Genomic DNA, 115,343 nt, shown 5'->3' on the forward strand with positions numbered 1-115,343 from the left:
TGAAGCCGGTTCCGTTCTGCGTGCTGGACGAGGTCGAAGCGGCGCTCGACGAAGCGAACGTCGCGAGATTCGCGCAATATTTGCGGGAATTCTCCGATTTGACCCAATTCATCGTGGTCACGCATCGCAAGGGCACGATGGAGGAAGCAGACGTTCTGTATGGCGTCACGATGGAGGAAGGCGGCGTGTCGAAGCTGGTATCGGTGCGGCTGGAGGAAGACGAGCCGGTGTCGGCTTAGCGCAAGAGCATAAGATAGAGTTTGAACTATGGGCGGTTAGGATGGAGGAACGGCAGGCATGAGTTTTTTTAAGAAGCTGAAAGAGAGCATCGCTTCCAAGACGGAGGCGGTAACGAACGTATTTAAGGAAGGCTTGTCCAAAACGCGCACGGCGTTCGTCGAGAGGGTAGAGGAGCTGATTACCCGCCGCAAGAAGATCGACGAGGAGTTCTACGAGGAGCTTGAAGAGATTCTGATCGGGGCAGACGTCGGCGTAAACACGGTCATGCAGCTGATCGACGAGCTGCGGGGCGAGGTCAAGAAGCGGAAGATCGAGAACGCCGCCGAGCTGCAGCCCGTCTTGTCCGAGAAGCTTGTCGAGATGCTGCGCGGAGACGACCACGCCGAGCTCCGCATGGCGCCGGACGGTCAGATTACAGTCATCCTGTTCGTCGGCGTGAACGGCGTCGGCAAGACGACTACGATCGGCAAGCTGGCTCATAAATTCAAGAGCGAAGGCAAAAACGTGCTTCTGGCTGCCGGCGATACGTTCCGCGCGGGAGCGATCGAACAGCTCGAGGTTTGGGGACAGCGGGTAGGCGTTGACGTGATCAAACAATCGTCCGGCTCGGATCCGGCCGCCGTCATGTTCGACGCCGTTCAGGCGGCGAAGCAGCGTAAGGTAGACGTGCTGCTATGCGATACCGCAGGCCGACTCCAGAACAAAACGAATCTTATGGAAGAGCTGAACAAAATTTTTCGGGTCATTCAGCGCGAGCTCCCGGACGCTCCTCATGAGGTGCTGCTCGTGCTTGACGCGACGACAGGACAGAACGCCCTCAGCCAAGCGAAGCTGTTCGGCGAGAAGAGCGGCGTGACGGGTCTCGTCTTGACGAAGCTGGACGGCACCGCCAAGGGCGGCATCGTCGTCGCGATCCGCAATGAGCTGAACCTGCCCGTCAAGCTGGTAGGCCTCGGCGAGAAAATGGGCGACCTGCAGACGTTCGATTCCGAGCAATTCGTTCACGCGCTGTTCGCGGGGCTGATCAGCAGAGCCGAAGAGCAGGATCCGTCTGCCTAAAAATCGACGTTACGCGGAGTCTTGTCCGCGTAACGTTTTTTATATCGAAAGATCAATTCTAAGGTGACAAGGTAATTTGCTTGACAGGGCATTTGCCTTCCTGTATGATAAGAGACGTTGCAGAAATGCTGTAAAGGAATTTACCTTGACGGTCTTACTTAAGGAGAAGTGAAGGAGGCGGAGGCGTTGAAGGAGATTGCACCGGATGCCTTGGCCCGAACGACAAGAATCAACTTGCTGTTCGACTTCTACGAGAGCCTGCTGACCGAGAAGCAGCGCACCATACTTACATTTTATTATCACGATGACTTCTCGCTTGGCGAGATTGCTTCGGAATTCGGAATTAGCCGGCAAGCCGTCTATGACAATATAAGACGCGCCGAAGCCGCGCTCGAGAGCTACGAAGAGAAGCTGTCGCTTCTGGCCAAGCACGAGCGGCTCGTTCGGTTTACGGAGCAGCTGGAGCAGGAGATTCAGGCCATCGTGACGAATGATTGGGACAAACGGTCCCTTATAGAAGCCGTCGGACGATTCCGGTCGGCAGAAGGAACGGCAAGGGAAGGAGGCGAGGGTTCATGGCAGCATTTGAAAGCTTAAGCAATCGACTGCAGAATGTGTTCAGCAAGCTGAGAGGCAAAGGCAAAGTATCGGAAGCCGATGTCAACGATGCGATGCGTGAGGTTCGCCTGGCGCTTCTGGAAGCCGACGTTAACTTTAAAGTCGTGAAGGATTTCATCGCCAAAGTGAAGGAGCAGGCTATCGGCCTGGACGTATCCAAGAGCTTCACGCCCGGCATGGTCATCATCGACATCGTCAACAAGGAACTGACCGCGCTTATGGGCGGGACCCAGGCCAAGCTTGCGAAAGCGAATAAGCCGCCGACGGTTATTATGATGGTTGGCCTGCAAGGCGCCGGTAAGACGACTACCTCCGGCAAGCTGGCGAAGCTGCTTCAGAAAGGCAATCACAAGCCGCTTCTTGTCGCGTGCGACATCTATCGTCCGGCCGCGATCAAGCAGCTTCAAGTGCTTGGCGAGCAGATCAAAGCGCCTGTCTTCTCGTTAGGCGACCAAACATCGCCTGTGGAAATCGCGAAGCAAGGCTTGCAGCACGCCAAGGAGAACGGCAACGACTACATCATCTTCGATACAGCGGGTCGCTTACATATCGACGAAGAGCTGATGGACGAGCTGAAGCAGATTCACGCTCATGTGAAGCCGGATGAAGTACTCCTTGTCGTCGACGCCATGACAGGACAGGACGCGGTGAACGTCGCTCAGAGCTTCCACGAGCAGCTTGAGCTGACGGGCGTCGTGCTGACGAAGCTCGACGGCGATACGAGAGGCGGCGCGGCCTTATCCGTTAAGGCGGTTACAGGCATGCCGATCAAGTTCGCGGCGATGGGCGAGAAGATCGATTCCTTGGAGCCATTCCATCCGGAGCGGATGGCATCCCGTATTCTCGGCATGGGCGACATGCTGTCGCTGATCGAGAAGGCGCAGGCCGGCATCGACGCCGAGAAAGCCGCCGAGATGGAACGCAAGATGCGCACGGCGGAATTTACGTTCGACGATTTCCTTGAGCAGATGGAGCAAGTCCGTAAGCTGGGACCTCTCGATCAGATCATGGATATGCTTCCCGGCATGAACAAGATGAAGGGCGGCATGAAGGATCTTAAGGTCGACGAGAAGCAGCTTGGCCGCATCGAAGCGATCGTCCGCTCCATGACGAAGGAAGAGAAGCAGAAGCCTGAGCTGCTGAACCATAGCCGGCGCAAGCGCGTCGCGGCCGGCAGCGGCACGACGATCGTGGAAGTGAACCGGTTGATCAAGCAGTTCGACGATATGCGCAAGATGATGAAGCAATTCTCGTCGATGATGGGTCCGAAGGGACCAAAAGGCAAGAAAGGGCTTAAGGGCATGAAAGGCATGCTCGGCCGCAATATGAAGTTCCCGTTCTAATGAACGTATCCCGTATTCTTTGAAGGAGGTGAATGATAATGGCAGTACGTATTCGCTTGAAACGTATGGGCGCTCACAAAGCACCTTTCTACCGCGTCGTTGTATCGGATTCCCGTTCCCCGCGTGATGGACGTTTTATTGAAGAGATCGGCACTTACAACCCGGTAGCTCAGCCAGCTCAAGTCACAATTGACGAAGAGAAAGCGCTGAAATGGCTGCAAACTGGCGCGCAGGCTTCCGACACCGTTCGTAACTTGCTTTCCCAAGCTGGTGTTCTGAAGAAGTTCCATGAGCTTAGACAACAGAAGTAACTGTTGAATAGCGGAGGGCTTTGTGATGAAGGAATTAATTCTTGTCATAGCCAAGGCTTTAGTGGATCATCCGGATGAAGTGCGCGTTGGCGTGAAGGATGATGAGCGGAATACGGTTTACGAGCTGTCGGTTCACCCCGATGACATCGGTAAAGTTATCGGCAAGCAAGGCCGCATCGCCAAAGCGATGCGCACGGTGGTCACCTCGGCTTCGGTCAAATCGAATAAACGCGTCATCGTCGATATTATTTCATAACCGACGGCACGACAGCAGGGTTGGGACGAATGTCCTGACCCTTTTTGCGTGTTATAATAGAGGAAGCACATTGATACATTGATGCACAGAAAGGCTGATCCCATGAGCGAAAAATGGTTTAACGTAGGCAAAATCGTAAATACGCACGGCATTCGAGGCGACGTGAAGGTGCTGCCGCAGACGGATTTTGCGGATGAGCGGTTTGCGCCGGGCAGCAAGCTCATGCTGATGAACGAGCAGACGGGCGAATCGCGCGAAATTAAAATCGTGAGCTCGCGCGAGCAGAAAAACGTGTACTTCTTGAAGCTGGAAGGCTTCAACAATATTAACGACGTAGAGAAATTCAAAGGCTGGATGCTGAAGATATCGGAATCGCAGCAAGGCCAACTCGATGAAGGCGAATATTATTACCACCAGATCATCGGGTGCTCCGTCGTGACCGAAGAAGGCGAAGAGCTGGGCGTCATCTCCGAGATTCTAAGTCCGGGCGCGAATGATGTATGGGTCGTCGAGCGGCCGAAGGCGAAAGGCAAGCAGCTGCTGCTTCCCGTCATCGACGATGTAGTTCTTCACGTGAACGTGGCGGACAAGCGGATCACCGTCCGATTGATGGAAGGGTTGATCTAGCGATGAGAATCGATGTGTTGACGTTATTCCCCGAGATGTTCGAGGGCGTCTTCGGCGCCAGCATTCTGGGTAAAGCGAAGGAGAAGGGGATTGTATCGCTGGAGGCGATCAATTTCCGCAAGTACTCAAACAACAAGCACAGCACGGTCGACGATTATCCGTACGGAGGCGGCGGAGGCATGGTGTTGAAGCCGGAGCCCGTATTCGCGGCCGTGGAAGACTTGCATGTCGGAGCGGAAGGGAAGAAGCCTCGGGTCATCCTCATGTGTCCTCAGGGGGAACGATTCACGCAGCGCAAAGCGGAGGAGCTGTCCCGGGAAGAGCATTTGGTGCTAATTTGCGGCCATTACGAAGGATATGACGAGCGGATTCGCGAGCATCTCGTTACAGATGAGCTCTCAATCGGCGATTATGTGCTGACGGGCGGGGAAATACCGGCGATGACCGTCATCGACAGCGTCGTCAGGCTGCTGCCCGGCGTGCTCGGTAACGAAACGTCGGCCGTTACGGATTCATACAGCACCGGCTTGCTGGAGCATCCTCACTACACGAGACCGCCGGAATTCCGGGGATGGACCGTTCCTGACATTCTGATTTCGGGCCACCACGCCAAAATCGAGCAATGGCGCAGAGAGCAGTCGTTGCTGCGGACGCTCAAGCGCCGGCCCGACTTGCTGGAAGGGGCGGAGCTCACCGCGAAAGAGCGTAAGCTGCTTCAGGAATGGAGCGAGCAGGCACGGGAGCAGGCAGAGGACAAACAATAAGGGAATGCGGCTTCGAAGGAGGCTGCATTCCCTTGTTTTGCGAGATGAATGGATTAGAACGGAGTATAAAAATGCTGGGTATAATACTGCTTGTAGCTTCCGCCTAACGCGATTCCGACACCCAGCTTTGTCAATTTCGAGTCCAGCAGCGATTTGCGGTGCGACTCGGAATTCAGGAAGGAATAATGAGCGAGAAAGCTGTCCTTTTGGCCGGCCGCGATATTTTCGGCTGCGTACTGGAAGTTAATGCCTTGCGCCTCCATGCGGTCGAAGGCGGATTTGTTTTCTTTGTTCGTGTGGCTGAAATAATTTTTGTCCCGCATATCCTCGCTATGCAAACGTGCGGATTTGTTCGCGAGCTTGTCCCACATGAGGACCGGGATTCCCCTTGCCGCTCTCTCCGCGTTGACCAGGTCGAATAATTGAAGCTCCATCGCATCCCGGAGATTTCCGTCCCTTGGCGTCGTTAACGGAATTCCTTCCTTGCGCTGAAGGATGCCGACTACCTTGTTCTGGTCAATCGTATCCACGAATAAGTACGTCCTGCTTCCGGCCGCTACATAGGAATAATAGATATCGTCCTGCTGGATTCCGGTTACCGCTCCGATTTTCTGCTTGGCGGAAGCGAGCGTCAAGCCGTTCGCAAGACCGTTTTGCAGCTTCCATCCGGTTCGGGAAGGGGAGAAGGCAGCCACTACTCTATTGTCTTGAACACCATACATGGCGAATTGATCGTACTTTCCGCCACCAGAGTATACATGCCATTTGATCGCGTAATCGCTAGGGTCGATTCGATCCGGTTGTCCTCTGAAGTCGATGAGTTTATCGATAGGATCGCCAATCTGGATACCGTACAGTCCATTGCCTGCCGCAGGCAGCTTCGTCGTCGAAAGCTTGGCGGAATGCTGTTTCAGCATATAGATAAACGTGAGCGCCTCGGCACGGGTGACTCCGCCTTTTGGCGCGTATCCTTCAACAGTCGCGGACGTGCGTCCTTTCGAAATTTCCTCATCAAGCAGCCATTGGATCGCTTCAAGTTCCGATAACGTTTCGCCTCGCACGGCCGTTGCCATAAGCAATGCGGCTTGACCCCGCAGGAAACTGCCCCTGTCGTTCGTGTAGCTGACGGGCCATCCCAAGCCGTTAACGTAATCATAATAGGGTATGTACCATAGGCTGCTCCCGCCGAGTCCGATTTGCTCATGACTCCGTATGCCCTTAGCAGCAGCGCCATAAACTCCGCTTCCGTCACCGGCTTGTCCGGCTGGAACGTTCCGTCCTCGTACCCGTTCGCAAGATCTTCTTTCACGGCCCAGGCAATGTATGAGCTTGCCCAATGACCTTCCGTGTCGCGATATGGAGCAGGATTTGTCTCCGCATAGGTATGAACGGATGGGAAAACGGACAAGATGAGAATAACCGATAATAGGGCGGAAATGGTTCTCCTTAAAACACTTCTTTTATGGATGCCATTCTTGTTGCATGTCGTTCCGTGCACGCTGGCACACCTCCATGAGATTTGATTCTATCCTTTGCCAGTATACATGAAGCTGGTCTTCGTTAGAAACCAGTTGATTTGTGCTGATATCTATGGTAAAATTTCTAATGTTGTTCGTAGAACGGACGGTCCGCTATAAGCAATGATCGACTCGGAGAGCTCGGGAGCTTACATGAACGTCTATGGTGGAAGGAGTTGAACGAAGAATGAATATTGTACAAGCAATTACTCAAGAACAATTGCGCAAGGATCTTCCAAGCTTTCGCCCTGGCGACACGCTGAAGGTTCACGTTAAAGTTATCGAGGGATCGCGCGAGCGTATCCAGCTGTTCGAAGGCGTCGTTATCAAACGTCGCGGCGGCGGCATCAGCGAAACTTTTACCGTACGCAAAATTTCTTACGGTGTTGGCGTAGAGAGAACTTTCCCGATTCATTCGCCTAAGATCGATAAGATCGAAGTGGCACGTCGCGGTAAAGTACGTCGCGCTAAGCTGTACTACCTTCGCAACCTGCGCGGTAAAGCTGCTAGAATTAAAGAGATTCGCTAAGAGAAATGACAAGAGGGGCTTGCGCAAACAAGCTCCTTTTCGTTTTTTTAACGACATGAAGCCGTCCGTTTGGGATATCCTACATATTAAGCTGTCAAGAAAGAAGGCGAAATCATGGAATCGCAGCATCGCAACGAGGACGAATTGAAGTCCGCAGACGAAACGAACGAGACCGGCAGCCTTCAAGGATCCGCCAATGAATTCAGCCGCTCAGCCAAGCACAAGAAAGAAGGCGGAGCGTACAAAGAAATCGTCGAGTGGATCAAAGCGCTGGTTATCGCCGTCGTGCTTGTTTTTGTTATCCGGCAATTTCTATTCTCGCCATTCATTGTAGACGGGGATTCGATGCAGCCCAACTTCGAGACAAGCGAGAGATTGATCGTCAACAAAATTTTGTATGACATCCGCGAGCCGAAGTTCGGAGAGGTCATTGTCTTCGACGTGCCGGAGCAGGACAGGAAGTTTATTAAAAGGGTGATTGGCGTTCCCGGCGATAAAGTCCGCTTGGAAGGGGACGACTTGTACATCAACGATGTATTGGTCGAAGAGCCGTACATAAAAGACGCAATCGAGGCTGCGCACGCTGAAGGCCGGCTTTATAATACGGAAAAAGATTTTCCTAACGAATCCGTAACCGAGACGACGGTGCCGGAAGACACGATTTTTGTGCTTGGCGACAACCGGGGCAACAGCACGGACAGCCGGGTTATCGGCTTCGTGAAGGACGAAGAAATCGTCGGACGCGCGGATGTTATCTTCTGGCCGCTCGACAAGCTCAGCTTCATCAAGCATCGGTACTAGACATGAGGTGAAAGTATGGCCATCCAATGGTTCCCGGGGCATATGACCCGGGCCAAACGGCAAATTCAAGACAAATTGAAGCTGATCGATATTGCCATCGAGCTGCTGGACGCAAGAGTGCCGCTCTCGAGCCGCAATCCGATGGTGGACGATATTTTGCAAGGCAAGCCGAGATTGATCGTGCTCAACAAATCGGATCTGGCCGATCCAAGAGCGACGGAGCAGTGGATGAACTATTTCACCCACGAGGGTCATACCTGCGTTGCGGTGGATTCCCAGACCGGCACGAGGGTTCAGGAAATTCCGGTGAAAGCGAAAGAAATATTGCATGAGAAGATCGCGAGACAGATTCAGAAAGGCATGAATCCGAGAGCGGTCCGAGGCTTGATCGTGGGCATACCGAACGTAGGCAAATCTACGCTCATTAATCGGCTCGCCGGCCGCAATATCGCGGCAACAGGCGACAAGCCGGGCGTCACGAAAGGCCAGCAGTGGATCAAGGTCGGAACCGAAATGGAGCTGCTCGATACGCCCGGCATTCTGTGGCCGAAGTTCGAGGATCAGCTTGTCGGTTATCGATTGGCGATGACGGGCGCGATCCGCGAGCAAATATTGAACGTCGACGATATCGCGTTTTTTGCGGTTCGCGAGCTTGCTACACGATATTGGCCGAGCCTGAAGGAGCGTTACGAGCTGGACAAGGCGCCCGCGGATCCGGAGGACAGCGAAGAAATCGTCCGCATCATGGAGGATATCGGACGCCGCCGGGGCTGCTTGATGGGTGGCGGACGCGTTGATCTGGAGAAGGCTTCGGGCATTATATTGAGAGATTTGCGAGCAGGCAAGCTTGGCCGGATCACGCTGGAAGCGCCGTATGACGATATGCCCGTTCGCCAGGTGTAGGTCAGGGGAGAACGGGGGAGTACATATGCTGCTGGAGTTGGAACGCGAGATCTGGGCGCAAGGATATGCCCGGATAGCCGGCGTAGACGAGGTAGGCCGGGGCTGCTTGTTCGGCGACGTGGTCGCAGGCGCCGTCATTCTTCCGCCCGGGATTGTGATTGAAGGGATTAACGATTCGAAGAAGCTTTCCGAGAAGAAGCGAGAGCAGCTGTACGACGTGATTTCTCGGGAAGCGGTCGCATGGTCTGTCGCTAATGTGGATGCGGCAACGGTGGACCAGATCAATATTAAGCAAGCATCCCGGCTGGCCATGAAGCTTGCCGTGGAGGGCTTGGCCGTGCCGGCCGACTATCTGCTCGTCGATGCGGAGAAGGTAGATCTGGCGCTGCCTCAGCAAGCCATTATCAAGGGCGACGCGACCAGCCAGTCGATCGCGGCCGCGTCGATTATGGCGAAAGTTACGAGGGACCGGCTGTGCCTGGGCGAGTGGGAGGTTCGATATCCTGAATATGGGATCGCCATTCACAAAGGCTACGCAACCAAGCTGCATCGGGAACGGCTGCTTGAGTATGGCGCCAGTCCGCTGCATCGGAGGACGTTCCTTCGCAAGCTGCTTGGCGAGGTTGAAATGGAGCTAGAAGCATAAGGTTCTTGACAATGCAGCAAATCAAACGCTTGGCAATCGGCGAAGAACGCCCCTCAGGGACGGTCGTCGCGTGCCAGGCGTTTTTTTGATCATTTAGATCGTACATAGACTGGATGTTACTGGTATTTAACTGTAAGGATGCTTCGTCATTGCCGATATAAAATATATACAACTCGAGATGATATGCCGCGACGGAGGGGATTACTGAAGTGAATATCGGTCAAATCATGCGCGGCTTGATGGGCGAATCCGCAAGCGGTGACGTCAAGGCGATGGAATTGAAGGTCGGGCAGGTCGTGAGAGGCGTCGTTCTGCAAACCTTTGACAATAATGAGGCTTTAGTTCAAATTAACGGGGTTCAAGTGCGAGCGAAGCTTGAAATGCCCCTAACGGCCGGGCAATCCGCGATCTTGCAGGTGCAGCCGGAATCAAACGGTTCGCTGATCGTCATGAAAGCGGTCGACCCGAGCCAATCAGGCTTGATGGACGATACGTTCAAGGAATTCGCGAAAATGCTGGGGCTGCCTGACCAACGTTGGGCGCTCGAGATCGTGAAGGATTTGAGAAGAGAAGGATTTCTTTTTAACCGGACGACAGCCAAGGCGTTCCAGGAAGCGGCGCTGGCGAAGCCGACCGGCGTGGATCTCGAGCAGTGGATGACGGCAGCGGCCGCCACATTCAAGCGGGGACTCCCCATGACGCAGGCGACAATTGCTTCCATGAGTCAGACGATGTTCGGTAAATCGGTGCATGAGCTCCTTGATTCCCTGCAAAGCCAATTGAAGTCATTCGTGTCGGCTCAGTCGGGCGGGGCTGCTGCGGATGAGGGCGCGGGCGGGGCGCAGGCGGCGGGGAACCGGGTTTTGGCGCTGCTGGAGCAAGGTGCCGCGATGCTGCGAGGTGGATTTGCTTCCCAAGAGCCCGAACAACCAGCTCCGCCGGTCAAAGCTTCGGGGACCGTTCCAATTGCGGTAACGGACGTTAATCACGGCGGCGCAAAAGAAGTCGTGAAGGCTGCTATTGCGGGAACCGGAAATCAAGAGGAGGGCCGGCCGCCGGCCGCTAATGAATCCGGACAAACTGCCGCAAATGGAGCAGCGAAGCCGGTTCTTACCACTGGGAGCGGCTCCGCGAACTGGCTGAGCGGCATGATGAAATGGATGGGCGTGGATCATGAGCATCAGCTGGCGAAAGCCGCAACGGCAACGCCGTCTCCGCATGCGGAAACGTTGAGCGCGAACGGAGCTCCGGCTGCGGATGCGCCGGATCAAGAAGCAGTTAATCGAACGCAAATGACGCGCGCCACGGGTAATGCGCAAGAGGAGCTGACCTCCGGCGGGGGCGAACGGAAGGCCGTTGCGGCACCTGAACCGCAAAAAGCAGCAAACACGCCCACCCAGAACGCTAACGTGAAGGGGGAAGCTCCTGCTGGCGGTCCAACCGCTTCAGCGGCGGCATCAGGGAATGTGCAGGGCTCTGAGCTCGGAGCGCGCCAGGCCGTGTCGGCCGGGGCGTTCGCCTTGCCAGGGCAGCTGATGGCTATGGCGGAAATAAGCACGCAACCGGATGCGCCGGTTGGAGCTGGAGCAAGTGTAAGTGCCGGAAACCAAGCTGAATCCTTGAAAAGCGCTCTGTTATCTCTGATCAGTGCCGGTGATACGCCTCAGGCATTAAAGGAAACAGCTCAGCAGATGGTGAATCAAATTACGGGCCAGCAGCTGCTATTAACGCCCGAACGGAACAACTCCGTCTTCACGCATGTTACGATGTTCATTCCTTTTCAGAACGCGGACGGAGAGTCGACGGCTTCTGTCCACATTCAGACAAGGCGGGGCAAGCGCGGAGAGCTCGACGCCGAGAACTGCAGGCTCCTTTTTAATCTCACGATGTCATCTCTAGGGGATACGCTCGTGGACGTGAATGTCGCGGACAAGATCGTAAGCCTGAATATATGGAATGATCATCCGGCCATTTCCGAGCTTGTCGAGAGCTCGCGGACCGATATCGCGGAGAGACTGCAAGAAACGGGCTATCAATTGTCCTCCTTGCGGACGACGCCGCTGCCGACCCGCGGGGAACAAGAACAAGCGGTGGCGCAGCCGTCCAAAGGCAAATCCCAAAGTCCTCCCGATCTATCTCAATTCGCGTCAACGCGCTACAAAGGAGTGGATTTCCGGGCATGAAGCCGCATCATGAAGAGACGGATAGGGTAACGCTGCCAAGGAAAGCCGTTGCGCTCAAGTATGAACCGGGCGATCGGGGAGCTCCGGTCGTCGTCGCCAAAGGCCAGGGCTATCTGGCCGACCGCATCCTTGAGAAGGCGAAGGACAGCGGCGTGCCGGTCCAAGAGGACGCATCGCTCGTCGAAGTGCTGTCCAAGCTGGATGTCGATCAGGAAATTCCGCCGGAGCTTTATGTGCTGGTCGCCGAGATTTTAAGCTTTGTCTATCGCTCCGACCGAAGGGCGAAGGAGCTTCAAGATGGCCGATAGCCGCAGGAGGCTTGGCAGCGCGGGGGAGGCGGAAGCGCGGCGCAGGTTGGAGACGCAAGGCTATCATATTCTCGAAGCGAACTGGAGGTCGCGGGCAGGCGAGCTGGATTTGATCGCGCGCGACGGCGACAGGCTCGTCTTCATCGAGGTTAGAGCAAGAAGCGCGGCCTCTTCCGGCCGTTTCGGCACGGCCGCCGAGTCCGTGGACGCGAGGAAGCAAATGCAAGTTCGAAGCGTAGCGCAGTCCTATCTCGCGAAGACCATGCAGCGCGACGCGTTCATCCGATTCGATGTCATCGCCGTAACGATCGATGCCTCAGGCGTGGTTCAGGAATATAAGCATTACGAAGCCGCATTCTGATGGAATGCGGCTTTGTCGTGCTTGGCTATAGCTTCAGATCAAGCCGCCTGTATTGAATCGCTTCCGCGACATGATCGCTCTCGACCGAGTCGTTCTCTTCGATATCCGCAATCGTCCTAGCAAGCTTCAGCAGGCGGTCATGGGCGCGCATGCTAATGCCGAGCTGCTCAAAGGCATTGTCCATGAGCCTGCGGGCATCCGGCTTCAGCGCTGCCGCGCGCCGCAGGCCTTCCCCCGTCAGCTCGCTGTTGCACGCGACGCCGTATGCTTGGTTGCGCACCGCTTGAATAAGGCGCGCCCTCGCGACTTGGGCTCTCAGCTCCGACGTGGTCAAGCATGCTCCGTTCCGTTCCCGTTCGAACGTGGCCGGCCTCGGCACCTCCAGCTGCAGATCCAGCCGATCGAGCAGGGGGCCGGAAAGCTTGGAACGATATCTGGCAATCGCAGCGGGGCTGCAAGTGCATCGTTTCTCGCCGAATTCATGCCCGAAATATCCGCAAGGGCAAGGGTTGAACGAAGCGGCCAGCATGATGCTGGCAGGGAATTGAATCGTAGCCCTCGCTCTGGCGATCGTGACGACGCGGTCTTCGAGCGGTTGTCGGAGAAGCTCGAGGACCATGCGGGGGAACTCCGGCAGCTCGTCCAGGTACAGGACTCCGCGATGCGCAAGCGTCACCTCGCCAGGCTTCGGTATCGTGCCTCCCCCAATCAGACCGCCAGTTGAGATGCTATGATGGGGGGCGCGGAACGGGGGATGCTGCATGAGACCGCCAGCCCCGTCCGGCAGCTTGCCGGCCACGCTGTATATTTTGGTCACTTCCAACGCCTCTTGCTCGGTCAGGGGCGGAAGAATGCCGGGCAGTCGGCGAATCATCATTGTTTTACCGGTTCCAGGCGGGCCGCTCAGCAAGATGTTGTGTTTGCCGGCGGCGGCGATAAGCATGGCTCGTTTCGCCTGATGCTGACCGATAATGTCGGCGAAATCCTCTTGCTCCTTGAGCGGCGGGCAAGCCATGCTATGCGTATCGCTGGCAGACGCGGAACCCGATGCTTCCCCGGCAAATCGCTCCCAGAACGAAACGCCGCTCTCGGGTCGAGCTTTAAGCTCTCGAAGGTGAGTCACGGCAAAAACCTCGATGCCGGATATCCACGCGGCTTCCTTCCGGTTTCCCGTCGGCAGCAGGACTCGCTTCATGCCCTTCCTCTGCGCTTGCTCCATCATGGCGAGCACGCCCGTCACGGGGCGAATCCCGCCGTCCAGGGACAATTCGCCGATCAGCAGCACTCCCTCGAGCAGCGAGGGCTCAAGCTGTCCGCTCGCGGTCAGAATGCCCGCCGCTATGGCAAGGTCGAAGGCGGTCCCTTCCTTCCTCAGATCGGCCGGCGCGAGATTAACGGTGATGCGATCCATGGGGAACGTAAAGCCGCAGTTCTTGATTGCTGCGCGGACCCGCTCGACGGATTCCCGGACGGCCGGATCCGGAAGACCAACTACGTTCACTTGGGGCAAGCCGCTGCTGATGTCGACCTCGACGGAAATGCCTCGGCCTTCGACGCCCATCACGCTTGCGCTATGCGTAAAACTAAACAAAAAAAACACCTCCGAAGGAATGGTTAACGACGACCATTCAGAAGGTGCTTCCTCACTGAAAATGATGAATTTCATTTTGTTATTGCCTATATAGTAGCTCCTCAAAAAGGTTCTGTCAAACGGATCGGAATTCGGCGATTAAAAGGCAAAGGTTGGGTCATACTAGTTGTCGTGGCGGGGTTTAATCTCATTTTGAGATGAAACCCATATCAAAAAAGCTTGCGCTTTCAAACAGAAAATTAAGGATTTGGACAAGCAAAAGTGCTACAATGATAAAGGTTTGTGTACATATGACTGATTCGAGTCTGTGAAATGGAGGATTTCAACAATGAATATCCATGAGTATCAAGGGAAAGCGGTACTGAAGCAATACGGGGTAGTCGTGCCGGAGGGCAAGGTAGCGTTCTCCGTTGACGAAGCCGTTGCGGCAGCGGAATCGCTTGGAACGCCGGTCGTCGTCGTGAAAGCGCAAATTCACGCGGGCGGACGCGGCAAAGCGGGCGGCGTCAAAGTCGCGAAAAACCTGGACGAAGTGCGCGCCTACGCCAGCGAAATTTTGGGCAAAGTGCTCGTAACTCACCAAACAGGGCCGGAAGGAAAAGAAGTGAAGCGCCTTCTGATCGAGCAAGGCTGCGATATTAAGAAAGAATATTATATTGGCGTCGTTCTTGACCGCGGCACTGGCCGCGTTGTAATGATGGCGTCCGAAGAGGGCGGCACGGAGATCGAAGAGGTAGCCGAGCATTCCCCTGAGAAAATCTTCAAAGAAGTCATCGATCCGGCTGTCGGCATGCAGGCGTTCCAAGCGCGCAAGCTGGCCTACGCGATCAATATTCCGGGCGAGCTCGTAAACAAAGCGGTGAAATTCATGCTGGCTCTGTACACGGCTTTCGTCGAGAAAGACTGCTCCATCGCGGAGATCAACCCTCTAGTCGTTACCGGCGACGGCAACGTTATGGCGCTTGACGCGAAGCTGAATTTCGACTCCAACGCGCTGTACCGCCAAAAGGACATTATCGAGCTGCGCGACCTGGAAGAAGAAGACGCCAAAGAAATCGAAGCGTCCAAATACGATCTTAGCTACATCGCCCTCGACGGAAACATCGGCTGCATGGTTAACGGCGCAGGTCTTGCGATGGCGACTATGGACATTATCAAATACTACGGCGGCGACCCTGCCAACTTCCTCGACGTAGGGGGCGGCGCTACGAAAGAGAAAGTAACCGAAGCGTTCAAGATCATCCTGTCCGACGAGAAAGTAAAAGGCATTTTCGTCAACATTTTCGGCGGCATCATGCGCTGCGACGTTATCGCGGAAGGCGTTATCGCGGCTGCGAAGGAACTCGGTCTGGACCGTCCGCTTGTCGTGCGCCTCGAAGGCACAAACGTGGAGCTCGGCAAAAAGCTGCTTAACGAATCCGGCCTTAACATCGTGGCTGCCGATTCGATGGCGGACGGCGCTCAGAAGATTGTCGCACTCGTGAAATAAGCCGAACGGAAACGGCTGCATATACGCGTAGAAATTCATTCAGGGGATGTGAGTTAAGTTGAGTATTTTGGTCAATAAAGATACAAAAGTCATCACTCAAGGCATCACAGGCAAAACGGGTATGTTCCATGCCAAAGGCGCGCTCGACTACGGCACGCAAATGGTAGGCGGCGTAACGCCGGGCAAAGGCGGCACGAACGTCGACATTACGTTGGAGAACGGAACTATCGTTTCCCTGCCTGTTTTCAATACGGTTTTGGAAGCCAAAAATGCGACCGGCGCTACGGCTTCCGTCATTTACGTACCGCCGGCTTTCGCGGCCGACTCCATCATGGAAGCGGTAGATGCGGAGCTTGACCTCGTTATCTGTATCACGGAAGGCATTCCGGTTCTGGATATGGTGAAGGTTAAGCGTTATATGGAAGGCAGCAAAACCGTTCTGATCGGACCGAACTGCCCAGGCGTAATTACGCCGGGCGAGTGCAAAATCGGCATCATGCCGGGCTACATCCACTCCGTGGGTCATGTAGGCGTCGTTTCGCGCTCCGGCACCTTGACTTACGAAGCGGTTCATCAGCTGACGACTCGCGGCATCGGTCAATCCTCCGCAGTTGGTATCGGCGGAGACCCTGTGAAGGGCTCGGAGTTCATCGACATCCTTAGCCGCTTCAATGATGATCCGGATACTTACGCGGTCATTATGATCGGCGAAATCGGCGGCACAGCCGAAGAGGAAGCTGCCGAGTGGATCAAGGCGAACATGAAGAAGCCGGTTGTAGGCTTCATCGGCGGCGCAACGGCGCCTCCGGGCAAACGCATGGGACATGCTGGCGCGATCATCTCCGGCGGCAAAGGTACGGCCGCGGAGAAAATCGCAACGCTTGAGGCTTGCGGCATCAAGGTAGCTCCGACTCCATCGGAGATGGGCTCCACGCTGGTAAGCGTTCTGGAAGAGAAAGGTCTTCTGGAGAAGTGCATCACGCATAAATAAGAAAAGCAGTAAGGTAGGCAACCTTTCGGCACCGCAGTTCGCGGTGTCCGAGAGGTTGCCTTTTTTTGTTAGAACGATGAGATATTTCTTAATTTACGAGGTCGGCTTGCAATCTTCGGCTATGTAACGCACAATAGATAGGAATGCTAGCCGGCCCCACTTAGAGAGGGCTGGTACATAATGGATCACGTCAATCAAGCTCGCAGACAGATGATTATAGCGCTTTACGAAATTCCGGGCATCGGCTGGCACGCGATAGACAGGGCGGTTAGACATGCCCTGTGGCGGAAGGAAAGGTGGACGGAAGAGGAGCTCGTCGCAATCGGCTTAAAACGGGCTCAGGCAGCCAAAGCGGTTCAATTGTACGAAGAGCAGCCTTGGAAGCTGACTCGCGGCGAGTCGCCTGCCGTTCGGGCGGCGGAAGCGGTTATTCTAACGCCTTATGATTTTAATTATCCGGCAATTCTGAAAGAAATCGCCCAACCGCCATGGGTATTATACGCGAGGGGCAGGCTGGAGCTGCTGGAACGACCTTCCGTCGCTATGGTTGGGACGCGGATCCCGACAGCGTATGGGCGTCATACGTCGGCAACGATAGCGCAGGAGCTCTCCAGCTTGGGTCTAACGGTCGTTAGCGGACTTGCGAAGGGTGTGGACAGCATCGTGCATGAATCGGCTCTGAAGGGCGCTGGGAGCACGATTGCGGTTCTTCCTACGCCGATCGATACTTGTTATCCTCCCGAGAACCAGTCTTTGTACCGCCGGATTGCGAAGGAAGGGCTGCTTGTTTCCGAGACGCCAATCGGCACCAAGCTCCATCCCGGCCAATTCCATCAACGTAACCGCATTATCGCCGCGTTAACGAGGGCGACTGTCGTCGTAGAGGGCGCGCGCAAGAGCGGCTCGCTTATTACGGCCAAGCATGCCTTCGAGATGGATCGGGAGCTGTTCGCGCTGCCGGGTCCCATCACTTCGCCGAAGAGCGAAGGACCTAACGAGCTGATACGCGAAGGCAGAGCCCGGCTGTTCACCGAGGCAGGCTGTATTTTTGAGGAGCTGCCTTGGCTGCTCGAGCAGGCGAATCAGCATATGATTTCGGCTGATACGGGTGCCGGACGGAGGGTTGCAAGCGAGGCCTCGATTTCCCCGGACGAACACAAAATCGTTTTGCTGCTCCGCGATCAGCCCTTGAGCATCAACGATTTGCATGAGCTGACTTCGATTCCGTTTGGACATTTGAACGCACTTCTGCTAAATTTATGTATAAAACGGAAAATCGAGCTTCAGCCTGGATCCATATATATCGCATTGTAGCTTGTTGTAGAGAGAGGAGGCACCTCATGTGGCAGATTCACTCGTAATTGTCGAGTCACCGGCCAAAGCCAAAACGATTGGGAAATATTTAGGCAGCAAATATATCGTCAAAGCATCCATGGGACATATTCGGGATTTGCCCAAAAGCCAAATCGGCGTTGAGGTCGAAAACGATTTTAGTCCTAAATACATAACGATCCGCGGCAAAGGGAATGTGCTTAAGGAACTGAAGGACGCCCGGAAAAAAGTGAAAAACGTTTTTCTGGCGGCTGACCCCGATCGCGAAGGGGAGGCGATCGCATGGCATCTTGCCCATTACTTGGAGCTTAACGAAACCGATACCTGCCGCGTTGTATTTAACGAAATCACGAAGCAAGCCGTCAAGGACGCGTTCAAGCATCCCCGGAAGATCAACATGGATCTGGTGAACGCGCAGCAAGCAAGACGGATACTCGACCGGCTCGTCGGTTATAAGATCAGTCCATTATTATGGAAGAAAGTCAAAAAAGGATTATCGGCTGGACGCGTGCAATCCGTAGCGGTCAAGCTCATTATCGACCGGGAGAACGAGATTGACGCGTTCGTGCCGGAAGAATATTGGTCGATCACGGCCAAGCTGCTTCACAAAGGAGTTGCTTTCGAGGCGAAATATCATTCCGTCTCCGGAGAGAAGCGCGAGCTGGGCAAGGAAGCTGACGTTCAAGAAGTGCTAAAAGCGATGGGCGGTCAGACCTTCCGCGTGACCGAAGTGAAGGAGAAGGAGCGGCTGCGCAATCCCGCGCCTCCGTTTATTACGAGCTCGCTTCAGCAGGAGGCCGCCAGGAAGATCGGATTCCGCGCGTCGAAGACAATGTCCGTGGCGCAGCAGCTGTACGAGGGCGTCGAGCTTGGCAAAGAAGGAACCGTCGGTTTAATCACATATATGAGAACGGATTCGACCCGCATATCGCCTGTTGCCCAAGAGGAAGCGAAAGCTTATATCGAAGAAAAATACGGCGCGGAGTATAACCCGGAACAGCCTCGCGTATACACGAAGAAGAATAGCAATGCGCAGGATGCGCATGAGGCGATTCGTCCTACTTCGATCTACCGCGATCCGGAATCGATGAAGCCTTTCCTCACCCGCGATCAGCTTCGTTTATACAAGCTCGTATGGGAGCGGTTCACCTCCAGTCAGATGGCATCCGCGGTGCTCGATACGATGACCGTGGACCTGGAAGCGGGCCAAACCATATTCCGGGCGAACGGTTCCAAGGTGAAATTCGCCGGTTTTATGAAAGTGTACGTGGAAGGCAACGACGACGGCACGGTCGAGGAGCATAAGTTTTTGCCGCCGCTCGTCTCCGGAGACTCCGTGCAGACGGAATCGATCGATCCGAAGCAGCATTTCACTCAGCCGCCTCCGCGGTATACGGAAGCGAGGCTCGTCCGTACGCTGGAGGAGCTGGGCATAGGCAGACCAAGTACTTACGCGCCAACCCTGGAGACCATCCAGAAGCGCGGATACGTGGCGATCGAAGAGAAGAAGTTTATGCCGACCGAGCTGGGCGAGCTGGTCATTCAGCTGATGGAGGAATTTTTCCCGGAGATACTGGATGCGGAGTTTACGGCCAACATGGAAGGGAACCTCGACCATGTCGAAGAAGGCACCGAGGATTGGGTTAAGGTTCTGGCGAAGTTCTACGATTCGTTCGAGAAACGGCTCGAAGTAGCCGAGGAAGAAATGAAGGAAGTCGAGCTGCAAGACGAAGTTTCGGATGAAATTTGCGAAAAATGCGGCCGTCATCTGGTTTATAAAATGGGTCGGTTCGGCAAGTTCCTCGCTTGTTCGGGATTCCCGGACTGCCGGAATACCAAGCCGATTGTCAAGGATATCGGCGTCACGTGCCCGAAATGCCATGAAGGCAAAATCATCGAGCGGCGCAGCAAAAAGGGCCGTATCTTCTACGGCTGCGATCAGTACCCAGGCTGCGATTACGTCTCCTGGGATAAGCCGACGGGCAAGCCTTGCCCGAACTGTAACGCGATGCTCGTCGAGAAGCGCAACAGGAGCGGCGCCCGCTTGCAATGCGTCTCCTGCGATTATTCGGAGGAAGTCATCGAAGACGAGCAAGAGAATGATCAAGAAGAACAAGCTTAAGCACGGATCCGTGCTTAACGCCTGACGGGCAACCGCCTCATACGGCCGCACAACATGCGCCCCACACACGTCCTCCCCTTCAGGGGAGGATGATGTTGTTCTTAGGAACACCTGTCCATAACTTGGCAAAGTCGCATAGCGTGCTCAATTGCAACCAACGCCAGTGTTAATAATTAACCATGCAAACTATTATCCACCCAAACTACTTTAGCTTGTCCCGCAGGGACTAAGCGCTCCAACCGCTAACCTAACATTGACGCACTCTGTTTCTCCTTCGTTCTTCAAGCGGGTGTCCAGAGGGCGCCGCCCTCGGGGCCCTCCCTTGGAAGGGAGGGTTTGGGAGGGTTCGAATTGTTTTTTTGAAAAAAGAAAGGATTGATCCAACTTGTCACAAAAAGTTACCGTTATCGGAGCAGGCCTCGCCGGGAGCGAAGCCGCATGGCAAATCGCCTCGCAGGGCATTCCCGTTACCCTATACGAAATGCGTCCGGTGAAGCAAACGCCGGCTCATCATACGAATCAATTCGCAGAGCTCGTCTGCAGCAACAGCCTTCGCGCGAACGGCCTCGCCAATGCGGTCGGGGTGCTGAAGGAAGAAATGCGCAGGCTCGACTCCCTAATTCTGAGCTGCGCCGATCAGCATGCCGTGCCGGCGGGGGGCGCGCTGGCCGTCGACCGAGAGGGCTTCTCCGGAGAAGTGACGCGGAGGCTTCGCGAACACCCGCTCGTAGAAATTCGCAACGAGGAAGTAACCGAAATTCCGCAGGACGGCATTACGGTTATCGCGACAGGACCTCTGACCGCGGCCGATCTGTCGAAGCAAATCCAGGATTTGCTGGGCGAGGAGTATTTTTATTTCTACGACGCGGCGGCGCCGATTATCGAGAAGGACTCCATCGATATGAGTAAAGTTTATTTGGCATCCCGCTACGATAAAGGAGAAGCGGCTTATTTAAACTGTCCGATGACGGAGGAGGAATTTAACGCTTTCTACGAAGCGTTAATTGCCGCCGAGACGGCCGAGCTGAAGGAATTCGAGAAAGAAATTTATTTCGAAGGGTGCATGCCGATCGAAGTGATGATGCGACGCGGCAAACAAACCGCGCTCTTCGGGCCGATGAAGCCAGTCGGACTCGTCAATCCCCATACGGGCAAGCTGCCGCACGCGGTCATCCAGCTTCGCCAGGATAACGCTGCGGGCACGTTATATAACATGGTCGGGTTTCAGACTCATCTCAAATGGGGCGAGCAAAAACGCGTTTTCTCCATGATCCCTGGGCTCGAGAACGCGGAATTTGTTCGCTTTGGCGTTATGCACCGGAATACGTTCATCAACTCGCCTAAGCTGCTGAAGCCGACTTATCAGACGATCAACAGGGAGACGCTGTTTTTCGCCGGTCAAATGACGGGCGTTGAGGGCTACGTGGAATCCGCGGCCTCCGGATTGATTGCGGGACTGAACGCGGCTCGTCTCGCCGGCGGCCTCGAGCCGCTCGTCTTGCCGGAGCAGACGGCGCTGGGCAGCATGGCTCATTACATTACGACGGCGGACTTCAAGCACTTCCAGCCGATGAACGCCAATTTCGGTTTGTTCCCGCCGCTGGAGAGCCGTATCAAAAATAAAAAAGATAAAAACGAAGCGATTGCTAATCGCGCTCTTGATCGCATAGAACAATTTAAGCAGGAACATTTATCAGCTTCCGCCGTACAGTAAACTAGGAGATTTTCGATTTTTGGCAAGCTACAATCGATTACGGGTCCTAACATTCATTGGAGGAGGTTCTCGCCCATGGAAATGCAGTTTCATGCGACGACGATTTGCGCGGTTCGTCACGGAGGCAAGGGAGCAATCGCGGGGGACGGGCAAGTGACTTTCGGAAATAGCATGGTAATGAAAAACTCCGCGAAGAAGGTGCGCAGGCTTTACCGCGGCCAAGTTGTGGCGGGCTTCGCCGGCTCCGTCGCGGACGCGATCACTTTGTTCGAGAAGTTCGAAGCCAAGCTCGAGGAGCATCACGGCAATCTTCAACGCGCGGCGGTGGAGATGGCCAAGGATTGGCGTTCAGACCGCATCCTGCGAAAGCTGGAGGCGATGATGCTGGTCATGGATAAGACCGGATTATTATTGATTTCCGGCAACGGCGAAATTATTGAACCGGATGACGGCATTCTCGCTATCGGCTCGGGCGGCTCGTTTGCGCTATCGGCGGCTCGCGCGCTCGTGAGGCATGCGCCTGACATGGAAGCGAAGGAAATCGCCAAGTCGTCTCTTGAAATCGCGGCGGAAATATGCGTCTTCACGAATCATAATATCATTGTAGAAGAGATTTAATTAGGATAGCGGAGGCGATGGACAATGGGAAATGATGCACTGACGCCGCGCCAGATCGTCGCGGAATTGGATAAGTATATCGTTGGCCAGAAGGACGCGAAGCGATCGGTAGCGGTCGCGCTTCGCAATCGTTATCGTAGAAGCAAGCTCGATGAGTCGCTCCGCGACGAGATCATGCCGAAAAACATATTGATGATCGGGCCAACCGGGGTCGGCAAGACAGAGATCGCGAGAAGACTAGCCAAGCTGGTTAAGGCTCCGTTCGTGAAGCTGGAGGCCACCAAATTTACCGAGGTCGGATATGTCGGCAGAGACGTGGAGTCTATGGTGCGCGATCTGGTGGAGACGGCTATCCGCATGGTGAAAGAGGAGAAAACGGAGGAAGTGAAGGAACGAGCGGAGAAGCTTGCGAACGAACGCATCGTTCTGCTTCTCGCGCCATCGGCTGCCAAAGCGAAGCCGTCCAAAAATCCGTTCGAGATGCTGTTCGGGGGAAATTCCGAGGAGAAGGAAGAAGAACCGAACAAGGAGCAGGATCAAGCGATTCAGCTCAAACGTTCGCAAATACGCGAACAACTGGCTGCCGGCAAGCTTGAGAACGAAGTGATCGAGATCGAGGTCGAGGATACGACGCCTAATATGCTCGATATGCTGTCCGGTCAAGGGCCTGGGGCGGACGGCATGGGCATGAACATGCAGGAATTATTCGGCCAATTGATGCCGAAGAAACCGAAGAAGCGGAAGCTGCCCGTCAAGGAAGCACGCAAAGCATTAACGCAAGAAGAAGCAAACAAGCTGATCGACATGGATGACGTCATTACGGAATCCGTAAAGCGGGCGGAGCAGAGCGGGATCATCTTCATCGACGAGATCGACAAAATCGCAAGCCCTTCGCGCGGCTCGGGTCCGGACGTATCCAGAGAAGGCGTGCAGCGGGACATTCTTCCAATTGTGGAGGGCTCGACGGTCATGACGAAGTACGGCCCGGTCAAAACGGATTACGTGCTGTTCATCGCCGCCGGCGCCTTCCATATCGCGAAGCCATCCGATCTGATTCCCGAGCTGCAGGGCCGCTTCCCGATCCGGGTGGAGCTGACCAGCCTCAGCTTGGATGACTTTATCCGCATTCTGACGGAGCCCAAGAACGCCCTCACGAAGCAATATACGGCGCTCCTGCAAACCGAAGGCATCGAGGTCGAGTTCGCTCCCGAAGCGATCCGAGAGCTCGCTTCCATCGCCGCGGATGTTAACCGCAATATGGAAAATATCGGCGCCCGCAGACTGCACACGATTCTGGAGAAGCTGCTCGAGGATCTGTCCTTCGAAGCGCCAGAGCTTTCGCTCGAGAAGATGACGATAACTCCGGAGTACGTGAGAGAGAAGCTTGGAGGCATTGCGAAGGATCGCGATTTGAGTCAATATATATTGTAGCGGTTATAGTCTTGGGAGGCATTAGGAAATGAGTTTATTGAATAAAACAAGAACGCTGAACCGGCTGCTCCAACGAGCGGCCGGCAAGGCGCTTAGCTTCAGGGAAATGGCGGAAGTGCTACAAACGACTATTCAGAGCAACGTCTTCGTCGTCAGCCGCCGCGGCAAAATATTGGGCTGCGCGGCCGTAGACCCTTACGATCACGATTTTATCCGTACGTTGTCGGGGGACGAGCTTCGTTTCTCGCCGGAGACGAATGCAGGTTTCCTGGAAGCGGAGGAATCCATAACTAACGTTTCCCCCGAAGCGGACATGTTCCGCGGCTTCGGCAGATTGGGCAGCCAGGAAGTCATGACCGTCGTCCCGATTCTGGGAGGCGGCGACAGGCTGGGGACGCTCGTGCTGTCCAGGCTGTCGGGCGCCTTCAACGACGATGACCTAGTCCTTGCCGAATATGGATCAACCATCGTGGGGATGGAGATACTGCGGGAAAGAGCGGAGGAGATCGAACAGGAGGTCAGAAGCCGCGCCGTTGTATCCGTGGCGGTCGGTTCGTTATCCTTCAGCGAGCAGGAAGCCGTTGAGCATATTTTCGAAGAGCTGGACGGCAAAGAAGGATTGCTGGTCGCTTCGAAGATTGCCGATCGGGTCGGCATTACCCGTTCCGTTATCGTGAACGCGCTGCGCAAGCTGGAAAGCGCCGGCGTAATCGAAACCAGATCGCTAGGAATGAAAGGTACTTACATTCGTATCCTCAACCATCAGCTTTTGCAGGAGCTGGAAAAAATTAAGTCGCAAATCTAGGTCCGACATACCAAACTAGCCCTATCTTTCCAAAAAGATAGGGCTATTTTCTTATTGTAAACTTTTAGGAAATGTTTAATATATTCATGTCGGCACGAGTCGACAATTTTATCTCATTTTTTTAATCTTTTTGTGTCGAATGAAGAAGGAATGAGGAGCATTCTGTTGAATAGGTAACATAAGATTTTCATGATGAAAGTGGTGAAACCTATGAGATTGTTAAATAGCGCCTCCTTTAACAGAATGGAGCAAGCCGTTTACGCGGCCGAAATGAGACAACGCGTCATTTCGGATAACGTTGCGAACGCGGAAACACCTCATTTCAAGAGATCTGAGGTTTTGTTCGAACAGTTACTCGAGGAATCGATGGGAACATCCTCCCATAAAAGACTGGCAGGAAAAATGAGCGACGCCAGACATATAGAAATTGGTTCTAGCGCATCAAGGGTCCCTAATGCTAAAGTTGTAACTGACGAATCGACCACTATGAATAATAACCAGAACAATGTCGACATAGATCGAGAAATGTCGTTACTTGCAAAAAATCAGCTGAACTATAACTTCTATGTTCAGCAAATTAACCACGATGTGAAAATGATAAGAACCGCAATCGACGGGAGGGCTTAATCCATGAGAATATCCACAGGTTTTGATATTAGCGCATCGGCGTTAACCGCCCAGCGCTTGCGGATGGACGTTATTTCATCCAATATCGCGAATGCCGAAACGACCAGGGGCAGTTTTGTGAATGGGAAATTTGAACCATATAAGCGCAAGCTTGTCGTGCTGGAACCGACTTCGCAGTCGTTCTCGAACGTCCTGTCGAAGCAAATGGCCCAAGACGGCGCGGCGAAGGGCGTGAGGGTCGCCAGAATTCAGGAAGATCAGACGCCTAGCAAGCTGGTCTACAATCCATCGCATCCCGATGCCGACGAGAATGGCTATGTGAACATGCCGAATGTGGATGTAGCGAAAGAGATGGTCGACATGATCTCGGCGTCCAGAGCCTATGAAGCTAACGTAACTGCAATTAATGCAACCAAATCAATGTTCGTAAAAGCGTTGGAGATTGGAAAATAACCGACTTAATAGTTAGCGGAGGGAAATGACGACATGATTCAATCGATGCAATTAGGACAAGCAGTCCCTGCCAAAACCATTCAGACCCAGCCCATTGAGCAAAAAACTCCGGCTGAATTGACCCAAAGCTTCGGCCAATATCTTCAAACGGCCCTAGACAGCGTTAGCGCGCAAGAAAAAAACGTTCATAAGATGAACGATCAATATTTGCTTGGCAAAGTCGATGTCACTCAAGTCCTGATCGCTTCGGAGCAAGCCCAGCTTAGTTTGCAATTCACCTCGCAAGTCCGCAACAAGGTAGTCGAGGCATATCAAGAGATTATGCGGATGCAAATCTAATCGTAATTTTTTCCTAGCAAAGGTGAGGTGAAACTGTGAACGAGAAAGTAGCCCTTGTCCGGGAGCGGCTGTCGCAGTTCTGGGGGCAGATGGGCAAGAAACAAAAAATATGGTTGGGGGCCTCGATTAGCGGATTGTTGTTAACGGTCATCTTGTTAACAATCGTCTTCACAAGAACGGAATATGAGCTTGCTTTTCAAAATCTGGACGCTACGGATGCCGCTGCTGTCATGAACTATTTGGACAGCAACGCCATCCCTTACGAGCTCGGCAATGGAAGCACCAGCATCATGGTGCCTAGCGCCGTGGCCTCCAAGGTGAAGGTGGATATCGGTTCCCAAGGCTTGGTGCAGAACGGATCCATCGGCTTTGAAGTGTTCAGCGCCAATTCCTCTCAGCTTGGAACGACCGAAAATGAATTTAACGTTATATATCAGAACGCTTTGAATGGCGAAGTCCAGAAGCTCCTGAACCAGCTGGAAGGAGTCGAAAGCTCGAAGGTGCTCATCAGCGCCGCAGAAGAAAGCGTCTTTCTCACACCTGAGGATACATCGAAGGCATCTGCCGCAATCGTGATGAAGTTTACGCCGGGCTTCCGCCCGACGCAAAAAGCGATCGACAGCTATTATAATCTTGTTCAGGCAACCGTGCCTGACTTGGCTGTCGAGGACATCACGATCTCGAGTCCTCAGGGCGAACTTATGTCTACGGAAGCTGGCGGGATGGGTACGGGAGACGCGGACGCCGTTGATCTTCAATTCAAAATTCAAAGCAAGTTCGAATCCGATTTGAAGAAGAACATTCAAGAATTCCTGGGTCCGATCGTGGGCAATGACAATCTGGTTGTTAGTATATCCAGCAGCATGAACTTCGATAAGGAGATTACGGAGGAAAACCTGGTAAGGCCGCTTGAGAACAACAATAATAACGGCATTATCGTAAGCGAGGAAGTTAATAACGCAACATCTACCGGCTCTTCGACTGAGGCTGGAGGCGTAGCCGGGACCGGCGAAACCGACATCCCGGGCTACGAGGCTGCCGGAGGAGATACCAGCTCCTCCGAGACGAGCTCCCAGATCCGTAACTATGACTTCGACCGAATCAAGAAGAATATCCAGTCCGGACCATTTGTACTGAAGGACCTCTCTATTAGTATCGGCATCGAGGCCGAACAATTGAATGACGAACAGGCTAGAACGGATATTATGAATTATTTGACAACGCTTGTCCGCTCGCAGCTGGCCGATTCTGGTCAGGATGTAAATGATGACGAGTTGATTAACAAAAAGGTTTCGCTTATCGCCCGAACTTTTGCGGAAAGCCCGACAGAAACGACTGCCGGCGGCTTATCCACAGCTTGGATGGTCGGTCTCGGAGTTGCCGCTCTGGCCGTAATCGGCGGACTTGTCTATATGCTGGCGCGCAGACGGAAGCAAGCCGAAATCGAAGAAGTCGAAATGCCTGAACCTACGAAGGTCGAATATCCGACTCTCGATCTTGAAAATGTTACCAACGAAAGCCAGGCTCGCAAAAATCTAGAAACGCTCGCCAAACGTAAACCGGACGAATTCGTTAACCTACTTCGTACTTGGCTGGCGGATGAATAGGAGGGCTGTCATTGTCGAAAACGATGCAACCACTAACCGGTAGACAAAAAGCAGCGATCTTATTAATTACGCTGGGGCCTGAAGTGTCCGCGCAAATCTTCAAGCACCTTCGCGATGACGAAATCGAGCAGCTAACGCTTGAAATCGCGAACGTCCGGAAGGTCGACAGCCAAGATCGCGAGCTCATCTTAAGCGAATTCCATCAAATTTGCATGGCGCAAGAATATATTTCCCAAGGCGGTATCACCTATGCCAAGGACATTCTCGAGAAAGCGCTCGGCGAGTCCAAAGCGCTGGAAGTGATCAACCGGTTGACCGCTACTCTGCAAGTCAGACCGTTCGACTTTGCGCGTAAAGCGGAGCCGACCCAGATTCTTAACTTCATTCAGAACGAAAACTCGCAGACGATCGCTCTCGTGTTGTCCTATTTGCAGCCGGATCAATCGTCGCAGATTCTCTCGTCGCTTCCGCAGGATAAACAAGCGGATGTGGCAAGAAGAGTCGCTCTTATGGACAGCACTTCGCCAGAGGTTATCTCTCAGGTGGAGAGAGTGCTCGAGCAGAAGCTGTCGGCTACCGTTACGCAGGACTACACGAATGCGGGCGGCATCGATTCGATCGTCCAAATCTTGAACGGCGTCGATCGCGGAACGGAGCGGACGATCCTGGACGCCCTCGAAATTCAGGATCCGGAGCTCGCCGAAGAGATCAAGAAACGGATGTTCGTATTCGAGGATATCGTCAACATCGACAACCGTTCCATTCAACGCATTATCCGGGATATCGAAAACGCGGATCTCCAGCTGGCTCTCAAAGTGGCGAGCGAGGAAGTACGCGAAGCGATCTTCCGCAATATGTCGAAGCGGATGGCCGACACGTTCAAGGAAGAAATGGATATCATGGGACCTGTCCGGCTGCGTGACGTGGAAGAAGCCCAAACAAGAATCGTCGCTACGATTCGCAGGCTAGAAGAATCAGGCGAAATCATCATCGCTCGCGGCGGAGGAGATGATATCATTGTCTAATTTGATCAAGTCGACCAGCGTCGTTCCGCTCGAACAGTCCAAGCAGCTCAAATGGGTTAATCCATTTCCCGCGCCGGCTAACGCCGGGTTGGACGAGATTGAGCAGCAGGTGCCCGCCGGGCCGGATGAAGAGACGTTGTCCCTTCGGGATCAAATTTTGGAGGATGCTCAAGCTTTCGCCGAGAACCGTCTGCGCGAAACGGCGCAAGACTGCGAGAAGATGCTCGCCGATGCCGAAGCCCACATCGAGGTTTGGTGGCTTCAGAAGCGGGCTGAAGACGAGCAAACGGTCGAAGCCGCGCGTAAAGCGGGATTCGAGCAGGGGTACTCGGAAGGAGCCGCCGCATCCGAGGCGGATTTGCATGAGCAGTGGCGCTCGAAGCTGGAAGAAGCGTCGGAAGTGCTTAAGCTGGCCTATTCTTCCCGCGCACAGATCATTCAGGAGGCGGAGCCGTTCCTAGTTGAATTAAGCTGCGCCATTGCCGAGAAGATCATCGACAGACAGCTTACTATAGAACCGGAAATCGCGATCGAACTTATACGCAATTCATTATCTAGAAGACGCGAGCAGGGCGTCATTACGCTGTGCGTCGCGCCGTCGCAGCTTGCGTTCGTGCAAGCGGCAAGGGAAGAGCTTCATACCGCCATCGATTCTCAAGCCGAGCTGCAGATTTTGCCGGATTCGACGATCAAGGATAACGGATGCGTCATCCGTTCCTCGTTCGGCAGCATCGATGCCCGCATTGACACGCAGTTGATGGAGATCAAGAGAGAGCTCATGGGACTCGCGCATCAAAGCGGGGAAGAAAGAGGTATAGGCCATGAACACGATTGAGATCGATATTGGCAAATACCTGGAGCATCTGAAGCCATTGGATCCCGTGCGGGTTAACGGCAAGGTCACTCAGGTCATCGGCCTTACGGTCGAATCCGAAGGGCCTGACGCAAGCATCGGGGATCTATGCTACATCTATCCGTCCAAAAGCGCCAAACCGCTGAAAGCGGAAGTCGTAGGCTTCCGTAACAATAAGGTTATTCTAATGCCCCTCGGGGACCTGCATTCGATTAGTCCCGGCTGCGATGTCGTCGGCACAGGCAAGCCGCTCACCGTGCAAGTGGGTTCCGAGCTGCTCGGCAAAGTGCTCGACGGTCTCGGCAATCCGCTCGACGGATCGAAGTTGCCAAGCCGAATGCAGCATTATTCCACGCACAACGAGCCGAGCAATCCGCTCAGCAGGCCAAGGGTTCAGGAGCCTCTAAGCGTCGGCGTTCGGGCCATAGACGGCTTGATAACCGTAGGGCAGGGACAGCGCGTCGGTATCTTCGCGGGTTCCGGCGTAGGCAAGAGCACATTGCTCGGCATGATTGCCCGCAATACGTCGGCCGATGTGAATGTCATCGCGCTGATCGGCGAACGCGGCAGAGAGGTGCTCGAGTTTATCGAGAAGGACTTAGGACCTGAAGGTCTTGCAAGATCCGTTGTCATCGTCGCGACCTCCGACCAGCCTGCCTTGATTCGAATGAAGGGCGCTCTGATCGCAACCAGCATCGCGGAATACTTCCGAGACCGTGGACTTAATGTCATGTTGATGATGGATTCCGTCACGCGTTACGCGATGGCGCTGCGCGAGGTCGGACTTGCCGTCGGCGAACCTCCCGCAACGCGCGGCTATACGCCGTCCGTGTTCGCTGCTCTGCCGAAGCTGCTCGAAAGAGCCGGAACGGGTCCGGCTGGCTCTATTACCGCGTTCTATACGGTTCTAGTGGACGGCGATGATATGAACGAGCCGATCGCCGACGCCGTTCGGGGCATCTTGGATGGTCATATCGTATTAAGCCGGCATATTGCCCACAAAGGACATTTTCCCGCGATCGACGTGCTTGCGTCCGTAAGCCGGGTTATGAAGGAAATCGTATCCGAAGAGCAGCAGGACGCGGCAAACCGATTGAAACGGCTGCTCTCTCTTTATAAGGATTCGGAGGACCTGATCAATATCGGGGCGTACCAGCAGGGTTCGAACAAAGAAATTGATACTGCGATCGAATATATCGACGCGATCCATGCCTTCACGAAGCAAAAGACGAATGAAAAAACGAATTTGCAAGAGACGCAAGAACGTTTGCTTAATGAATTTTTATAGGAGTTGAGTTGATTGGCGTCCTTCAATTATTCCTTCCAAAAAATCGTGGATTTGAAGACAAGCGAGAAAACGCAGGCGGAATGGCTGCTCTCGACGGCGCTCGGCGCTTTGTCCGACGAGGAGAAATCGCTGGAGCAGCTTAGGGAAACGAAGCACGAATGGGAGCAGAAGCTTCTTGAAGCATCCGAGCAGGGAGTGCCCCTCTCCGACTTGCGAATGATTGGCCAATATGTAGAACACCTGCAGTCTCGCATTGAACTCAAATTAAAGGATGTCAGGCTGGCCGAGAGAGCGGTCGAACAAAACCGGTCGAAGCTGGCTGACAAAATGAAGGACGAGAAGGTATGGCTGAAAGCCAAGGACCACGCGTTCGACCGCTTCAAGCAGGCTTTGCAGCTGAAGGAGCAGAACGAGCTGGACGAGATGGCAACCGTAAGGTTTATGATGCCTACCACTTAAATGACGGAAAGCCGCTTGAAGGGAGTGAGATAGTTGGCGGATCCAGAAATAGAAAAAGGTTATAACGGCTTTGAACGTTTTATGTTCGTCATGGTGCCCATATTGTTCGTCATCGTGCTCTTAGGCGTGCTGCTCACTTTGTTCGACGTCGACTTCCGCAATCGGGCTCTAAACCTCGGCCAGTCGATCCCCGTCGTTAAAGACATGCTGCCGGAGCCTCAGGTAACAGGGAATTCAATGGACGATGATCAAATCCGCACGATAAAGATGACAGAGAAGATCGAAGAGCTGGAAGCTCAGCTTGCGGCGGCTAAGCAAGAGCTTGCTGATGCATCCAGCACGAAATCGACACAGGAGTCGACCGTCAAGGAGCTGACCGAGGAGAACGCGGCGTTAAAGGAGCAAACCGAAGAGAAGAAGCTTGAAGACGAGGAGTATCAAGCGAAAATTACGGAGCTGGCCAGCATGTTCACGCGGATGACGCCAAGCAAGGCGGCTCCGATCGTTCAGAACATGACGACGGAGGAGATTGTCTTGTTGTTCTCCTCGATGCGCGCCGAAGATCGCGTCAGGATCATGGAGAAGATGGATCCCGCAATCGCGGCCGAGGTCACGTTGGAGATGAAAGACAGCGCAAGCGTCAAAGACCAGCAAATCGCCGCGCTTCAAGCTCGTTTGGATAAGGCGGAAAAAGCGGCAGCCGCGGAAAAGCCGGTTTCGTCCACATTAAATCAGGATCAGCTCAGCGCTACCTTCTCCACGATGGATCCGAAGAGCGCGGGCGAGATGCTGATCAAGATGATCGATATTAGCCCTAGCAAAGTCGTTCGGATTTTAAATTCGGTTGACGATGCGACACGTTCTTCTATTTTGGCGGAAATGTCAGGGATTGACGAGGATGCGGCAGCCGGAATCATGTCTGAGCTGATGTCTGGATCATAATGCCAATTCAGGCATAGGAAAGGAGGTGAATACAAATGGATATGATAAATGGAAGCACAGCTGCCTTGCAACAACCAGCTATGGGCAAAACCGGAACGATAAACGCCAAAGCATCGGCGGGCTCCGAAGGCGAAGGCGGATTCCAGAAGGCATTGGTGCAGCAACTGAATGCGGAAACTGACGCGTCGGGAGAGCAAACGCAAGCTTCAGGCCTTCAGGCGATCGTCGCGCAGCTCGAAGCGTTCGCTACTCAGACTTCCCAAGCCGATGCCAATTCCGTCGACACAGCTCTTACGCTTATCGAAGAGTTAGTCGATCAGCTGGAGCCAATGAATACGGGATCGGCTGAAGCGACGGAGGAGCAGCTGGAAGAGCTGCAAGCTTTGTTGGACTCGTTGAACGCATTGCTTGCTTTGCTGGGAGTGCCAACACCTCTAGCTCAGAATGCTTCTGTCGACCAACAAGAAGTCGACATGAATGAGACTCTCGTTCAAGTCAAGACCGGCCTGCAGGATGGGCTTCTACAATTGCAAGCCGCGCTGCAGCTCGGAACGTTTAAGCCGCTCAAAGGTCAAGAGCCATTCGCCCTCGTCATGAATCAGCTTCAATCGATGGCGTCCGCATTGACTGACGACAAATCGGCAAAGGCGGAAAGCAAGACTTCCAAAGCAGAGGCTTCCGTTCCGGCTTGGTTAACGGCGCAGACTACGGGATCCAAGGATGCGGCGACGCTGCTTCAGCGCTTGTCGCAGCAGGCTGCGGTTCTTCCGTCCATGTTGAGCGGCGCAGCTCAGTCGGCGAACGAAACGACTATCGTTCAGCAGATAACCGAATGGAACGCCCAAGCTCCGAGCGAGTCGAGCAGTGTGTATCCTCAAGTTTTTATCGGACCGGATAACGTCAAGGAATTTGCTCCGCTGATGGCCAAGGCTACGGCGGCGCCAACCGCCTTCGTTCTGGCTGATGAATTCGCGGAAACGATGAACGGTTTGATCGTGTCGAAGCTCGATATTCAATCCGTGAACGGATTGTCCGAGGCTAAGCTTATGTTGTTCCCTGAGCATCTCGGTCAAGTAGACGTACGCATTTCGATGCAAAACGGCGTCTTGACGGCCGTCTTCCAGACGGATACCGCCATGGCGAAGGATATGCTGGACAATCAAATGGCTCAGCTCCGCGCTTCCTTGCAAGCGCAAGGCCTGAACGTGGAGAAGCTTGAAGTTACGCATAGCCCCTCCTCATCCGGGTTGACGCAGCAGCATGCGGGACAAGGGCATCAAGGCGGTCAATCATCCGGCAACCGTCAAGGGTTCAGAGAAGAGAAGCAAGTGACGGATAACGCTTTCGAGTCAGATCGGATCGAACAAGCCGCAATCCAAGGATTGGGTTACGGGCGAGCCATCAACGAAACGGCTTAATCATGTAAGTTAGCGACGGACGGGAGGTGAGCATATATGGCAGGCGGCGTATCCACGAGGAATGTATGGCCAAGCTATGACAAGACGAACGTGCAAGCGGCGGCGGCGAAAAAAAATACGGACACTCTGGGAAAAGACCAGTTTCTATCGATTCTCGTCACGCAGCTTCGCAACCAGGACCCGATGCAGCCTTTGCAGGACAAAGAATTTATCGCCCAGATGGCGCAGTTTACTTCAGTGGAGCAGCTGATGAACATGTCGACGGAGCTATCCCTGATGCGTCAAAATATCGGATCGGCGTCCAGCATCATCGGCAAATACGTGGAGTGGAATGAATACGACGGATCGGGTGGTATTACGACGTTAAACGGCAAGGTGGATTCGATTCTATCCAAGGACGGAGTCTTGTACGCAAGGATCGGGGCCAAGGAGGTAGCGCTTGATTATCTCGTCTCGATTTCGGAGAATGATCCGGCAGCAGCGGAGCCTGAAGAAGAGACGGAGGAAGCACAAGATGGAACGGAAGAGGTGGAGACACCATGAGCGATAGAATGAAGATCGGTCATCTGTTTCCAATAAAATCCGCTCCTCTCCCTCACGATAAGACATCTAAGACGAATGCGGGCAGAACCCCACAGTCGACGGAATTCCGCGATCTGCTGGAATCGAAGACTTTGAAGTTCAGCCACCATGCCGAGGTTCGAATGGAACAGAGAGGCATCTCTTTGCAGCCTGAATCATTGTCCCAAATCATGAAGGCTGTGGACGATGCGGCGTCCAAAGGCGCTAGGGACTCATTAATCGTATTTAAAGATATTGCCATGATCGTAAACGTGCCAAGCCGCACGGTCGTGACGGCAATGGACGGCAATCAAATGAAGAGCAACGTATTTACGCAAATCGACAGCGCCATTATTTTATCGTAAGGCTGGACCTAACGGAGGCCTTACCGCTTGCGGATCGACTGAAGCAGCGGCAAATAGCAAATTATAACCATTGGGGGAACCGAATCCATGTTAAGATCTATGTACTCCGGCGTGTCCGGGATGAGAGGGTTTCAAACCAAGCTTGACGTCATCGGCAATAACATCGCGAACGTGAATACGGTCGGCTTCAAAGCCGGACGCGTTATGTTCCAAGATATTCTGAGCCAGACGGTTTCGGGCGTTACGGCTCCCGAAGAAGGAACAAGCGGCGGCGTTAACGCCAAGCAGATCGGTCTTGGCGTGGCGATCGGATCGATCGACACGATCCATACGGCGGGTTCCGCGATGACAACGAACCAAGCAACGGACCTTCGCATCGATGGAGACGGCTTCTTCGTTGTCTCGCAAGGGGATGGAACCGAACAGCTGCTGACGCGCGCGGGTAACTTCACCTTGGATGCCAACAGACAGCTTGTGACGCAGGACGGAATGTTCGTGCTTGGGCAAGACGGCGCTCCGATCGTGCTCGATGCCGAAGTAACGGCATTCAGCGTCAGCCAGGACGGCACGATTCTCGGCGTAACGGCCGACGGACAGGTTGAATACGGTCCTCTCGGCATCGCGAAGGTCGTCAACCCTAGCGGTCTGGAGAAGATTGGCGGCAACTTGTACCGCATGACGGTCAACGCCAATCCGGAAGGCGAGTTCGAGCTGTTCGCCGGCAACGATCCGGAGAATGGCACAGGCGCGATCATCTCCGGACAGCTTGAAATGTCCAACGTAGACCTGACGGCCGAGTTCACGGAAATGATCGTCGCGCAGCGCGGCTTCCAGGCCAACTCCAGAATCATTACGACCTCCGACGAAATTCTGCAAGAGGTTGTCAATCTGAAACGTTAATCCACGTAATTAACGCAGGGGAGGCGCCCGCCTCCCCTTTATAAAGAGGGGATAATGATGATTACCGTAACGCGTTTGAACGGAAACAAAATAACAATTAATGCTCTTCTAATTGAATTGATTGAAGAGGCTGCTGATACGGTCATAACGCTAACGACCGGGAACAAAATCGTCGTAAAAGAAAAGACGCATGAGCTTATCGCGCTCAATCAGCAGTTTCTTCAAACAATTGGCCTCGTTGCAGCGGCCCAAAAGAGTGAGTAAACGGAGGGTCCTACGACATGAAAAAGATGATGCCTTGGTTAATTACGATACTGCTGTCCATAACTCTCATCGCCATCGTGGCCATTATTTTGTTCCGGACGATGTTCAATGACCCGACCGAAGAAGAGGCGAACCATAAAGAGCCTGTCGAGATCGAGGTGTTGACGGCGGACGAACGCGTGGAAGTAACGTCGGAGCTTAAGGATTTTCAACGCAATCTGCTCGATCCGAACTACGTCGTGCGCATGAGCTTCGCTTTCCAGCTGGACGAGAAGAAAACGAAAGAGGAGTTCGACAAGCTGCTCGAAATCGAGATTAAACCGATAGTGAGCCGCACGCTCGCTGATATGAAAGCGGAAGAGCTGAACGGCTCCGCCGGGGAGGATTTCCTGGAATCGAAGCTGCTCACGCTGATTAATCCCGTTCTTCCGAGCGGCAAATTAGTAAAGGTTGAAATCACGAATTTCATAATTACCGAGATTTAATTGCTCGTAACGATATTCCTCGAAGGAGGTGAGAGAATTGGTTGATGTATTATCGCAGAACGAAATCGACGCACTGCTTGCCGCATTGTCCTCCGGCGAAATGGACGCGGAGGATCTGAAGAAAGAAGAGACCACGCGGAAGGTCAGTGTGTACGACTTCAAGCGCGCCGTTCGGTTCTCGAAGGACCACATCCGCAGTTTGACACGCATTCACGAAAACTTCGCGCGATATTTGACAACCTATTTCTCGGCTCAACTTCGCACTTTCGTTCAAATCAACGTGGTTGACGTCGAACAATTGCCTTATGACGAGTTCATTCGTTCCATACCGAAAATGACGATTTTGAACATATTCGAAGCAGAGCCGCTAGAAGGCCGAATGGTGCTTGAAGTCCATCCGAACGTCGCATACGCGATGCTGGACCGGATGCTCGGAGGACAGGGCGTCGCTCCTTCCAAGATCAGCAACTTGACCGAAATTGAAACAACCGTGATGGAGCGAATATTCGCCAGAACATTCGATAGCCTGCAAGAAGCATGGAAGACGGTCATCGATATCCAGCCGCGTCTCGAGGCGCTGGAGACCAACCCGCAATTCATGCAGATCGTGTCTCCGAACGAAACGATTGCGCTTATCTCCTTCAGCACGAAAATCGGAGATACAACGGGAATGATCAACTTATGTATTCCTCATGTCGTGCTCGAGCCGATCATGCCGAGATTGTCGGTTCATCATTGGTTCGTTTCTCAGAAGAAAGAAAGAATTCCGGGGGAAGTGGAAATCCTCGAGCAGCGCGTAAACAAGGCGAAGCTTCCTATTGTAGCAGAGCTTGGCGAAACATCAATTACCATCAACGAATTCCTATCCCTAAGCACCGGAGATGTATTAAACTTAAACAAGTCAGTTAACGACGGCCTTAAAATATTCGTTGGCGATAAATTGAAGTTTATCGGAAGTCCGGGTTCAGTTCGGGATAAATTAGCCATTCAGGTGGACAAGATCGTAAACGAAGGAGCTGAAGAAGAAAATGACGAGTAAAGACTATTTGTCCCAAGAAGAGATCGACGCGTTGCTTCGTCAATCCTCGGGCGAGCCCGAAGAAGCGCCTTCGGATGAAGTATTGCTATCCGACTACTTGTCCGAAATCGAACAAGACGCATTAGGCGAAATCGGAAACATCACGTTCGGAAGCGCCGCTACCGCGTTGTCGACGCTACTCGGCAAGAAAGTAGACATTACGACTCCGACGGTAACGCTGGTCAAGCGCGAGGAGCTCGGTGATATATTCCCGAAGCCGCATGTGGCGGTTAGCGTCAATTACGTTGACGGGTTCGAAGGCATCAACTCGTTGGTTATCCATACGAAGGACGCGCAAGTGATTGCGGATCTCATGCTGGGCGGCGAAGGGCACGTGGAGCCGGGCGAGCTGAATGAAATTCATATTAGCGCCGTGCAAGAAGCGATGAATCAGATGATGGGATCGTCCGCGACATCCATGTCGACAATCTTTAACCGGTTTGTTAACATTTCGCCTCCTGGCATCGATATCTTGGACGTGAACAACGGAGACGGGATGGGGCATCTGCCGCCAGTGGACGTGTTTATCAAAATTTCGTTCCGTCTGGCCATTGGCGATTTGATCGATTCGACCATTATGCAGCTGGTTCCGGTATCGTTCGCCAAACAAATGGTATCCATTCTGATGGGAACCGCTGAGGAAGCGCCGGCACCAGCTCCTGCGCCAGCACCTGCTCCGGCAGCAGCAGCACCAGCTCCTGCGCCGACGCCGGTTCAGCCGGCAGCGGCAGCATCCGCCGAGCAATACGCGGCCATGCAGCAGACGGCTGCGGCCGGCATGACGGCGCCGCCTTCGCCGCCACCTGCGGCTTATCAACCGCCTATGCCGCCTCATCCGGGATACGGTCAGCCTGCAGCTGCTTACGATCCTTACGCGGGCAACTACGCGCCGCCCGGTTATGCCGCCAGCGCGAATCGCAATGTCAATGTACAGCCGGTCCAATTCGCGAATTTCGGCCAACCGCAATTTGCGTCGAATGACGGCACTAACTTGAATTTATTGCTCGACATACCGTTGAAGGTCACGGTAGAATTAGGAAGGACCCAGAAGCAAATTAAGGATATTCTAGAGCTTTCGCAAGGCTCAATTATCGAGTTGGACAAGCTGGCCGGCGAACCTGTCGACATTCTGGTCAACAACAAGCTCATCGCCAAAGGCGAGGTTGTCGTTATCGACGAGAATTTTGGCGTTCGCGTCACGGACATCGTAAGCCAGTGGGACCGAATTCAAAAATTACAATAACATCCTAGGAGGAAATGAAGATGGCAAACCGCATTCTTATCGTAGACGACGCTGCATTTATGCGCATGATGATTCGCGATATTCTGTCCAAGAACGGGTACGAGGTAGTAGGAGAGGCGCAGGACGGAGCGCAAGCCGTTGAGAAATACAAGGAGCTTAAGCCGGATCTTATCACGATGGATATTACAATGCCCGAGATGGACGGCATTTCCGCCTTGAAGGAAATTAAGAAGCTCGACGGCAACGCGAAAGTCATCATGTGCTCTGCGATGGGCCAGCAAGCGATGGTAATCGACGCCATTCAGGCGGGCGCCAAAGACTTTATCGTGAAGCCTTTCCAAGCGGATCGCGTTATCGAAGCGATTAAGAAAACGCTAGGATAACGGTTCTTCTGCCATGAAGAATCTCAGAATGCACGCGGCTTTCCTTTCGACTATCGGGTTTGCTGCTTTGCCGACATATGCTGCTGCTGATTCCAGCGGCAGCGGCGTCTTGGAGGAAGAAATACCCCCGATTCCAGCATCATCTCCCGGCGAATTGATCGGCAATCTGGTTTGGGTGATGGTGGCTCTGGCGCTCGTCGTCGCGCTTATCTTGTTCGCCATCAAATGGTTATCCAAGAGGAATCAGCTCTGGGGCGGGAATCGTTCCATGCGTTCCTTGGGCGGGATCGCCCTCGGTCAGAACAGCTCGCTGCAGGTCGTAGACATCGGCGGGCGCGTCTATATCGTGGGAGTAGGACAACAGATTACGCTGCTTGATAAGCTGTCCGATCCGGACGAAGCGGCCGAACTGATCGCCTCGCTGGAGCAACAGGGCGAATCGACGTGGTCGCCGAAGGACTTCGCTTCCTTCGTCCAGAAATGGCGGAACCGCCATTCAACGTCTGCATCGGATGCACAAGACAATTGGAATGGGCAATCCAGCTTCCAGCAGATGCTGCAGAGCAAGCTGAGCAAGCATTCCGACCGCAAACAGCAGTTGGAGTCCATGCTGCAAGACGATAATACCAACGAACGGTTGATGGATCATGAGAAGAAATAAGCTGTGGCTGTCCATTGCCGCAATTCTGCTGCTCTCGATGTTTGCTCATTCGCAAGCGTTCGCGGAGCCTCTTCCCGATATATCGATTGATATAGGGGGCGGGGAGGGCGAACAACCCGGCACAAGCGCCTTGTCGCTGTTGCTGCTCATCACCGTATTAAGCATTGCTCCTGCCATACTGGTGCTGATGACCAGCTTTACGAGGATCGTCATTGTGCTCAGCTTCGTCAGAACCTCGCTAGGCACGCAAATGATGCCGCCCAACCAGGTGTTGATCGGTCTCGCGTTGTTCTTGACGATGTTCATTATGGCGCCGACCTTTGGACAAGTGAACGAAACGGCGATGCAGCCCTATTTGAAAGGGGAATTAACTCAGACGGAGGCCTTCGACAAAGCCTCTGTGCCGATGAAGGATTTCATGTTCTCCCACACGAGGGAGAAGGACTTGCTTCTATTCATGAATTACACGCAGACGGAGAGGCCTGCGACGGTCGAGGATATTCCGTTAACGGTGCTTATTCCCGCTTATGCGATCAGCGAGCTGAAGACGGCTTTCCAGATGGGGTTCATGATTTTCATCCCGTTTCTGGTTATCGACATGATCGTGGCCAGCACGCTCATGGCGATGGGGATGATGATGCTTCCGCCGGTCATGATTTCGCTCCCGTTCAAGCTGCTGCTCTTCGTGCTTGTGGACGGGTGGTACTTAATTACGAAATCGATGCTCCTCAGTTTCAATACATGATGAAGGCAGGTGGCGAATGCGATGAGCGCGGATTTTATCATCGGACTTGCCGGCGACGCCGTCTACACGGTTTTGAAAGCAAGCGCTCCTATGCTCGTCCTTGCTTTGGTAGTCGGTTTGATCATTAGCGTTTTCCAGGCGACGACGCAAATTCAGGAGCAGACGCTTGCTTTTGTTCCGAAGATCGTCGCGGTGTTTGTATCTATTATCGTCTTTGGACCGTGGATACTGAATACGATTGTCGATTTTACCTACAACTTACTGAATAATCTTCATCAATACATCGGTTAGGTTGTGAGAAAATGAACGCGATCGTAGAAGGGTTTCCCATTTTTTTGCTGATTTTTTGTCGAATTACTGCGTTTTTCGTCGTCGCTCCTGTCTTTTCTTCGCGAGGCGTGCCGAATACGTTCAAGATTGGAATAGGTTTTTTTATTTCCCTGATCGTATTCCTCTCTTACGGGATGGAGCAAAGCATCGTTCTCGACGCGCAGTATGTGCTATCCGTGATCCGGGAGATCATTATCGGGTTGTTGATCGGCTTCGTCACTTATCTGTTCTTCATGGCGGTACAGACCGCCGGAGCATTGATGGATATGCAGATCGGCTTCGCGATGGCGAACGTCGTCGACCCGCACACGGGAGTAACGGCGCCGCTGCTCGGCAATTTCAAGTACATGCTGATGCTGGTTGTGTTCCTGATGATGAACGGTCACCATCATATGCTGATCGGTCTTATGGACAGCTATCAGTGGATGCCGCTGCAGAACGAATTGTTCGCCAGGCTGGCGAGCGGAGACATTACCGATTTTTTGATCCGGGTGTTCAGCAACACGTTTCTGCTGTCGCTGCAGGTTGCCGCGCCGCTGGTCGTAGCGATGTTTCTGACGGACCTGGGACTTGGCTTTCTAACGAAGACCGCGCCGCAATTCAACGTATTTGTTATCGGCGTTCCGTTGAAATTAATGTTAGGGATGTTTTTGATTGTCCTGCTTATGCCGAGCCTTGCTATTTTGTTCGAGAAATTGTTCTCGATCATGTTCGATTCGCTGGAGCAATTGTTCGCAATCATGCAGGGAGCGCCGAAGGAAGGACCATAGGAGGCTTACAAGGTGCGCAAATTTCGCTTTCAACTGGATTTGCAATTATTCACCGGAGAGAAAACGGAAAAAGCGACGCCAAAGAAGCGCCGGGAAGCCAGAAAGAAAGGGCAGGTCGCTAAATCCCAGGATCTCCCCGCAGCCATGATTCTTCTGTTCGTCTTCGCTTCGTTCATGATGCTGGGCGACTACTATAAATCAAGAATCAACGGCATGTTCGGCGGATTATTCGAGCACTGGCTGACCATGGAGCTGACAACCGCCAACGTCATGGAGCTGTTCCTCAACATTACCGTGGAGTGCCTTATGATGCTGCTGCCCATATTCGCCATCGTTATGCTGGCGGGTATTGTCGGCAACATCATGCAATTCGGATTTTTGTTAACGGGCGAAGGGCTTAAGGTCCAACTCAAAAAATTGAATCCGATCGAAGGCTTTAAACGGATTTTTGCCGTAAGAAGCTTGGTGGAATTTCTCAAGAGCATCCTGAAGGTTACGATAATCGGCACGCTGGTTTACTCGACCATCATGCGCCAATGGGACAAGATGCTGTCGCTGTCCAGCATGCCCCTCGAATCCATCTTTTCTTTTACGGCGGGATTGACGATAAGTTTGGGGCTGCAGATCGGTGCCGTTATGGCCGTTCTTGCTTTATTGGACTGGATGTATCAGAAGTACGAGCACGAAAAGAGCTTGAGAATGTCCAAGCAGGACATTAAAGACGAATACAAGAAATCGGAAGGCGATCCGATGATCAAAGGCCGGATTCGCGAAAGACAGCGCAAGATGGCGCTGCAACGAATGATGCAGGATGTTCCCAAAGCCGACGTCGTCATTACGAACCCAACCCACTTCGCCATCGCTTTGAAGTACGACGCTTCCAAGATGGAAGCCCCGACCATATTAGCGAAAGGCATGGATCATGTGGCCTTGCGCATCAGGGAGATTGCCAAGGAGAACGGCGTCCTCACCATGGAAAACAAGCCGCTTGCCAGAGCGCTGTACGAACGAGCAGAGATCGGGGACGTGATCCCGGCCGACTTGTTCCAAGCGGTAGCCGAGGTGCTGGCTTACGTATATAAAATGAAGGGCCGCCGGAAGTAATCGCGGTTGCGCAAGATGACATCGCAGAAGAAGGAGGAAGCCATCATGAAACCAAAAGATCTTATTATCATTCTGGGTATTATCGGTATCGTCCTCATGATGATTATTCCGGTTCCGATCATTCTGATCGACATCCTTCTTATCTTGAACATATCGATTGCGTTAATGATTTTGTTAGTCTCCATGAATACGAAGGAAGCACTGGACTTCTCCATCTTCCCGTCGCTATTGCTCATTACGACATTGTTCAGGCTGGCATTGTCGATCTCGACGACTCGCAGCATCTTGCAGAACGCGGAAGCAGGCGAGGTAATCGCCACGTTCGGCAGCTGGGTCGGGGGCGGCGAGGTCGTCATCGGATTTATCGTCTTCCTTATTCTCGTCGTCGTTCAATTCATCGTGATTACGAAAGGCTCGGAGCGGGTAGCCGAGGTTGCGGCAAGATTTACGCTCGACGCGATGCCAGGTAAGCAGATGAGCATCGACGCCGACCTGAACTCGGGACTTATTAATGAACAGCAAGCGAAGGAACGCCGGTCCAAGATCGAACGCGAAGCCGATTTCTACGGCGCGATGGACGGTGCTATGAAATTCGTAAAAGGCGACGCGATCGCAACAATCATCATTTTGATCATCAACTTGATTGGCGGCTTCATTGTCGGCATGGCGATGCACGGCATGCCGTTCGCGGAATCGCTTCAAACGTTTTCGATTCTGACGATCGGCGACGGACTTGTTGCCCAAATTCCGGCTTTGCTTATCTCGACGGCTGCAGGCTTGATCGTTACCCGCGCCGCTTCGGACGGCAATTTGTCCGAGGATGTAACGGGACAGCTGCTCAAGTATCCGAAGATGCTGTACGTCGCGGCCGCTACGGTTGCCGTGCTTGGTCTTACGCCAATCGGAATTCTAGTCACATGGCCGTTCGCGGGGCTTCTGGCGTTCGGCGCTTATACGATGCAGAAGAAGATGGTCAAGCGGCAGGAGCAGGAGGACCTGCTTGTCGAAGAGCAGCAGATCGAAGAGGTCCGCAGTCCGGAGAGCGTCATCAGCTTGCTGCAAGTGGATCCTATTGAATTCGAGTTCGGCTATGGCTTGATTCCGCTTGCCGATACGCAGCAAGGCGGCGATTTGCTTGACCGGATCATCATGATCCGCAGGCAGTGCGCACTGGAGCTTGGCCTTGTCGTGCCGGTTATTCGGATTCGCGACAACATTCAGCTCCGTCCCAATGAATATGTCATCAAGATTAAAGGGAACACGGTCGCTCGCGGCGATCTGTTGCTGAATCACTATTTAGCGATGAGTCCAGGCTTTGACGACGACTCCGTCGTCGGCATTGAGACAACCGAACCGGCGTTCGGATTGCCGGCTATTTGGATTGACGAAGCCATGAAGGAAAGAGCCGAGCTGTCCGGCTATACGGTTGTCGATCCTCCTTCGGTCGTGGCGACCCATTTGACCGAGATCGTGAAACGCCATGCCCATGAGCTGATCGGCCGCCAAGAAGCAAAAATGCTGGTGGAGAATGTAAAAGAATCGTATCCGGCGCTTATCGAAGAACTTATACCATCCATTCTAACCATCGGCGACGTTCAGAAGGTTCTTGCAAAGCTTCTGAAAGAAAAAGTATCTATTCGGGACTTGGTTACCATATTCGAAGCGCTGGCTGACCATGGCCATTATACAAAGGATCCCGATATATTGACGGAGTATGTAAGACAGGCATTATCCAGACAGATTACGCAACAGTTCGCTCCGGGCGGGGATACGCTGAAGGTCATTACCGTCGGCCCGCAGCTCGAGAAGAAGATCGCGGAATCGGTGCAACAAACGGATCAGGGAAGCTACATCGCCCTGGATCCCGTGTCGACGCAGCAGATCTATCATAAATTGAACGAGCACGTGAATCGTCAAATACAATCCGGACAACAGCCGATTGTTCTTGCATCGCCGACGATTCGGATGTACTTGCGCCAAATTATCGAAAGAACGATGCAGGAAGTTCCGGTTTTGTCGTACAGCGAGCTGGAGCCTTCCGTTGAAGTACAAAGCGTAGGGGTGGTGAATCTATGAGAGTAAAGCGATACGTGGTCAACGCATTGCCGGAGGCGGTGTCCCGAATTCGAACTGAATTAGGCAAAGATGCCGTTATACTGGACACGAAAGAAATCAAGGTTGGCGGCTTCATGGGGATGTTCCGCAAGAAAAAGATGGAGGTTATTGCTGCCGTCGAAACGAACTCGCCCAAACAACCGGATCCGGCGCCGCGTAAAGCAACTCCTGAGGTTCACGCTGTCGTGGAGCAAATCTTGCAGACGGCTCAGCGCGGGACGAGTGCCGGGACGGCCGTCATGGAACCGCCTGCAGCGGCTGCACCTTCGCCTGCTGCTGTCGAAGCGCAGCCTCCAAAATCGGCGGAACGGGAAAATAAAGAGCAGTATATCCTAAACGAAATTCGAGATTTGCGGGAGTATATGATTAAGCTTTCCAAGCAGCAAAGCCTCCTTCATGAGATGTCGGAGCCGATGCTGCAGCTGAAGGAAAGATTGCAGCAGCAGGAGCTTGACGAGGAGTGGATCGAGAAGCTCGTCGAAGAGCTTCTCGAGAAGCAGAAGCGCGAAAACCGTTCGTTCCAGAAGGAGGAGGTTTGGCAGCAAGCCAAATCGATAATGGCCGGATGGCTCGAGCCTTTCAGCAACGCGGATATAAGCAGCGAGGCGCGGATCGTTCATTTCGTCGGTCCGACGGGTGTCGGGAAGACGACGACGATTGCCAAGCTCGCCGCCGATCAAACGATTAAACGCGGCAAAAAGGTTGGTTTTATTACTTCAGATACGTATAGAATCGCGGCCGTCGATCAGCTTCGCACCTATGCGAACATCTTAAATGTACCGCTGGAGGTCGTGTTCTCGCCTTCCGATCTGCCGAAAGCCTATAAAGGACTGGCAGAACGGGATTTGATTTTTATGGATACGGCAGGAAGAAACTTCCGCAGCGAGCTATACGTTTCGGAAGTGATTAGTCTTCTGCAATCTAACGAGCCGAACGAGACGATTCTGGTTCTGAGTCTCACCGGAAAAACGACGGATATGTCCATTATCGCGGATCGTTTCACGAAATACGGAATTCGTAAAGTCCTGTTCACGAAGCTGGACGAAACGACCGTATTTGGAGCCATCCTTAACTTGATCCTTAAATATCAGCTGCAACCGACCTATTTGGCCAGCGGCCAAACCGTACCAGATGATATCGAGCGATTCCGGGTAAGCCTTTACCTGGATAAGCTGTTAGGAGACGGCGAAAATGAATGATCAGGCTGAAGCGCTGCGCAATTTGGTCAGACAGCAGGAGCATCGCACAGACCAGAAAAATACACGAATCGTCACCGTAACAAGCGGTAAGGGCGGAGTGGGGAAATCGAATTTCAGCTTGAACTTCGCTATCGCGCTTAGGCGGCTAGGCCAGAAGGTGCTCGTGTTCGACGCCGATATCGGGATGGCGAATATCGATGTGCTAATGGGCAGAACATCTACTTACAGCCTGTATCATCTTCTAAAGCAAGAGAAGACGATATGGGATATTGTGTCGGTTGGTCCCGAGGACATCCACTATATCGCGGGTGGTTCCGGCTTTAAAGATTTGTTGGAGCTTTCGGACGATCAACTGAACCGGTTCGCGAGCGAAATCGAAAAGCTCCACGGCGAATACGACGTTATTCTCTTCGATACCGGAGCGGGTTTGTCTAAGGAAACGGTCAAATTCATCTCATCCGCACAAGAGACGATCGTGGTCACAACCCCTGAACCGACGTCCATTACCGACGCATATGCACTGATTAAGATGGTGAAGGCCATGGATATGAGCATCGCTTTCAAGCTGGTGGTCAATCGATCCTCGGATCACAGGGAAGGCAAGGAAACGGCTCAGAAGATCAGCCTTGTGGCTAACCGCTTCCTGCAGTCCGAGCTTCCGACACTCGGGATTTTGCCGGACGATCCTCTCGTATCCAAGGCCGTTAAGCGGCAGGTGCCTTTCATCATTGCGTTCCCGGACAGCGATGCGGCAGTCGCTCTGACGCGAATAGCCAGACAATTTCTGGACATTCCTCAGAATAGCGGCGACAACAACGGCGTCAAAGGATTTTTGACAAAATTATTCAGGCTTTCGAGATGATCCTTTGGAATTGAGGTGGGATGAGATGGCACCATATCGCGTTCTAGTAGTGGATGATTCCGCCTTCATGCGGAAAATAATTAGCGACCTTATCCTTCAGGACGGACAGTTCGAGATTACGGCTACCGCTGCAGACGGTCTTGAAGCCGTTACGGCAGCCGCTGACATGAAGCCCGATGTCATTACGATGGATTTGGAAATGCCCAAAATGAACGGAATCGAAGCCCTGCAGCTGATTATGAAGGCAAGGCCGGTACCGATTATCATGTTGTCGGGAATTAGCGAGGACAACACGAGAGATACGATCAAGGCTCTGCAGTTCGGCGCATTCGATTTTATACGCAAACCATCCATCGGAACGTCTGGGGACGATATTCTTCAAGTCGGGGAGCAGCTGCTGGAGAAGCTCCGCGCCGCGGTTTATGCCAAACGAAGCAGCGGCGTATTGCTTGCCGAGTCGCCGAAATCGCCGATTGCCCCCGAGCCGCCAAAGCTGCCTTCCCAAACGGAGCCGTTTAAGAAGCCGCTCAGGTCAAGTACCATCGAGCCAATCAGCGGCAGCGGCAATGCGGCAACCCCGCAAAAGCCCTTGCATAATCCGGCGGCCGGGCTTAAGGACAAGGAAAACAAGAAGAGCGGGTCTTCCATTTTAGAAAAACCAAAAATCAGCCTCCCGAAAACGGAAAAACCGGGGCCGCTTAAGCCAGAGCGAGCGGAAGCTCCAAAGCCTTCAGCTAACAAAACCGATACTAAGCTTACGAAGGCATTGCCTAAAAACGAGCTTAACAGTCGAGCGGATAAAATAAAGGAGTCTTCTCCGGTTAAACCACCTGAAGTCAAACCGGTTCCTGCCGCGAAGCCTTCAGCGCCAAAAAATCGGATGGAAAGCAAACCTTCGGCTTTCAAGCATGTCGTTGCGATCGGGACTTCGACAGGAGGACCCAGAGCTTTGCATGAGGTGGTTTGCTCGCTGCCTGCCAATTTCCCGGCTCCCGTCCTAATCGTGCAGCATATGCCGCCTCGTTTCACGAAGTCGCTTGCTCAGCGTTTAGACAGCTTCAGCGAATTAACCGTCGTGGAAGCCGAGCAAGGGATGCGGGTAGCCGTAGGACATGCGTACATCGCTCCCGGCGGTTATCATATGGAGCTCATCAAGGACGGAGCGGGTTTTGCGATAAGGCTCACGGAAGCTCCTCAGCGCAATGGGCACCGGCCATCGGTCGACGTCATGTTCGAATCGCTTTTAGGCTTCCGCGAGCTGGAGAGACATGCGGTAATTATGACGGGCATGGGCAGCGACGGGGCCAAGGGCATGAAAGCTTTGGCGGATAACGGAGCGGCCACGACGATCGCCGAATCGGAGGATACGTGCATTGTCTACGGCATGCCACGTTCAGCCGTCGAAAGCGGCGCGGCTAGAACGGTGCTACCGCTTCACAATATTGCGTCCAAGCTTGTTAGCGCCGTGTCGATGCCATGATGGGATTACGGCTTCTTGTAGAAGGATTATTAAAATAGGAGGTGCTAGAAAATGGATATGAACGCGTATTTGTCCATGTTTATCGATGAATCGAATGATCATCTGCAATCCTTGAACGAAAATCTGCTCCAGTTGGAAAGCAACCCCGAAGACTTGAGCATCGTACAATCCATCTTCCGCTCGGCACATACGCTCAAAGGCATGTCCGCGACGATGGGATTCGAAGATTTGGCCGCCTTGACGCACGAGATGGAAAACGTGCTCGATCTGGTCCGCAACAGCAAGCTGAAGATGGACAGCTTTATTTTCGATACGCTGTTCAAGGGCTTGGATGCCCTTGAGGCCATGGTGCAGGACATTATCGGAGGCGGCACCGGCAAAGCCGATGTGACGGCAATCGTAGCCGCGCTCCAATCGATTCTGAAAAGCGACTATAAGAGCGGGTCCGCGCCTTCCGCAAGCTCGGAAACGAGCGCGCCAGCAGGCGAAGAGAGCTCGGCGTCGCTGCTTGATCAGTTCCAGTCATCCATTTTGCTGCAGTCGATGGAAACCGGTCACGAGCCTTATTACGTACAGGTTACGCTTGACGATAACTGCGTTCTGAAGGCCGCGAGAGCTTACATGGTGTTCGACGTGCTGGAACGTACTGGCGAGGTCGTCAAATCGGATCCGTCCGTCCAGGACTTGGAGCAGGAGAAATTCGACCGATCCTTTAAGGTGTTCACGATTTCGACGATTCCAGCAGCCTCGCTCCGCGAACAAATCGCTAACATTTCCGAGATCGCATCGGTAGAGGTTACTCCTCTCGATGCCGAATCGCTGGCCTCGCTGACTTCCGCGCCAGCGGCAGCGGCCGTGGAAGCTCCGCCAAAACCGGCGGAAGCTGAGGAGACTCCAGCGGCGAAGAAAGAAGCAGCAGAGACGGCCAAAAAGCCGGCAGCGGGAACGCAGGCCGTTGGCAGAACCATCCGCGTCGACATCGATCGGCTCGATACTTTGATGAATTTGTTCAGCGAGCTGTTGATCGACCGGGTTCGGTTAGAGCAGCTTGCAAGCGAGATCAAGCGCAACGACCTGACGGAGACGGTGGAGCATATGGCCCGCGTCAGCTCCGACTTGCAGAACATCGTGCTTAAGCTTCGCATGGTTCCGGTCGATTCCGTCTTCAATAGATTCCCGAGAATGGTGCGCGATCTCGCGAAGTCGCTCGACAAAAAAATCGATCTCGTCATTACCGGCGCGGACACCGAGCTGGACCGTACCGTTATCGACGAAATCGGCGATCCGCTCGTCCACTTGCTCCGCAACTCCGTCGACCATGGCATCGAAACGACGGCGAAGCGTCTTGAGGCAGGCAAGCCGGAGACCGGCACGATCAACCTTCGCGCGTATCATAGCGGGAACCACGTCTTTATCGAGGTGGAAGAGGACGGCGCAGGCATCAATCAAGAAAAGGTGCTCAAGACTGCGATCAAAAACGGCGTCATTACCGAAGAGGAAAGCAAGAAGCTGAATTCGAACGAGATCAACATGCTTATATTTGCTCCAGGCTTCAGCACGGCCGATAAAATCTCGGATATCTCGGGACGCGGCGTCGGACTGGACGTCGTCAAAACCAAAATCACGTCGCTTGGCGGCAACGTGACCGTTCATTCCGAATTCGGCAAGGGCACCAAATTTTCCGTCCAGCTCCCGCTGACGCTCTCCATCATTTCGGCCATGCTGATCAAGCTCGGTTCGGAGAAATACGCGATTCCGCTCACCTCGATTGTCGAGACGGGCATCGTGAAACGAAGCAGCATGCTGAACGTGCACGGAAACCGAATGATCAAGTTCCGCAACACCATCATTCCGGTCGTCTCGCTCAGCCAAGTGCTCGAATCGCCGGACTACGACGAGACGACGGAAGAAGAGAACGAAATGATCGTTATTCGCAAAGGCGAAAAATGGGCGGCCGTGCTTGTGGACGAGTTTATCGGCCAAAGCGAAATCGTCCTGAAATCGCTCGGTAAGTACTTAACGAATATTCATGCCATCTCCGGAGCCACGATTCTCGGCGACGGCCAAGTCGCGCTCATCATTGATCCGAACGCGTTAATTAAATAAGGGAGGTTATTGCGATGGGTGAAGAATTAAAGGTGATCGTATTCGCGCTGGGCAATGAGGAATACGGAATTGAAGTGGATCGTGTGCGCACGATCGAAAGACTGTCGCCGATTACGCGCGTTCCCAAAACGGCCGCTTTCATCAAAGGCGTTATCAACCTTCGCGGCGTCGTCGTGCCGGTCATCGACTTAAGAGGCCGCTTTAATCTGGAGGAGACGGCTCCAACCGAGCATTCCCGGATCATCGTAGTCGCCGTCGGAGAAGTTGAAGTCGGCTTTATCGTCGATTCGGCGAATGACGTTATCGATATCGACACGGACGACATCGACACGCCGCCGGAAATCGTGGGCGGAATCAAGGCTAAATACTTGCGGGGCATTGCCAAGCTTGGGGAAGGACGCCTGCTGATTATGCTGAATCTTGCGGAAGTGCTGAACCGTAATGAAATTGTTCAAATCGAGCAGCTTGAGGTTTAACCCGTGGCGGCATTCGACTCGTTCCAAGCGTTTGAACTGGATGTTCTGAAGGAAGTAGGCAATATCGGGGCGGGAAACGCGGCAACCGCGCTTTCTAAGCTTCTGGACAAGCCGGTCGACATGGCGGTTCCGAAGGTTAGCCTTCTGCCGTTCGAAGAGGTCGCGGAACGCGTAGGCGGAGCGGAGCAGATTGTGCTTGCCGTATTTCTGCGCGTCGAGGGCGAAGCTCCCGGCAACATGTTTTTTATTATCGAAGAACCGGCGGCCAGACGCATGCTTAATCAGCTGGTGTCGCTGAATCATCAGGAGAGCGAAGGCTACTCCGAGATGGAATTGTCGGCTTTGTGCGAGATCGGCAACATTTTGGCAGGCTCTTACTTATCGTCCCTGGCCGATTTCACGAAGCTTCCGATGGCGCCGTCCGTTCCTTCGATTGCCCTCGATATGGCGGGCGCGATCTTAAGCTACGGTTTGATGCAATATGGTGAGATGGGCGATTCCGCCATGTTAATCGAAACGACGTTTATCGAGGATCGACAAGCTTTGGAAGGCCATTTCTTCCTTATCCCTGATCCGGATTCATTCACGAAAATATTCAAGGCACTGGGAGTCGATCTGGGATGAAAGGGCAGCCATTAGTGAAGGTGGGCATGGCGGATCTCAATATTGCGGTAGAGGGAGCCGTCCTGAAGACAACCGGTTTAGGCTCATGCGTCGGACTTACTTTGTTCGATCCCAAAAGCAAAGTAGCCGGCATGGCCCACGTCATGTTGCCCTCCTCCAGTATTGCCCGCGAGTCGCAAATCAATGTCGCGAAATACGCCGATACGGCCATCCCCGAGCTGCTGGAACGCATGAAAGCGGCGGGGGCGCGAGTGGAGCGGATGGAGGCGAAGATGGCCGGCGGCGCTCAAATGTTCGCGCTGGGCGGCTCCGACACGCTTCGGATTGGACCGCGCAACGTCGAGAGCTGCACGGAGATGCTGAGCCGCTACGGCATTCCGATCAAAGCCCAGGATACCGGAGGCAGCTACGGAAGAACGGTCGAATTTGACAGCGAAAAGGGCATTCTATTTATTAGAAGCGTGCAGTTTGGCGTAAAGGAGATTTAAGATGCTGGGTACATGGCGATGGAATGTAGCTTTCGGCATATTGGGAGTGACGCTGACCGCGTTATTCTCATTCGGCAACAATCCTCCCGCCGTTGTTATGCTCAGAGGATTGTACGCATTCGCGGCATTTTTCCTTTTGGCTTACGTCGCGCGGGTTATTCTTGCTCTCATTCTGCGGCCGCCGTCCATGGCGTTGCCTGGAGAGCCTCAGAATGAGCCGTCCGAGAAAGGACGACAGCTTGATGTCACGACGCCCGATGAGGGCGACGATTTGAATGATTTGCTAAAAGCGCAGCTGCAGGGAGGGAGCTCGGATGACCATTCTACGAATCAAAGACAACAGGAAGCCGAGTTTCGACCATTGGCTCCTCCTCAATTCGTATCAAACACTAACAAACAACCAGAAGAATTGGCGAAAGCCATACGTCACCTGACAGGAGAGTGAGTCGATGACCGAGCTAAAGACGCCTCATTTGACAAACATCCAGATGTGGCAAGCGTGGAAAGAGCATGGAGACGTTGACGCGAAGAAACAGTTGATTGAAAATTATTTGCCGCTTGTCGATTACGTAACAAACAGGATGGCGATCGGATTGCCTAAAAACGTCATTAAGGACGATCTTGCCAGCAACGGCGTCATGGGTTTAATTGATGCCATCGAAAAATTCGATTATTTGCGCGGCCTGCAATTCGAAACTTACGCATCGTGGCGCATTCGCGGCGCCATTATCGATGGTCTTCGCCAAGGCGACTGGGTTCCACGTTCCGTGCGGGAGAAAGCGAAGCGGGTCGAGGACGCCTATCAGCACTTGGAGCAGAAATACATGCGTTCGGTATCGGACGCCGAAGTCAGCGATTATTTGCAAGTGTCGGAGAAGGAGTTCGTGACGATGCTCCAGGATATTTCCGTCGCGTCGATATGCTCCCTCGAAGATCCGATCCGCGAGGAAGAGTCGGAAACCCGCATGTCTCTCCTGGTCGACGACAAAGCCAAAAATCCTGATCATAAGGTTCATGAATTTTATTTGAAGGACTCCCTTGCTCGAGGCATCGACAGGCTGACCGAGAAGGAAAGAACCGTCGTTTCCTTGTTTTATTATGAGGAGCTTTCGCTCAGCGAAATCGCGGAAGTCATGTCGTTATCTCCTTCGCGAATTTCGCAGCTACACTCCAAGGCTATTCTGCGATTGCGGGCGGCGCTCGCGAATCAGAAGGACCAACTTATGCAGCATTAGAGAGGGGGGAGTAAGGTGGACATTCCACAGCTAGACTCTTACTTGCGTATCCAGACATCAGCCGACAAGCTGTCTGCCTTCCTTACGTTTAATCGAATGACGGACGAATTCTCTTGTTCCGTCTCCGAGCTTACGCAATTCATACGCAGCAAGGGCGTTGTCCACGGACTCCGAACCGATGTGCTGGAACAAATCTGCCACAACCCTGTAGCATTCTGCAAAGAACAAGTAAACATCGCTCAAGGCGACAATCCGCCTGCCGGAAAGGATGGATACGTTCGTTTCGTATTCGATATGGAAGACGAAGAACTTAAGCCGGCCGAAGGCCAGGATGGGAAAGTCGATTTGAAGGAAGTGACAAAGCTTAAGAACGTTAAGCGCGGCCAATTAATCGCAGAGCTGATCGAACCCCTTGCCGGGCCCTCTGGGATGACGGTTACGGGAGAGGAGATCGCGCCGAAATACGGCAAGCGAGCGCGCTTCAAAATAGGCAAAAACGTGGTGCTGAACGGAGAACAGACGGCCTTGTACGCGGCGATTGACGGACTGGTGACCATGACGGAGAAAGGAAAAACAAACGTGTTCCCCGTTTATGAGGTCAACGGCGACGTCGATTACAGCGTCGGCAACATCGATTTTGTCGGCACCGTCGTCATACGAGGCAACGTTCTGAACGGATTCCGAGTCCGGGCGTCCGGCGATATTCGCGTCGTGGGAGGCGTCGAAGGGGCGGAGCTGGAATCGGAAGGCTCCATCGAAATTACTAGCGGCATTATGGCCGGCAACAAGGGCTTCGTGAAGGCGGGGCGGAATGTCAAAAGCTCCTTCATTCAAGACGGCATCGTATACGCGGGCGAAGACGTGATCGTGTCGCAAAGCATCATGCATTCCTCAGTCAAAGCGGGGAAGAACGTTGTTTGCTCCGGTGCCAAAGGGCTTATCGTCGGCGGCGTTATTCAAGCCGGAGAGCAGGTCGTCGTCAGAACGCTTGGCAATATGATGTCGACTGCAACCGTCGTTGAGGTAGGCGTAAATCCGCAGCTCCGAGAAGAGCTGCTACAGCTGCGTTCGACTATAAAGCAGTCATACGAAAGCAACGAGAAGACGGAAAAAGCGCTTGTCCTGTTGGATCAGCTCGCGGCCGCCGGACAGCTGTCGCCGGAGCGTCTCGAGCTTCGAGCCAAGTTAAACGCGACGAAGCGCCAGACGAACGCGGTCATCGATGAATCCAAAGCCAGGATGCTGGAAATCGAAAAAACGCTCGAAGACACCGACCGCTCCAAGGTGAATGTTAGCGGAACGGTGTTCGGAGGGGCCAAGGTTGTCATCGGCAGATACACCAAATTCGTCAAAGACAGCGCGCAGCGAATTTCCTTCCGTCTAGTGGATGGAGATATCGCGCTCACGCCTTACCATTCATAGCCGAGCCCAAAGCGAAGGAGAGTGGCAGCGTGACGTTTAAGCCTTTGGATCTGCAGATCTCCGTTCCAAGGACGCAGGAATACGGCGGCATGCATCAGCAGGCGCTGCAACGTCCGATCGCGGAACAAACGATGCTCGCCAGCCAGTCTGCCAAGCAGACGGAGGAGCTTCGCCGTCAAAATACGGGGATCGAAAAATCTTCAAATCTTGACGTGAAAACGGATCAAGATAGCGCAGATGGAAAAGCTTATAAGAAGCGGAAGAAAAAACGGGATGCTTCGAATCAAGGCGAAGAAAGCAGCTTGGAGCCCCCGGCTCATCCGTTCAAAGGTCATCATTTTGATATTAAATTTTAATCCCAATCGAAAGATCAATACCTGATTACAGTTTAAAGGCGGGATGGAACCGATGGATCCGTGGCAAACGGTTGTACTTGTCGGAGCGGTTGTCATCATGGTTGCCTTCTTCATGCCGAAGAAGAAACCGGAAGCGGATCAATCCACGCAATCGGTGCGCAACATGGAAACGGCTCTCGATCAATTCATGGAAAACATGGAGAAAGACAATGATCAGATTATGAAGCTGGTCGCGGAAGCCCAGAAAACCTCTAAGCAGGAGGCCGAAAAAAAAGATGAGCGGATTGCTTCGCTAGAGCAGCGGTGCGGACAGCTTGAGAAGCTGCTTCAGGATTCCGTCGTTGGACCCGCGTTAGCTGCGGCCCAGCCTCAGCCTCGGCGCGTACTATCGCAAGCCGCCCAATTGGAAGCGTCGTCAGTCGGATACGGCGAGCTTGGCGGTCAGGGACAACCGGCTGCAAGCCAGGCAGTCCCGGAGGAAGATGCATGGTCGGCCGGGCAATCTCCTGAAGCCGAGAAGGAGTCGGCGGCCAAGTCGAACTCGATACACGCGAGATATGCCGAATTGTTCCAGCTGCACGGCGAAGGCAAGTCGGTAGAGGCGATCGCCAAGAAGCTGGGAATGAACAAAGGCGAGGTTCAGCTTATCATTGGACTCTCCAAGCAGGAGGAAGCCGCCCATGTCTAACCGAAGAACGTTTCTTCTCGGGCTTGGCTCCGGCATTATAATCGGGGCGCTGTTGCTGCAGCTTTTTATTATGGGGGAAACAAGCCAGGACCGGCTGAACGAAATCAGCGAGGAGCTGCAGAACGAGCCTCTCGAGACCGGGATTGCTACTGATCCTCCAGATCAGACGGCAACGGACGTCCCGCAAGAAGAGGCGCCGGGGAATACCCCTGAGCAAACGCCCGTACCTGCGACGACAGCGCCCGAAGCAGCGTCGCCGTCTGCCGGAGCTGCTGTGACCGCTTCGGCCGTATCGTCGGCTAACGGTAATTTGCGACTTATACATATCGTGCACGGCACAACGCTAGAACAAGCTGCGGCGAAGTTTTCGGAGAGCGGGATAATAGAAGATGCAGGCGCATTCATTGCCGAAATGCAAAAACAAAATCTGTTGGTTCGGGCCGGTTATTATGTTCTCGCCAAAGACTCGGGTATTGAAGCGGCCATAAAAGCCGTCACCAGCAAGCCCTATAGTCAAGGTGAGGCTGAGCAGATCATCGCCAATCAGTAATAACATTCGAATATCGACAAAATGTGATCTGATATTCAATGAGTCCTTGCACCGCATGCCCAACTGTGATATATTAAATGACGGTGTTAAAAACACACGGTAATCAATTCCGTTAACGGTGCTTTCGCCCGGCGAAAGTTTTAACGGAAGATGCGATTAGCGGAGGGACACACAAAAACCATTACAGGAGGTGTTGAAGAATGGCGGTTATTTCCATGAAACAGCTTCTCGAAGCTGGGGTACACTTCGGTCATCAGACTCGTCGTTGGAACCCGAAGATGGATCGTTATATCTTCACAGAAAGAAACGGAATTTACATTATCGACTTGCAAAAAACGGTTAAGAAAGTTGACGAAGCGTACAACTTTGTTAAATCGATCGCTGCAGAGGGCGGCACTATGCTGTTCGTCGGCACGAAGAAGCAAGCTCAAGATTCGGTGAAGGAAGAAGCCGAGCGTTGCGGCAACTTCTACATCAACCAGCGCTGGCTGGGCGGCACGCTGACGAACTTCCAAACGATTCAGAAGTGTATCGACCGTCTGAAGCAACTGGAGAAATGGGAAGAGGACGGCACTTTCGAAGTTCTTCCTAAGAAAGAAGTTATCATTCTCCGCAAGGAGAAGGAACGCCTCGAGAAATTCTTGGGCGGCATCAAAGGCATGAAAGGCCTGCCTAGCGCGTTGTTCGTAATCGATCCTCGCAAAGAGCGTATCGCGGTTGCGGAAGCTCGCAAGCTCGGTATCCCAATCGTAGGTATCGTTGACACGAACTGCGATCCGGACGAAATCGACTACGTTATCCCTGGTAACGACGACGCGATCCGCGCTGTTAAGCTTCTTACAGCTAAGATGGCTGACGCTATCGTGGAAGCGAACCAAGGCGAACAAACAACAGCTTAAGCCTAACGGCTATGGCGTTACCATGCAAACAACAAAGGGTGGTCAGAAGGTGCAAACCTCTCACTGCCCTTTTTTTGAACAAAAATCGGATGTAAACTTTTAGGAGGGTTTCACATGGCAGTAAGCGCAAGCGCGGTAAAAGAACTACGTGAGAGAACGGGAGCAGGCATGCTCGATTGCAAAAAAGCGCTGGACGAAACGGGCGGCGACGTTGAAAAAGCGATCGCGCTGCTTCGCGAGAAGGGCCTTGCGGCTGCAGCTAACAAAGCTGGCCGTATCGCTACGGAAGGCGTAGTTGAATCCTACATACATGCTGGAGGCCGTATCGGCGTTCTGGTTGAAGTCAACTGCGAAACGGACTTCGTTGCGAAGACGGATCAATTCCGTGAGTTCGCTAGAGACATCGCGATGCAAATCGCGGCGGCTAATCCGAAGTTCGTGCGTCGTGAAGAAGTTCCTGCCGACGAGATCGAGAAGGAAAAAGAAATCCTGAAAAACCAGGCTCTTAACGAAGGCAAGCCGGAAAAAATCGTCGAGAAAATGGTTGAAGGCCGCATCTCGAAATATTATGAAGAGTATTGCTTGCTTGAGCAATCCTTCATCAAAGATCCAGACAAAACAATCTCCGAGCTGCTGAACGAAAAAATTAGCAAAATCGGCGAAAATATTTCGATCCGTCGCTTCGTTCGTTACGAGCTGGGCGAAGGCCTTGAGAAGAAAGTCGATAACTTCGTTGAAGAAGTTATGGCTCAAGCGAAACTGTAATCCGAACGCACAGGCGGGGCGGGGCGTCCGCCCCGCCTTGCTTTTGTCTAAAGAGATTGGTCTCATCGCACGGCTGTATTAATTTAGAGTGGCCTCGTTCGCGAGGTGCATGATGGAGGTATATACGTTGGAACATCCTGTATTTAAACGCATCGTCTTGAAAGTGAGCGGCGAATCCTTGTCCGGCAACGAAGGGTACGGCATCGAAGCTTCCGTCATTTCATCCATCGCCAATCAGGTGAAGGAAGTCGTCGAGCTCGGCGTAGAAGTTGCTATCGTTGTCGGCGGGGGTAACATCTGGAGAGGAATTGCCGGCACGGCCAAAGGCATTGACCGCGCCACGGCAGACTATATGGGCATGCTGGCCACGGTTATGAACTCGCTTGCTCTTCAAGACGCGCTGGAGCAAATCGATGTGCCAACACGCGTGCAAACTTCGATTGCCATGCAGCAAATCGCGGAGCCTTACATTAGACGCCGCGCTATCCGCCACCTGGAGAAAGGTCGGGTCGTCATTTTTGCAGCAGGCACGGGCAATCCGTTCTTCTCGACGGATACGACGGCAGCTCTGCGCGCGGCGGAGATCGAAGCGGAAGTCATCCTCATGGCCAAAAACAAAGTCGACGGCGTTTACTCCGCCGATCCGTTCAAGGACGAGACGGCTCAGAAGTTCGAAGAGCTGACGTATCTGGACGTGCTCAATTTGAATCTCGGCGTTATGGATTCTACCGCTTCGTCGCTCTGCATGGACAACAATATTCCTTTAATCGTGTTCTCCATCACGGAGAATGGCAATATTAAACGTGTCGTGCTAGGAGAAAAAATCGGCACCATCGTGAAAGGAAGTGCAAAATAATGCCGCAATCAATCAAAAAAAACGCGGAAGAACGGATGGAGAAAGCGATTGGCGCTTTGAGACGCGACCTGTCGACGCTTCGCGCCGGCAAAGCAAGCCCTGCATTGCTGGATCGCGTACAAGTTGAGTATTACGGCGCGATGACGCCGCTAAATCAGCTTGCAAACATTAATACGCCGGATTCGCGTACGCTTATGATTCAGCCTTGGGACAAATCGTCCGTTGCCGCCATCGAGAAAGCGATTCTGAAATCGGATCTAGGCTTGACGCCTTCGAATGACGGGTCTGCGATTCGCATCTCGGTTCCCCCTCTGACAGAAGAGCGCCGCGCGGAGCTCGTAAAAACATCCAAAAAATTCGGTGAAGACGCGAAGGTCGCGATTCGTAATATTCGACGCGACGCGAACGACGACGTGAAGAAGCTTGAGAAAACGGATATTTCCGAGGATGAGTCCCGCCGCCATCAAGAAGATATCCAGAAGACGACAGACAAGTATATTGCCGAAGTGGATAAAGTGCTATCCGCCAAAGAAAAAGAGATTATGGAAGTGTAAAACGACTGCAGAGCCCCTCCGCTAGGTGGGGTTACGTTTTTACCATAACTCGATGAATTGGATTGCTTGCACCTACATTATAATGGCCTTCGGTTGGGAGGAAGCTAGATGATCAAGCGACTATGGGCCAAACTGGGCCTTTCATCCTCACCGACTGCCGAATCGCTCTCTTCCGAAAATATCCCTGTCCATGTCGCCATCATTATGGATGGGAATGGGCGATGGGCGAAGAAGCGCGGCTTGCCGCGGATGGCAGGCCATCATTCCGGGATGAAGACGGTGAAGCGAATAACCATTGCCGCAGATCGGCTTGGCGTCAAATATTTGACTTTATACGCTTTTTCCACGGAGAATTGGAAAAGGCCGAAGGCGGAAGTGGATTTCCTCATGAAGCTTCCGCAGCAATTTCTGGATATCGAGCTGGATGAGCTCGTCTCCAACAACGTGCAAGTTCGAATGATGGGCTCTCGCGACAACCTGCCGCCGCATACCATCAACGCTTTGGAAGAGGCGATAAGCAAGACCGCGAATAATACCGGGCTTGTCCTGAACTTTGCGCTCAATTATGGCAGTCGCATGGAAATGCTGGATGCGATTCGGGACTTAGCCAAGGATGTGAAGGACGGAAAGCTCGCGCCGGGCGATATCGACGAAGAGGCCATGTCCGAGAGGTTATTGTCCAGCGGCTTGCCGGATCCGGATCTGCTCATCCGTACGAGCGGGGAGCTGCGTCTCAGCAATTTCATGTTATGGCAGCTGGCGTACAGCGAATTATGGTTTACGGACGTATATTGGCCTGAATTTACGGAAAAGCATTTTTATGAGGCCATCGGTCAATATCAGCGAAGAGCCCGGCGGTACGGCGGATTATAGCTTCATCTGACGGAGTGTGACTACATTTGAAACAACGTTTGGTTACGGGGATTATCGCGGGAGCGTTTTTTTTAGCTCTTACCTTCATCGGTGGGGCATTCTACACGGGTTTGCTCGTGCTTCTCGCCATTATCGGATTTACTGAATATGCCAGAATGAACGGCGTTGCTCCGCTTCACCCTACGTCTTTGCTTGGGTACGCGGGGGTGCTGTATTTTACGCTGCCATGGGAAACATGGGACGTCAGCTTGCCTTCTCCATTAACGATTCTATGGATGCTGGCGTTTCTTCTATTGGCAATAACCGTCATTACGAAAAACAATACGACGATCGACGGAGCGGCTCTCATGCTGCTTGGGGCTCTATACGTCGGCTACGGCTTCTCCGCTATGATCTCGGTTCGCGCATTGGACGAACACGGTTTGTTCTGGACGTTCCTCTCATTCGGCTGCATTTGGGCATCGGATGTGGGGGCGTATTTCGTCGGACGAGCTATCGGCAAGAGAAAGCTGTGGCCATCAATCAGCCCTAACAAAACCATCGAAGGGGCTCTTGGGGGTGTCCTGCTGTCGCTGATCGTTGCTGTAATTTTCGCCTTTTTCAATCCTGAGGCGATTACGATAGGGAAAGCGCTGATCATCGGCGTGTTAGCGGCCGTTGCCGGTCAATTCGGTGATCTTATTCAATCCGCATACAAACGTGTTCGGAATATAAAGGATACGGGGACTCTGCTGCCAGGCCATGGCGGCGTGCTCGATCGCTGCGACAGTTGGTTGATCGTCTTCCCTTTGCTGTTGCTCACGGAGCTTATTCCCGTTTAAGTGAATGTACGAGAAGCTGCTTCGGACGTATGAACTTTAATGCTGAACATCGAAATTTCGAACTCTCATTTCAGGCGTTGGAGGAACTCTTTTGAAAAAAATCGCATTGCTAGGGTCGACCGGCTCCATCGGGACGCAAACGCTTGATATTGTCCGGCATCATCCGGAGCAGTTCCGGGTTACCGCTCTATCGGCGGGCGGGAATGTAGACCTTGCCGTCAAGCAAGCCAAGGAATTTAAGCCGGGCATTATCAGCTTAGCTTCGAAAGAGCTTGCGGATGAAGCTCGGCCGCATCTGCCTTCGGGCACGAAGGTCGTATACGGAGACGAAGGATTGATCGAAGTCGCGGCAGCGACCGATGCGGATACGGTCGTGACGGCCATCGTCGGAAGCCGCGGATTGCCTGCCACGCTGGCGGCGATTGAAGAGGGCAAAACAATAGGTCTCGCGAACAAGGAAACGCTTGTCACCGCGGGACATCTTGTCATGCAGCGCGCCAAACAACGCGGCGTTGCGATATTGCCGATCGACAGCGAGCACTCCGCTCTATTCCAATGCTTAAACGGTGAACGGAGAGCCGATGTGCTGGGCATCACGTTGACGGCTTCGGGAGGCTCGTTCCGGGACCGGACGCGGGCCGAGCTCGAAGGCGTCACCGTTGCCGAAGCGCTGAATCATCCGAACTGGTCGATGGGAGCCAAAATTACGATCGATTCGGCGACGATGGTGAACAAAGGGTTGGAGGTTATCGAAGCGAGATGGCTGTTCGATCTCGAGTACGACCGAATTAACGTGCTCATCCATCCGGAGAGCATTATTCATTCCTTTGTGGAATTCGTGGATCATAGCATCATCGCACAGCTAGGCATGCCGGATATGCGCGTGCCGATTCAGTATGCGCTGACGTATCCGGGGCGCATGACGACGCCGACGGAACGACTTAACTTGGCGGATGTCGCGAAGCTTCAGTTCCGCGCGATGGACTATGAGCGGTACCCTTGTCTGAGACTCGCATTCGATTGCGGGCGAATGGGGCATTCGGCTCCAGCTGTGTACAATGCGGCCAACGAAATCGCAGTCGCTCGTTTCTTGAGAGGAGAGATTTCCTTCCTCGACATCGAACGGGTTCTGGAGACGGTAGTGGAACGGCATGATGCGCGCGAAATCTTCGATTTGGAATCGATTGCCGAAGTGGATCAATGGGCGAGGGAGCTAGCGGCGACGGTGTGACCCTACCCAAAAAGTGGTTCTCTTGTATCGGGCGGGAGAATAATGATAATCTATGTACAGGCCGTAACGAACAGGAGGCAACACTGCAATGGGAATGATTGGGGTCGTTTTGTCGACAGTGCTCGTGTTTTTCGTCATTGTCACCATTCATGAATGGGGGCATTATTTTTTCGCCAAACGCGCAGGCATCTTGGTAAGAGAATTCGCGATAGGGTTTGGTCCTAAGCTATTCTCGGTCAAACGAGGCGAAACCCGATATACGCTGCGGCTCGTACCGGCCGGCGGCTTCGTTCGCATGGCTGGCGAGGATCCGGAAATCGTGGAGGTTCAGCCCGGACAGACCGTAGCCGTGAGAGTCAAAGATAATCAAGTAACCCGTATCTATCTGGATCGTCTGGACGAACGCACGGGGACGGTTCGCGGCGAAGTGGAAACGGTTGATTTGGAACGGGACCTCGCGATCAAGCTTCTGATAGAAGGAGAATCCGAATCGTTCCAAGTCCATCCGCAGGCGCTGGTCATCTCGAAAGGAAAAGACACGCAAATCGCGCCGATCGACAGGCATTTCGGAAGCAAGCCCGTGCGCAAGCGCGCAATGGCTATATTTGCCGGTCCCATGATGAATTTTATTCTGGCTTTCGTGTTGTATGCCGTGTATGCTCAGATGGTGGGCATGCCGGTCGACAACCCGGATAAGCTGATCATCCGTACGATCGAGAGCAATATGCCGGCCGCGGGCGTCGACCTTAGAAAAGGCGATATCGTTGAATCCGTTGGCGGCGTGAAGATTGGCGCGGACCTCGAGAAAATGATCGACATGATCGGCAAGTCTCCCGGGACGCCGATTGAGATGAAGATCATCAGGGAAGGCCAGACGCATACGGTGCAAGTTACGCCGATGGCGAACGAGGATGGAATCGGCAAGGTCGGCATCAGCGCGACGCCGCCTATGCGGGCGGCAACGTTCGGAGAGACGATTACCCGGGCGGCCGATCTGATGAAGGTGTCGACGGAGTTTATATTCGAAAGCTTCAAAATGCTCATAACGGGCCAATTCAACTTCGACGATCTTGGCGGACCGGTGCGCACGGCGAACGTGACGGCCGAAATCGCGAAGAAAGGAATCGTTCAACTCACTTCGTGGACGGCGCTGCTCAGCTTGTATTTAGGCATTTTCAACCTGCTGCCTGTTCCGGCACTGGATGGAAGCCGCCTTATTTTCCTCGGGCTGGAAGCCGTCAGGAGGAAGCCGATCGATCCGAACAAAGAAAGCATGGTCCATTTCATAGGCTTTGCGATGCTGATGCTATTGATGGTCGCCGTAACCTATAATGATATTTTACGATTAGTTCGAGGGGAGTAGTCTGTCGCCCATGTCCAAGGAAAAAGGTTTTGTTACCGAAATTACGCCGCAAAGCGAAGATTTCTCGAGATGGTATATCGATGTCATCAAAAAAGCGGAGCTTATGGATTATTCGCCGGTACGTGGCTGCATCGTCTTCCGTCCGGAAGGCTATGAGCTGTGGGAGAACATCCAGCGCGATCTGGACCGCCGCTTCAAGGAAACGGGCCACCGCAATGCTTACTTCCCTCTCTTCATCCCGGAGAGCTTCTTCCAGAAGGAGAAGGAGCATGTCGAAGGCTTCAATCCGGAGCTGCCGTGGGTAACGGAAGCGGCGGGCGAGAAGCTCGAGGAACGGCTTGCCATCCGTCCGACTTCGGAGACGATGATCGGGCATATGTACGCGAAATGGATTCAGTCCTACCGCGATCTTCCGGTGCTCATTAACCAATGGGCTAACGTCGTACGCTGGGAGAAGCGCACGCTGCCGTTCCTTCGCACAAGCGAATTTCTCTGGCAAGAAGGACATACGGCTCACGAGACCGAAGAGGAAGCGCGCCAGGAAACGATGCAAATGCTGGACGTCTATACCAGCTTTGTTGAGGATTTCTTAGCGATTCCGGTCATCAAAGGCGAGAAGACGCCGTCTGAGCGATTCGCCGGAGCCGTGGATACTTATTCTATCGAAGCGATGATGAAGGACGGCCGCGCCGTGCAGGCGGGCACGTCCCACTACCTTGGCAACAAGTTCGCCATCGCCTTCGACATCAAATATTTGGACCGCGAGAATACGCTGCAATATGCTCATACGACTTCATGGGGCGTCAGCACGCGCCTGATCGGCGCGCTTATCATGGTTCACGGCGATGACCGCGGATTGGCTCTGCCGCCGAAGGTTGCGCCGACGCAGGTCATCATGATTCCGATCGGCCCTCCGAAGACGCGAGAGCAAGTGATCGGAAGAGTGGACGAGCTGTACGCGCAGCTGAAGAAAGCCGGCGTGCGCGTCAAGGTCGACGACCGTTCCGACGTGAGTCCGGGCTGGAAATTCAACGAATACGAAATGCGCGGCGTGCCGCTCCGCCTGGAGCTCGGTCCTCGCGATATGGAGAACGGCGTCGTTGTTCTCGTCTCGCGGATTACCGGAGAGAAACGAATCGTTCAACAGGATAATCTGGTTGCCGAAGTCGAGAAGATGCTGGAAGAAACGCATCAGGAAATGTTCAACCGCGCGAAAGCGTTCCGCGAAGACAATTCCCGTAGCGTAGACACCCTGGACGAAATGAAGTCGTTCCTCGAGGAACAGCGCGGCTTCGTAGAAGCCGGATGGTGCGGTTCCGCGGCGTGCGAGAAGCAGGTTAAAGAAGAAACGGGGGCGACGAGCCGGAACATTCCGTTCGAGCCGTCCACCTCGAAGCCGTCGTGTCTAGTATGCGGCGACGAAGCCAAACACACCGTCGTTTTCGCGCGTGCTTATTAGATGTGAGTTCAAAAAGTTCAGTTTTATTAAAAGCGGACTTTTTGAACGACCTTATTAAGAACTGTTTTCGGTTCGGATTAGGGCAGGAGTTGAAAGTGATGAGCCAAACCGGCGACAAGCGTCAGCGCTTCGAGCTGCTTCTGCAGCAAGCGGGGCTGCCGCATGAACTAATTCAGTCCTATTTTCAAGATGGATATATCGATCAAGTGATCGTTAGCAGCACTAACAGAGAATGGACGTTTTGCATCCGCAAAACGTCCATGGTTCCTTTGCAAGCCTATAATGGGTTATGCCAGGCGGTTCGGAGGAAGTTCGAGCATATCGCCGCGATAACCTTCGTCTTTCAATACGATCCTATCGTAGAGACCGAAAATATCGTTATGCAGTACTGGCCGCTCTTCATGGAATGGGCGCAAAGAGAAATCGCCTCCGTAAACGGCTGGCTGGTGAAAGCCTCCATCGAAGCGCAGGGAGACGGCATTACGCTTGCCTTGATGGATTCAACCGGCCTGGAGCTGGCGCGCAAGAAGCAGGTTGACGAAGCGATCGTTTCTTTCTACAAGACCCACTTTGACCGCGATTGCAGAGTGAAAATGATCGTGGGTGAAGCAAGGGCGGAAATCTATGAAGAATTCCAGCAGAAGATTGTGCAGGAAGAGCGCAACGTCGTCCAGCAGCTGATGGCGGACGCGATGGTCGAATCCGCCTCCGCCGAGGAGGACGGCGACGAGGTTGTCCGTCTGGCCGTCGGCTACGACATTCGCGAAGAAGCCGTGCCTCTTATGAACATTCAGGACGAAGAGAAGAAGATTACGGTGCAAGGCTCCGTATTCGGATTGGATGTGAAGGAGCTGCGTAACGGCAGCACGCTCTTCACGTTCAACGTAACAGATTTCTCGGATTCTATCGCCATGAAGATGTTCGCCAAGACAAAGGAAGACGTCAAAATTCTGTCTCAGCTGGCTAACGGCAAATGGGTGAAAGCCCGCGGACGGATCGAATACGACCGTTTCATGCAGGAGCCGGAGCTTGTTATGATGCCGAACGATCTGCATGAAATCAATTCTCCGCCGGAGCGGATGGACAAGGCCGAAGAGAAGCGGGTCGAATTCCATCTTCATACGACGATGAGCACGATGGACGCGGTCACGCCGATCGGCGATTATGTAAAGATGGCGGCCAAATGGGGCCACAAGGCGATCGCCGTCACGGATCACAGCAACGTGCAATGCTTCCCGGATGCGGTGAAAGCGGCCAAGAAGCACGGCATGAAGGTGCTGTTCGGCTTGGAGGGGAACGTGGTTAACGACGCGGTGCCGATGGTGCTGAATTCACGCTCCGAGACGATGGCGACGGCGACTTATATTGTCTTCGATATCGAGACGACGGGATTGTCCGTCATGAACAACAAAATTATCGAGCTTGCGGGCGTACGGATGCGGGAAGGTAAGGAAGTAGACCGATTCTCGACCTTCATCAACCCGCACGAGAAGATCCCTTATCATATTCAGCAGCTAACCAATATTAACGACGAGATGGTGAAGGACGCTCCCGAGCTTGAGCCGATGCTTCGCGAGTTCGTCGAGTTTATCGGTGACGATATTCTCGTTGCCCATAACGCGAGATTCGATATCGGCTTCATTCAGGCGAACCTGAAAACGATCGGTCTCCCGGAATTAACGAATCCCGTGCTAGACACGTTGGAGCTGGCAAGATTCCTTCACCCTACGATGAAGAATCATAGGCTCAACACGCTTGCCGACAAGTACAAAATCAGTCTTGAAAATCATCACCGCGCCATCGACGACTCGATCGCCCTGGGCGGCGTGTTGTTCGGATTGATCGGAGACGCGGCGGAACGCAACATCAAAGACCTGCATCAGCTTAATGATTACGTGGGACTTGATCTTTCGAACCAGAGACCGTTCCATTGCAATATTTACGCTCTTAATGCGATAGGGAAGAAGAACTTATTCCGTTTAATTTCATTATCTCATACCGACTATTTCAAGAAGGTAGCCACCATCCCGAAAAGCAAGCTCGTGGAATTGCGAGAAGGTCTACTCATCATATCCGGCTGCGAGAAAGGCGAGTTTTTCGAGACGGTGCTGAACAAATCGTACGACGAAGCCAAGGAAGTGGCTGAATTCTACGATGTGCTCGAAATTCAGCCAATCGATTTCTACATGCACCTCGTGGAGAAGGGACTCGTCGGCAGCCGCGCGGAGCTGGAGGAAGCGATGCGCCGAATCTGCCAGATCGGAGACGAGCTAGGCAAGAAGGTGATCGCGACCGGCAACGTGCATTATTTGAACCCGCGGGACAAGCTGTACCGCGATATTACGATCCACGGCATAACGGGCTTCAGTCCGTTGAAAAATCAGCGAAAGCCGGACGCTCATCTGAGAACCACGGACGAGATGCTGGAGGAGTTCAAGTTCCTGGGCGAAGCCCGCGCCAAGGAAGTCGTTGTGACGAATACGTCCGAGCTGGCGGACCGCTTCGAGACGTACGACATGTTCCCGAAGGAGCTGTTCACGCCTAACATCGAAGGGGCGGACGAAGAAATCCGCAACACTTGCTACGAAACAGCCAAATCGATGTACGGGGACAATCTTCCGCAGGTCGTCATCGACCGGCTGGAGAAAGAGCTTGTCCCGATCATTAAGTACAAGTTCTCCGCGAACTATTTGATTTCCGAGAAGCTGGTCAAAAAATCGAACCGGGACGGCTACTTGGTCGGCTCCAGGGGATCCGTAGGCTCCTCCGTCGTCGCCACGTTCCTCGGCATATCCGAGGTTAATCCGCTTCCTGCGCATTATCTCTGCCTGAATAAGGAATGCAAGCACAGCGAATGGTTCCTCGACGGCAGCGTGCCGAGCGGCTTCGACCTTCCCGCCAAGGATTGCCCGGACTGCGGCAAGCCTATGAAAGGCGAAGGACAGGATATTCCGTTCGAGACGTTCCTGGGCTTCAAAGGCGACAAGGTCCCCGATATCGATCTTAACTTCTCGGGCGAATATCAGCCGATCGCGCATAACTTCACCAAGGAGATGTTCGGGGAGAAATGCGTGTACCGCGCGGGAACGATCGGCACCGTCGCGGAGAAGACGGCGTACGGCTTCGCGAAGAAATACGAGGAAGAGCATCACAAGAAGTGGCGGGGAGCGGAGCTCGCGAGACTGGCGAGCGGCTGTACCGGCGTGAAGCGAAGCACCGGACAGCATCCGGGCGGCATCGTCGTCGTTCCCGATTATATCGAAGTGGAAGACGTCACGCCGGTGCAGTATCCGGCCGACGATACGTCGGCGGAATGGAAGACGACGCATTTCGACTACCACGCCTTCGACGAAAACTTGCTGAAGCTCGATATTCTGGGGCACGATGATCCGACGATGATGCGCATGCTGCAGGATTTGACCGGCGTCGATCCGACGACGATCCCGATGAACGATCCGAAGGTCATGAGCATGTTCAACTCGACGGAAGCGCTCGGGGTACGGCCGGATCAGATCAAATCTTCCGTCGCCACCTACGGGGTTCCGGAGATGGGAACGAAGTTCGTTCGTCAGATGCTTCAGGAGACGCAGCCGTCTTCGTTCGCCGACTTGCTCCAAATTTCCGGTCTGTCCCACGGGACGGGCGTATGGCTCGGCAACGCGCAGGAGCTCATCAAGAACGGAACGTGCAACATCAAAACCGTTATCGGCTGCCGCGACGACATCATGTTATACCTGATCTACAAAGCGGGCATGGATGCCGGCCTGGCCTTCAAAATTACGGAGAGCGTTCGTAAGGGTAAGGGCCTCACGCAGGAATGGATCGACGAAATGAAGCGCTGCAAGGTGCCGCAATGGTACATCGATTCCTGTCTGCGCATCGAATACATGTTCCCGAAGGCGCACGCGGCGGCCTACGTTATTTCCGCGGTGCGCACGGCCTTCTTCAAACTTTATTATCCGATTCAGTATTACGCGACGTACTTTACGGTCCGCGCCGACGATTTCGATCTCGAGCTGCTCTGCCAAGGCTACGATGCGATCTACCGCAAGCTGGTGGAGATCGAGGCCAAAGGCTTCAACGCGACGCCGAAAGAGAAAAACATGGTGTCGCAGCTGGAGATGTCGCTGGAAATGACGGCGAGAGGCTTCTCCTTCAAGCCGATCGACCTGTATCGCTCCGACGCGATCAAGTTCCAGGTTGACGGCGACTCGCTGATCCCGCCGTTCGCCGCGATTGCGGGCATCGGCGATAACGCCGCGCGCAACATCGCCGCCGCAAGAAACGATGGAGAGTTTTTGTCCATCGAGGACTTCCAGATGAAGTCGAAAGCGACGAAGACGATCATAGAGGTACTAAATGGCATGGGCTGCTTCCGCGGCTTGCCGGAGTCGAACCAGCTATCTTTGTTTTAGGGTCAGCTAGAAATCATTTCTTGTCACGTATTAGCGATTATGTTATAATTTTTGTGGCAATGATGAGGATAGATTCTTGATGCAGAAGAGTGGGGAAACCCACTCTTTACGTTTTGTATTCGGCAATATCACATTGCACCCACACAGGAGGTTTTTTCATTTTGAGCACATCCACTATCAAATCCGCTGTTGAGGCTTTGGTTCAGCCATACCTTAACGATAATGGCTTTGAGCTGGTCGACATTGAATATATCAAGGAAGGCAGCAATTGGTTCTTGCGCATATTCGTAGACAAGGAAGGCGGCATCGACATCGACGAGTGCGGACGGATCAGCGAATTCGTAAGCGAGCAACTCGACAAAAACGATCCGATCTCCGGCGCTTATTTCCTGGAGGTTTCGTCTCCGGGCGCGGAAAGACCGCTTAAGAAGCCCGAGGACGTACGCAAGGCCGTCGGCAAATTCGTTCTTGTCACTACATACGAGCCGGTAGACGGCGCCAAAGAATTCGAAGGCCATCTGGTGTCGTTCGACGGGGACACGGTTGTCGTGAAGACCGGCAAAAAAGAACACAGCATTCCTTACGGCAAAGTCGCTAGCGCAAGACTCGCCATTCAATTTTAATTTTTCTTCTATTATGAAAGGGGGACCAACGTTCCAATGAGTATGGATTTTATTGAAGCACTGCAGGAAATCGAGAGAGAGAAGGGTATCGCCAAGGATGTGCTGCTCGAGGCGATCGAAGCTGCGCTTATTTCCAGCTACAAACGTAATTTTAATACGGCTCAGAACGTAAGGGTCGACATTAACCGCCATAACGGCGTCATTAAAGTATATGCCCGCAAAACGGTCGTGGACGAGGTGCTCGATCCGCGTTTGGAAATTTCGGTGGAGGCGTCCCGCGAAATCAACCCGCACTATCAGCTGGACGACGTTGCCGAGATCGAAGTAACGCCTAGAGATTTCGGACGGATCGCGGCCCAAACGGCAAAACAGGTCGTGACGCAGCGCATCCGCGAGGCGGAGCGCGGACTGATCTACAACGCGTTCATCGATAAGGAAGAAGACATCGTCAACGGTATCGTGCAGCGTCAGGACGTGCGCAACCTGTTCGTCGACCTTGGCAAAGTCGAAGCGGTGCTTCCGCTTACGGAGCTTATGCCAACGGACAAGTTCAAACATGGCGACCGCGTCAAATCGTTTATCACGAAAGTCGAGAACACGACGAAAGGTCCTCAAATCATCTTATCCCGTACGCATCCCGGCCTTCTTAAACGTTTGTTCGAGCTTGAGGTGCCCGAAATTTACGACGGCGTCGTCGAAATTCGCTCCGTGGCGCGCGAAGCGGGATTCCGTTCGAAAATTGCCGTCCACTCCCGCAACGACGAAGTAGATCCGGTCGGATCCTGCGTGGGTCAGAAGGGTCTGCGCGTGCAGACGATCGTAAACGAGCTGAAAGGCGAAAAGATCGATATCGTGCGCTGGTCCGAGAACGTTGAGGAATACGTGGCGAACGCGCTCAGCCCGTCGAAGGTGCTGGAAGTCATCGTGTTCGAGCAGGAGAAGATGGCAAGAGTCATCGTTCCGGATTATCAGCTGTCGCTGGCAATCGGCATCAAAGGCCAGAACGCGAGGCTGGCCGCCAAGCTGACCGGCTGGAAGATCGATATTAAGAGCGAAACCCAGGCGGAGCAGGAATACGGCCGCCCGAAATCCAACACGGGAACGATGCACCAGGATTCCGTATCTATCGACTAGCCTTAATTTATCATTCGGACATGCAGAGGAGGGTGTACGGTGAGACCGAGGAAAGTACCGCTTCGCAAATGCGTCGCTTGCCAAGAAATGATGCCGAAGAAGGAGCTCATTCGGATCGTTCGCACACCGGACGGCGAGGTCGGGATTGATCTAACCGGCAAGAAGGCCGGACGAGGCGCTTATCTGTGCGGCAAAGTGAGCTGCTTCAAGCTCGCGAAGAAGTCGAAAGCGCTGGATCGGGCTTTGAAGCAGCCCGTGGGCGAACCTATATACGATCAATTGGAGAATGAATTCATCGCGGTGGAGGATCAATTCATCGCGGCCAAGGAGCTGACGCCGGATGACGAATAAGCCTGACAAGGCATTGTCGTCCCTCGGCATGGCCATGCGAGCCGGCAAGCTGATTACAGGCGACGAGACGGTGCTGAAGGCTGTCAGGGCCCGCAAGGCTTATCTCGTGATCGTCGCCGGCGACGCGTCCGACAATACAAAGAAGAAGTTTCGTGACAAATGCGGCACCTACGGAATACAACTCGCCGAGGCATTCGATCGTGAGCAGCTGGGAAAGGCGATAGGTAAATTAGAACGCGTCGTGCTGGCGGTTACCGATATGCAATTCGGAAAAATGATTGGAAGTCATCTGAGCCAAAATACGGAGGTGGATCCTATTGAGCAACAAACAGGACAGCAAGGACAATAAAGATAAGCTTCGCGTTTACGAATATGCGAAAAACTTAAATATGAGCAGCAAAGAAATCATTACGATTCTTAAACGGTTGAATTTGCCTGTCAACAACCACATGAGCGTCATGGAGAATGAAATGGTGCATAAGGTGGAAGGCTTCTTCCGGGATATTAAAGCGAACGCTGCCGCAAAACGGGCGCAGGAGGGCGGAAGCCAGGCGGCGACCGCATCGTCCGCTTCGAATCGGCCAAAGCCAGCCCAAGGCGGTCAGCAAGCGACAAATTCATCGATTACAACAACTCAAGATAGACAGGGGACAATGAACTCTATTAATACGAAAACACAACCAACCGGCGAACAACGAGAACAACGCGAACAGAGACCTCAAAATAACGGCCAGGGAGGACAATCCCGTCCATCCGGCCAAGGACAGAATCAAGGCCAAGGCCGTCCATCCGGTCAAGGCTATCAAGGCAACCGCTCCGGCGGTCAAGGCGGCGGACAGAATCGTCCATCCGGCAGCGGCCAAGGCCAGGGCTATCAAGGCAACCGTCCGTCCGGCGGCGGTCAAGGCTATCAGGGCAACCGTCCATCCGGCGGCGGCCAAGGCCAGGGTCAGGGCTACCAAGGCAACCGCTCCGGCGGTCAAGGCGGCGGACAGAATCGTCCATCCGGCGGCCAAGGAGGCTACCAAGGCAATCGTCAAGGCGGTCAGGGACCATCCGGCGGCGGCAACCGGTCGTTCGGCCAAGGCGGCGGATCCGGCGCTCCAACCGGGAATCGTCCGGCTCCAGCTCCGCAAGGGCAAGCGCGCAGCTTCGACGCAGGCGCTGGCAGATCCCAGCAATCCCGCGGCGGCGGCGGCGGATTCGATGATAGAAAAGGCAATAACAACCGCGGCGGCAATAACCAGAAGCGCTTCGAGGACGGTCGTCCGGGCTTCAAGGGCAACAACAACCGCGGCGGCAAGAACCGCGGAGGGAAAGGACATCAACAGCCACCGCGCGAGAAAATCGATAATACGCCGAAGAAAATTATCGTTCGCGGCACGCTGACGGTCGGCGATCTGGCGAAGCTGCTCCACAAAGACGCTTCCGAAGTCATCAAGAAGCTTCTCTTCTTGGGCGTCATGGCGACGATCAACCAAGAAATCGATATGGACGCTATTCTTCTCATCGCCGGCGAATACGGCGTGGAAGTCGAAGTGAAAATTCCGGTCGAGGAAGATTCGTTCGAAACGGTGGAGGAAGTCGACGAGGAAGAGAATTTGACGGTTCGTCCTCCGGTCGTAACCATCATGGGTCACGTCGACCACGGCAAAACGACTTTGCTGGACGCCATCCGCAAGACGAACGTAACCGGCGGAGAAGCGGGCGGCATTACGCAGCATATCGGCGCTTACCAGGTCGAGATCAACGGCAAGAAGATTACGTTCCTCGATACGCCGGGCCACGAAGCGTTCACGCTCATGCGGGCGCGCGGCGCTCAAGTAACGGATATTACGATTATCGTCGTTGCGGCGGACGACGGCATCATGCCGCAAACCGTCGAAGCGATCAACCACGCGAAAGCGGCTGGCGTACCGATCATTGTTGCGGTTAACAAAATCGACAAGCCGGAAGCGAACGCGGATAAAATCAAGCAAGAAATGACGGAATACGAGCTTGTACCTGAAGAGTGGGGCGGCGATACGATCTTCGTGGAAGTATCCGCGAAGCAGCGCATCAACCTAGAGGGACTGCTCGAGATGATCCTTCTCGTTGCGGAAGTGAACGAGTTCAAAGCGAACCCGAACAAACGGGCAAGAGCAACGGTCATCGAAGCCGAGCTGGACAAAGGCAAAGGCCCTGTGGCTCGCATTCTCGTTCAACACGGCACGCTCAAGATCGGAGACGCGTTTGTCGCAGGTAACTGCTTCGGCCGCGTTAGGGCGATGGTGAACGATCGCGGTCGCAGACTGAAGGAAGCGGGTCCATCCACGCCGATCGAAATTACGGGCTTGACGGAGGTTCCGCAAGCGGGCGATCCGTTTATGGTATTCGAAGACGAGCGCAAAGCGCGCGCGATTGCCGATCGCCGCGCGATCAAGCAGCGTCAATCCGATATCGGTGCCAATACCCGGGTTACGCTCGACGATCTCTTTAACCACATTAAAGAAGGCGAGATCAAGGATCTTAACGTCATTATCAAGGCAGACGTGCAAGGCTCCGCCGAAGCGCTCAAAGGCTCCTTGGCGAAGATCGACATCGAAGGCGTACGCGTGAAGATCATTCACACTGGCGTCGGCGCGATCACGGAATCGGATGTTATCTTGGCTTCCGCTTCCAACGCGATCGTCATCGGCTTCAACGTTCGACCAGACCCGCAAGCCGAAGCGACGATTGCCCAGGAGAAAGTCGATGTTCGTATGCATCGCGTCATCTACAACGTAATCGACGAGATCGAGCAAGCGATGAAGGGCATGCTGGATCCGATCTACAAAGAGGTTGTCATCGGCCATGCCGAAGTGCGCAACGTCTTCAAGGTAACGAAAGTCGGCGCGATCGCCGGTTCGATGGTCGTGGACGGCAAGATTACCCGCAACGCGGAAGCAAGAGTTATTCGCGGCGGCATCGTGGTTTACACAGGCAAGATCGATTCCTTGAAACGCTTCAAGGACGACGCGAAGGAAGTGGCGCAAGGCTACGAATGCGGTATAACCCTTGAACGCTTTAGCGATATTAAAGAGGGAGATATGATTGAAGCGTTCATCATGGAAACGGTAGAGAGGTGATCATGCATGGCTAAGATACGAGTTGGACGGGTCAGCGAGCAGATCAAAAAAGAGCTGAGCCAAATTATCCAGCTGGAGCTGAAGGATCCTCGGATCGGTTTCATTACGGTAACGGGCGTGGAAACGACCAGCGATTTGTCCCAAGCACGCGTCTATTTAAGCGTGCTCGGCAGTGATGAACAGAAGGAAGCGACGCTTAAAGCGCTTGACAAAGCGAACGGCTTCCTCCGTTCCGAGCTTGGCAAACGGATGAAGCTGCGTCATACGCCGGAGCTGCAATTCAAGTTCGATAGCAGCATCGAATACGGCAGCCGGATCGAGTCGTTGCTTGGCGAAATCAACAGCGGGAATGATGCGCGGTCATGAACGGTCAACAGGAATGTAAGCCATTAGACGAAGCATTGGCCTTTATTAAGGCCAATGCTTCATTCCTTGTCGTGTCCCATGTGCAGCCTGACGGAGACGCGATCAGCTCCACGGTCGCCGTCAGCTGGCTGCTCGAGCGCCTAGGCAAAAATGTCGTGCTGGTCAATGAAAGCGAATTGCCTTCGCGGCTCCAATATTTGTATCGCTTCGATCGGATTCATAGCTTAAAACAGCAAAAACCAGAGGCTTCCTTCGATGCGGTTATCGCGGTAGACTGCGCCGATCACAGGCGTATCGGAGAAGTCGCTTCGATGATTCCGGAGGGCTGTCCGCTTCTGAATATCGATCATCATCCGACGAACGACGGTTTTGGCACGGTCAACCTGATCCGTCCGGATGCCGCCGCTACCGTAGAAATTTTGTATGATCTAATCGAACGAGCAGGCTTAGAGCTTGACTTGGACTGCGCAACGGCGATCTACACGGGATTGCTGACCGATACGGGAGGCTTCCGCTATTCGAATACAAGTCCGCGCGTCATGGAAATCGCCGCCAAGCTTCTGGCAATCGGGGTTTCCGGAAGCGATCTCGCGGATCATCTGCTGGAGAAGATGACGGTCGCAAAGCTTAAGCTGCTGCAAATGGCGCTGGCGAGGCTGGCCTTCAGCGAGGATTTGAAAATCGGCTGGCTGTACATTGGCAAAGACGATCTGAAGGAATGCGGCGCCGTGCCGGAGGATCTGGAAGGCATCGTCAATTACGCCCTTAATGTAGACGGCGTGGAAGTCGGCATTCTGTTCAAGGAAACGGCTGACGGAGGCGTTAAGGCAAGTCTCAGGTCGGCGGGCAAGGCGGATGTCGCGCAAATCGCTCAAGTCTTCGGAGGCGGCGGTCATGTCCGGGCCTCGGGCTGCAGGCTGGATGGCGCGTTAACCGAAGCCATGAGCCGATTGGTAGAAGAGGTTAGAAAGGCGTTGGTGTAATCATGGAAGGCATACTGGCGGTATGGAAGCCGGAAGGGTGGACATCGCACGACGTGGTAGCCAAAGCAAGAAGGCTCCTCAAGATGAAACGAATCGGCCATACCGGCACGCTTGATCCTATGGTTACCGGCGTTCTCCCTCTTTGCTTAGGCCGGTCCACCCGCGTTGTAGAATACATACAGGAAAGACCGAAAGCGTATGAAGCGGTGCTTAGGCTCGGAATCGCGACCGATACCGAGGATCTGACCGGTACGGTGATCGACAAGCAGCCTGTTCACGATGTAACGCGCGAGCGGATCGAAGAGGCGTTGCAGCGGTTCGTTGGCGAGATCGAGCAGGTGCCTCCGATGTTCTCCGCGGTTAAGGTAGACGGCAAACGGTTATACGAGTTGGCTAGGGAAGGGAAAACCGTCGAACGTAAGTCAAGAAAGGTCACCATTCACCAAATCGAATTGCTGGATGCTGATTTGGAAGGCGAGGAGCCGATGTTCACGTTTTCGGTCGTATGCTCCAAAGGCACCTATATCCGGACGTTATGCGTCGATATCGGCAAAGCGCTCGGCTTGCCTGCTACGATGGCGAAGCTTACGCGGACGATGTCCGGCGGCATAACAGCCGAAGGATGCTTGACGCTCGAGCAGATCGAGAAGCATATGGAAGCCGGCGACTTGGAGCAGCATTTGATTCCTGCCGACCAGGCGATTGCCCATATGCCGAGAGCGTTCGTCAAACCGGAAAAGGTTGAACTGGCGAAGCGCGGACAGAAGATCAAGCTATGGGCGGTGGCGCCGGATCAAGGCTCCATGTCGGACGACGAGTTGTTCCGGCTTTACGAGCCAGGCGAGAACGGAGCGTTTATTGGCATCTATCAGGTTGATTCGGAAGCTTCGCAGTTGAAGCCGGTGAAAGTTTTTACGACGGCACAGGACGATTAAATCCTTAAGCCTTCGTACAGTTCATGTAGAAATGCAGGTGTCATCTGTGGAAATCATCTCATTATCTTACCCGCTAAACGAAATAGAGCTGCCGTACGCGGACAAACGTATCTCAGTCGCGATCGGCCATTTCGACGGCGTGCACCGCGGGCATCAGAACGTTATTCGCGAGGCGGTGAGCTTCGCGAAGGAATCGAATATGCTTTCTGCCGTGCTTACCTTTTCGCCGCATCCGAAGGAGGTTCTTGGGCAAGGCGAGCATTATTTTCGCTGCTTGACGCCCTTGACCCGCAAAACCGAGCTGTTCGCCGCGCTTGGCGTCGACCTAGTGTTCGTCATGCGTTTTGATTTGCGTTTTGCCGCGCTATCTCCCGAGCAGTTCGTCTCCGAAGTGCTGCTGCCGCTTGGCGTAAGGCATGCGGCGGTCGGCTTCGACTTTACGTTCGGCAGCCGGGGAATGGGCAATGCCGAGATGCTGCGCGAGCTAGGCGGCTCGGAGCTGTCCGTGCATATCGAACAACCGCTCATCGAGAGCGGGACGAAGGTAAGTAGCACCTACACGAGGGAGTCGCTTGAAAGCGGCGATCTCGATATGGCGTGCAAGCTGCTCGGCAGACCGTATGACGTAACGGGAACTGTCGTGCATGGCGACGGACGCGGACGCACGATCGGATTTCCGACGGCGAATCTGGAGCTGCACGCTCCCTATGTCGCGCCGCGGCTTGGCGTGTACGCGATATCAGCCTGGATCGACGGTGCCGCCTACGACGGCGTCTTGAATCATGGCATGAAGCCTACGTTCAACAAGACGGACGTGGTGCCGGTCATGGAGGCGCATCTGTTCGATTTCGACCGGGACATCTACGGCAAGGAAATGAAGGTGCAGTTCCGCCACTTTATCCGGCCCGAGCAAAAATTCGGATCCATTAAGGAATTAATCGCGCAGATTGCGGCCGATTCCGACAAGGCGAGAAGCTTGCTTGCAAAGATCTAAGCCAGCTTCTCGACAAGGAACCCGGGAATGTGCTATACTAGAGAACGTTGCGAACAGCTTGCCTGATTTCGGGGTACAGCGCGTTTCGTGTACTTAACCTTAGCTTGGTTGTCCGCTCTCACCGACGGCAGCGAGGCTAACGGCGATTATGAATGAAGGAGGTGAAAAGGATGGCAATTACTCAAGAACGTAAACAAGAACTGATCGAGACTCACAAAACTCACGCAAGTGACACGGGGTCCCCTGAGGTTCAAATCGCTATCCTTACGGAGAACATCGTTAACCTGACTCAGCACTTGCGCGAGCACAAGAAGGATCATCATTCCCGCCGCGGTTTGCTTAAGATGGTAGGTCAACGCCGTAAGTTGCTAGCTTACCTGAAGAACAAAGACGTTAGACGTTACAGCGCATTGATCGAAAAACTCGGTCTTCGCCGCTAAAACATGCGTGAGCGAAAAGCAACCTGATCCTCCCGGCTGCCAGATACTCTGGACAGGGACGTCGGGTTGCTTTTTGTAATAGGAAAAAGGAGGGTATCCAAGATGATTCAACGTATTGAAACGACGCTTGGCGGAAGACCGCTCATTCTCGAGACGGGACGTCTGGCCAAGCAAGCGAACGCAGCCGTTACGGTTCGCTATGGAGAAACGGTCATCCTATGTACGGTTACCGCATCAACGGAGCCGAAGGATCTGGATTTCTTCCCGCTTACCGTCAACTATGAAGAGCGTCTCTATGCGGTTGGCAAAATCCCTGGCGGCTTCATTAAACGCGAAGGCAGACCGAGCGAGAAGGCGATCCTGTCCAGCCGTTTGACCGACCGTCCAATCCGTCCATTGTTCCCGGAAGGATTCCGTAACGACGTGCAAATCGCGAACATCGTCATGAGCGTGGACCAGGATTGCTCGCCAGAAATCGCGGCGATGATCGGTACGTCCGCGGCGCTTACGATTTCCGACGTGCCATTCAGCGGTCCGATCGGCGGCGTCGTCGTTGGACGCGTAGACGGACAATTCGTTATCAATCCAACGGTCGAGCAAGAGCAGAAGACGGATATTTTCGTTGTCGTGGCCGGCACGAAAGAAGCCATCATGATGGTGGAAGCCGAAGCGAACGAAGTACCGGAATCGGTCATGCTAGAAGCGATCATGTTCGGTCATGACGAGATCAAATCCATCGTGGCCAAGATCGAGGAACTGCAGGCTCTAGCAGGCAAAGAAAAGATGGAAGTGAAGCTACATACGGTTAACGCGAGCGTCAACGCTGAAGTTCGCGCTTTTGCATCCGCCCGTCTGGTGGAAGCGATCAAAATTCCGGAGAAGCATGCCCGCCAAGAGGCGATCGACGCCGTCAACAACGACGCGGTCGCGCATTTCGAAGCGCAATATGCGGATACGCCGGAGCTGCTATCCGACGTGAAGGAAGTGCTGTACGACATCGTGAAGGAAGAAGTGCGCCGCCTGATCACGCATGACAAAGTGCGTCCGGACGGACGCGGTCTCGACGAGATCCGCCCAATCGAATGCGACGTGGCGCTGCTGCCTCGTACTCACGGCTCCGGCTTGTTCACGCGCGGTCAAACGCAAGCGCTTAGCATCTGTACGCTCGGCGCCATGGGCGACGTGCAAATTCTTGACGGCATTTCGCCGGAAGAAACCAAACGGTTCATGCACCATTACAACTTCCCGCCGTTCAGCGTAGGCGAGGCTCGTCCTCTACGTCCTCCGGGCCGCAGGGAAATCGGACACGGAGCGCTCGGCGAACGCGCGTTGTCGAAGGTCATTCCTTCCGAAGCGGAATTCCCGTACACGATCCGCCTCGTATCCGAGGTGCTGGAGTCGAACGGTTCGACTTCACAAGCCAGCATTTGCGCGAGCACTCTCGCGATGATGGATGCAGGCGTACCGATCAAAGCGCCGGTAGCGGGCATTGCCATGGGCCTGATCAAAGACGGCGATCACTTCTCCATTCTGTCCGACATTCAGGGCATGGAAGATCACCTCGGCGATATGGACTTCAAGGTAGCTGGTACAGCTCAAGGCGTAACGGCGATCCAGATGGATATCAAAATCGACGGCATCGACCGCAGCATCCTGGAGCAATCGCTCGAGCAAGCTCGCCAAGGCCGCATGCACATCCTGGGCAAGATGCTCGAAGTGATGTCCGCGCCTCGTACAAGCCTATCGAAATACGCGCCTAAGATTTTGACGCTCCGCATTAACCCGGACAAGATCCGCGACGTTATCGGCGCAGGCGGCAAAATCATCAACAAAATCATCGAAGAGACCGGCGTAAAAATCGATATCGAGCAAGACGGCATGGTCTTCATCGCTTCCTCGAACGAAGAGATGAACCAAAAGGCGAAGGCCATTATCGAAGGCATCGTCAAAGAAGTCGTCATCGGCGAAATTTATTTGGGAACGGTCAAGCGCATCGAAAAATTCGGCGTATTCGTCGAAATTCTCCCGAACAAGGACGGTCTGGTCCACATCTCGCAATTGTCCACGGAGCGCGTGGCGAAATGTGAGGATGTCGTGAAGATCGGCGACCAAATCACCGTCAAGGTAACGGAGATCGATCAGCAAGGCCGCGTCAATCTGTCCCGCAAAGCCGTATTAACAGCGGAAGCGCCTGCTCAATCCTAGATTCGAGCGGGCCTCCCCCTCCATTCCATAGATTTCCACCGAAGAGCCAGAGTTTATCTGTCTCTTTTTGTTTTGCATTTAATCGTGATAATAAACACTTCATAGGCCCGGTTTTCAGCACCGAGAAGATTGGATGAAGCTTAGTAATTGAGGAGCGGAGCGTAGCAGCGCTACGTGAGCATCGGAAGATCCGGCTGAATTCAAGATTCGATGTCGAATTAGCTTCGAGGAGTTACATCGTGATCAAAACTGGACATTTTGACCTTCCTCTATGGGCATAAGTTTGTCCGTGGGGACATACACTTGTTCATGAGCGAACGCGGAGCTTGTCTGCTCTGCGCGACTCAAGCTCGTATGGGAGTGAAGGCTATGAATATTCGCAAAGCGGCCGTCATTGCGGCCAGCCTGTTCATGATGCTGGTATTCGTCAAGATGAACGGGAACGTGTCATCCTTTATAGCGACCGTCAAATCGGAGGACGCCGTCGAGGCGTTAGCCGCGCCTTCCTACACGGAAGAGGAGAAACGCGAGCTGTTCGACGCCATCGTGGCCGAAGCGGAGACCAAATCCGTTCCCCCTGTAGATGCGAGACTCGACCGAGTGTGGCACGCGATTCCGGGCTATAACGGGCTCGCCATTGACATCGACAAGACGTACGAAGCCGCTCTAGCCGCGCCAAGATCCAGCCCGATTCCTTTCCAGTACAAAGAAATTCCTCCCAAGATCAGCCTTGCCCAGCTGGGGGCGCATCCCATCTATAGAGGAAATCCGGACAAGCCAATGGTTTCGCTCATGATCAATGTGGCATGGGGGAACGAATATATCGATCCAATCCTGGAGACGCTGAGGAACAAAAAAGTGAAAGCGACTTTTTTTCTGGACGGATCATGGCTGAAATCCAACGTTGAAGTCGCCAAGAAAATACAAGCCGAAGGCCACGAGCTGTCCAACCACGCGTATTCGCACCCGGATATGAAAAAATTGAGCAGGGCCGAGCAGGCCAGCCAAATCGTAAGGACGCAGAAGCTTCTCAAAGAGCTGCTTGGCGTCGATAACGTATGGTTCGCTCCGCCATCAGGCTCCTATAACACCGCGACGGTGCAGGTGGCGAGGGAGCAAGGACTCGGCACGGTCTTATGGACGCTGGACACCGTCGACTGGATGAAGCCGTCAGCTGATTCGGTCGTTCGCAAAATCGATTCGAAGCTGGAGCCCGGCGCACTAATCCTGATGCATCCGACGGCAACGACAAGGGACGCGATCGGCGGGATGATCGACAGCGCGCTTGCCAAGGGTTACGCGATCGGAACGGTCAGCGAAACGCTCTCATCCAGCCGCGTCGCCGCCGTTGTTGAGGGAGCGGGCGTATTCTGATATAGTGAAAGCATTGTTGTTTACCACAAATTTCACATGGGAAAATCAGCTTATTCGAGGAGGAAGACGCTTAGTGAACAAATATACATTGAGCAACGGCTTGCGCGTTGTAGTGGAATACATACCGACGGTCCGATCCGTTTCGTTCGGCATATGGGTGAAGACGGGCTCGAGGAACGAGACGAAGGACAACAACGGGATTTCCCATTTCATCGAGCACATGCTGTTCAAAGGAACGGAGAAACGGACAGCCAAAGACATCGCCGACCTGTTCGACGGAATCGGCGGGAACGTCAACGCGTTTACGGCGAAGGAATATACGTGTTATTTCGCCAAGGTGCTTGACGAGCATCTGCCTCTAGCGGTGGACGCGCTCTCCGATATGTTCTTTAACTCCCAATTCGACAAGACGGAGCTGGCCAAGGAGAAGAACGTGATCCTCGAAGAAATCGCGATGTACGAGGATACCCCCGACGATAAGGTGCATGACGAAGCTTCGCGCGCGTCTTATGGCGACCATCCGCTAGCTTATTCCATTCTTGGGCTCAAGGATAGACTGGAGGCGATGGGACCCGATACGCTCAGAGGTTATATGAAAGAACGCTACACGATCGAGAATACGGTCGTCAGCGTAGCGGGCAACGTGGAGGAGAGCAAGCTTCTCGAGCTGCTCGAGGAGCACTTTGGGGGGTTCTCCGTTCATTCCGATCCGGTCCAGACCGAATCCCCGATATTCCAAGGCGAATATATCTTCTATAAGAAGAAGACCGAGCAGAACCATATTTGCATGACGTTCCCCGGCTGCTCGAACAGGGATCAGAAGCTGTACGCGATGGTCCTGCTCAACAATGCGCTCGGGGGCGGCATGAGCTCGAGACTGTTCCAGGAAATCCGGGAGAAGCGCGGCCTTGCGTATTCCGTTTATTCTTATCACACGGGCTATGCGGATTCCGGTTTGTTCACCGTGTACGCGGGAACGGCGCCGAAGCAGACAAAAGACGTGCTTGACCTGACGCTGGAGCAAATTCACGAGCTGTCGGTCAAAGGCTTGGCGGAGGAAGAGCTGCATCGAGGCAAAGAGCAGCTGAAGGGCTCCCTAATCCTCAGTCTGGAGAGCACAAGCAGCCGGATGAACCGGATCGGCAAAAACGAGTTGATGATCGGCCATCATTATACGCTCGACGAGCTGCTAAAACGGATCGATTCCGTGACGATGGACGATATTCGGGAGGTAACGAACAGAATGCTGTCCGTGCCGTTTGCGGTAGCGATGGTCGGTTCCACCGATAAGGACGCGGCGAAAGTAAGGAGAGATCAATATGTACCAGGTACTGTTTAAACGGCTGGAAGGCAACGACGACATTGCGGTTCCCCGCAAAATGTCCGAGTGGGCGGCCGGCTTCGATCTGCAGGCGGCGGTGGGAGAACCGCTAACGCTCGCCCCGGGCGATCGGATTCTTGTTCCGACCGGCTTCGCGATGGCGATGCCGAAGGAGCTTGAAGCGCAAATTCGGCCGCGGAGCGGTCTTGCTTTCAAGCATGGCATTACCTGCTTGAATTCGCCGGGTACGATCGACGCGGACTATCGGGGCGAAGTGAAGGTGCTTCTCGTCAATTTGGGTTCGGAGCCGTTCACGATTACGCGCGGCGAGCGGATCGCCCAGATGGTGTTTCAGGAGGTGCCTTCCGTAACGATAGAGGAAGCGGACGAGCTGCCGGATACGGTGCGCGGAGCAGGCGGTTTCGGCCATACAGGAGTGAAATAAGAAGAGAAGATCGGTGCGCATTCAGCGTTCCGATCTTTTTTTGTGCTCATTTTTTCACCCTGACTTGGGCGCAAGCATACGATGGTCTATATCTATTTGCCAGAAGGGAGTGAAGCCCGATGTTAACAGGCGTTCAAGTACTGCTGCTGGGCGGCGACGCGCGTCAGCTCGAAGTCATTCGAAAGCTGAGCGAGCTCGATGCCAGCGTCACCGTTTGCGGCTTCGACGGACTGCATTCGTCTTTGGACGGAGCCATACACGCAGAGTTCGATGAATCGCTGTTCGAGGGCGTTGACGCTCTGCTGCTGCCGGCGGTCGGAACGGACGATCAAGGTCTGATCCATGCGGTTTTCAGCGATCGCGAGATGAAGCTGACCCGCGATCATATCGCGAAGCTGCCTCAGCACTGCACGGTATATACGGGCATGGCGAAGCCGTATCTCCGCCAGCTGTGCGAGGAGAGAGGGATCGCGCTTGTCGAGCTTTTCGACAGGGACGATGTTGCCATCTACAATTCCATACCGACGGCGGAAGGCGCATTGATGATGGCGATCCAGCACACCGACATTACGATTCACGGGTCCGTCTCCATGGTTCTCGGATTCGGCCGGACGGGGTTTACAATGGCAAGGGCTTTGCAAGGATTAGGGGCCAAAGTGAAGGTCGGCGTGCGTCGTTCGGAGCATTTCGCGAGAGCGTCGGAGATGGGCTTCGAGCCTTTCTACATGGGCAGTTTGTTGCAAAACGTAGGGAATATTGACTTGCTTTTTAATACAATTCCGACTATGATAGTCACAGCGCAAATTATCGCGAATTTACCATCACGGGCCGTCATCATCGACCTCGCGTCGAAGCCTGGCGGAACGGATTTCCGCTTCGCCGAGAAGCGGGGTATTAAGGCGATGCTTGCTCCCGGTCTCCCCGGAATCGTGGCTCCCAAGACAGCTGGTCGAATCATAGCGGATTGTCTATCGCAACTGATTATGGAAGATACGATTAAGCGGGGGAATGGGATATGAATTGGAACGGAATTACGGTAGGATACGCGTTGTCGGGCTCTCATTGCACGTTTGCCGAGGTTATGCCTCAGATTAAACGTTTCGTGGACGCCGGCGCGAATGTCGTGCCGATCGTGTCGAATTCTCTGATTACGACGGATACAAGATTCGGCACGGCGAAGGAATGGCAGGAGCAGCTTACAAGCATCACCGGCAACGAGATTATCTCGACGATCGTTCAGGCGGAACCGCTCGGGCCTTCCAAGCTGCTCGACGTACTTGTTATCGCGCCTTGCACGGGCAATACGACGAGCAGGCTGGCGAACGCGATCACGGACAGCGCAGTGCTTATGGCAGCCAAGGCGCAAATGCGCAACGGCCGTCCCCTCGTATTGGCGATTTCAACGAATGACGGTTTGGGCCTTAACGCCGCTAATATCGCTAAGCTGCTAGTTGCCAAACATATTTATTTTGTTCCATTCGGTCAAGATAACCCGGTACAGAAGCCGAACTCCTTGGTTGCTAGAATGGATTTGGTCATGGAAGCCTGCGAAGCCGCGCTTCAGGGCAAGCAGCTGCAGCCGTTGCTGGTTGAACGGCAAGCGTAACACGTACACTACTCAGCACCGGAAGACGCCAAGCAGCTGATAGAGAATGCCGGGATTATTTCTGTACGAACGCAGCAAGAGACGTCATTCCATCTAAGAAAACATCGAATCAAGTTAATGGAATAAACAACGGGTTAACGCTGCTCTCGTCTTCGGTCGATGATGGAGGCTGACGATATGCGAATCCTGGTTCAGAAATTCGGAGGAACCTCGCTATCAACCGAGCAAGCAAGAGAACGCGTTATTCGTCATATAGCAAGGGAGCGGGAGAGCGGTTATGCGGTGGTCGTCGTCGTGTCGGCAATGGGCCGCAAGGGCGAACCCTACGCAACCGATACGCTGTTATCGTTCATTCGGGATAACGGCGACTCCTTGCCACCACGAGAGAAGGATTTGCTGCTGGGCTGCGGCGAGATCATTTCCGCCGCTGCCTTATGCAGCCTGCTCTTATCCAGAGGAATACCGGCCGCTGCTCTGACGGGCGGAGGGGCGGGCATCTTGACGGACGATCAGTTCGGAACGGCAAGAATCCGGTCGATCCAGACCGATAGGATCATGAGACTGCTGGGGCAGGACAAGGTTGTCATCGTAACCGGGTTCCAAGGCGTAACGGCGGAAGGAGATTTGACGACGCTCGGCCGCGGCGGCAGCGACACGTCCGCTACCGCGCTCGGAGCGGCGCTGCGCGCCGAGCTCGTCGACATCTATACCGACGTGAACGGCATCTTGACCGCCGATCCCCGGATCGTAACCGAAGCCAAGCAGCTGGCTTATGTCAGCTATACCGAGATCGGCAACATGGCACGCCAAGGCGCGAAGGTCATCCACCCGCGTGCGGTCGAAGTGGCGCAGCAGGCCCGCATTCCCGTCCGCGTGCGCTCGACCTTCTCGGAAGAAACGGGAACGCTGGTCACGGACGCCCCGCCCGCGGCCCAGGCAGAGGCGGTCAAAGACCGGTTCGTGACGGGGATCGCGCATGTATCCGGCGTCACTCAGATTTCCGTGAAGGCAATCGAAGGACGGAACGACATGCAGCTTCAAGTGTTCCAGACGATGGCCAAACATCATATCAGCGTGGATTTTATTAACGTGACGCCAAGCGGCGCGGTATATACCGTATTCGACCAAGATGCGGAGCATGCGCTCGCGTTGCTGCGGGCAAGCGGTTTTGCCCCGACGGCCGTTCAAGGCTGCGCCAAAATCTCGGTTATCGGCGGCGGGATGAGCGGACAACCGGGCGTGATGGCTCGCATCGTTGAAGCTTTAACGGAGCAGGGCATTACCATTATGCAGTCCGCCGACTCCAACATGACCATTTGGGTTCTCGTTCAGCAAGAGGATATGGCTAAGGCTCTTCGGGCCTTGCACGCCAAGTTCGACTTGCATCGATAATAAATGGATAGAAGGCTCTTAAACTTATACGATACTATGCAACAATTAGGAGGCAGACTTTCATGGATTTCGGCAGATTGATCACCGCGATGGTGACCCCGTTCGATGCCCAAGGACAGATCGACTGGCAGACGACGGAGAAATTGATCGACTATTTAATTGATGAACAGCAAACCGACACTTTGATTGTTTCCGGTACGACGGGCGAATCGCCTACTTTATCGGAAGATGAGAAGCTGGAGCTGTTCCGATTTGTCGTGAAGCACGCGGCGGGTCGCTGCAAAGTGATAGCGGGAACGGGCAGCAACAACACGGCCCATTCCGTTCATCTGACGAAAGAAGCGGAAGCCTGCGGCGTCGACGGCATTTTGCTTGTCGCTCCTTATTATAATAAACCTTCGCAAGAGGGGCTTTACCAGCATTTCAAAGCGATCGCGGACTCGACAAAGCTTCCTGTCATGCTGTACAACGTGGAGGGCCGTACTGGCGTCAATATTTCCGTCCAGACGACGCTTCGGCTCGCGCAGTTGGATAACGTCGTGGCAACAAAGGATTGCGCATCGCTCGAGCAATTGACGCAGATTATCAGCGGAGCGCCGGACGGCTTCAAGGTGTACAGCGGCGACGACAGCGCGACGCTGCCTGCCCTTTCTGTCGGCGCGTACGGCATCGTCAGCGTGGCAAGCCAAATTGTCGGCGCTGAAATGAAGAAGATGATCGAAGCGTACGTAAGCGGCGACGTGCAGGGAGCCGCTCAATTGAACGGAAAGCTGTTCCCGATTTTCAAGGGGCTGTTCCATTGTCCTCATCCGGTTCCTAATCCCGTTGCGGTCAAGTACGCTCTGGCCCTCAAAGGCTTGCCGGTAGGCGGAGTGCGACTCCCGCTTGTAACGGTCAACGAGGCGGAAGCCGCGTTTTTGAAAAACTTGCTCTCTTAATTTTATAGGTTTGGACCCGCCAAAAACCGATGCGTTCCGCATCGGTTTTTCTGTTTTGTCGAGCCGCTGAATATTTCGTTTCGTCGGTTTCTCGGTATTACTTGTATTCCATCTTTTTCTTCATGTATAATAATCACAAGTGACTGGGTGCGGTAATCGAATCGTTTTATTTTTTGAAGAGATCGTCAGAGCGGCATCTGACGTTTATCTAAGCATGTATAGATTGAGATTTTATTACATTTTGTAGGAGGTATAGATCCACTTGTCAAAGAAGAACAACCAAGATAAGCTGCTGATCTTTGCGCTAGGCGGAGTAGGCGAAATCGGTAAAAATATGTACGTTATCCAATACAACAACGACATCGTCGTCGTTGACTCGGGTCTTAAATTCCCGGAAGAGGACATGCTCGGAATCGATATTGTCATTCCGGACATCTCGTATTTGACGGAGAATCGCGACAAAGTTCGCGGCATTCTCATTACGCACGGCCACGAGGATCATATCGGCGGCCTGCCGTATGTGCTCAAGCATCTGAACGTGCCGGTCTACGGTACGAAGCTGACGCTGGGCCTCATCGAAGGCAAGCTGAAGGAAGCGGGGCTGCTTGGCGAGACGAAGCGCATTCTGATCAACGCGGAATCCGAAATTCAAATGGGCACGATTCGCGCGAGTTTCTTCAAAACCAACCACAGTATTCCGGACTCCGTCGGCGTTTGCCTGGATACACCGGAAGGTATTGTCGTTCATACGGGCGACTTCAAGTTCGATCACACGCCGGTTAACGATCAATTCGCCGATCTTCAGCGCATTGCCGAGATCGGGAGCCGCGGAGTGCTTGCGCTACTGTCGGACAGCACGAACGCCGAAAGACCGGGTTATACGCCGTCGGAGAGCAATGTAGGGGACGAGCTTGAGGATATTTTCCGCAAGTCGACGCAGCGCGTCGTTGTCGCCACGTTCGCGTCGAACGTACACCGTATTCAACAAATTATTAACGCCTCGATCGCAACCCGCCGCAAGATTGCGGTCGTAGGCCGCAGCATGGTGAACGTTGTCGGAATCGCTTCCGAGCTGGGCTACTTGAACATTCCGGAAGGTATGCTGATCGAGCCGGAAGAAGTGAACAAGCTTGCCGCGGATCGCGTTGTTATCCTATGCACGGGTAGCCAAGGCGAACCGATGTCCGCGCTTACACGCATGGCACGTTCCACGCATCGCAAGGTCGATATTTTGCCGGGGGATACGGTTATCATTGCCGCGACGCCGATCCCGGGCAACGAACGTTATGTAGGACGCACGGTGGACGAGCTGTTCCGCTTGGGCGCGAACGTCATCTACGGACCTGGATCCGTCTCCGGCGTTCACGTATCGGGCCACGGCAGCCAAGAAGAGCTGAAGCTGATGCTTAACTTGATTAAGCCGAAATATTTTATTCCGATTCACGGCGAATACCGCATGCTCCGCCAACACGCGAAGCTCGGCGAAGCGATCGGCATGGAACGGGAGAACATCTTCATCGTCGACAACGGCGACACGGTCGAGATTCAAGGAGGCAGCGCCCGCAAAGGAGCGAAAGTTCAAGCTGGCAACGTACTCATTGACGGACTCGGGGTCGGCGATGTGGGCAATATCGTTCTTCGGGACCGCAAGCTGCTTTCCCAAGACGGCATCCTAGTCGTTGTTGTGACGCTAAGCAAGCAAGACGGTACGATCTTGTCCGGGCCGGACATCATCTCCCGCGGATTCGTGTATGTGCGGGAATCCGAAGGATTGCTTGACGAAGCAAACCGTATTGTTACATCGACGCTCAATAAACTAATGAACGACAAGGTCAATGAATGGGCATCCCTGAAGACTAACGTGAAGGATGCGCTTGGCCGATTCCTATACGAACAAACCCGTCGTCGTCCCATGATTTTGCCGATTATCATGGAAGTCTAATAGACGAGAACCCATCACGATACGATACGCTCCTCCCTCCGTAGCAACGGATGGGAGGAGCGTTTTTGGTATGTCCAAGCTTCGCTGCAGCATGGCGATTATACGGTATAAAAAAAACAGTCGTCCCCATACTATGATGAGCCACTGAATCGAACCAAAGGGGACATGAACGATGACAGATTCGCTATATCCAATAAAAACGTTAATCAACGAGCAGCCCGATCAGCCGATGCCCGACGATAAGAAAAAAATGAATCCGGCGGTCGAGAACATTCAACAGCTTGGTACCGCTTCGGCACCGTCGCCCGGAGAGTCCAATATTTATTGCATGACAATTATCGGACAGGTAGAAGGTCATATGATTCTGCCCCCGCAGAACAAAACGACAAAGTACGAGCATATTATCCCGCAGCTCGTCGCGGCCGAGCAGAATCCTAAGATCGAGGGCGTGCTTATTGTATTGAATACCGTAGGCGGAGACGTAGAAGCGGGGCTTGCCATAGCGGAGATGATCGCTACGATCTCGAAACCAACCGTAACGCTCGTGCTCGGAGGGGGGCATTCCATTGGCGTTCCGATCGCGGTTGCGGGGGATAAATCGTTTATCGCCGAGACGGCTACGATGACTATTCACCCGATCCGACTGAACGGGCTTGTCATCGGCGTGCCTCAAACCTTCGAATATTTGGACAAAATGCAAGAGCGCGTCGTCCGGTTCGTCATTTCGCATTCGAACGTTACCGAACAAACCTTCAAGCAGCTTATGTTCAAAACGGGAGAACTCACCCGAGACATAGGAACGACGGTAATTGGGATGGATGCCGTCAAGCACGGCGTTATCGACGCCGTAGGCGGACTTGGCGATGCGCTTAGGGAATTGAACAACATGATCGAGATGCGAAGAGCATCGTCTGTTGCTCCGGTCGGAGGAGGATTGACGCAATGACGCTTCATACCATGCTTCCCCTCGAGCTCGTGCTTCAAGGGTTTGACCAGGAACCCGAACCGACCTGCGAGGTTTGGTCCGGTGACGTCAAGCTCGAGATTGTGCCGGTCGCCCAAGGAATGGGACGAATCGTTAGGGTGCTGCAATGCAAGTTGGAGGATTATTTGAGACCGGAATTAACGCCAGGCTCCATCATTTACTACGCCGCAGATAATCCGAACCGCTGACCGATATCGGGTCCGTCATAGTCCAATCGCCCTCGTCTGTGATATAATGGTAGACCAGAGGTGACGGAATTGGCGAAGAAGAGACGGAAAAAATCGATAGGCGCTCAGTTGAAATTTGAAGTTTACGGCATTCTGCTAATCACTATATCCATAATCGCGATGTCGGGAGAAGCGACGGTTGGCCGCGCGTTGTCCAAGCTGTTCGGGCTTTTTCTCGGCAAATTTTATTTTGTTCTAGCTTTGGTCGGCATTTATGTCGGCCTTACCGTCATGGTGAAGCGGGCTTGGCCCAAAACCTGGTCCAGCCGAAAGACAGGCCTGCTTATTCTGGTGCTTGCCTGCACCCTAAGCAGCTCGATATCGGAAGTGAGCATGAGGTTTGCCGGCGTGGAACGCGAGGCGTTGACCGGCAGCGTGATCCTAAGCACGCTGAGTACCGACCTTCGGGATCAGCTCATTTCCGTATCGCCTGAGCTGGATGTCTCGATTCGTGAGAAATCGATCAGCGGTGGCTATGTCGGGGCGGTACAATACTCGATTTTATTTATGCTGTTCGGCTATTACGGCGCGTTTATTCTCAATATGGTGATGTTTGCGATAGCGATTATGCTGATTACCGGCAAATCCTACGTCGAGCTGTTCCAGATGTTGCGCAAACGAACGGGAAGGCTGATCAAGCTGCTGCTCGCCAAAAGAACGGCCATGCGCAAGCGGCGGGCCGCGGCTGCCGCCTTGGCGACCGCGACGCAAGGCCAGCAGGATGATTACGAGAATGATCAAACGATCGACGACGATATCCATTATCAGCCTGCCCCTGTCAAGAAAAAACGGTCTTTGTTTTTTGCCTGGAAGCAGGAGGAACCGGCTAGCAAGAGCGAGACCGAAGAGCAGGATGATGATTGGCAGTTGTCTCACCAAGATTTCGACGCGGAAACCAGAAACGAAGTAAAGCCGGCATGGGAAAAACAATTAGACGACAAGTGGGAGCCGGCGGGCGAGCCGGTCAAAGAAGAACAAACGTCTGAGTCCCTTGACAGTCAACACGGCGAAAAACCGCCATGGGAGGAGGAACGCCGCGTAGGCGATGCCCCTGCCCATATACATAACGAAACCAATAACGACGAGCTTCCGCTCGAACAGTGGGAGAATACTGCCGAACCGGACGTACAGGATGACATTCCAAGCGAAAGTCGAATGGACGACGCAGAATTTCCGGATGAAACGCCGCAGCATAATCCTCTCCTCGATTCCGAAGCGATCGTATCGGAAGAAGAAGGGGAGGGAGGCGTGCCTCGCAGACCGGTTGACGCGGAAGCGCCGGCTAGAACGGAGAAGCCATATCGGCTGCCGCCATTTACTTTGCTGCACAAGCCGAACGGGCTTTCCAAAGGAAGCGAAACCTCGGATATGTACGATTCCAAGCGCAAGCTGGAGGCGACTCTCGAAAGCTTCGGCGTTCGGGCCAAGGTTCTCGATGTCGTCAGGGGGCCAGCTGTTACGCGATACGAGGTGCAGCCGGCAACCGGCGTCAAAGTAAGCCGAATCGTCGGATTAACCGACGATATCGCCCTCGCGCTGGCCGCCAAAGACGTTCGGATGGAAGCTCCGATTCCGGGCAAATCGGCGATCGGCATCGAGGTGCCCAACATGGAAGTTTCGGTCGTCACGATGAGGGAAGTCATGGAGACGCCTGCCTTCCTCAATTCATCGTCCAAACTGTCGATAGCATTCGGCAGGGACATATCCGGGCAGACGATCGTAGGCAATCTGGCCAAAATGCCGCATCTTCTTGTGGCGGGCGCAACGGGCTCGGGCAAATCGGTATGTATTAACGGCATTATCACCAGCATTTTGTATAAGGCCAAGCCGGACGAAGTGAAGTTTCTTATGATCGATCCGAAGATGGTTGAGCTTAACATCTATAACGGCATCCCGCATTTGCTTGCGCCGGTCGTTACGGACCCAAGGCGCGCGTCCTTGGCGCTGAAGAAGATCGTGGTCGAGATGGAGAAGCGGTACGAGCTGTTCTCGAAATCTTCCACGCGGAACATTGAAGGCTACAATACGCTGATGGCGGATAATCCGGCTGCCGTCCTGCCGTATATCGTCGTTATCGTGGACGAGCTTGCCGACCTCATGATGGTAGCGGCGGGCGATGTCGAGGATTCGATCGCAAGGCTCGCCCAAATGGCGCGCGCGGCGGGCATACATCTGATTATCGCGACACAGCGGCCTTCGGTCGATGTCATCACCGGCGTCATCAAAGCGAATATTCCATCGCGTATCGCATTCGGCGTCTCCTCCCAGGTCGATTCAAGGACCATCCTCGATATGGCCGGAGCAGAGAAGCTGCTCGGCAGAGGCGATATGCTGTTCCTCCCGGTCGGCATGTCGAAGCCGATACGCGTACAGGGCGCCTTCCTCTCCGACCAAGAAGTCGAGGCGCTGGTCGGTTACGCCCGGGATCAAGGCGAAGCCGAATACAAAGAAGATTTGGTGCCGGAGATCGAAGAGGAGTCCGACGACGAAGAGATGATGCTGGACGAGCTGTTCGATCAAGCCGTTCAAATCGTTGTCGAAGCCAAGCAGGCATCGGTTTCACTGCTTCAACGACGAATGCGGGTCGGTTACACCCGGGCGGCGCGTATGATCGATCAGATGGAAGCGCGAGGCGTCGTCGGGCCATACGAAGGAAGCAAGCCTCGCGAGGTGCTCATGACTCTCGAGCAGCTGCAAGCCAGCCGAATCAGCTCTTAAGTTCCATGGCAATCTGCATAGAAGCTGGACAAGTTTCTCATACTACAGTTAGGTAACGCTACCTAAAGCGAACTAACTTGCATGAGAAAGGCAGATCCTTACATGAGAAATCGTTTGATAGCGGTAACCTGCATCATCGTTCTGTTCGTATTCGGCACGCTGAGCATCATGCGCGGACATGGCGGCGGCACGGCCGAAACGTTCAGCAATGCGACGTTGAAGGTAGGTTCTTCCGGACAAGACGTGACCGAGCTGCAAGGAAGGCTTAGCTATCTTGGGTATTACAACGGCAAGATAGACGGCGTGTTCGGCTCCAAGACGAAAGGCGCCGTAACCTGGTTCCAATGGAAGTTCGGACTCAAATCCGACGGCATCGTCGGAGGGGATACGAAGAAGAAGCTCGTGGATGCGACCAAAGGCTGGAAGCCTGGTTCGACGAACGCGGGAGGCGGTTCGAATGCTCCGGCCGCCGGGGGCGGCTCCCAAAGCAACATGGCCAAATCCAATCGCTTGGGCTTGACCGACAATGATCTTCAAATTATGGCGAACGCCGTGTACGGAGAGGCTCGCGGAGAGCCTTACGAAGGGCAAGTGGCGGTCGCGGCCGTCATATTGAACCGGGTGAAATCGGAGAGCTTTCCGAATACGGTCTACGGCGTTATCTTCCAGCCTAGAGCGTTCACGGCGGTAGCCGACGGCCAGATCTATTTGACACCGAACGCCAAAGCGAAGGAAGCCGTCGAAGACGCTTTGAACGGATGGGATCCGACAGGAGGCTGTCTGTATTATTTCAACCCGAATACGGCAACTTCAAGCTGGATCTGGACCAGGCCGCAGGTGAAAACGATCGGAAAACATATATTCTGCATGTAAAGAAATAGTCGTAACATACTAGAAGCAGCCGCTTCTGCGCGAGCGCAGCAGTGGTTGCTTCTTCCATTTCTGATCGGTTAAAATGAAAAAAACGGCGTTAATGAAGGGAGCAAACCGCGTGACTTCATTCCAAAGAGGACAGCTCGAGCGAATTCGCTTGCATGTGCTGCCCACGAATCGTTTCAAAACGTTTGCTATATCTTTGTTTGCCGGTGTTCCGCTGGACGAAAAGAACGTTACGCCCGTCGCTCTCATCCCGTTCGTGCTTCGCAGGGGAACCGCGAAGACGCCGGAGACGATCGCGTTCAGGGAGAAGCTGGACGACATGTACGGCGCGGGTTTCGGATTCGACGTATACAAGAGAGGCGATTCCCAGATTGTCCAGTTCCGCATGGACGTCATCAACGACCGATTCGTCAGCTCCAATCAGTCGCTGCTTGCGGCATCCCTCGGATTTCTGGGCGATGTGCTGACGGATCCTTGCCTGGAGGGCAACGGGTTCAGAGCCAAGTACGTGGAGGCGGAGAAGGCCACCCTTCGGAAGCGGCTCGAGGCTATCGTCAACGATAAGATCCGATTCGCAGCCGAGCGATGCATCGAAGAGATGTGCGCGGATGAGCCTTACCGCTTGCATCCCCTTGGCAAATTAGATGAAATCGATGGCATCCAGCCGGATGCTCTGTACCGCAGCTATGAAGATTGGCTGCAGAACGCGGCGCTCGATTTGTACGTTGTCGGCGATACGACGCTGGAGGAAGTAACAAAGCTGTTCAGGGAGTCTTTCCGTCTGAAGCCAGGCACGCCTGCTTCCTATACGCGTCCCCAATTGAAGCATGACGCGCGGGAAACCAAATTTGTCGTCGACAAAATGGACGTAAGCCAAGGGAAGCTTAACATGGGCCTCCGCACCGGCATCGGCTACGATGACAAGCTGTATCCGGCGGCGCTCATGTATAACGGCATATTGGGCGGCTACCCGCATTCCAAGCTGTTCATTAACGTGCGCGAGAAGGAGAGCCTGGCCTATTACGCGGCAAGCCGTCTAGATGGTCACAAAGGCATCTGCACCATCCAATCGGGAATCGAATTCGCCAATTACGACAAGGCGGTCGAAATTATAAAAGCGCAGCTCGAAAGCATGAAAGCCGGACAATTGTCGGATCTCGAAATGAGCCAGACGAAAGCGATGATCTCGGGGCATCTGCGCGAGCTTCAGGATTCGGCGTACGAAATGCTATCCTACGATTTCAACAGCGTATTGACCGGCAACAACCGGACATCCGCGGAGCTGCTGGAGCAAGTGCAGGCCGTTACGCCTGCCGACATCGTGGAGGTTGCGAAGCACGTGCAGCTGGATACCGTCTATTTCTTGCGAGACCGGAAGGAGGCTTAAGCGACGATGGAAACCTTACAATATCCGAATGTGCAGGAAACGTTGTACCGCGAAGTGTTGGACAACGGCCTGGAGGTCATCGTTCTGCCGAAGGAAGGGTTTCAGAAAACCTATGCGACCTTCTCCACCAAATACGGATCCGTCGACAACGTCTTTGCGGTCGGCGTCGAAGAACCGAAGCGAGTTCCCGACGGCATCGCTCATTTCTTGGAGCATAAGATGTTCGAGGAGCCCGAAGGCGACATCTTTGCCGTGTTCGCGTCTCAAGGCGCAAGCGCGAACGCTTATACGACCTTCGACCGGACGGTCTATTTGTTCTCGGCAACCGAGCAGATCCACGCCAATCTCGAGACGTTGATCAATTTCGTGCAAAACCCGTATTTTACGGATGCCAACGTCAACAAAGAGAAGGGGATCATCGAGCAAGAGATCAACATGTACCGGGATAATGCCGACTGGCGCGTTTATTTCGGACTGATCGACGCTTTGTACCACACGCATCCCGTTCATATTGATATCGCGGGAACCGTTGAATCGATCTATCAGATCGACAAGGAAACGTTGTACCGTTGCTACGAAACATTCTACCATCCTTCCAATATGCTGTTGTTCGTAGTAGGAGGCGTAGATGCGGAAGAAGTATTCCGATTGGTCCGAAGCAACCAAGCGGCCAAATCGTTTAAGCCGCAAGGGGAAATTAAGCGGTATTTCGATTCTGAGCCCGTTAACGTCAAAATTCCTCGAAAAGTCGTCGAGCTTCCGGTCTCGCTGCCGAAATGCATGCTGGGCTTTAAGGAGAAGCGGGTCGGCCTTGAAGGCGAGGCGCTGCTCCGCCACGAGGTAACGAGCAAATTGATGCTGGACGCGCTTATCGGACCCAGCTCCAAGCTATATCAGTCGCTCTACGAACAAAATCTTATCTCCGATTCGTTCGGCTCCGAATACAACTCGAGCAGGGATTACGCATTCTCCGTGCTCGGCGGCGATACGCCCGACCCGGACGCGCTCATTCAAGGCTTGCGCGACGGGATCGCGGAGGCCATCCGCAACGGAATCGATTCCGAGTCGTTCGAACGTTCCAAACGCAAGAAAATCGGCGGTTATCTTCGCATGCTGAACTCCCCAGAATCGATTGCAGGCGAATTTACGCGTTACCGGTTCCGCGACAGCGACATGTTCGACGTGCTGAAATGCTACGAGGCATGTACGCTGGACGAAGTGAACAACAGGCTGCGCGAGCATTTCGACTTCGAGCAATTAGCCGTGTCCATCGTGGAGAAATCGAAACCGGGCGAATGAAGACGCTGCAGGAAACGACGGTATTGATCACGGGGGGGAGCCGGGGAATCGGGGCGGCCATCGCCAAACGATTCGCCGCGGAAGGGGTCAATATCGTCATTCACTATTTGGAATCGCATGAGCATGCCAACGAAACGGCAAGGATGTGCATGGCGCTCGGAGCGAACGTTATGACCATCTCTGCCGATCTAAGGTCGAGCGAACAGCTTACGCGCATGCGGGATAAGCTGGAAAGCCATGGAATCCGTCCCGATATTCTAGTGAACAACGGCGGCATTTCCCATTACGGGATGCTGGCGGATGTGACGGAGCAGATTTGGGACGATGTTATGAACGTTAATTTGAAAGGCATGTTTTTATGCACGCAGTTGTTTATGCCTCAGATGATCGCGCAGCGATACGGCAGAATCATCAACGTATCTTCGGTGTGGGGTTTGTCCGGCGCGTCCTGCGAGGTATTGTACTCCACGACGAAGGGCGGCATGAACGCGTTCACGAAAGCGCTGGCCAAAGAGCTCGCGCCTTCCGGCGTAACCGTTAACGCGGTCGCTCCGGGCGTCGTGGATACGCTCATGATGGGGTCGTTCAATCCGGAGGAGAAGGCTGCCCTGCAGCAAGAAATTCCGGCGGGACGATTCGGCTCCGCCGAGGAGATCGCGTCTCTCGTTTATTTTCTATCGCTGCCCGAATCTTCCTATATAACAGGGCAGATCATTAGCCCGAACGGCGGTTGGCATACTTAAGCGAAGCGAGGCTTTTACGCGCCTGAGGGTATAAACCTTGTCCAAAGTGCGCACAATAACGACTGTTGATGATTCTTTTCCACACCATTTTAGGAGGCGAAGATACATGTCAACTTCAACAGTCCTTACGAATTTCGAAACATGGAAGCATTTTTTGGCGGACCGCGTTTCTCAAGCGAAGAAAATGGGGCTGACGGAAGATACGATTTCGAACCTGGCCTTCGAGATCGGCAGCTTCCTCGACGAGAAAGTGGATCCGAAAAACGATGAAGAAAGTGTTTTGAAGCAGCTTTGGGACGTAGGGGATCAAGAAGAGCGCAAGACGATTGCAAGGCTGATGGTCAAGCTTGTAGAGAAAGCCTAGCACTCATAACGAGCAGGGAAGCCTCCGTTAGCGGAGGCTTTTCTGCAATGTTCTGCCTCGTTGCAGGATTATGACGAAAATTGTAGAATTAAGATTATGGTAAACAAATGCAGATTTTCGCTTGATTTTTGTCTTTATTCTATTTATTATACGAGTTTAGGACGGTGAACGCATTGGAAACAAAACAATGGTACATGGAATATAAAATACATAAAAACCGTCCCGGACTTCTCGGCGATATCGCGTCTTTGCTCGGCATGCTTGAAGTGAACATCATGACGATCAACGGAGTTGAAGATCGGACAAGGGGTATGCTGCTGCAGACGAACGACGACGAGAAGATCGAGCTGCTAGGCAAGATGCTGCAAAAGGTAGACAATATTACCGTCAATAAGCTTCGGACGCCTACGATCGTCGATATATTGGCCGTCAGGCACGGGCGTTACATCGAGCGAGATTCGGATGACCGCAAGACCTTCCGTTTTGTAAGGGACGAGCTGGGGTTACTTGTCGACTTTCTTGGAGAGGTGTTCAAGAGGGACGGCAATCACGTCATCGGGCTGCGAGGCATGCCTCGCGTCGGGAAGACGGAATCGATTATTGCCGGAAGCGTTTGCTCCAACAAGAGATGGACGTTCGTCTCCTCCACGCTGCTTCGCCAGACGGTCCGCAGCCAGCTTTCCGAGGAAGAGATGCAGCCGAATAACATCTTTATTATTGACGGAATCGTGAGCACGATACGCTCGAATGAGAAGCACCACTCTCTAATTCAGGAAATCATGGCTATGCCTTCCACTAAGGTGATCGAGCACCCGGATATATTCGTGAAGGAATCCCATTACGATTACAGCCATTTCGACATAATCGTCGAGCTGCGCAATACGCCTGAGGAAGAAATTACGTATGAAACGTTTACAGCGAATTACACAGACGACTTCTAGACTATCTCTATATCCATTCGGAAGGAGGCTTCTCCATGTCTGACCTAGGCGCATTGCTTCGCAAAGCAAGAGAGCAGCGCGGCTTATCGCTTGACGAAATCCAGGAGCTAACCAAAATCAGAAAACGATACTTAGAAGCGATCGAATCCGGCGATTACAGCGTATTGCCCGGGTCCTTCTACGTTCGGGCGTTCGTGAAGAACTTCTCCGAAGCGGTCGGTCTCGATCCCGAAGAAGTGCTGCGTCTTTATCAGCATGAAGTGCCGTCTCCCGCAGTGGAGAACTCTACGGAACCGATTCCCGTTCGCAAACCGCGCAAGTTGAAATCGCAAGCCTCCGAGAAATTCGGAAAGATTGGATTTAATCTTGTTATGTGGAGCTTCCTGATTCTGATCGTGGTGCTCGTATGGTACTTCGCCTTCAACAAATCAGGGGGCGAGCCTGATACGGTGGACAAAACGCCAATGACGGAGAATACGACGACTCCGGAGCCGACGAAGCAGCAAGACGAGCCGAGCGCTCCGCAGACATCGGTTACTCCTCCGCCGCCATCGAAAGCACCGACGACCGTTACGTTCAACAGCAAAGCGGGCAAAGCGGACAAATATGATGTAGGTCCCGCAGGGGTTATACATAAAGTGGAGCTTAAGGTTGTAGGCGGACGCAATTGGGTCGAGGTTCGATCCGGCAGCAACAAAGGCAAAAAATTATTTTATGCCAATGCAGAGGATGGAACTGTTCAAACGTACGAGCTCACCGAACCGATCTACATCAACGTAGGAAGAGCCGATTTCACCGAAGTGAGAATCGATGGCGTGCCTGTCCCGGACGGCGATCGCGCGGGCTCCAAGCAGCTGCTTCTCAGCCCTGTCGCCGTCGGTGCCGGCGAAGCGGCTTCTCCTACGCCGACGCCTTCCAATACGAGCGGCGCGGGGGCGGATTCCATCACGAGCGAATAGCGATTAGCCAGCTTATTTATGTCATGGGAAAAGGAGAGAGAATGAATGAGTTCAGAAAGTTCGTTCGATATCGTTTCGAAGGTGGACATGCAGGAGCTGTCCAACGCGATCACGCAAGCGGAACGAGAAATCGAGACGCGATTTGATTTCAAGGGCAGCAAGAGCAGCATTGCTCTAGAGAAGGAAGAGCTGGTTGTAGGCTCGGATGACGAATACAAGCTGAAAAGCGTAATCGACATCCTGCAGTCCAAGATGGTCAAGCGTGGCGTGCCGATCAAAAATATGGATTTCGGCAAAATCGAAGGCGCTTCGGGCGGTACCGTCAAGCAACGCATCAAGCTGAGACAGGGGATTGAGCAGGACATTTCCAAAAAAATCAACATCCTGATCCGCGATTCCAAGCTGAAAGTGAAAAGCCAGATTCAAGGCGACCAAATCCGGGTAACCGGTAAAAGCCGCGACGATCTTCAGGCTGTCATCGCGCTGCTTCGCGGCGCCGATCTTCCAATCGAATTGCAATTCACGAATTACCGGTAACGCTGGTAGCTAGAAGGGAATTGAAGTACATATATGACCGAACGAGTGAAAGTAGTTACGCTAGGCTGCGAAAAAAACTTGGTCGACTCCGAAATTATGTCGGGTCTCATTCACGAACGCGGATTCCGATTGGTGAACGAGGCGGATGAGGCTACCGTCATCATCGTGAATACTTGCGGCTTCATCGACGCGGCCAAAGAGGAGTCCGTAAATACGATTCTTGAGATGGCGGACCTGAAGGAAACCGGACGTCTGAAAGCTCTAATCGTGTCGGGCTGTTTAACCCAGCGCTACAAGCAGCAGCTGATGGAAGAGATGCCGGAGATCGACGGGATCGTCGGAACCGGGGATTTCCACAATATTAACGATATCGTCGACGAAGCGCTGCGCGGCAAGAAACCGATCCGCGTCGGCAATCCCGTATTTAATTATGAGCAGCAGCTGCCGCGTCTGGTCACGACGCCGCGCTATACGGCATTCGTGAAGATCGCGGAAGGCTGCGATAACGCGTGCACCTTCTGCAGTATTCCGATAATGAGGGGAGCTTTCCGCAGTCGCTCCGTCGAATCCATTCTGATGGAAGTGGAAGGGCTGGCGGCCCAAGGCGTGAAGGAGATCAGCCTGATCGCTCAAGATTCGACCAACTATGGTACGGATCTCTATGACCGGTTTATGCTGCCGGAGCTGCTGAATCGCGTGAGCGAGGTGGAAGGCATCCATTGGGTGAGGCTCCATTACGCTTATCCCGGCTTTTTCTCGGAAGAACTGATCGAGACGATCGCTTCGAATCCGAAAATTTGCAAATATATCGATATGCCGCTGCAGCATAGCGAAGATACGATTCTGAAACGGATGCGCAGACCCGGACGCCAGCGCGATACGCGCGAGCTGGTCGCGAAGATCAGAGCGGCTATTCCGGACGTAGCGCTTCGCACCAGCTTAATCGTCGGCTTTCCGGGCGAAACGGAGCAAGACTTCGAGAATCTATGCGAATTCGTCAAGGAAATGAAGTTCGACCGTCTCGGCGTCTTCGCTTATTCCAGCGAAGAAGATACGCCGGCCGTGCGGCTTCCGAATCACGTTCCGGACGACGTGAAGGAATTCCGCGTCAATACGTTAATGGAAATACAGCGCATCGTATCCCGCGACAACAGCAGCAAATATATCGGCAAAGAGATAGACGTGCTGGTGGAGCGCTACGACGGCCGCAGCGACGTGTATATCGGCAGATCCATGTACGACGCTCCTGAAATCGACGGCGAAGTGTTTATCTCGAATTGCCGCGCGGAGATCGGCGCCATTCAGAAGGTGCGCGTCACGCACGCGTACGAGTTTGATCTGTCAGGGGAGGCAGTCTCATGAACTTAGCGAACAAAATAACCCTTGCAAGAATATTCCTTGTCCCAGTCATCATGTTTTTCCTGCTTATCAAGGTGAATTTAGGTTCGCTGGCCTTCAATGATTTCGAAATCAGCTATAACCAAATTATCGCGGCGATCATCTTCATTATCGCGGCGAGCACGGACGGGTTGGACGGCTATATCGCCCGCAAGAACAAGATCGTGACGAATCTAGGGAAGCTGCTCGACCCGCTTGCGGATAAGCTTCTAGTGGCGGCGGTCTTGATCTCCCTTGTGGAGATGGATAAGACGAACGCCCTGATTGCCATCATTATTATTAGCCGGGAGTTCGCCGTTACGGGGCTTCGGCAGATCGCACTGCTCGAAGGCTCCGTAATGGCGGCCAGCGCATGGGGCAAATGGAAGACGGCGATTCAAATTACGATGATCATCGCGCTGCTGATCAATAACTTCCCGTTCGCGCTCATCGATTTCCCGTTCGATCAGATCGCCAGCTGGGCGGCGGCCGTCATTACGGTCTATTCCGGCATTGACTATTTCGTCAAGAACAAACATTTAATACCGGTCGAATAAACTCGCATTTGAGGAGCGAACGAGTCAGGAGAAGCACTTTCCCGCGAGCGGGGGAGTGCTTCTGCCGTCAGTGGAGCAATAAGCTATTACTATTCGTATGTAAATGGGGGGAAGCGCGAGATGAAAGCGGAAATCATTGCGGTCGGCACGGAGCTCCTGCTCGGGCAGATCGTGAACACGAACGCGCAAGCGATATCGCAGAAGCTTGCGGAGCTGGGCATCGACGTTTATTTTCAGACGGTCGTCGGCGATAATGCGGCGAGACTTCGCCAGGCTATCGAAATCGGAAGGGGCAGGGCTGACCTACTGTTATTTACGGGTGGTCTCGGGCCGACGCAGGACGATTTGACGAAGGATGTGCTCGCCGATTATTTGGGGCGCGGGCTCCATATTCACGAGCCTTCCATGAGCGCGATCGAAAATCTGTTCTCTTCGCGGGGGATGGCCATGGTCGAGAGCAATCGCAGACAAGCGTTAATGATAGAAGGCTGCGTGCCTCTTCCTAATGCGACCGGCCTTGCGGTCGGCAACGCGCTCAAGGAAGACGGGACGCTGTACATGCTGCTTCCCGGTCCGCCGAAGGAAATGAAGCCGATGCTCGAAGGGCCGGGACAGGAATGGCTCCGTTCCATGCTCGGCGAAGAGAAGCCTCTCTTCTCCCGCCTTCTCAAGTTCGCGGGGATCGGCGAATCGAACCTGGAGGCGAAGCTGATCGACCTGATCGAGAATCAGGTGGACCCTACGCTTGCGCCTTATGCCAAGGAAGGCGAAGTATCGATTCGCGTATCCACCAAAGCGGCGACGGCCAAGGAAGCGGACGGGAAGATCGATGCCGCGGTCGAAACGATCAAAGCGAGGGTCGGCGAGCATCTGTACGCGCAGGAGGATATTCCGATCGAGGAGCAAATCGTGAAGCTGCTAAGGAAATCGGGGCGCCGTCTGGCCTGCGCGGAGAGCTGCAGCGGCGGCCTGTTCGCGGAGCTGGTGACGAACGTGCCGGGTAGCAGCGGCGAATTCGTCGGAGGCGTCGTGACGTATACCAACGTCATGAAAAACAAGCTGCTGGGTATCCCGATGTCGCAGATGGAAGGTCCCGGCGCTCCGGGAGCGATCAGCGAATCGACGGCCAAGCTTATGGCGGAGAACGTTCGCCTGATCGCGGACGCGGATTTCGGCGTGTCGTTAACCGGCGTCGCGGGTCCCGCGGAAGCGGAAGGCAAGCCGGTAGGTCTGGTCTACTTCGCTATCGCGGAGAAGGGCAAGGAGACGATCGTGCATACGACGAATCTGAGCGGCGGACGTTCGATCATCAGACTTCGCGCCGTCAAGGCGGCTATGTACCGGCTCTGGCAGGCGCTCAAGGATTAGGACAAAATTCGCGAAGGCTGTTGTCAAATGTCGAAGAGGGTTATATAATAGAAGCTAGTTATCGGAAGAACCGTGGCGAAGATTACTTTGCTGCGGTTTTTTTTACGTTCTGGGGCGAATGGAGGTGCGCCGTTCGATTAATGCGAATGTGTGTTCGAAAAAACTATTGGCAACCGGCAAAAAATAAGGTATCATACTAGTATAAATGATGAAGGATGTGAGTGGGTTGGCGGATCGTCGTGCAGCTTTGGATAACGCACTGCGCCAAATTGAGAAGCAATTTGGCAAAGGCTCGATTATGAAATTGGGTGAATCAACACACATGCAAGTAGAGACCGTGCCTAGCGGCTCGCTTGCTCTAGATATTGCGCTTGGCATCGGCGGATTGCCAAGAGGCCGGGTTATCGAAGTATACGGACCGGAATCGTCCGGTAAGACGACAGTCGCGTTGCATGCGATCGCCGAAGTGCAGCGCATCGGCGGACAAGCCGCCTTTATCGACGCGGAGCACGCGCTCGATCCTCTCTATGCGAGCAAGCTCGGCGTCAACATTGACGAGCTGCTCCTCTCGCAGCCGGATACCGGCGAGCAAGCGCTCGAGATCGCCGAAGCGCTCGTACGCAGCGGAGCCGTTGACATTATCGTCGTCGACTCCGTAGCGGCGCTCGTGCCGAAAGCCGAGATCGAAGGGGATATGGGCGATTCTCACGTTGGTCTGCAAGCACGTCTCATGTCGCAGGCGCTCCGCAAGCTTTCCGGCGCCATCGCGAAATCGAAGACGATCGCGATCTTTATTAACCAATTGCGCGAGAAGGTCGGCGTAATGTTCGGTAACCCGGAGACGACGCCAGGCGGCCGCGCTCTGAAATTCTACTCCAGCGTGCGTCTCGACGTGCGTCGCGTAGAGACGTTGAAGCAGGGTAACGACATGGTCGGCAACCGTACTCGTATCAAGGTCGTGAAGAACAAAGTTGCGCCTCCGTTCAAGCAAGCCGAGATCGACATTATGTACGGCGAAGGCATTTCCAAGGAAGGCAGCTTGGTCGATATCGGCGTCGAGATGGATATCGTTCAGAAGAGCGGCGCCTGGTTCTCGTACAACGGAGAGCGGCTCGGCCAAGGTCGCGAGAACGCGAAGCAATATCTGAAGGAGAACAAGGAAATCGCAGGTCAGATCGAGAAGCAAATTCGTGAAGCCCACAACTTGTCCGCGGCTGCAGCACAAGCGAATTTCACTCCGGACGAAGAAGATGATGATGAACTCGATCTTGAATTCGAATAAGCTTTCCTGAATGGTCGCCGCTCTTATCAGAGCGGCGCTGTTTGTTTTTGGGCGAAAGGAGATCAGCCTAATGAATGAAGAGTTTGCGGAGCTGGCGGAAGAGCAGAAGATAGAATCCGTCGATCGGGATAAGAAAGAGAAGCGAAGATATTTAATCTATACGGAGACGGAAGAGCCTGTGCTTTCCGTGCACGAGGATATCATGATTCGATACCGGCTAATGAAAGGCCGAACAATAACCCCGAGCGAGATCGTCCACATCCGCAATGAAGACGAGCGATATCGGGCTTATGTGCTCGCAATCGCTTATCTGGGCGCGAAGCCTCGAACGCGGAAGGCTATCGGTCAATATTTGACGCGAAAGGAATTTCAGCAGGAGAACATCGAATATGCGTTAAACCGTTTAGAATCGGAGCAACTTGTTGATGATGAACAATATGCGCGTCAATTCGCCGGCAGCCGTCTCCGAAGCGGACTGAAGGGCCGGCTGATGATCAAGCAAGAGCTTCAGCAGAGGGGCATCTCCAAGCAAGCGGCGGCGGAAGCCATTTCCGAACTCGATTCGGACAGCGAGCTCGCCGCGGCCAAGAAGCTCGCGGAGAAGAAGTTCCGCTCGGTGAAGGGCGACCGCAACCAGAGAAGAATGAAGCTGACCGCTTTCCTGATGCGCAGAGGATTCCCCGGATCGGTTGTTCGGGAAGCGCTTAAGGGACTGGATTGGAAGGAAGAAAATGGGCATGACGAGGAAGAAGATGGCGTTTTGCTTGACAACTGATTTTGTGTAAAGATAAAATGAGTGTGTATTCCTTCACATTTTGAATCAATTTTTCTTCCAAAAGTTGATTCGAAACGATTTTTTTCGTCAAATTGGTACATGATGAAACGGTATGGAAACCGGTTAAAACCTAATAACATCCCAAGCAATGCCTTGGTGTATGCAGCAAGGAGGTGAACAAGATGGTAGACATCTGGGTCTTGATTCTTGTAAGCATCCTTGTTGGCGCAATTTTCTTTGGGATTGGTTATTTTATTCGAAAGTCGATTGCCGAAGCGAAAATCTCGAGCGCTGAGCAAGCCGCGGTGCTAATCGTGGATAACGCGAAGAAAGACGCGGAGGCACAGAAGAAAGAGATCGTACTCGAGGCGAAAGACGAAGTCCATAAGCTTCGTTCGGAAGCGGAAAAGGACATTCGCGAGCGGCGAAACGAGGCGCAGCGTCTCGAGAGACGCCTGCTCCAGAAGGAAGAGTCGCTTGATAAGAAATTAGAAGCGCTAGAACGCAAAGAAGAGACCGTAGCCAACAAGGAGAAAAGAATCGAAGAAACACAAGAGCAGATTGATTCCATTTACAAGCAGCAGCTGAGCGAGTTGGAACGTATTTCGAGCTTGACAATGGAAGACGCGAAGTCGATTATATTGACGAATGTCGAGCAGGAAGTACGTCACGAGACCGCGCAGATGATCAAGGAAATCGAGCAGCAAGCGAAGGAAGAAGCCGACAAGAAAGCGCGCGACATTATATCTCTCGCGATTCAGCGTTGCGCGGCCGATCATGTGGCGGAGACAACGGTTTCCGTCGTTACTCTCCCTAACGAAGAGATGAAGGGTCGCATCATTGGACGTGAAGGCCGTAATATCCGCGCACTCGAAACATTGACCGGTATCGATCTCATTATCGACGATACGCCGGAAGCGGTCATATTGTCGGGCTTTGATCCGATTAGACGCGAAATTGCACGTACATCCCTTGAGAAGCTGGTTGCGGACGGACGTATCCATCCTGCGCGGATTGAAGAGATGGTTGAGAAATCGCGCAAGGAAATCGACGAACGCGTACGCGAATACGGGGAACAAGCGACATTCGAGGTTGGCGTTCATGGCTTGCATCCGGACCTGATCAAGATTCTTGGCCGATTGAAATATCGGACAAGCTATGGTCAGAATGTTCTGAAGCATTCGATGGAGGTTGCCTATCTGACGGGCTTAATGGCTGCGGAGCTGGGCGAAGATATTACGCTAGCGAAACGCGCAGGTCTGTTGCATGATATCGGCAAAGCGCTGGACCACGAAGTGGAAGGCTCTCACGTAGAGATTGGCGTAGAGCTCGCCAAGAAATACAAGGAGCATCCGGTCGTTATCAACAGTATCGCGTCGCATCACGGCGATACGGAAGCGACATCGGTTATCGCGATGCTGGTCGGCGCCGCTGACGCGTTGTCCGCAGCGCGTCCGGGCGCGAGACGCGAGACGCTCGAGACGTATATCAAACGTCTGGAGAAGCTCGAGGCGATCACCGAATCGTTCGACGGCGTCGAGAAGTCTTACGCGATCCAAGCGGGCCGCGAGGTTCGCGTTATGGTTCAGCCTGAGAAGATCGACGATACGGAAGCGTTCCGTCTTGCTCGCGACATTACGAAGAAGATCGAGAGTGAACTCGATTATCCGGGACATATTAAAGTTACGGTTATTCGTGAGACGCGGGCAGTCGAATACGCGAAATAACAAGCATTACGGAAAAGTGGCTGCTCGTCAGCCACTTTTCTTCATGAATGCATGAAAAGGAATGAAGATAGGATGAATGTACTTTTTATAGGCGATATCGTCGGGAATGTAGGGCGGAATGCGCTCAAGAAGACGCTTCCCGCGTTGAGAGATAAATACAAGCCGCATATCATTATCGTAAACGGAGAGAACGCCGCGGCGGGCAGAGGGATCACGAGAACGATCGCCCGCGAGTTTTTCGAATGGGGCGTTCATGGCATTACGATGGGCAATCATACGTGGGACAACAAAGACATCTTCGAATGGATTGACGAAGAACCCCGGATCGTGCGGCCGGCAAACTTCTCGCCGGAGGCTCCGGGGCAGGGGATGGCTCTCATCAAAGCCAATGGCAAGCAGCTGGCGATCATTAATTTGCAAGGCCGGGCATTCCTTCCGCCGATCGATTGTCCGTTCCGCAAAGCGGATGAATTAATAGAAGAAGCCCAGCGGTCAACCAAGGCGATTCTGGTCGACTTCCACGCGGAAGCGACATCCGAGAAAATCGCGATGGGCTGGTATTTGGACGGCCGGGCATCCATCGTTCTTGGCACGCACACGCATGTCCAAACGAACGACGATACGATCCTGCCGGGAGGAACCGCCTATCTGACCGATGTAGGGATGGTCGGTTCCAAGGAAGGCGTTCTCGGTATGGAGCGGGACGCCGTGTTGCACAAATTTCTGACTCAGCTGCCTGTGCGGTTCGTCGTAGACGAAGGGAATTGGCATCTGCATGGTCTGTCCGTGGAGATCGACGAAGCCTCAGGCAAGGCGACAAAGCTGACGAAAATCCGTCTGACTGAAGAAGATTGGCTGCTCATGTAAGATAATAAATGAAGAACTGCTCGCTGGCGGGCAGTTTTTTATTTGGATATAAAAATCAGAACATTCAGAACTGCGCGGAAAGTTGTCCGAATAAAAGCAGGAATCTTTCCCCTTTCCTCGAATAGTATTTTAGAAGTGGAATCCATCCAACATTCTAGGGGAGGTACTTTTCATGGACGTATTAAAGGTATCAGCCAAGTCCAATCCAAATTCCGTAGCAGGCGCTCTTGCAGGCGTTCTGCGCGAACGAGGCGGTGCGGAATTGCAGGCTATCGGCGCCGGCGCGCTCAATCAAGCGATTAAGGCGGTGGCCATTGCCCGCGGCTTTGTTGCTCCTAGCGGTGTGGATCTCATTTGCATCCCGGCGTTTACCGATATCGTGATTGACGGCGAGGACCGCACGGCAATCAAATTAATAGTCGAGCCAAGATAATAGGCTTGACGCTTCCGAATTTGCGCGGATGAATCGGCCTGTTTACGAAGTAGACAGGTTTTTTGCTTTGTCACTCGGGATAGTGAGGAGGTCGCGGAACGGGATGAGAATCGTCGATTTTCATTGCGATGTGCTGAGCAAGCTATTAGAGGATGAGAGCTTAAGCTTCGAACCGGGCATGTCCGGCAAATTGGATGTCACGCATGGACGGCTAAGAGGACAGAAGGCGCTGCTCCAAACCTTTGCCGTCTACATCTCGCCTTCCAGACCTGATTATCGCAGCTTGAATCCGGTGCTCGAAAGTATCGATTTGTTTTACGAGAAGGTATTGAAGCAGTCAGGTTTGCGCCATATCCGGTCAACGGCCGATCTCGAGGCTTGCATGAACCAAGGTTTGACGGGCGCGCTTCTATCCCTGGAAGGCGCGGGAGGCTTGCAAGGAAAGCTGTCCGCTCTCCGGCTTATGCATCGTCTCGGCGTTCGCGCGATCGGCTTCACCTGGAACGATGCGAACTGGGCCGCGGATGGCGCAATGGAGCCGCGCGGGGGGGGCTTGACCAAGCAAGGCGCGGCATTCGTAAAAGCATGCAACGAGCTCGGCATCATCATAGACGTCTCGCACTTATCGGAACGAGCCTTCTGGGACGTCGCCGCCTTGTCGGAGAAACCGATTATCGCCTCGCACTCCAACGCGAAAGCGCTTTGCGACCATCCGCGGAATTTGAGCGATCTCCAGATCCAGGCGATTTTCGAAAGCGGCGGGGTCGTCGGCGTTACTTTTGTTCCTATGTTTCTTCGAGCGGACGGGCATGCTAAGATCGAGGATGTCTTGAACCACATGGAGCATTTTTGTTCGTTGGGGGGCGAGGAGCATGTGATGATCGGTTCCGATTTCGACGGTATCGATCATTACGTCGAAGGCTTGACGCATCCAGGGGAGCTGGCGGGCTTACGAGAAGCGATGATAGGCCGGTTTTCGAAGACGTTAACGGAGAAGATCTGGTCCGGGAACGCGGTCGCGTTTTTGAAGCGGAATTTGCCGGCGGAGTAAGCGCTTTTCCCATCTCAAACCGGTATCTAATCAATCGGAAAAAACTATGCGTTATCTAAGCGTTTTCATCTTGCAAAACGGGGGTCTCAGGCATAAAATTGTTGTGACTCTTAACATTTCTATTATATAATGCACTCAGTTGTCGAAAATCATGCACCTTCATGATGCAGAGGAGATGGGCGTTTTGATAAGTCAATTGTCTTGGAAGATTGGCGGACAGCAAGGTGAAGGCGTAGAAAGTACGGACCGGATTTTCTCGACGGCGCTTAACCGGCTGGGCTATTATTTATATGGGTACCGCCACTTTTCTTCCCGTATTAAGGGCGGTCATACTAACAATAAAATTCGGATCAGCACGAAGCCGATTCGAGCGATATCGGACGATCTGGACATTCTGGTGGCGTTCGACCAGGAGAGCATTGACCTGAATGCGCGCGAGCTTCGCAAAGGCGGAGTTATCGTGGCGGACGCGAAATTTAATCCGACGGTTCCGGAAGACGTCGAAGCGAGACTATTCGCGGTACCGATTACAAAAATGGCCGAGGAGCTCGGCACGTCGCTCATGAAGAACATGGTCGCTTCCGGCGCTTCATGGGCTCTGCTTGGCCTGCCGCTGGAAGTATTCAATAAAGCGGTGGAAGAGGAGTTCGGACGCAAGGGGCCGGCCATCGTCGAGAAAAACATTGAAGCGGTGAAGGCAGGCGCCGAATTCGTGCTGGAGCAAGCGGGCGGACCCCTTGACGATTTTAAGCTGGACGAAGCGGACGGCAAGCAGAAGCTGTTCATGATCGGGAACGAAGCTATCGGACTTGGCAGCATCGCGGCCGGCTGCCGTTTGATGTCGGCATATCCGATAACGCCAGCCTCCGAAATTATGGAATATTTGATTAAGAAGCTTCCGAAATTCGGCGGAACCGTCGTTCAGACGGAGGACGAAATCGCGGCCGTCACGATGGCGATCGGCGCCAATTACGCCGGCGTGCGGACGATGACGGCATCGGCGGGTCCCGGCTTGTCCCTGATGATGGAAGCGATCGGCTTGGCAGGCATGACGGAGCAGCCTCTCGTCATCGTCAATACGCAGCGCGGCGGCCCGTCAACGGGACTGCCGACGAAGCAGGAGCAATCCGACCTGAACGCGATGGTATACGGTACGCACGGCGAAATTCCGAAAATCGTGATCGCTCCGTCCACGATCGAGGATTGCTTCTACGATATGATAGAAGCGTTTAACCTATCCGAAGAATATCAAGTACCGGTTATCGTCATGACGGACTTGCAGCTGTCTCTCGGCAAGCAATCCTGCGAACCGCTGGATTACAGCAAGGTGCAAATCTCCCGCGGCAAGCTGGTGAAGGACTCGCCTGCCCTTGAAGGCGGAGAGCTGTTCAAACGGTACGAGTTCACGGAAGACGGAGTATCCCCGCGCATACTGCCGGGCGAAAAAGGCGGCATTCATCACGTAACGGGCGTCGAGCATGATGAAGTCGGCCGTCCGTCGGAGAATGCGATGAACCGCAAGCTCATGATGGAGAAACGTCTTAAGAAGCTGAACAATCTTCGGATCCGCGACGCGATTCGCGTGGACGCTCCGAACGAGAAGCCCGATCTGCTTATCATCGGCATGGGTTCCACCGGCGGCACGATCGACGCGGCGAGAGACATGCTGAAGGAGAACGGCATCTCCAGCAATCACATCACGGTGCGCCAAATCCATCCGTTCCCGGCCGAGCAGTTGAAGCCTCATCTGGAGAACGCGGGCAAAGTAATCGTCATCGAAAACAACGCGACGGCCCAATTGGCGGGTCAAATCAAAATGAACGCAGGGTACGCGGACAAGATCGAAAGCTTGCTGAAATACGACGGCAATCCGTTCTTGCCGCTGGAAGTATATAAAGCCTGCAAGGAGCTGAGCTAAGAGATGGCAACGTTCAAAGAGTTTCGTAACAATGTAAAGCCAAACTGGTGTCCGGGCTGCGGCGATTTCTCGATCCAGGCCGCGATTCAGCGCGCCGCGGCGAACGTAGGACTGGAACCGGAGCAATTGGCCGTCATCTCCGGCATCGGCTGCTCCGGCAGGATTTCGGGTTATATTAACGCTTACGGTCTGCACGGGATTCACGGCCGCGCGCTTCCGATCGCGCAAGGCGTGAAGCTTGCTAACCGCGAATTGACGGTCATCGCTTCCGGAGGCGACGGCGACGGTTTTGCCATTGGCATGGGGCATACGGTCCATGCGATTCGCCGCAACCTGAACATTACGTATATCGTCATGGACAACCAAATCTACGGCCTGACCAAAGGACAGACGTCCCCGCGAAGCGCCGAAGGCTTCAAAACGAAGTCGACGCCGGAAGGCTCTATCGAGTCTACGCTGTCTCCGCTTGAAATCGCGATGTCGGCCGGCGCGACGTTCGTGGCGCAGTCGTTCTCCAGCGATTTGAAAGGTCTCACGAGCTTGATCGAGCAAGGCATTCAGCATGAAGGCTTTTCCTTGATCAACGTATTCAGCCCGTGCGTCACCTTCAACAAAATCAATACGTACGATTGGTTCAAAGAAAATATCGTCAGCCTTGAGCAGTTCCCGGATTACGATCCTTCGGACCGAGTCGTCGCCATGAACAAAATCATGGAAACAAACGGCATGCTTACAGGTCTAATTTACCAAAATAAGTCGCGTAAATCTTATGAGGATATGATCCCGGGCTTCAAGCCGGAAGCGCTCGCGAACCAGGAGCTTTCCATTACGCAAGAGCAATTCGATCAGCTTGTGGCGGAATTTAAATAAATGCTATGATAAGAGCATACGGCCCACTCGCCGTATGCTTTCTATTTGCCATAAATATATGAAAACGGAGTGTGCAGTCTTATGAGCAAGCAAGTACCTGTAGGCGTATCGGCGAGACATATCCATCTTTCCGAGGAGCATGTACATAAACTATTCGGGCAAGGCTACGAGCTGACGGAGATGAAGCCGTTGTCGCAGCCCGGCCAATACGCGGCGAATGAAACAGTGGCCGTCGTAGGTCCCAAAGGCTCGTTCGGCAAGGTTCGTATTCTGGGTCCAGCGCGCAAGCGCACGCAGCTGGAGGTGTCCCGGACGGACGCGTTCGCGCTCGGCGTCAATCCGCCGGTGCGGGAGTCCGGGAATATCGCGGGCTCCGCGGGTATCACGATTCAAGGGCCGGCGGGTGAAGTCGTGATCGAAGAAGGCGTCATCGTGGCGGCTCGTCATATCCACTTCCATACAAGCGACGCGGAGCGCTTCGGCATTGAAGATAAGCAAAAGCTGCGCGTTCGCGTTGGCGGGGAGAGGGGCGTCGTGTTCGAAAACGTCGTTGCGCGCGTATCGCCGGAGTTTGCGCTGGACATGCACATCGACACGGACGAAGCGAATGCGGCGGGCGTTAAAAACGGCGACATGGCGGAGATATTAGATTAAAAGACGACCGCCGGCGAGCGCAGAAAAACGCTATCGGACCAGCGGCAGTAAAAGCGGGAACAGATTTATTTGACAAAGAAGGGGAGGGGGCCGCGCAGAAAAGTCTGCGCGGCCCTCTTGCGCTACTAACATATGCTTATGACATGCATCCTACATCCTACTCCAATGATGGTTTTGCTAGCTAACTTTCATTGACCTGCCGCGGCGCCCTCGATAAAATAGGTGGTGTTCGATTTCGAACTTCCAATGGATTAGAAGCCCGCGCTGTGGTATAATTTTGTATTGTTTGTTATTTGCATGAAAGTTCATAAAGCGCGTGTTCAAAAAGTCCGGTTTTCAGCACCGAGAAGATCTTTTTTGAACAACCTTATAAAGGAAGTGAACTCCGAATGACGAAAGAGACCCCAGGCGCTGTGAACGGAAAAGCCGCAGCAGGCGATGGCGCCAAGGACTATTCCAAATATTTCGACTTCAGCGATGCCAAGCTCATCAGCGAAGAAGACGGCGTCACGACGCTCCGGATCAAAGGCCGTAACATTCAGCTTAGCTCCGCGCCTTCCTATAAGGACGAGAAGAAGAGAGGCAAAGAGGACATCCAGGTCCATTATGACTTCACGATCCCCGAGGAGCTGCGAACGCTCGGCGTCGGCAAACGTTATTTGATCCAGACGTACGGCTGCCAGATGAACGAGCACGATACCGAAGTGATGAAGGGTATGTTCGAGGAGATGGGTTATGCTCCTACCGAGGACCGCTCGCAGGCGGACGTTGTTCTGCTGAATACTTGCGCCATCCGGGAGAATGCCGAGGACAAGGTGTTCGGCGAGCTCGGCCACTTGAAGGTGCTGAAGAAGGAGAAGCCTGATCTGCTGCTAGGCGTGTGCGGCTGCATGTCTCAGGAGGAAGCCGTGGTCGGACGGATTCTGCAGAAGCATGCTTTCGTCGATATGATTTTCGGCACGCATAACATCCACCGGCTTCCGCACCTGCTTCAGAACGCGTATTACAGCAAAGAGATGGTCGTCGAGGTGTGGTCGAAGGAAGGCGACATCATCGAGAACCTGCCGAAGAAGCGGGAAGGGATGCGCGCCTGGGTGAACATCATGTACGGCTGCGATAAGTTCTGCACCTATTGCATCGTGCCGTATACGCGCGGCAAGGAGCGGAGCCGGCGTCCGGAGGACGTCATCGCGGAAGTACGGGAGCTGGCCCGGCAAGGGTATAAGGAAGTGACGCTCCTCGGTCAGAACGTGAACGCGTACGGCAAAGACTTCGAGGATATCGAATACCGGTTTGGCGATCTGATGCATGACATCTCCAAAATCGATATCCCGCGCGTCAGGTTCACGACCAGCCATCCGAGGGATTTCGATGATCATCTAATCGAAGTGCTGGCTGAGGGCGGCAATCTGGTCGAGCATATTCACTTGCCCGTGCAGTCGGGAAGCACGGAAGTGTTGAAGCGGATGAGCCGTAAATATTCCCGCGAGACGTACTTGGAGCTTGTCGGGAAGATCAAACGGGCCATTCCGAATGCCGCGCTGACCTCGGACATTATCGTCGGTTTCCCCGGCGAAACGGACGAGCAGTTCGAAGAGACTATAAGTCTGGTTAAGGAAGTCGGATTCCATTCCGCCTACACGTTCATCTATTCCCCGCGCGAAGGCACGCCGGCTGCCGGGATGGAGGACAACGTCCCGATGGAGACGAAGAAGCGCCGCCTGCATCGGCTGAACGACGTACTGGCGGAGATCGGGCGCGAGCAGAACGAAGCGCTTGTAGGCGAAGAGGTCGAGGTGCTCATCGAGGGCGAAAGCAAAAACAATTCGCGGGTTCTCGCGGGCCGTACCCGTTCGAATAAGCTTGTCCATATGGAGGGGCCCAAGGAATGGATCGGCACGTTCGTAAGAGCAAGAGTGACGGAAGCCCAAACCTGGTATATCAAAGCGGAGCCGATCGAATCGGCTTTAGAT

At 53.7% G+C, this 115,343-nt stretch carries 116 protein-coding genes (2 of these 116 only partly in view); 113 read left to right on the forward strand and 3 right to left on the reverse strand.

What is annotated here, in order from left to right; genetic code table 11:
* From smc to trmD, 8 genes are all read left to right on the forward strand, one after another.
* On the forward strand, nucleotides 1–239 hold the 3' portion of the coding sequence (smc, locus tag NQZ67_RS13940; RefSeq protein WP_257446641.1) for a chromosome segregation protein SMC. It extends 3,337 nt beyond the left edge of the window; 239 of the gene's 3,576 nt are visible here — the last part of the coding sequence; its start codon lies beyond the left edge, outside the window; the stop codon is at nucleotides 237–239.
* A 58-nt stretch (nucleotides 240–297) separates the two neighbouring features.
* A complete protein-coding gene (gene ftsY / locus NQZ67_RS13945; protein ID WP_257446643.1) occupies nucleotides 298–1,299 on the forward strand; it encodes a signal recognition particle-docking protein FtsY in 1,002 nt (333 codons plus the stop codon).
* A 186-nt stretch (nucleotides 1,300–1,485) separates the two neighbouring features.
* Entirely contained in the window at nucleotides 1,486–1,896 is a 411-nt protein-coding gene (locus NQZ67_RS13950; protein ID WP_257446645.1) for a putative DNA-binding protein, read from the forward strand.
* On the forward strand, nucleotides 1,875–3,260 hold the full coding sequence (ffh, locus tag NQZ67_RS13955; protein ID WP_257446646.1) for a signal recognition particle protein: 1,386 nt from the start codon (nucleotides 1,875–1,877) through the stop codon (nucleotides 3,258–3,260). The genes NQZ67_RS13950 and ffh overlap by 22 nt, the downstream gene beginning before the upstream one ends.
* 38 nt (nucleotides 3,261–3,298) lie before the next feature.
* Nucleotides 3,299–3,571 carry a 30S ribosomal protein S16 gene (gene rpsP / locus NQZ67_RS13960; protein WP_257446649.1) on the forward strand — a complete coding sequence of 91 codons (273 nt, stop codon included), beginning with the start codon at nucleotides 3,299–3,301 and terminating at the stop codon, nucleotides 3,569–3,571.
* Between the two features lie 25 nt (nucleotides 3,572–3,596).
* Nucleotides 3,597–3,827, forward strand: a complete 231-nt coding sequence (locus tag NQZ67_RS13965) for a KH domain-containing protein (protein WP_257446651.1) — start codon at nucleotides 3,597–3,599, stop codon at nucleotides 3,825–3,827.
* A gap of 102 nt (nucleotides 3,828–3,929) precedes the next feature.
* Nucleotides 3,930–4,454, forward strand: a complete 525-nt coding sequence (rimM, locus tag NQZ67_RS13970; RefSeq protein WP_257446653.1) for a ribosome maturation factor RimM — start codon at nucleotides 3,930–3,932, stop codon at nucleotides 4,452–4,454.
* Nucleotides 4,455–4,456: 2 nt separating this feature from the next.
* Nucleotides 4,457–5,218, forward strand: coding sequence for a tRNA (guanosine(37)-N1)-methyltransferase TrmD (trmD, locus tag NQZ67_RS13975; protein ID WP_257446655.1), 762 nt, complete (start codon nucleotides 4,457–4,459; stop codon nucleotides 5,216–5,218).
* Nucleotides 5,219–5,271: 53 nt separating this feature from the next.
* On the opposite strand, the gene NQZ67_RS13980 is transcribed toward trmD, so the two are convergent.
* Both NQZ67_RS13980 and NQZ67_RS30630 read right to left on the reverse strand, forming a co-directional pair.
* Complete coding sequence (locus NQZ67_RS13980; RefSeq protein WP_371825303.1) at nucleotides 5,272–6,135, reverse strand: CAP domain-containing protein; 864 nt, start codon at nucleotides 6,133–6,135, stop codon at nucleotides 5,272–5,274.
* Nucleotides 6,129–6,716: an S-layer homology domain-containing protein gene (locus tag NQZ67_RS30630; RefSeq protein WP_371825304.1), complete on the reverse strand. Its 588-nt coding sequence runs from the start codon at nucleotides 6,714–6,716 to the stop codon at nucleotides 6,129–6,131. The genes NQZ67_RS13980 and NQZ67_RS30630 overlap by 7 nt, the downstream gene beginning before the upstream one ends.
* Nucleotides 6,717–6,922: 206 nt before the next feature.
* Between NQZ67_RS30630 and rplS the strand changes: the two genes are divergently transcribed.
* The 7 genes from rplS (at nucleotide 6,923) to NQZ67_RS14015 (ending at nucleotide 12,466) form a co-directional block, all read left to right on the forward strand.
* On the forward strand, nucleotides 6,923–7,264 hold the full coding sequence (gene rplS / locus NQZ67_RS13985; RefSeq protein WP_257446660.1) for a 50S ribosomal protein L19: 342 nt from the start codon (nucleotides 6,923–6,925) through the stop codon (nucleotides 7,262–7,264).
* 114 nt (nucleotides 7,265–7,378) lie between these two features.
* Complete coding sequence (lepB, locus tag NQZ67_RS13990; RefSeq protein ID WP_257446663.1) at nucleotides 7,379–8,065, forward strand: signal peptidase I; 687 nt, start codon at nucleotides 7,379–7,381, stop codon at nucleotides 8,063–8,065.
* Between the two features lie 15 nt (nucleotides 8,066–8,080).
* Nucleotides 8,081–8,968: a ribosome biogenesis GTPase YlqF gene (gene ylqF / locus NQZ67_RS13995; RefSeq protein WP_257446664.1), complete on the forward strand. Its 888-nt coding sequence runs from the start codon at nucleotides 8,081–8,083 to the stop codon at nucleotides 8,966–8,968.
* A 25-nt stretch (nucleotides 8,969–8,993) separates the two neighbouring features.
* Nucleotides 8,994–9,614, forward strand: coding sequence for a ribonuclease HII (gene rnhB / locus NQZ67_RS14000; RefSeq protein WP_257446667.1), 621 nt, complete (start codon nucleotides 8,994–8,996; stop codon nucleotides 9,612–9,614).
* A 209-nt stretch (nucleotides 9,615–9,823) separates the two neighbouring features.
* Nucleotides 9,824–11,797, forward strand: coding sequence for a TP0910 N-terminal domain-containing protein (locus NQZ67_RS14005; RefSeq protein ID WP_257446669.1), 1,974 nt, complete (start codon nucleotides 9,824–9,826; stop codon nucleotides 11,795–11,797).
* Nucleotides 11,794–12,105, forward strand: a complete 312-nt coding sequence (locus tag NQZ67_RS14010) for an EscU/YscU/HrcU family type III secretion system export apparatus switch protein (RefSeq protein WP_257446671.1) — start codon at nucleotides 11,794–11,796, stop codon at nucleotides 12,103–12,105. The genes NQZ67_RS14005 and NQZ67_RS14010 overlap by 4 nt, the downstream gene beginning before the upstream one ends.
* Complete coding sequence (locus NQZ67_RS14015) at nucleotides 12,095–12,466, forward strand: YraN family protein (protein ID WP_257446674.1); 372 nt, start codon at nucleotides 12,095–12,097, stop codon at nucleotides 12,464–12,466. Before NQZ67_RS14010 ends, NQZ67_RS14015 begins: the two co-directional genes overlap by 11 nt.
* A gap of 25 nt (nucleotides 12,467–12,491) precedes the next feature.
* On the opposite strand, the gene NQZ67_RS14020 is transcribed toward NQZ67_RS14015, so the two are convergent.
* Nucleotides 12,492–14,057 (reverse strand): YifB family Mg chelatase-like AAA ATPase, encoded by a 1,566-nt coding sequence (locus tag NQZ67_RS14020; RefSeq protein ID WP_257446676.1) that lies wholly within the window; start codon nucleotides 14,055–14,057, stop codon nucleotides 12,492–12,494.
* A 328-nt stretch (nucleotides 14,058–14,385) separates the two neighbouring features.
* On the opposite strand from NQZ67_RS14020, the gene sucC reads away from it, so the two are divergent.
* From sucC to miaB, 98 genes are all read left to right on the forward strand, one after another.
* Nucleotides 14,386–15,546: an ADP-forming succinate--CoA ligase subunit beta gene (sucC, locus tag NQZ67_RS14025; protein ID WP_257446678.1), complete on the forward strand. Its 1,161-nt coding sequence runs from the start codon at nucleotides 14,386–14,388 to the stop codon at nucleotides 15,544–15,546.
* A gap of 58 nt (nucleotides 15,547–15,604) precedes the next feature.
* A complete protein-coding gene (sucD, locus tag NQZ67_RS14030) occupies nucleotides 15,605–16,537 on the forward strand; it encodes a succinate--CoA ligase subunit alpha (RefSeq protein ID WP_257446680.1) in 933 nt (310 codons plus the stop codon).
* A gap of 180 nt (nucleotides 16,538–16,717) precedes the next feature.
* Entirely contained in the window at nucleotides 16,718–17,851 is a 1,134-nt protein-coding gene (gene dprA / locus NQZ67_RS14035) for a DNA-processing protein DprA (protein ID WP_257446682.1), read from the forward strand.
* A 28-nt stretch (nucleotides 17,852–17,879) separates the two neighbouring features.
* Entirely contained in the window at nucleotides 17,880–19,991 is a 2,112-nt protein-coding gene (gene topA / locus NQZ67_RS14040) for a type I DNA topoisomerase (protein ID WP_257446685.1), read from the forward strand.
* Nucleotides 19,992–20,376: 385 nt separating this feature from the next.
* Nucleotides 20,377–21,705: an FADH(2)-oxidizing methylenetetrahydrofolate--tRNA-(uracil(54)-C(5))-methyltransferase TrmFO gene (trmFO, locus tag NQZ67_RS14045; RefSeq protein ID WP_257446688.1), complete on the forward strand. Its 1,329-nt coding sequence runs from the start codon at nucleotides 20,377–20,379 to the stop codon at nucleotides 21,703–21,705.
* Between the two features lie 75 nt (nucleotides 21,706–21,780).
* Nucleotides 21,781–22,323 carry an ATP-dependent protease subunit HslV gene (gene hslV / locus NQZ67_RS14050; protein ID WP_257446691.1) on the forward strand — a complete coding sequence of 181 codons (543 nt, stop codon included), beginning with the start codon at nucleotides 21,781–21,783 and terminating at the stop codon, nucleotides 22,321–22,323.
* 24 nt (nucleotides 22,324–22,347) lie between these two features.
* Nucleotides 22,348–23,754 (forward strand): ATP-dependent protease ATPase subunit HslU, encoded by a 1,407-nt coding sequence (gene hslU / locus NQZ67_RS14055; protein WP_257446694.1) that lies wholly within the window; start codon nucleotides 22,348–22,350, stop codon nucleotides 23,752–23,754.
* Between the two features lie 28 nt (nucleotides 23,755–23,782).
* Entirely contained in the window at nucleotides 23,783–24,559 is a 777-nt protein-coding gene (gene codY, locus NQZ67_RS14060; RefSeq protein ID WP_257446697.1) for a GTP-sensing pleiotropic transcriptional regulator CodY, read from the forward strand.
* Nucleotides 24,560–24,769: 210 nt separating this feature from the next.
* Nucleotides 24,770–25,186 carry a flagellar basal body rod protein FlgB gene (gene flgB / locus NQZ67_RS14065; RefSeq protein WP_257446990.1) on the forward strand — a complete coding sequence of 139 codons (417 nt, stop codon included), beginning with the start codon at nucleotides 24,770–24,772 and terminating at the stop codon, nucleotides 25,184–25,186.
* Between the two features lie 3 nt (nucleotides 25,187–25,189).
* Nucleotides 25,190–25,639, forward strand: coding sequence for a flagellar basal body rod protein FlgC (flgC, locus tag NQZ67_RS14070; RefSeq protein ID WP_257446700.1), 450 nt, complete (start codon nucleotides 25,190–25,192; stop codon nucleotides 25,637–25,639).
* Between the two features lie 33 nt (nucleotides 25,640–25,672).
* Entirely contained in the window at nucleotides 25,673–25,978 is a 306-nt protein-coding gene (gene fliE, locus NQZ67_RS14075) for a flagellar hook-basal body complex protein FliE (RefSeq protein WP_257446702.1), read from the forward strand.
* 35 nt (nucleotides 25,979–26,013) lie between these two features.
* On the forward strand, nucleotides 26,014–27,585 hold the full coding sequence (gene fliF, locus NQZ67_RS14080) for a flagellar basal-body MS-ring/collar protein FliF (protein ID WP_257446704.1): 1,572 nt from the start codon (nucleotides 26,014–26,016) through the stop codon (nucleotides 27,583–27,585).
* Nucleotides 27,586–27,608: 23 nt separating this feature from the next.
* On the forward strand, nucleotides 27,609–28,610 hold the full coding sequence (gene fliG, locus NQZ67_RS14085) for a flagellar motor switch protein FliG (RefSeq protein ID WP_371825306.1): 1,002 nt from the start codon (nucleotides 27,609–27,611) through the stop codon (nucleotides 28,608–28,610).
* A complete protein-coding gene (locus NQZ67_RS14090) occupies nucleotides 28,603–29,445 on the forward strand; it encodes a FliH/SctL family protein (RefSeq protein WP_257446710.1) in 843 nt (280 codons plus the stop codon). Before fliG ends, NQZ67_RS14090 begins: the two co-directional genes overlap by 8 nt.
* Nucleotides 29,432–30,751: a flagellar protein export ATPase FliI gene (fliI, locus tag NQZ67_RS14095; protein ID WP_257446712.1), complete on the forward strand. Its 1,320-nt coding sequence runs from the start codon at nucleotides 29,432–29,434 to the stop codon at nucleotides 30,749–30,751. Before NQZ67_RS14090 ends, fliI begins: the two co-directional genes overlap by 14 nt.
* 12 nt (nucleotides 30,752–30,763) lie before the next feature.
* Entirely contained in the window at nucleotides 30,764–31,210 is a 447-nt protein-coding gene (gene fliJ, locus NQZ67_RS14100) for a flagellar export protein FliJ (protein WP_257446714.1), read from the forward strand.
* 33 nt (nucleotides 31,211–31,243) lie between these two features.
* Nucleotides 31,244–32,152, forward strand: coding sequence for a magnesium transporter MgtE N-terminal domain-containing protein (locus tag NQZ67_RS14105; protein ID WP_257446716.1), 909 nt, complete (start codon nucleotides 31,244–31,246; stop codon nucleotides 32,150–32,152).
* A gap of 35 nt (nucleotides 32,153–32,187) precedes the next feature.
* Entirely contained in the window at nucleotides 32,188–33,570 is a 1,383-nt protein-coding gene (locus tag NQZ67_RS14110; protein WP_257446718.1) for a flagellar hook-length control protein FliK, read from the forward strand.
* 36 nt (nucleotides 33,571–33,606) lie between these two features.
* A complete protein-coding gene (locus NQZ67_RS14115; RefSeq protein ID WP_257446720.1) occupies nucleotides 33,607–34,113 on the forward strand; it encodes a flagellar hook capping FlgD N-terminal domain-containing protein in 507 nt (168 codons plus the stop codon).
* Entirely contained in the window at nucleotides 34,110–34,496 is a 387-nt protein-coding gene (locus NQZ67_RS14120; protein WP_257446722.1) for a TIGR02530 family flagellar biosynthesis protein, read from the forward strand. The genes NQZ67_RS14115 and NQZ67_RS14120 overlap by 4 nt, the downstream gene beginning before the upstream one ends.
* A gap of 87 nt (nucleotides 34,497–34,583) precedes the next feature.
* Nucleotides 34,584–35,396, forward strand: coding sequence for a flagellar basal body rod protein FlgG (gene flgG / locus NQZ67_RS14125; protein ID WP_257446724.1), 813 nt, complete (start codon nucleotides 34,584–34,586; stop codon nucleotides 35,394–35,396).
* A 54-nt stretch (nucleotides 35,397–35,450) separates the two neighbouring features.
* Nucleotides 35,451–35,660, forward strand: coding sequence for a flagellar FlbD family protein (locus NQZ67_RS14130; RefSeq protein ID WP_306812863.1), 210 nt, complete (start codon nucleotides 35,451–35,453; stop codon nucleotides 35,658–35,660).
* 17 nt (nucleotides 35,661–35,677) lie between these two features.
* Complete coding sequence (locus NQZ67_RS14135; RefSeq protein WP_257446726.1) at nucleotides 35,678–36,145, forward strand: flagellar basal body-associated FliL family protein; 468 nt, start codon at nucleotides 35,678–35,680, stop codon at nucleotides 36,143–36,145.
* Between the two features lie 37 nt (nucleotides 36,146–36,182).
* Nucleotides 36,183–37,184 (forward strand): flagellar motor switch protein FliM, encoded by a 1,002-nt coding sequence (gene fliM / locus NQZ67_RS14140; RefSeq protein ID WP_257446729.1) that lies wholly within the window; start codon nucleotides 36,183–36,185, stop codon nucleotides 37,182–37,184.
* Complete coding sequence (fliY, locus tag NQZ67_RS14145) at nucleotides 37,174–38,466, forward strand: flagellar motor switch phosphatase FliY (RefSeq protein ID WP_257446732.1); 1,293 nt, start codon at nucleotides 37,174–37,176, stop codon at nucleotides 38,464–38,466. The genes fliM and fliY overlap by 11 nt, the downstream gene beginning before the upstream one ends.
* A 20-nt stretch (nucleotides 38,467–38,486) precedes the next feature.
* A complete protein-coding gene (locus NQZ67_RS14150; protein WP_156280733.1) occupies nucleotides 38,487–38,849 on the forward strand; it encodes a response regulator in 363 nt (120 codons plus the stop codon).
* Nucleotides 38,850–38,862: 13 nt separating this feature from the next.
* Nucleotides 38,863–39,510, forward strand: a complete 648-nt coding sequence (locus NQZ67_RS14155) for a flagellar biosynthetic protein FliO (RefSeq protein ID WP_257446738.1) — start codon at nucleotides 38,863–38,865, stop codon at nucleotides 39,508–39,510.
* 37 nt (nucleotides 39,511–39,547) lie between these two features.
* Nucleotides 39,548–40,255 carry a flagellar type III secretion system pore protein FliP gene (gene fliP / locus NQZ67_RS14160; protein ID WP_371825307.1) on the forward strand — a complete coding sequence of 236 codons (708 nt, stop codon included), beginning with the start codon at nucleotides 39,548–39,550 and terminating at the stop codon, nucleotides 40,253–40,255.
* 21 nt (nucleotides 40,256–40,276) lie between these two features.
* Nucleotides 40,277–40,546, forward strand: a complete 270-nt coding sequence (fliQ, locus tag NQZ67_RS14165; RefSeq protein ID WP_257446743.1) for a flagellar biosynthesis protein FliQ — start codon at nucleotides 40,277–40,279, stop codon at nucleotides 40,544–40,546.
* An 11-nt stretch (nucleotides 40,547–40,557) separates the two neighbouring features.
* Nucleotides 40,558–41,355 carry a flagellar biosynthetic protein FliR gene (gene fliR / locus NQZ67_RS14170; RefSeq protein WP_257446745.1) on the forward strand — a complete coding sequence of 266 codons (798 nt, stop codon included), beginning with the start codon at nucleotides 40,558–40,560 and terminating at the stop codon, nucleotides 41,353–41,355.
* 12 nt (nucleotides 41,356–41,367) lie between these two features.
* Nucleotides 41,368–42,459 (forward strand): flagellar biosynthesis protein FlhB, encoded by a 1,092-nt coding sequence (gene flhB / locus NQZ67_RS14175; protein ID WP_257446748.1) that lies wholly within the window; start codon nucleotides 41,368–41,370, stop codon nucleotides 42,457–42,459.
* A gap of 45 nt (nucleotides 42,460–42,504) precedes the next feature.
* Complete coding sequence (gene flhA / locus NQZ67_RS14180; protein ID WP_257446750.1) at nucleotides 42,505–44,535, forward strand: flagellar biosynthesis protein FlhA; 2,031 nt, start codon at nucleotides 42,505–42,507, stop codon at nucleotides 44,533–44,535.
* Nucleotides 44,532–45,773 carry a flagellar biosynthesis GTPase FlhF gene (gene flhF, locus NQZ67_RS14185; RefSeq protein ID WP_257446753.1) on the forward strand — a complete coding sequence of 414 codons (1,242 nt, stop codon included), beginning with the start codon at nucleotides 44,532–44,534 and terminating at the stop codon, nucleotides 45,771–45,773. Before flhA ends, flhF begins: the two co-directional genes overlap by 4 nt.
* Nucleotides 45,766–46,635, forward strand: a complete 870-nt coding sequence (locus tag NQZ67_RS14190) for a MinD/ParA family protein (RefSeq protein ID WP_257446756.1) — start codon at nucleotides 45,766–45,768, stop codon at nucleotides 46,633–46,635. The genes flhF and NQZ67_RS14190 overlap by 8 nt, the downstream gene beginning before the upstream one ends.
* A gap of 25 nt (nucleotides 46,636–46,660) precedes the next feature.
* Nucleotides 46,661–48,115: a chemotaxis protein CheB gene (locus tag NQZ67_RS14195; RefSeq protein WP_257446759.1), complete on the forward strand. Its 1,455-nt coding sequence runs from the start codon at nucleotides 46,661–46,663 to the stop codon at nucleotides 48,113–48,115.
* Between the two features lie 51 nt (nucleotides 48,116–48,166).
* On the forward strand, nucleotides 48,167–50,221 hold the full coding sequence (locus NQZ67_RS14200) for a chemotaxis protein CheA (protein ID WP_257446762.1): 2,055 nt from the start codon (nucleotides 48,167–48,169) through the stop codon (nucleotides 50,219–50,221).
* A gap of 14 nt (nucleotides 50,222–50,235) precedes the next feature.
* A complete protein-coding gene (locus NQZ67_RS14205; RefSeq protein WP_257446765.1) occupies nucleotides 50,236–50,697 on the forward strand; it encodes a chemotaxis protein CheW in 462 nt (153 codons plus the stop codon).
* A 3-nt stretch (nucleotides 50,698–50,700) separates the two neighbouring features.
* Entirely contained in the window at nucleotides 50,701–51,321 is a 621-nt protein-coding gene (locus tag NQZ67_RS14210; protein ID WP_257446766.1) for a chemotaxis protein CheC, read from the forward strand.
* Nucleotides 51,318–51,809: a chemotaxis protein CheD gene (locus tag NQZ67_RS14215; RefSeq protein ID WP_257446768.1), complete on the forward strand. Its 492-nt coding sequence runs from the start codon at nucleotides 51,318–51,320 to the stop codon at nucleotides 51,807–51,809. The genes NQZ67_RS14210 and NQZ67_RS14215 overlap by 4 nt, the downstream gene beginning before the upstream one ends.
* Before the next feature lies 1 nt (nucleotide 51,810).
* Nucleotides 51,811–52,254 carry a hypothetical protein gene (locus NQZ67_RS14220; RefSeq protein ID WP_257446770.1) on the forward strand — a complete coding sequence of 148 codons (444 nt, stop codon included), beginning with the start codon at nucleotides 51,811–51,813 and terminating at the stop codon, nucleotides 52,252–52,254.
* Between the two features lie 4 nt (nucleotides 52,255–52,258).
* Nucleotides 52,259–53,044 carry a FliA/WhiG family RNA polymerase sigma factor gene (locus NQZ67_RS14225; protein WP_257446772.1) on the forward strand — a complete coding sequence of 262 codons (786 nt, stop codon included), beginning with the start codon at nucleotides 52,259–52,261 and terminating at the stop codon, nucleotides 53,042–53,044.
* A gap of 15 nt (nucleotides 53,045–53,059) precedes the next feature.
* A complete protein-coding gene (locus tag NQZ67_RS14230) occupies nucleotides 53,060–54,466 on the forward strand; it encodes a flagellar assembly protein A (protein ID WP_257446775.1) in 1,407 nt (468 codons plus the stop codon).
* Nucleotides 54,467–54,495: 29 nt separating this feature from the next.
* Nucleotides 54,496–54,822, forward strand: a complete 327-nt coding sequence (locus tag NQZ67_RS14235; protein WP_257446779.1) for a hypothetical protein — start codon at nucleotides 54,496–54,498, stop codon at nucleotides 54,820–54,822.
* A 52-nt stretch (nucleotides 54,823–54,874) separates the two neighbouring features.
* A complete protein-coding gene (locus tag NQZ67_RS14240; protein ID WP_257446782.1) occupies nucleotides 54,875–55,510 on the forward strand; it encodes a DUF6115 domain-containing protein in 636 nt (211 codons plus the stop codon).
* Complete coding sequence (locus NQZ67_RS14245; protein WP_257446785.1) at nucleotides 55,503–56,060, forward strand: hypothetical protein; 558 nt, start codon at nucleotides 55,503–55,505, stop codon at nucleotides 56,058–56,060. The genes NQZ67_RS14240 and NQZ67_RS14245 overlap by 8 nt, the downstream gene beginning before the upstream one ends.
* A gap of 200 nt (nucleotides 56,061–56,260) precedes the next feature.
* Nucleotides 56,261–56,959 carry a 30S ribosomal protein S2 gene (gene rpsB, locus NQZ67_RS14250; protein ID WP_257446787.1) on the forward strand — a complete coding sequence of 233 codons (699 nt, stop codon included), beginning with the start codon at nucleotides 56,261–56,263 and terminating at the stop codon, nucleotides 56,957–56,959.
* Between the two features lie 114 nt (nucleotides 56,960–57,073).
* Complete coding sequence (gene tsf, locus NQZ67_RS14255; RefSeq protein ID WP_257446790.1) at nucleotides 57,074–57,724, forward strand: translation elongation factor Ts; 651 nt, start codon at nucleotides 57,074–57,076, stop codon at nucleotides 57,722–57,724.
* A gap of 127 nt (nucleotides 57,725–57,851) precedes the next feature.
* On the forward strand, nucleotides 57,852–58,580 hold the full coding sequence (pyrH, locus tag NQZ67_RS14260; protein ID WP_257446793.1) for a UMP kinase: 729 nt from the start codon (nucleotides 57,852–57,854) through the stop codon (nucleotides 58,578–58,580).
* Nucleotides 58,580–59,134, forward strand: a complete 555-nt coding sequence (gene frr / locus NQZ67_RS14265) for a ribosome recycling factor (RefSeq protein ID WP_257446795.1) — start codon at nucleotides 58,580–58,582, stop codon at nucleotides 59,132–59,134. Before pyrH ends, frr begins: the two co-directional genes overlap by 1 nt.
* 108 nt (nucleotides 59,135–59,242) lie before the next feature.
* A complete protein-coding gene (gene uppS / locus NQZ67_RS14270) occupies nucleotides 59,243–60,007 on the forward strand; it encodes an undecaprenyl pyrophosphate synthase (RefSeq protein WP_257446796.1) in 765 nt (254 codons plus the stop codon).
* Between the two features lie 26 nt (nucleotides 60,008–60,033).
* The gene (locus tag NQZ67_RS14275; RefSeq protein WP_257446798.1) at nucleotides 60,034–60,828 is read left to right on the forward strand and encodes a phosphatidate cytidylyltransferase; all 795 of its coding nucleotides are present in this window, start codon (nucleotides 60,034–60,036) and stop codon (nucleotides 60,826–60,828) included.
* Between the two features lie 91 nt (nucleotides 60,829–60,919).
* On the forward strand, nucleotides 60,920–62,059 hold the full coding sequence (locus NQZ67_RS14280; RefSeq protein WP_257446800.1) for a 1-deoxy-D-xylulose-5-phosphate reductoisomerase: 1,140 nt from the start codon (nucleotides 60,920–60,922) through the stop codon (nucleotides 62,057–62,059).
* An 88-nt stretch (nucleotides 62,060–62,147) separates the two neighbouring features.
* Entirely contained in the window at nucleotides 62,148–63,422 is a 1,275-nt protein-coding gene (gene rseP / locus NQZ67_RS14285; RefSeq protein ID WP_257446802.1) for an RIP metalloprotease RseP, read from the forward strand.
* A gap of 10 nt (nucleotides 63,423–63,432) precedes the next feature.
* A complete protein-coding gene (proS, locus tag NQZ67_RS14290) occupies nucleotides 63,433–64,881 on the forward strand; it encodes a proline--tRNA ligase (RefSeq protein WP_257446805.1) in 1,449 nt (482 codons plus the stop codon).
* A 98-nt stretch (nucleotides 64,882–64,979) separates the two neighbouring features.
* Nucleotides 64,980–69,296 carry a PolC-type DNA polymerase III gene (locus tag NQZ67_RS14295; protein ID WP_257446808.1) on the forward strand — a complete coding sequence of 1,439 codons (4,317 nt, stop codon included), beginning with the start codon at nucleotides 64,980–64,982 and terminating at the stop codon, nucleotides 69,294–69,296.
* Between the two features lie 161 nt (nucleotides 69,297–69,457).
* Entirely contained in the window at nucleotides 69,458–69,919 is a 462-nt protein-coding gene (rimP, locus tag NQZ67_RS14300) for a ribosome maturation factor RimP (protein WP_257446809.1), read from the forward strand.
* 36 nt (nucleotides 69,920–69,955) lie between these two features.
* Entirely contained in the window at nucleotides 69,956–71,053 is a 1,098-nt protein-coding gene (gene nusA, locus NQZ67_RS14305; RefSeq protein ID WP_257446812.1) for a transcription termination factor NusA, read from the forward strand.
* A 39-nt stretch (nucleotides 71,054–71,092) separates the two neighbouring features.
* A complete protein-coding gene (gene rnpM / locus NQZ67_RS14310; protein ID WP_371825305.1) occupies nucleotides 71,093–71,404 on the forward strand; it encodes an RNase P modulator RnpM in 312 nt (103 codons plus the stop codon).
* Nucleotides 71,394–71,753 (forward strand): L7Ae/L30e/S12e/Gadd45 family ribosomal protein, encoded by a 360-nt coding sequence (locus tag NQZ67_RS14315; protein ID WP_257446814.1) that lies wholly within the window; start codon nucleotides 71,394–71,396, stop codon nucleotides 71,751–71,753. Before rnpM ends, NQZ67_RS14315 begins: the two co-directional genes overlap by 11 nt.
* Entirely contained in the window at nucleotides 71,722–74,511 is a 2,790-nt protein-coding gene (infB, locus tag NQZ67_RS14320) for a translation initiation factor IF-2 (protein WP_257446817.1), read from the forward strand. The genes NQZ67_RS14315 and infB overlap by 32 nt, the downstream gene beginning before the upstream one ends.
* A gap of 6 nt (nucleotides 74,512–74,517) precedes the next feature.
* Nucleotides 74,518–74,877, forward strand: coding sequence for a 30S ribosome-binding factor RbfA (gene rbfA / locus NQZ67_RS14325; protein WP_257446820.1), 360 nt, complete (start codon nucleotides 74,518–74,520; stop codon nucleotides 74,875–74,877).
* A complete protein-coding gene (locus NQZ67_RS14330) occupies nucleotides 74,874–75,860 on the forward strand; it encodes a DHH family phosphoesterase (protein ID WP_257446823.1) in 987 nt (328 codons plus the stop codon). Before rbfA ends, NQZ67_RS14330 begins: the two co-directional genes overlap by 4 nt.
* Nucleotides 75,861–75,862: 2 nt before the next feature.
* The gene (truB, locus tag NQZ67_RS14335; protein WP_257446826.1) at nucleotides 75,863–76,795 is read left to right on the forward strand and encodes a tRNA pseudouridine(55) synthase TruB; all 933 of its coding nucleotides are present in this window, start codon (nucleotides 75,863–75,865) and stop codon (nucleotides 76,793–76,795) included.
* Between the two features lie 46 nt (nucleotides 76,796–76,841).
* Nucleotides 76,842–77,789: a bifunctional riboflavin kinase/FAD synthetase gene (locus NQZ67_RS14340; RefSeq protein WP_257446828.1), complete on the forward strand. Its 948-nt coding sequence runs from the start codon at nucleotides 76,842–76,844 to the stop codon at nucleotides 77,787–77,789.
* A 170-nt stretch (nucleotides 77,790–77,959) separates the two neighbouring features.
* Nucleotides 77,960–78,229 (forward strand): 30S ribosomal protein S15, encoded by a 270-nt coding sequence (gene rpsO / locus NQZ67_RS14345; protein ID WP_257446832.1) that lies wholly within the window; start codon nucleotides 77,960–77,962, stop codon nucleotides 78,227–78,229.
* 102 nt (nucleotides 78,230–78,331) lie between these two features.
* A complete protein-coding gene (gene pnp, locus NQZ67_RS14350; protein ID WP_257446836.1) occupies nucleotides 78,332–80,434 on the forward strand; it encodes a polyribonucleotide nucleotidyltransferase in 2,103 nt (700 codons plus the stop codon).
* Nucleotides 80,435–80,803: 369 nt separating this feature from the next.
* Entirely contained in the window at nucleotides 80,804–81,808 is a 1,005-nt protein-coding gene (locus NQZ67_RS14355) for a polysaccharide deacetylase family protein (RefSeq protein ID WP_257446838.1), read from the forward strand.
* Nucleotides 81,809–81,881: 73 nt separating this feature from the next.
* Entirely contained in the window at nucleotides 81,882–83,147 is a 1,266-nt protein-coding gene (locus NQZ67_RS14360; RefSeq protein WP_257446841.1) for a M16 family metallopeptidase, read from the forward strand.
* Nucleotides 83,128–83,574 (forward strand): dUTP diphosphatase, encoded by a 447-nt coding sequence (gene dut, locus NQZ67_RS14365; RefSeq protein ID WP_257446844.1) that lies wholly within the window; start codon nucleotides 83,128–83,130, stop codon nucleotides 83,572–83,574. Before NQZ67_RS14360 ends, dut begins: the two co-directional genes overlap by 20 nt.
* A gap of 119 nt (nucleotides 83,575–83,693) precedes the next feature.
* Complete coding sequence (gene dpsA / locus NQZ67_RS14370; protein WP_257446847.1) at nucleotides 83,694–84,593, forward strand: dipicolinate synthase subunit DpsA; 900 nt, start codon at nucleotides 83,694–83,696, stop codon at nucleotides 84,591–84,593.
* The gene (locus NQZ67_RS14375; RefSeq protein ID WP_257446851.1) at nucleotides 84,590–85,180 is read left to right on the forward strand and encodes a dipicolinate synthase subunit B; all 591 of its coding nucleotides are present in this window, start codon (nucleotides 84,590–84,592) and stop codon (nucleotides 85,178–85,180) included. Before dpsA ends, NQZ67_RS14375 begins: the two co-directional genes overlap by 4 nt.
* 177 nt (nucleotides 85,181–85,357) lie before the next feature.
* Complete coding sequence (gene dapG / locus NQZ67_RS14380; protein ID WP_257446854.1) at nucleotides 85,358–86,572, forward strand: aspartate kinase; 1,215 nt, start codon at nucleotides 85,358–85,360, stop codon at nucleotides 86,570–86,572.
* A gap of 62 nt (nucleotides 86,573–86,634) precedes the next feature.
* Nucleotides 86,635–87,510: a 4-hydroxy-tetrahydrodipicolinate synthase gene (gene dapA, locus NQZ67_RS14385; protein ID WP_257446857.1), complete on the forward strand. Its 876-nt coding sequence runs from the start codon at nucleotides 86,635–86,637 to the stop codon at nucleotides 87,508–87,510.
* 262 nt (nucleotides 87,511–87,772) lie between these two features.
* Nucleotides 87,773–89,452 (forward strand): ribonuclease J, encoded by a 1,680-nt coding sequence (locus tag NQZ67_RS14390; RefSeq protein ID WP_257446860.1) that lies wholly within the window; start codon nucleotides 87,773–87,775, stop codon nucleotides 89,450–89,452.
* A gap of 229 nt (nucleotides 89,453–89,681) precedes the next feature.
* The gene (locus tag NQZ67_RS14395; protein WP_257446998.1) at nucleotides 89,682–90,398 is read left to right on the forward strand and encodes a ClpP family protease; all 717 of its coding nucleotides are present in this window, start codon (nucleotides 89,682–89,684) and stop codon (nucleotides 90,396–90,398) included.
* On the forward strand, nucleotides 90,395–90,625 hold the full coding sequence (locus tag NQZ67_RS14400; RefSeq protein WP_257446863.1) for a YlzJ-like family protein: 231 nt from the start codon (nucleotides 90,395–90,397) through the stop codon (nucleotides 90,623–90,625). Before NQZ67_RS14395 ends, NQZ67_RS14400 begins: the two co-directional genes overlap by 4 nt.
* Before the next feature lie 69 nt (nucleotides 90,626–90,694).
* Nucleotides 90,695–93,382, forward strand: a complete 2,688-nt coding sequence (locus NQZ67_RS14405) for an FtsK/SpoIIIE family DNA translocase (RefSeq protein WP_257446866.1) — start codon at nucleotides 90,695–90,697, stop codon at nucleotides 93,380–93,382.
* A 102-nt stretch (nucleotides 93,383–93,484) separates the two neighbouring features.
* Nucleotides 93,485–94,255, forward strand: a complete 771-nt coding sequence (sleB, locus tag NQZ67_RS14410) for a spore cortex-lytic enzyme (RefSeq protein ID WP_257446868.1) — start codon at nucleotides 93,485–93,487, stop codon at nucleotides 94,253–94,255.
* A 100-nt stretch (nucleotides 94,256–94,355) separates the two neighbouring features.
* Nucleotides 94,356–95,648 carry an EF-P 5-aminopentanol modification-associated protein YfmF gene (gene yfmF, locus NQZ67_RS14415; RefSeq protein WP_257447001.1) on the forward strand — a complete coding sequence of 431 codons (1,293 nt, stop codon included), beginning with the start codon at nucleotides 94,356–94,358 and terminating at the stop codon, nucleotides 95,646–95,648.
* A 6-nt stretch (nucleotides 95,649–95,654) separates the two neighbouring features.
* Nucleotides 95,655–96,947, forward strand: coding sequence for an EF-P 5-aminopentanol modification-associated protein YfmH (gene yfmH / locus NQZ67_RS14420; RefSeq protein WP_257446870.1), 1,293 nt, complete (start codon nucleotides 95,655–95,657; stop codon nucleotides 96,945–96,947).
* Entirely contained in the window at nucleotides 96,944–97,690 is a 747-nt protein-coding gene (gene ymfI / locus NQZ67_RS14425; RefSeq protein WP_257446873.1) for an elongation factor P 5-aminopentanone reductase, read from the forward strand. The genes yfmH and ymfI overlap by 4 nt, the downstream gene beginning before the upstream one ends.
* Before the next feature lie 106 nt (nucleotides 97,691–97,796).
* Nucleotides 97,797–98,054 carry a DUF3243 domain-containing protein gene (locus NQZ67_RS14430; RefSeq protein WP_257446875.1) on the forward strand — a complete coding sequence of 86 codons (258 nt, stop codon included), beginning with the start codon at nucleotides 97,797–97,799 and terminating at the stop codon, nucleotides 98,052–98,054.
* A gap of 173 nt (nucleotides 98,055–98,227) precedes the next feature.
* Nucleotides 98,228–98,995 (forward strand): DUF3388 domain-containing protein, encoded by a 768-nt coding sequence (locus NQZ67_RS14435; protein ID WP_257446876.1) that lies wholly within the window; start codon nucleotides 98,228–98,230, stop codon nucleotides 98,993–98,995.
* 35 nt (nucleotides 98,996–99,030) lie between these two features.
* Nucleotides 99,031–99,954 carry a helix-turn-helix domain-containing protein gene (locus NQZ67_RS14440; RefSeq protein WP_257446879.1) on the forward strand — a complete coding sequence of 308 codons (924 nt, stop codon included), beginning with the start codon at nucleotides 99,031–99,033 and terminating at the stop codon, nucleotides 99,952–99,954.
* Nucleotides 99,955–99,999: 45 nt separating this feature from the next.
* Entirely contained in the window at nucleotides 100,000–100,491 is a 492-nt protein-coding gene (locus NQZ67_RS14445; protein ID WP_257446882.1) for a YajQ family cyclic di-GMP-binding protein, read from the forward strand.
* A gap of 33 nt (nucleotides 100,492–100,524) precedes the next feature.
* Entirely contained in the window at nucleotides 100,525–101,853 is a 1,329-nt protein-coding gene (rimO, locus tag NQZ67_RS14450; protein WP_257446884.1) for a 30S ribosomal protein S12 methylthiotransferase RimO, read from the forward strand.
* Entirely contained in the window at nucleotides 101,850–102,425 is a 576-nt protein-coding gene (pgsA, locus tag NQZ67_RS14455) for a CDP-diacylglycerol--glycerol-3-phosphate 3-phosphatidyltransferase (protein WP_257446886.1), read from the forward strand. The genes rimO and pgsA overlap by 4 nt, the downstream gene beginning before the upstream one ends.
* Before the next feature lie 120 nt (nucleotides 102,426–102,545).
* The gene (locus tag NQZ67_RS14460) at nucleotides 102,546–103,793 is read left to right on the forward strand and encodes a competence/damage-inducible protein A (RefSeq protein WP_257446889.1); all 1,248 of its coding nucleotides are present in this window, start codon (nucleotides 102,546–102,548) and stop codon (nucleotides 103,791–103,793) included.
* A gap of 226 nt (nucleotides 103,794–104,019) precedes the next feature.
* Complete coding sequence (recA, locus tag NQZ67_RS14465) at nucleotides 104,020–105,075, forward strand: recombinase RecA (protein ID WP_306812866.1); 1,056 nt, start codon at nucleotides 104,020–104,022, stop codon at nucleotides 105,073–105,075.
* 70 nt (nucleotides 105,076–105,145) lie between these two features.
* Nucleotides 105,146–105,850, forward strand: a complete 705-nt coding sequence (locus NQZ67_RS14470; RefSeq protein WP_257446892.1) for a RecX family transcriptional regulator — start codon at nucleotides 105,146–105,148, stop codon at nucleotides 105,848–105,850.
* A gap of 182 nt (nucleotides 105,851–106,032) precedes the next feature.
* Nucleotides 106,033–107,577: a ribonuclease Y gene (gene rny, locus NQZ67_RS14475; RefSeq protein WP_257446894.1), complete on the forward strand. Its 1,545-nt coding sequence runs from the start codon at nucleotides 106,033–106,035 to the stop codon at nucleotides 107,575–107,577.
* A 72-nt stretch (nucleotides 107,578–107,649) separates the two neighbouring features.
* Nucleotides 107,650–108,444, forward strand: coding sequence for a TIGR00282 family metallophosphoesterase (locus NQZ67_RS14480; protein WP_257446896.1), 795 nt, complete (start codon nucleotides 107,650–107,652; stop codon nucleotides 108,442–108,444).
* Nucleotides 108,445–108,616: 172 nt separating this feature from the next.
* The gene (locus NQZ67_RS14485) at nucleotides 108,617–108,877 is read left to right on the forward strand and encodes a stage V sporulation protein S (protein WP_006036664.1); all 261 of its coding nucleotides are present in this window, start codon (nucleotides 108,617–108,619) and stop codon (nucleotides 108,875–108,877) included.
* Between the two features lie 103 nt (nucleotides 108,878–108,980).
* A complete protein-coding gene (locus NQZ67_RS14490; protein WP_257446903.1) occupies nucleotides 108,981–109,928 on the forward strand; it encodes a dipeptidase in 948 nt (315 codons plus the stop codon).
* 184 nt (nucleotides 109,929–110,112) lie between these two features.
* Nucleotides 110,113–111,846, forward strand: a complete 1,734-nt coding sequence (locus NQZ67_RS14495) for a 2-oxoacid:acceptor oxidoreductase subunit alpha (RefSeq protein WP_257446905.1) — start codon at nucleotides 110,113–110,115, stop codon at nucleotides 111,844–111,846.
* Between the two features lie 3 nt (nucleotides 111,847–111,849).
* The gene (locus NQZ67_RS14500; protein WP_257446908.1) at nucleotides 111,850–112,716 is read left to right on the forward strand and encodes a 2-oxoacid:ferredoxin oxidoreductase subunit beta; all 867 of its coding nucleotides are present in this window, start codon (nucleotides 111,850–111,852) and stop codon (nucleotides 112,714–112,716) included.
* Between the two features lie 81 nt (nucleotides 112,717–112,797).
* Nucleotides 112,798–113,370 carry a phosphate propanoyltransferase gene (gene pduL / locus NQZ67_RS14505; RefSeq protein ID WP_257446910.1) on the forward strand — a complete coding sequence of 191 codons (573 nt, stop codon included), beginning with the start codon at nucleotides 112,798–112,800 and terminating at the stop codon, nucleotides 113,368–113,370.
* Nucleotides 113,371–113,759: 389 nt separating this feature from the next.
* Nucleotides 113,760–115,343, forward strand: partial view of a tRNA (N6-isopentenyl adenosine(37)-C2)-methylthiotransferase MiaB gene (gene miaB, locus NQZ67_RS14510; protein WP_257446912.1) — the 5' portion only. The gene runs 15 nt beyond the window's last position; the window shows 1,584 of its 1,599 coding nt (coding positions 1–1,584); its start codon is at nucleotides 113,760–113,762; its stop codon lies off the right edge, out of view.

Source organism: Paenibacillus soyae, assembly GCF_024623455.1.
GTDB lineage: Bacteria > Bacillota > Bacilli > Paenibacillales > Paenibacillaceae > Pristimantibacillus > Pristimantibacillus soyae.

What these genes read in the sequence shown, in the direction of transcription:
- yfmF (WP_257447001.1), top strand. Translation starts at nt 94,356, where the DNA reads ATGAAGGGAGCAAACCGCGTGACTTCATTCCAAAGAGGACAGCTCGAG.
- proS (WP_257446805.1), top strand. Translation starts at nt 63,433, where the DNA reads ATGTCCAAGGAAAAAGGTTTTGTTACCGAAATTACGCCGCAAAGCGAA.
- NQZ67_RS14485 (WP_006036664.1), top strand. Translation starts at nt 108,617, where the DNA reads ATGGACGTATTAAAGGTATCAGCCAAGTCCAATCCAAATTCCGTAGCA.
- NQZ67_RS14460 (WP_257446889.1), top strand. Translation starts at nt 102,546, where the DNA reads ATGAAAGCGGAAATCATTGCGGTCGGCACGGAGCTCCTGCTCGGGCAG.
- NQZ67_RS14130 (WP_306812863.1), top strand. Translation starts at nt 35,451, where the DNA reads ATGATGATTACCGTAACGCGTTTGAACGGAAACAAAATAACAATTAAT.
- NQZ67_RS14445 (WP_257446882.1), top strand. Translation starts at nt 100,000, where the DNA reads ATGAGTTCAGAAAGTTCGTTCGATATCGTTTCGAAGGTGGACATGCAG.
- dpsA (WP_257446847.1), top strand. Translation starts at nt 83,694, where the DNA reads ATGTTAACAGGCGTTCAAGTACTGCTGCTGGGCGGCGACGCGCGTCAG.
- NQZ67_RS14470 (WP_257446892.1), top strand. Translation starts at nt 105,146, where the DNA reads ATGAATGAAGAGTTTGCGGAGCTGGCGGAAGAGCAGAAGATAGAATCC.
- NQZ67_RS14110 (WP_257446718.1), top strand. Translation starts at nt 32,188, where the DNA reads ATGGATATGATAAATGGAAGCACAGCTGCCTTGCAACAACCAGCTATG.
- truB (WP_257446826.1), top strand. Translation starts at nt 75,863, where the DNA reads ATGGAAGGCATACTGGCGGTATGGAAGCCGGAAGGGTGGACATCGCAC.
- sucC (WP_257446678.1), top strand. Translation starts at nt 14,386, where the DNA reads ATGAATATCCATGAGTATCAAGGGAAAGCGGTACTGAAGCAATACGGG.
- NQZ67_RS14115 (WP_257446720.1), top strand. Translation starts at nt 33,607, where the DNA reads ATGGCAGGCGGCGTATCCACGAGGAATGTATGGCCAAGCTATGACAAG.
- NQZ67_RS14490 (WP_257446903.1), top strand. Translation starts at nt 108,981, where the DNA reads ATGAGAATCGTCGATTTTCATTGCGATGTGCTGAGCAAGCTATTAGAG.
- NQZ67_RS13980 (WP_371825303.1), bottom strand. Translation starts at nt 6,135, where the DNA reads ATGCTGAAACAGCATTCCGCCAAGCTTTCGACGACGAAGCTGCCTGCG.
- pnp (WP_257446836.1), top strand. Translation starts at nt 78,332, where the DNA reads ATGATTCAACGTATTGAAACGACGCTTGGCGGAAGACCGCTCATTCTC.
- fliE (WP_257446702.1), top strand. Translation starts at nt 25,673, where the DNA reads ATGATTCAATCGATGCAATTAGGACAAGCAGTCCCTGCCAAAACCATT.
- fliI (WP_257446712.1), top strand. Translation starts at nt 29,432, where the DNA reads ATGAACACGATTGAGATCGATATTGGCAAATACCTGGAGCATCTGAAG.
- rnhB (WP_257446667.1), top strand. Translation starts at nt 8,994, where the DNA reads ATGCTGCTGGAGTTGGAACGCGAGATCTGGGCGCAAGGATATGCCCGG.
- dprA (WP_257446682.1), top strand. Translation starts at nt 16,718, where the DNA reads ATGGATCACGTCAATCAAGCTCGCAGACAGATGATTATAGCGCTTTAC.
- sleB (WP_257446868.1), top strand. Translation starts at nt 93,485, where the DNA reads ATGAGAAATCGTTTGATAGCGGTAACCTGCATCATCGTTCTGTTCGTA.
- rimO (WP_257446884.1), top strand. Translation starts at nt 100,525, where the DNA reads ATGACCGAACGAGTGAAAGTAGTTACGCTAGGCTGCGAAAAAAACTTG.
- hslU (WP_257446694.1), top strand. Translation starts at nt 22,348, where the DNA reads ATGGGAAATGATGCACTGACGCCGCGCCAGATCGTCGCGGAATTGGAT.
- NQZ67_RS14015 (WP_257446674.1), top strand. Translation starts at nt 12,095, where the DNA reads ATGGCCGATAGCCGCAGGAGGCTTGGCAGCGCGGGGGAGGCGGAAGCG.
- dapA (WP_257446857.1), top strand. Translation starts at nt 86,635, where the DNA reads ATGGATTTCGGCAGATTGATCACCGCGATGGTGACCCCGTTCGATGCC.
- NQZ67_RS14395 (WP_257446998.1), top strand. Translation starts at nt 89,682, where the DNA reads ATGCCCGACGATAAGAAAAAAATGAATCCGGCGGTCGAGAACATTCAA.
- NQZ67_RS14400 (WP_257446863.1), top strand. Translation starts at nt 90,395, where the DNA reads ATGACGCTTCATACCATGCTTCCCCTCGAGCTCGTGCTTCAAGGGTTT.
- NQZ67_RS14220 (WP_257446770.1), top strand. Translation starts at nt 51,811, where the DNA reads ATGCTGGGTACATGGCGATGGAATGTAGCTTTCGGCATATTGGGAGTG.
- fliR (WP_257446745.1), top strand. Translation starts at nt 40,558, where the DNA reads ATGAACGCGATCGTAGAAGGGTTTCCCATTTTTTTGCTGATTTTTTGT.
- flgB (WP_257446990.1), top strand. Translation starts at nt 24,770, where the DNA reads ATGAGATTGTTAAATAGCGCCTCCTTTAACAGAATGGAGCAAGCCGTT.
- flhF (WP_257446753.1), top strand. Translation starts at nt 44,532, where the DNA reads ATGAGAGTAAAGCGATACGTGGTCAACGCATTGCCGGAGGCGGTGTCC.
- dapG (WP_257446854.1), top strand. Translation starts at nt 85,358, where the DNA reads ATGCGAATCCTGGTTCAGAAATTCGGAGGAACCTCGCTATCAACCGAG.
- rseP (WP_257446802.1), top strand. Translation starts at nt 62,148, where the DNA reads ATGGGAATGATTGGGGTCGTTTTGTCGACAGTGCTCGTGTTTTTCGTC.
- NQZ67_RS14200 (WP_257446762.1), top strand. Translation starts at nt 48,167, where the DNA reads ATGGATATGAACGCGTATTTGTCCATGTTTATCGATGAATCGAATGAT.
- NQZ67_RS14190 (WP_257446756.1), top strand. Translation starts at nt 45,766, where the DNA reads ATGAATGATCAGGCTGAAGCGCTGCGCAATTTGGTCAGACAGCAGGAG.
- ylqF (WP_257446664.1), top strand. Translation starts at nt 8,081, where the DNA reads ATGGCCATCCAATGGTTCCCGGGGCATATGACCCGGGCCAAACGGCAA.
- NQZ67_RS14215 (WP_257446768.1), top strand. Translation starts at nt 51,318, where the DNA reads ATGAAAGGGCAGCCATTAGTGAAGGTGGGCATGGCGGATCTCAATATT.
- rimM (WP_257446653.1), top strand. Translation starts at nt 3,930, where the DNA reads ATGAGCGAAAAATGGTTTAACGTAGGCAAAATCGTAAATACGCACGGC.
- pduL (WP_257446910.1), top strand. Translation starts at nt 112,798, where the DNA reads ATGAGCAAGCAAGTACCTGTAGGCGTATCGGCGAGACATATCCATCTT.
- NQZ67_RS14240 (WP_257446782.1), top strand. Translation starts at nt 54,875, where the DNA reads ATGGATCCGTGGCAAACGGTTGTACTTGTCGGAGCGGTTGTCATCATG.
- NQZ67_RS14295 (WP_257446808.1), top strand. Translation starts at nt 64,980, where the DNA reads ATGAGCCAAACCGGCGACAAGCGTCAGCGCTTCGAGCTGCTTCTGCAG.
- NQZ67_RS14155 (WP_257446738.1), top strand. Translation starts at nt 38,863, where the DNA reads ATGAAGAATCTCAGAATGCACGCGGCTTTCCTTTCGACTATCGGGTTT.
- NQZ67_RS14195 (WP_257446759.1), top strand. Translation starts at nt 46,661, where the DNA reads ATGGCACCATATCGCGTTCTAGTAGTGGATGATTCCGCCTTCATGCGG.
- lepB (WP_257446663.1), top strand. Translation starts at nt 7,379, where the DNA reads ATGGAATCGCAGCATCGCAACGAGGACGAATTGAAGTCCGCAGACGAA.
- rny (WP_257446894.1), top strand. Translation starts at nt 106,033, where the DNA reads ATGGTAGACATCTGGGTCTTGATTCTTGTAAGCATCCTTGTTGGCGCA.
- ymfI (WP_257446873.1), top strand. Translation starts at nt 96,944, where the DNA reads ATGAAGACGCTGCAGGAAACGACGGTATTGATCACGGGGGGGAGCCGG.
- fliG (WP_371825306.1), top strand. Translation starts at nt 27,609, where the DNA reads ATGCAACCACTAACCGGTAGACAAAAAGCAGCGATCTTATTAATTACG.
- NQZ67_RS14205 (WP_257446765.1), top strand. Translation starts at nt 50,236, where the DNA reads ATGGGTGAAGAATTAAAGGTGATCGTATTCGCGCTGGGCAATGAGGAA.
- NQZ67_RS14010 (WP_257446671.1), top strand. Translation starts at nt 11,794, where the DNA reads ATGAAGCCGCATCATGAAGAGACGGATAGGGTAACGCTGCCAAGGAAA.
- dut (WP_257446844.1), top strand. Translation starts at nt 83,128, where the DNA reads ATGTACCAGGTACTGTTTAAACGGCTGGAAGGCAACGACGACATTGCG.
- flhA (WP_257446750.1), top strand. Translation starts at nt 42,505, where the DNA reads ATGAAACCAAAAGATCTTATTATCATTCTGGGTATTATCGGTATCGTC.
- NQZ67_RS14245 (WP_257446785.1), top strand. Translation starts at nt 55,503, where the DNA reads ATGTCTAACCGAAGAACGTTTCTTCTCGGGCTTGGCTCCGGCATTATA.
- rpsB (WP_257446787.1), top strand. Translation starts at nt 56,261, where the DNA reads ATGGCGGTTATTTCCATGAAACAGCTTCTCGAAGCTGGGGTACACTTC.
- fliY (WP_257446732.1), top strand. Translation starts at nt 37,174, where the DNA reads ATGACGAGTAAAGACTATTTGTCCCAAGAAGAGATCGACGCGTTGCTT.
- flgC (WP_257446700.1), top strand. Translation starts at nt 25,190, where the DNA reads ATGAGAATATCCACAGGTTTTGATATTAGCGCATCGGCGTTAACCGCC.
- rplS (WP_257446660.1), top strand. Translation starts at nt 6,923, where the DNA reads ATGAATATTGTACAAGCAATTACTCAAGAACAATTGCGCAAGGATCTT.
- NQZ67_RS14500 (WP_257446908.1), top strand. Translation starts at nt 111,850, where the DNA reads ATGGCAACGTTCAAAGAGTTTCGTAACAATGTAAAGCCAAACTGGTGT.
- pgsA (WP_257446886.1), top strand. Translation starts at nt 101,850, where the DNA reads ATGAACTTAGCGAACAAAATAACCCTTGCAAGAATATTCCTTGTCCCA.
- hslV (WP_257446691.1), top strand. Translation starts at nt 21,781, where the DNA reads ATGGAAATGCAGTTTCATGCGACGACGATTTGCGCGGTTCGTCACGGA.
- NQZ67_RS14120 (WP_257446722.1), top strand. Translation starts at nt 34,110, where the DNA reads ATGAGCGATAGAATGAAGATCGGTCATCTGTTTCCAATAAAATCCGCT.
- frr (WP_257446795.1), top strand. Translation starts at nt 58,580, where the DNA reads ATGCCGCAATCAATCAAAAAAAACGCGGAAGAACGGATGGAGAAAGCG.
- NQZ67_RS14480 (WP_257446896.1), top strand. Translation starts at nt 107,650, where the DNA reads ATGAATGTACTTTTTATAGGCGATATCGTCGGGAATGTAGGGCGGAAT.
- NQZ67_RS14135 (WP_257446726.1), top strand. Translation starts at nt 35,678, where the DNA reads ATGAAAAAGATGATGCCTTGGTTAATTACGATACTGCTGTCCATAACT.
- ffh (WP_257446646.1), top strand. Translation starts at nt 1,875, where the DNA reads ATGGCAGCATTTGAAAGCTTAAGCAATCGACTGCAGAATGTGTTCAGC.
- NQZ67_RS14430 (WP_257446875.1), top strand. Translation starts at nt 97,797, where the DNA reads ATGTCAACTTCAACAGTCCTTACGAATTTCGAAACATGGAAGCATTTT.
- NQZ67_RS14375 (WP_257446851.1), top strand. Translation starts at nt 84,590, where the DNA reads ATGAATTGGAACGGAATTACGGTAGGATACGCGTTGTCGGGCTCTCAT.
- nusA (WP_257446812.1), top strand. Translation starts at nt 69,956, where the DNA reads ATGAGTATGGATTTTATTGAAGCACTGCAGGAAATCGAGAGAGAGAAG.
- fliQ (WP_257446743.1), top strand. Translation starts at nt 40,277, where the DNA reads ATGAGCGCGGATTTTATCATCGGACTTGCCGGCGACGCCGTCTACACG.
- fliP (WP_371825307.1), top strand. Translation starts at nt 39,548, where the DNA reads ATGTTTGCTCATTCGCAAGCGTTCGCGGAGCCTCTTCCCGATATATCG.
- NQZ67_RS14315 (WP_257446814.1), top strand. Translation starts at nt 71,394, where the DNA reads ATGACGAATAAGCCTGACAAGGCATTGTCGTCCCTCGGCATGGCCATG.
- NQZ67_RS14225 (WP_257446772.1), top strand. Translation starts at nt 52,259, where the DNA reads ATGACCGAGCTAAAGACGCCTCATTTGACAAACATCCAGATGTGGCAA.
- NQZ67_RS14330 (WP_257446823.1), top strand. Translation starts at nt 74,874, where the DNA reads ATGAACGGTCAACAGGAATGTAAGCCATTAGACGAAGCATTGGCCTTT.
- NQZ67_RS14440 (WP_257446879.1), top strand. Translation starts at nt 99,031, where the DNA reads ATGTCTGACCTAGGCGCATTGCTTCGCAAAGCAAGAGAGCAGCGCGGC.
- ftsY (WP_257446643.1), top strand. Translation starts at nt 298, where the DNA reads ATGAGTTTTTTTAAGAAGCTGAAAGAGAGCATCGCTTCCAAGACGGAG.
- NQZ67_RS14150 (WP_156280733.1), top strand. Translation starts at nt 38,487, where the DNA reads ATGGCAAACCGCATTCTTATCGTAGACGACGCTGCATTTATGCGCATG.
- rpsO (WP_257446832.1), top strand. Translation starts at nt 77,960, where the DNA reads ATGGCAATTACTCAAGAACGTAAACAAGAACTGATCGAGACTCACAAA.
- trmD (WP_257446655.1), top strand. Translation starts at nt 4,457, where the DNA reads ATGAGAATCGATGTGTTGACGTTATTCCCCGAGATGTTCGAGGGCGTC.
- uppS (WP_257446796.1), top strand. Translation starts at nt 59,243, where the DNA reads ATGATCAAGCGACTATGGGCCAAACTGGGCCTTTCATCCTCACCGACT.
- flgG (WP_257446724.1), top strand. Translation starts at nt 34,584, where the DNA reads ATGTTAAGATCTATGTACTCCGGCGTGTCCGGGATGAGAGGGTTTCAA.
- codY (WP_257446697.1), top strand. Translation starts at nt 23,783, where the DNA reads ATGAGTTTATTGAATAAAACAAGAACGCTGAACCGGCTGCTCCAACGA.
- yfmH (WP_257446870.1), top strand. Translation starts at nt 95,655, where the DNA reads ATGGAAACCTTACAATATCCGAATGTGCAGGAAACGTTGTACCGCGAA.
- rpsP (WP_257446649.1), top strand. Translation starts at nt 3,299, where the DNA reads ATGGCAGTACGTATTCGCTTGAAACGTATGGGCGCTCACAAAGCACCT.
- tsf (WP_257446790.1), top strand. Translation starts at nt 57,074, where the DNA reads ATGGCAGTAAGCGCAAGCGCGGTAAAAGAACTACGTGAGAGAACGGGA.
- NQZ67_RS13965 (WP_257446651.1), top strand. Translation starts at nt 3,597, where the DNA reads ATGAAGGAATTAATTCTTGTCATAGCCAAGGCTTTAGTGGATCATCCG.
- NQZ67_RS14355 (WP_257446838.1), top strand. Translation starts at nt 80,804, where the DNA reads ATGAATATTCGCAAAGCGGCCGTCATTGCGGCCAGCCTGTTCATGATG.
- rbfA (WP_257446820.1), top strand. Translation starts at nt 74,518, where the DNA reads ATGGCTAAGATACGAGTTGGACGGGTCAGCGAGCAGATCAAAAAAGAG.